The 113,566-nt window shown below is 63.4% G+C and carries 109 protein-coding genes (1 of these 109 cut by a window edge); 86 read left to right on the top strand and 23 right to left on the bottom strand.

What is annotated here, in order from left to right:
• The 3 genes in view from FQ664_RS20560 to FQ664_RS20550 are tightly spaced (at most 1 nt apart) and all read right to left on the bottom strand, a layout consistent with a single transcriptional unit that may run on beyond the window.
• On the bottom strand, positions 1–504 hold the 5' portion of the coding sequence (locus tag FQ664_RS20560; protein ID WP_144174506.1) for a dihydrolipoamide acetyltransferase family protein. The gene continues 771 nt to the left of window position 1, outside the view; the window shows 504 of its 1,275 coding nt (coding positions 1–504); it begins with the start codon at positions 502–504; the stop codon falls past the left edge of the window.
• Positions 505–1,563: an alpha-ketoacid dehydrogenase subunit beta gene (locus FQ664_RS20555; protein ID WP_144174504.1), complete on the bottom strand. Its 1,059-nt coding sequence runs from the start codon at positions 1,561–1,563 to the stop codon at positions 505–507.
• Between the two features lies 1 nt (position 1,564).
• Entirely contained in the window at positions 1,565–2,797 is a 1,233-nt protein-coding gene (locus tag FQ664_RS20550) for a 3-methyl-2-oxobutanoate dehydrogenase (2-methylpropanoyl-transferring) subunit alpha (RefSeq protein ID WP_144174503.1), read from the bottom strand.
• Positions 2,798–2,995: 198 nt separating this feature from the next.
• On the opposite strand from FQ664_RS20550, the gene bkdR reads away from it, so the two are divergent.
• The 3 genes from bkdR to FQ664_RS20530 all read left to right on the top strand — a co-directional run bounded on the left by bkdR (position 2,996) and on the right by FQ664_RS20530 (position 6,464).
• Positions 2,996–3,481: a Bkd operon transcriptional regulator BkdR gene (bkdR, locus tag FQ664_RS20545; protein ID WP_063912869.1), complete on the top strand. Its 486-nt coding sequence runs from the start codon at positions 2,996–2,998 to the stop codon at positions 3,479–3,481.
• Between the two features lie 274 nt (positions 3,482–3,755).
• Positions 3,756–4,997: a glutamine synthetase family protein gene (locus tag FQ664_RS20535; protein ID WP_178091025.1), complete on the top strand. Its 1,242-nt coding sequence runs from the start codon at positions 3,756–3,758 to the stop codon at positions 4,995–4,997.
• 126 nt (positions 4,998–5,123) lie between these two features.
• Positions 5,124–6,464 carry an MFS transporter gene (locus FQ664_RS20530; protein ID WP_144174501.1) on the top strand — a complete coding sequence of 447 codons (1,341 nt, stop codon included), beginning with the start codon at positions 5,124–5,126 and terminating at the stop codon, positions 6,462–6,464.
• Between the two features lie 185 nt (positions 6,465–6,649).
• Here FQ664_RS20530 and FQ664_RS20525 read toward each other — a convergent pair whose 3' ends face one another.
• From FQ664_RS20525 to flgA, 4 genes are all read right to left on the bottom strand, one after another.
• Positions 6,650–7,393 carry a flagellar brake protein gene (locus FQ664_RS20525; protein WP_144174500.1) on the bottom strand — a complete coding sequence of 248 codons (744 nt, stop codon included), beginning with the start codon at positions 7,391–7,393 and terminating at the stop codon, positions 6,650–6,652.
• Positions 7,394–7,472: 79 nt separating this feature from the next.
• Entirely contained in the window at positions 7,473–7,940 is a 468-nt protein-coding gene (locus tag FQ664_RS20520) for a flagella synthesis protein FlgN (protein WP_144174499.1), read from the bottom strand.
• A gap of 49 nt (positions 7,941–7,989) precedes the next feature.
• Positions 7,990–8,304 carry a flagellar biosynthesis anti-sigma factor FlgM gene (gene flgM / locus FQ664_RS20515; protein WP_144174498.1) on the bottom strand — a complete coding sequence of 105 codons (315 nt, stop codon included), beginning with the start codon at positions 8,302–8,304 and terminating at the stop codon, positions 7,990–7,992.
• A gap of 164 nt (positions 8,305–8,468) precedes the next feature.
• Positions 8,469–9,221: a flagellar basal body P-ring formation chaperone FlgA gene (gene flgA / locus FQ664_RS20510; protein ID WP_144174497.1), complete on the bottom strand. Its 753-nt coding sequence runs from the start codon at positions 9,219–9,221 to the stop codon at positions 8,469–8,471.
• A gap of 77 nt (positions 9,222–9,298) precedes the next feature.
• On the opposite strand from flgA, the gene FQ664_RS20505 reads away from it, so the two are divergent.
• The 64 genes from FQ664_RS20505 (at position 9,299) to FQ664_RS20185 (ending at position 75,839) form a co-directional block, all read left to right on the top strand.
• The gene (locus FQ664_RS20505; RefSeq protein WP_144174495.1) at positions 9,299–10,228 is read left to right on the top strand and encodes a chemotaxis protein CheV; all 930 of its coding nucleotides are present in this window, start codon (positions 9,299–9,301) and stop codon (positions 10,226–10,228) included.
• A gap of 52 nt (positions 10,229–10,280) precedes the next feature.
• On the top strand, positions 10,281–11,108 hold the full coding sequence (gene cheR, locus FQ664_RS20500) for a protein-glutamate O-methyltransferase CheR (RefSeq protein ID WP_144174493.1): 828 nt from the start codon (positions 10,281–10,283) through the stop codon (positions 11,106–11,108).
• A 354-nt stretch (positions 11,109–11,462) separates the two neighbouring features.
• Positions 11,463–11,873: a flagellar basal body rod protein FlgB gene (flgB, locus tag FQ664_RS20495; RefSeq protein WP_144174491.1), complete on the top strand. Its 411-nt coding sequence runs from the start codon at positions 11,463–11,465 to the stop codon at positions 11,871–11,873.
• A 2-nt stretch (positions 11,874–11,875) separates the two neighbouring features.
• On the top strand, positions 11,876–12,319 hold the full coding sequence (gene flgC / locus FQ664_RS20490; RefSeq protein ID WP_144174489.1) for a flagellar basal body rod protein FlgC: 444 nt from the start codon (positions 11,876–11,878) through the stop codon (positions 12,317–12,319).
• A 15-nt stretch (positions 12,320–12,334) separates the two neighbouring features.
• Positions 12,335–13,039, top strand: coding sequence for a flagellar hook assembly protein FlgD (gene flgD, locus FQ664_RS20485; protein ID WP_144174487.1), 705 nt, complete (start codon positions 12,335–12,337; stop codon positions 13,037–13,039).
• Positions 13,040–13,070: 31 nt separating this feature from the next.
• Positions 13,071–14,426, top strand: a complete 1,356-nt coding sequence (gene flgE, locus FQ664_RS20480; RefSeq protein ID WP_144174486.1) for a flagellar hook protein FlgE — start codon at positions 13,071–13,073, stop codon at positions 14,424–14,426.
• 70 nt (positions 14,427–14,496) lie between these two features.
• Complete coding sequence (locus tag FQ664_RS20475; protein ID WP_144174485.1) at positions 14,497–14,682, top strand: hypothetical protein; 186 nt, start codon at positions 14,497–14,499, stop codon at positions 14,680–14,682.
• A gap of 293 nt (positions 14,683–14,975) precedes the next feature.
• Complete coding sequence (locus FQ664_RS20470) at positions 14,976–15,716, top strand: flagellar basal body rod protein FlgF (protein ID WP_144174484.1); 741 nt, start codon at positions 14,976–14,978, stop codon at positions 15,714–15,716.
• A gap of 47 nt (positions 15,717–15,763) precedes the next feature.
• Complete coding sequence (gene flgG / locus FQ664_RS20465) at positions 15,764–16,549, top strand: flagellar basal-body rod protein FlgG (protein ID WP_015271239.1); 786 nt, start codon at positions 15,764–15,766, stop codon at positions 16,547–16,549.
• A 51-nt stretch (positions 16,550–16,600) separates the two neighbouring features.
• Positions 16,601–17,296, top strand: a complete 696-nt coding sequence (flgH, locus tag FQ664_RS20460; RefSeq protein WP_038410056.1) for a flagellar basal body L-ring protein FlgH — start codon at positions 16,601–16,603, stop codon at positions 17,294–17,296.
• Between the two features lie 12 nt (positions 17,297–17,308).
• Positions 17,309–18,418, top strand: coding sequence for a flagellar basal body P-ring protein FlgI (locus FQ664_RS20455; protein ID WP_144174483.1), 1,110 nt, complete (start codon positions 17,309–17,311; stop codon positions 18,416–18,418).
• A gap of 11 nt (positions 18,419–18,429) precedes the next feature.
• Positions 18,430–19,584: a flagellar assembly peptidoglycan hydrolase FlgJ gene (gene flgJ, locus FQ664_RS20450; protein WP_144174482.1), complete on the top strand. Its 1,155-nt coding sequence runs from the start codon at positions 18,430–18,432 to the stop codon at positions 19,582–19,584.
• A gap of 12 nt (positions 19,585–19,596) precedes the next feature.
• Positions 19,597–21,627: a flagellar hook-associated protein FlgK gene (flgK, locus tag FQ664_RS20445; protein WP_144174481.1), complete on the top strand. Its 2,031-nt coding sequence runs from the start codon at positions 19,597–19,599 to the stop codon at positions 21,625–21,627.
• A gap of 13 nt (positions 21,628–21,640) precedes the next feature.
• Positions 21,641–23,212, top strand: coding sequence for a flagellar hook-associated protein 3 (locus FQ664_RS20440; protein WP_144174479.1), 1,572 nt, complete (start codon positions 21,641–21,643; stop codon positions 23,210–23,212).
• 75 nt (positions 23,213–23,287) lie between these two features.
• Positions 23,288–26,860: a glycosyltransferase gene (locus FQ664_RS20435; RefSeq protein WP_144174478.1), complete on the top strand. Its 3,573-nt coding sequence runs from the start codon at positions 23,288–23,290 to the stop codon at positions 26,858–26,860.
• Between the two features lie 139 nt (positions 26,861–26,999).
• Positions 27,000–27,773, top strand: a complete 774-nt coding sequence (gene rfbF / locus FQ664_RS20430; protein WP_144174477.1) for a glucose-1-phosphate cytidylyltransferase — start codon at positions 27,000–27,002, stop codon at positions 27,771–27,773.
• The gene (gene rfbG, locus FQ664_RS20425) at positions 27,755–28,837 is read left to right on the top strand and encodes a CDP-glucose 4,6-dehydratase (protein ID WP_144174476.1); all 1,083 of its coding nucleotides are present in this window, start codon (positions 27,755–27,757) and stop codon (positions 28,835–28,837) included. The genes rfbF and rfbG overlap by 19 nt, the downstream gene beginning before the upstream one ends.
• Positions 28,834–29,394 carry a dTDP-4-dehydrorhamnose 3,5-epimerase family protein gene (locus tag FQ664_RS20420; protein ID WP_087502679.1) on the top strand — a complete coding sequence of 187 codons (561 nt, stop codon included), beginning with the start codon at positions 28,834–28,836 and terminating at the stop codon, positions 29,392–29,394. The genes rfbG and FQ664_RS20420 overlap by 4 nt, the downstream gene beginning before the upstream one ends.
• Positions 29,391–30,617, top strand: a complete 1,227-nt coding sequence (locus tag FQ664_RS20415) for a class I SAM-dependent methyltransferase (protein WP_144174475.1) — start codon at positions 29,391–29,393, stop codon at positions 30,615–30,617. Before FQ664_RS20420 ends, FQ664_RS20415 begins: the two co-directional genes overlap by 4 nt.
• Positions 30,614–31,492: an NAD-dependent epimerase/dehydratase family protein gene (locus FQ664_RS20410; RefSeq protein WP_144174474.1), complete on the top strand. Its 879-nt coding sequence runs from the start codon at positions 30,614–30,616 to the stop codon at positions 31,490–31,492. Before FQ664_RS20415 ends, FQ664_RS20410 begins: the two co-directional genes overlap by 4 nt.
• Positions 31,482–32,549 carry a class I SAM-dependent methyltransferase gene (locus FQ664_RS20405; RefSeq protein ID WP_144174473.1) on the top strand — a complete coding sequence of 356 codons (1,068 nt, stop codon included), beginning with the start codon at positions 31,482–31,484 and terminating at the stop codon, positions 32,547–32,549. The genes FQ664_RS20410 and FQ664_RS20405 overlap by 11 nt, the downstream gene beginning before the upstream one ends.
• A gap of 20 nt (positions 32,550–32,569) precedes the next feature.
• Positions 32,570–33,307 (top strand): cephalosporin hydroxylase family protein, encoded by a 738-nt coding sequence (locus FQ664_RS20400; RefSeq protein ID WP_144174471.1) that lies wholly within the window; start codon positions 32,570–32,572, stop codon positions 33,305–33,307.
• Positions 33,308–33,340: 33 nt separating this feature from the next.
• Positions 33,341–36,238, top strand: a complete 2,898-nt coding sequence (locus FQ664_RS20395; protein WP_144174469.1) for a TIGR00180 family glycosyltransferase — start codon at positions 33,341–33,343, stop codon at positions 36,236–36,238.
• A 308-nt stretch (positions 36,239–36,546) separates the two neighbouring features.
• The gene (locus tag FQ664_RS20390) at positions 36,547–37,482 is read left to right on the top strand and encodes a ketoacyl-ACP synthase III (protein WP_144174467.1); all 936 of its coding nucleotides are present in this window, start codon (positions 36,547–36,549) and stop codon (positions 37,480–37,482) included.
• A 251-nt stretch (positions 37,483–37,733) separates the two neighbouring features.
• Positions 37,734–38,585, top strand: a complete 852-nt coding sequence (locus tag FQ664_RS20385) for a flagellin domain-containing protein (RefSeq protein WP_087503403.1) — start codon at positions 37,734–37,736, stop codon at positions 38,583–38,585.
• Between the two features lie 73 nt (positions 38,586–38,658).
• Positions 38,659–39,033 carry a flagellar protein FlaG gene (locus tag FQ664_RS20380; protein WP_144174465.1) on the top strand — a complete coding sequence of 125 codons (375 nt, stop codon included), beginning with the start codon at positions 38,659–38,661 and terminating at the stop codon, positions 39,031–39,033.
• Positions 39,034–39,112: 79 nt separating this feature from the next.
• Positions 39,113–40,513: a flagellar filament capping protein FliD gene (fliD, locus tag FQ664_RS20375; RefSeq protein WP_144174463.1), complete on the top strand. Its 1,401-nt coding sequence runs from the start codon at positions 39,113–39,115 to the stop codon at positions 40,511–40,513.
• Between the two features lie 141 nt (positions 40,514–40,654).
• Positions 40,655–41,050 (top strand): flagellar export chaperone FliS, encoded by a 396-nt coding sequence (gene fliS / locus FQ664_RS20370; protein WP_144174461.1) that lies wholly within the window; start codon positions 40,655–40,657, stop codon positions 41,048–41,050.
• 14 nt (positions 41,051–41,064) lie between these two features.
• Positions 41,065–41,361, top strand: coding sequence for a flagellar protein FliT (gene fliT / locus FQ664_RS20365; protein ID WP_144174460.1), 297 nt, complete (start codon positions 41,065–41,067; stop codon positions 41,359–41,361).
• Between the two features lie 170 nt (positions 41,362–41,531).
• The gene (gene fleQ / locus FQ664_RS20360) at positions 41,532–43,007 is read left to right on the top strand and encodes a transcriptional regulator FleQ (RefSeq protein WP_144174458.1); all 1,476 of its coding nucleotides are present in this window, start codon (positions 41,532–41,534) and stop codon (positions 43,005–43,007) included.
• Positions 43,008–43,218: 211 nt separating this feature from the next.
• Positions 43,219–44,436, top strand: a complete 1,218-nt coding sequence (locus FQ664_RS20350; protein ID WP_144174456.1) for a sensor histidine kinase — start codon at positions 43,219–43,221, stop codon at positions 44,434–44,436.
• A complete protein-coding gene (locus tag FQ664_RS20345) occupies positions 44,436–45,791 on the top strand; it encodes a sigma-54-dependent transcriptional regulator (RefSeq protein ID WP_144174454.1) in 1,356 nt (451 codons plus the stop codon). Before FQ664_RS20350 ends, FQ664_RS20345 begins: the two co-directional genes overlap by 1 nt.
• Positions 45,792–45,937: 146 nt before the next feature.
• Positions 45,938–46,270 carry a flagellar hook-basal body complex protein FliE gene (gene fliE, locus FQ664_RS20340; RefSeq protein WP_144174452.1) on the top strand — a complete coding sequence of 111 codons (333 nt, stop codon included), beginning with the start codon at positions 45,938–45,940 and terminating at the stop codon, positions 46,268–46,270.
• Between the two features lie 15 nt (positions 46,271–46,285).
• Complete coding sequence (gene fliF / locus FQ664_RS20335) at positions 46,286–48,064, top strand: flagellar basal-body MS-ring/collar protein FliF (RefSeq protein ID WP_144174451.1); 1,779 nt, start codon at positions 46,286–46,288, stop codon at positions 48,062–48,064.
• Positions 48,057–49,076, top strand: a complete 1,020-nt coding sequence (gene fliG / locus FQ664_RS20330; RefSeq protein ID WP_003257289.1) for a flagellar motor switch protein FliG — start codon at positions 48,057–48,059, stop codon at positions 49,074–49,076. Before fliF ends, fliG begins: the two co-directional genes overlap by 8 nt.
• A gap of 101 nt (positions 49,077–49,177) precedes the next feature.
• Positions 49,178–49,948: a flagellar assembly protein FliH gene (gene fliH, locus FQ664_RS20325; RefSeq protein WP_144174449.1), complete on the top strand. Its 771-nt coding sequence runs from the start codon at positions 49,178–49,180 to the stop codon at positions 49,946–49,948.
• On the top strand, positions 49,938–51,296 hold the full coding sequence (fliI, locus tag FQ664_RS20320; protein WP_144174515.1) for a flagellar protein export ATPase FliI: 1,359 nt from the start codon (positions 49,938–49,940) through the stop codon (positions 51,294–51,296). The genes fliH and fliI overlap by 11 nt, the downstream gene beginning before the upstream one ends.
• 6 nt (positions 51,297–51,302) lie before the next feature.
• The gene (gene fliJ / locus FQ664_RS20315) at positions 51,303–51,755 is read left to right on the top strand and encodes a flagellar export protein FliJ (RefSeq protein ID WP_144174447.1); all 453 of its coding nucleotides are present in this window, start codon (positions 51,303–51,305) and stop codon (positions 51,753–51,755) included.
• Positions 51,756–51,972: 217 nt separating this feature from the next.
• On the top strand, positions 51,973–52,278 hold the full coding sequence (locus tag FQ664_RS20310; protein WP_013973600.1) for an STAS domain-containing protein: 306 nt from the start codon (positions 51,973–51,975) through the stop codon (positions 52,276–52,278).
• 8 nt (positions 52,279–52,286) lie between these two features.
• Positions 52,287–53,978 (top strand): fused response regulator/phosphatase, encoded by a 1,692-nt coding sequence (locus FQ664_RS20305; protein WP_144174445.1) that lies wholly within the window; start codon positions 52,287–52,289, stop codon positions 53,976–53,978.
• A gap of 48 nt (positions 53,979–54,026) precedes the next feature.
• Positions 54,027–54,374, top strand: coding sequence for an Hpt domain-containing protein (locus tag FQ664_RS20300; protein ID WP_144174443.1), 348 nt, complete (start codon positions 54,027–54,029; stop codon positions 54,372–54,374).
• 72 nt (positions 54,375–54,446) lie between these two features.
• On the top strand, positions 54,447–55,706 hold the full coding sequence (locus FQ664_RS20295) for a flagellar hook-length control protein FliK (RefSeq protein WP_144174441.1): 1,260 nt from the start codon (positions 54,447–54,449) through the stop codon (positions 55,704–55,706).
• A 218-nt stretch (positions 55,707–55,924) separates the two neighbouring features.
• Positions 55,925–56,422 (top strand): flagellar basal body-associated protein FliL, encoded by a 498-nt coding sequence (gene fliL, locus FQ664_RS20290; RefSeq protein WP_144174439.1) that lies wholly within the window; start codon positions 55,925–55,927, stop codon positions 56,420–56,422.
• 9 nt (positions 56,423–56,431) lie between these two features.
• Positions 56,432–57,400: a flagellar motor switch protein FliM gene (gene fliM / locus FQ664_RS20285; protein ID WP_144174437.1), complete on the top strand. Its 969-nt coding sequence runs from the start codon at positions 56,432–56,434 to the stop codon at positions 57,398–57,400.
• A gap of 47 nt (positions 57,401–57,447) precedes the next feature.
• Positions 57,448–57,918 carry a flagellar motor switch protein FliN gene (gene fliN / locus FQ664_RS20280; protein WP_144174435.1) on the top strand — a complete coding sequence of 157 codons (471 nt, stop codon included), beginning with the start codon at positions 57,448–57,450 and terminating at the stop codon, positions 57,916–57,918.
• Positions 57,919–57,930: 12 nt separating this feature from the next.
• Positions 57,931–58,365, top strand: a complete 435-nt coding sequence (gene fliO / locus FQ664_RS20275) for a flagellar biosynthetic protein FliO (protein ID WP_144174433.1) — start codon at positions 57,931–57,933, stop codon at positions 58,363–58,365.
• A complete protein-coding gene (fliP, locus tag FQ664_RS20270) occupies positions 58,365–59,120 on the top strand; it encodes a flagellar type III secretion system pore protein FliP (RefSeq protein WP_144174431.1) in 756 nt (251 codons plus the stop codon). The genes fliO and fliP overlap by 1 nt, the downstream gene beginning before the upstream one ends.
• A 21-nt stretch (positions 59,121–59,141) precedes the next feature.
• Positions 59,142–59,411, top strand: coding sequence for a flagellar biosynthesis protein FliQ (fliQ, locus tag FQ664_RS20265; protein ID WP_144174429.1), 270 nt, complete (start codon positions 59,142–59,144; stop codon positions 59,409–59,411).
• Between the two features lie 7 nt (positions 59,412–59,418).
• Positions 59,419–60,195, top strand: coding sequence for a flagellar biosynthetic protein FliR (gene fliR, locus FQ664_RS20260; RefSeq protein WP_144174427.1), 777 nt, complete (start codon positions 59,419–59,421; stop codon positions 60,193–60,195).
• A 2-nt stretch (positions 60,196–60,197) separates the two neighbouring features.
• Positions 60,198–61,340 carry a flagellar biosynthesis protein FlhB gene (gene flhB, locus FQ664_RS20255; protein ID WP_144174425.1) on the top strand — a complete coding sequence of 381 codons (1,143 nt, stop codon included), beginning with the start codon at positions 60,198–60,200 and terminating at the stop codon, positions 61,338–61,340.
• A 218-nt stretch (positions 61,341–61,558) separates the two neighbouring features.
• The gene (gene flhA, locus FQ664_RS20250; RefSeq protein ID WP_144174424.1) at positions 61,559–63,688 is read left to right on the top strand and encodes a flagellar biosynthesis protein FlhA; all 2,130 of its coding nucleotides are present in this window, start codon (positions 61,559–61,561) and stop codon (positions 63,686–63,688) included.
• An 11-nt stretch (positions 63,689–63,699) separates the two neighbouring features.
• Positions 63,700–65,010 carry a flagellar biosynthesis GTPase FlhF gene (flhF, locus tag FQ664_RS20245; protein ID WP_144174422.1) on the top strand — a complete coding sequence of 437 codons (1,311 nt, stop codon included), beginning with the start codon at positions 63,700–63,702 and terminating at the stop codon, positions 65,008–65,010.
• A 93-nt stretch (positions 65,011–65,103) separates the two neighbouring features.
• On the top strand, positions 65,104–65,937 hold the full coding sequence (gene fleN, locus FQ664_RS20240) for a flagellar synthesis regulator FleN (RefSeq protein ID WP_003254408.1): 834 nt from the start codon (positions 65,104–65,106) through the stop codon (positions 65,935–65,937).
• Positions 65,934–66,674: an RNA polymerase sigma factor FliA gene (gene fliA / locus FQ664_RS20235; protein WP_056805242.1), complete on the top strand. Its 741-nt coding sequence runs from the start codon at positions 65,934–65,936 to the stop codon at positions 66,672–66,674. The genes fleN and fliA overlap by 4 nt, the downstream gene beginning before the upstream one ends.
• Before the next feature lie 108 nt (positions 66,675–66,782).
• Positions 66,783–67,157 (top strand): chemotaxis response regulator CheY, encoded by a 375-nt coding sequence (locus FQ664_RS20230; protein WP_178091023.1) that lies wholly within the window; start codon positions 66,783–66,785, stop codon positions 67,155–67,157.
• A 20-nt stretch (positions 67,158–67,177) separates the two neighbouring features.
• Positions 67,178–67,966: a protein phosphatase CheZ gene (locus FQ664_RS20225; protein ID WP_144174418.1), complete on the top strand. Its 789-nt coding sequence runs from the start codon at positions 67,178–67,180 to the stop codon at positions 67,964–67,966.
• A gap of 12 nt (positions 67,967–67,978) precedes the next feature.
• Positions 67,979–70,210: a chemotaxis protein CheA gene (locus FQ664_RS20220; RefSeq protein WP_144174416.1), complete on the top strand. Its 2,232-nt coding sequence runs from the start codon at positions 67,979–67,981 to the stop codon at positions 70,208–70,210.
• Between the two features lie 46 nt (positions 70,211–70,256).
• A complete protein-coding gene (locus tag FQ664_RS20215) occupies positions 70,257–71,390 on the top strand; it encodes a protein-glutamate methylesterase/protein-glutamine glutaminase (RefSeq protein WP_144174414.1) in 1,134 nt (377 codons plus the stop codon).
• On the top strand, positions 71,390–72,130 hold the full coding sequence (locus FQ664_RS20210; protein WP_144174513.1) for a flagellar motor protein: 741 nt from the start codon (positions 71,390–71,392) through the stop codon (positions 72,128–72,130). The genes FQ664_RS20215 and FQ664_RS20210 overlap by 1 nt, the downstream gene beginning before the upstream one ends.
• Before the next feature lie 3 nt (positions 72,131–72,133).
• On the top strand, positions 72,134–72,991 hold the full coding sequence (gene motD, locus FQ664_RS20205) for a flagellar motor protein MotD (protein WP_144174412.1): 858 nt from the start codon (positions 72,134–72,136) through the stop codon (positions 72,989–72,991).
• 218 nt (positions 72,992–73,209) lie between these two features.
• On the top strand, positions 73,210–73,998 hold the full coding sequence (locus FQ664_RS20200; RefSeq protein WP_144174410.1) for a ParA family protein: 789 nt from the start codon (positions 73,210–73,212) through the stop codon (positions 73,996–73,998).
• Positions 73,998–74,921, top strand: coding sequence for a CheW domain-containing protein (locus FQ664_RS20195; RefSeq protein WP_144174408.1), 924 nt, complete (start codon positions 73,998–74,000; stop codon positions 74,919–74,921). Before FQ664_RS20200 ends, FQ664_RS20195 begins: the two co-directional genes overlap by 1 nt.
• A 41-nt stretch (positions 74,922–74,962) precedes the next feature.
• Positions 74,963–75,442 carry a chemotaxis protein CheW gene (locus FQ664_RS20190; RefSeq protein ID WP_003254393.1) on the top strand — a complete coding sequence of 160 codons (480 nt, stop codon included), beginning with the start codon at positions 74,963–74,965 and terminating at the stop codon, positions 75,440–75,442.
• 1 nt (position 75,443) lies between these two features.
• Positions 75,444–75,839, top strand: coding sequence for a DUF2802 domain-containing protein (locus FQ664_RS20185; protein WP_085623148.1), 396 nt, complete (start codon positions 75,444–75,446; stop codon positions 75,837–75,839).
• 8 nt (positions 75,840–75,847) lie between these two features.
• Here the strand turns inward: FQ664_RS20185 and FQ664_RS20180 are convergent, their stop codons facing one another.
• The 4 genes from FQ664_RS20180 to FQ664_RS20165 form a co-directional block, all read right to left on the bottom strand.
• Positions 75,848–78,601, bottom strand: a complete 2,754-nt coding sequence (locus FQ664_RS20180; protein ID WP_144174407.1) for a dermonecrotic toxin domain-containing protein — start codon at positions 78,599–78,601, stop codon at positions 75,848–75,850.
• A gap of 68 nt (positions 78,602–78,669) precedes the next feature.
• A complete protein-coding gene (locus FQ664_RS20175; protein ID WP_144174405.1) occupies positions 78,670–79,011 on the bottom strand; it encodes an EscU/YscU/HrcU family type III secretion system export apparatus switch protein in 342 nt (113 codons plus the stop codon).
• Positions 79,008–80,564 (bottom strand): flagellar hook-length control protein FliK, encoded by a 1,557-nt coding sequence (fliK, locus tag FQ664_RS20170; protein WP_144174404.1) that lies wholly within the window; start codon positions 80,562–80,564, stop codon positions 79,008–79,010. The genes FQ664_RS20175 and fliK overlap by 4 nt, the downstream gene beginning before the upstream one ends.
• A 168-nt stretch (positions 80,565–80,732) precedes the next feature.
• Entirely contained in the window at positions 80,733–83,600 is a 2,868-nt protein-coding gene (locus tag FQ664_RS20165) for a dermonecrotic toxin domain-containing protein (RefSeq protein WP_144174402.1), read from the bottom strand.
• Between the two features lie 430 nt (positions 83,601–84,030).
• On the opposite strand from FQ664_RS20165, the gene ccmA reads away from it, so the two are divergent.
• The 14 genes from ccmA (at position 84,031) to FQ664_RS20095 (ending at position 94,629) form a co-directional block, all read left to right on the top strand.
• Positions 84,031–84,663: a cytochrome c biogenesis heme-transporting ATPase CcmA gene (gene ccmA / locus FQ664_RS20160; RefSeq protein ID WP_144174400.1), complete on the top strand. Its 633-nt coding sequence runs from the start codon at positions 84,031–84,033 to the stop codon at positions 84,661–84,663.
• On the top strand, positions 84,651–85,328 hold the full coding sequence (gene ccmB / locus FQ664_RS20155; protein WP_013973563.1) for a heme exporter protein CcmB: 678 nt from the start codon (positions 84,651–84,653) through the stop codon (positions 85,326–85,328). The genes ccmA and ccmB overlap by 13 nt, the downstream gene beginning before the upstream one ends.
• Positions 85,329–85,374: 46 nt before the next feature.
• Entirely contained in the window at positions 85,375–86,139 is a 765-nt protein-coding gene (locus FQ664_RS20150) for a heme ABC transporter permease (protein ID WP_144174398.1), read from the top strand.
• Positions 86,139–86,315, top strand: coding sequence for a heme exporter protein CcmD (ccmD, locus tag FQ664_RS20145; RefSeq protein WP_144174397.1), 177 nt, complete (start codon positions 86,139–86,141; stop codon positions 86,313–86,315). The genes FQ664_RS20150 and ccmD overlap by 1 nt, the downstream gene beginning before the upstream one ends.
• The gene (ccmE, locus tag FQ664_RS20140) at positions 86,312–86,767 is read left to right on the top strand and encodes a cytochrome c maturation protein CcmE (protein WP_144174395.1); all 456 of its coding nucleotides are present in this window, start codon (positions 86,312–86,314) and stop codon (positions 86,765–86,767) included. The genes ccmD and ccmE overlap by 4 nt, the downstream gene beginning before the upstream one ends.
• Positions 86,768–86,778: 11 nt before the next feature.
• Positions 86,779–88,752, top strand: coding sequence for a heme lyase CcmF/NrfE family subunit (locus tag FQ664_RS20135; protein WP_015271186.1), 1,974 nt, complete (start codon positions 86,779–86,781; stop codon positions 88,750–88,752).
• Entirely contained in the window at positions 88,749–89,285 is a 537-nt protein-coding gene (locus FQ664_RS20130; RefSeq protein ID WP_144174393.1) for a DsbE family thiol:disulfide interchange protein, read from the top strand. The genes FQ664_RS20135 and FQ664_RS20130 overlap by 4 nt, the downstream gene beginning before the upstream one ends.
• Positions 89,282–89,758 carry a cytochrome c-type biogenesis protein gene (locus FQ664_RS20125; protein ID WP_144174391.1) on the top strand — a complete coding sequence of 159 codons (477 nt, stop codon included), beginning with the start codon at positions 89,282–89,284 and terminating at the stop codon, positions 89,756–89,758. Before FQ664_RS20130 ends, FQ664_RS20125 begins: the two co-directional genes overlap by 4 nt.
• A 4-nt stretch (positions 89,759–89,762) precedes the next feature.
• Positions 89,763–90,953, top strand: coding sequence for a c-type cytochrome biogenesis protein CcmI (gene ccmI, locus FQ664_RS20120; protein ID WP_144174390.1), 1,191 nt, complete (start codon positions 89,763–89,765; stop codon positions 90,951–90,953).
• Between the two features lie 12 nt (positions 90,954–90,965).
• Positions 90,966–91,379, top strand: coding sequence for a hypothetical protein (locus tag FQ664_RS20115; RefSeq protein WP_144174388.1), 414 nt, complete (start codon positions 90,966–90,968; stop codon positions 91,377–91,379).
• Between the two features lie 565 nt (positions 91,380–91,944).
• Positions 91,945–92,733 carry a PhzF family phenazine biosynthesis protein gene (locus FQ664_RS20110; protein WP_144174386.1) on the top strand — a complete coding sequence of 263 codons (789 nt, stop codon included), beginning with the start codon at positions 91,945–91,947 and terminating at the stop codon, positions 92,731–92,733.
• Between the two features lie 174 nt (positions 92,734–92,907).
• On the top strand, positions 92,908–93,315 hold the full coding sequence (locus FQ664_RS20105; RefSeq protein WP_144174384.1) for a GFA family protein: 408 nt from the start codon (positions 92,908–92,910) through the stop codon (positions 93,313–93,315).
• A 75-nt stretch (positions 93,316–93,390) separates the two neighbouring features.
• Positions 93,391–93,729: an FKBP-type peptidyl-prolyl cis-trans isomerase gene (locus tag FQ664_RS20100; protein ID WP_144174382.1), complete on the top strand. Its 339-nt coding sequence runs from the start codon at positions 93,391–93,393 to the stop codon at positions 93,727–93,729.
• Positions 93,730–93,966: 237 nt separating this feature from the next.
• Positions 93,967–94,629 carry a histidine phosphatase family protein gene (locus FQ664_RS20095; protein ID WP_144174380.1) on the top strand — a complete coding sequence of 221 codons (663 nt, stop codon included), beginning with the start codon at positions 93,967–93,969 and terminating at the stop codon, positions 94,627–94,629.
• Positions 94,630–94,827: 198 nt separating this feature from the next.
• Here the strand turns inward: FQ664_RS20095 and FQ664_RS20090 are convergent, their stop codons facing one another.
• From FQ664_RS20090 to FQ664_RS20075, 3 genes are all read right to left on the bottom strand, one after another.
• Positions 94,828–95,556, bottom strand: coding sequence for an aspartate/glutamate racemase family protein (locus FQ664_RS20090; protein ID WP_144174378.1), 729 nt, complete (start codon positions 95,554–95,556; stop codon positions 94,828–94,830).
• Positions 95,557–95,572: 16 nt separating this feature from the next.
• The gene (locus FQ664_RS20085) at positions 95,573–97,105 is read right to left on the bottom strand and encodes an NCS1 family nucleobase:cation symporter-1 (protein WP_144174377.1); all 1,533 of its coding nucleotides are present in this window, start codon (positions 97,103–97,105) and stop codon (positions 95,573–95,575) included.
• Positions 97,106–97,662: 557 nt separating this feature from the next.
• Complete coding sequence (locus FQ664_RS20075; protein WP_085625480.1) at positions 97,663–98,100, bottom strand: Lrp/AsnC family transcriptional regulator; 438 nt, start codon at positions 98,098–98,100, stop codon at positions 97,663–97,665.
• A 133-nt stretch (positions 98,101–98,233) separates the two neighbouring features.
• On the opposite strand from FQ664_RS20075, the gene FQ664_RS20070 reads away from it, so the two are divergent.
• Positions 98,234–99,133: a DMT family transporter gene (locus FQ664_RS20070; RefSeq protein WP_144174374.1), complete on the top strand. Its 900-nt coding sequence runs from the start codon at positions 98,234–98,236 to the stop codon at positions 99,131–99,133.
• Positions 99,134–99,288: 155 nt separating this feature from the next.
• A complete protein-coding gene (locus FQ664_RS20065; protein WP_144174511.1) occupies positions 99,289–100,215 on the top strand; it encodes a class I SAM-dependent methyltransferase in 927 nt (308 codons plus the stop codon).
• A gap of 124 nt (positions 100,216–100,339) precedes the next feature.
• On the opposite strand, the gene FQ664_RS20060 is transcribed toward FQ664_RS20065, so the two are convergent.
• On the bottom strand, positions 100,340–101,344 hold the full coding sequence (locus tag FQ664_RS20060) for a sulfate ABC transporter substrate-binding protein (RefSeq protein WP_144174373.1): 1,005 nt from the start codon (positions 101,342–101,344) through the stop codon (positions 100,340–100,342).
• A 213-nt stretch (positions 101,345–101,557) separates the two neighbouring features.
• Positions 101,558–102,379, bottom strand: a complete 822-nt coding sequence (locus FQ664_RS20055) for an ion transporter (RefSeq protein WP_144174372.1) — start codon at positions 102,377–102,379, stop codon at positions 101,558–101,560.
• Between the two features lie 150 nt (positions 102,380–102,529).
• Between FQ664_RS20055 and FQ664_RS28325 the strand changes: the two genes are divergently transcribed.
• Entirely contained in the window at positions 102,530–103,273 is a 744-nt protein-coding gene (locus FQ664_RS28325) for an RHS repeat-associated core domain-containing protein (RefSeq protein ID WP_144174371.1), read from the top strand.
• Here the strand turns inward: FQ664_RS28325 and FQ664_RS20045 are convergent.
• From FQ664_RS20045 to gcl, 6 genes are all read right to left on the bottom strand, one after another.
• On the bottom strand, positions 103,185–104,066 hold the full coding sequence (locus FQ664_RS20045) for an urea transporter (protein ID WP_144174370.1): 882 nt from the start codon (positions 104,064–104,066) through the stop codon (positions 103,185–103,187). The genes FQ664_RS28325 and FQ664_RS20045 overlap by 89 nt on opposite strands.
• 209 nt (positions 104,067–104,275) lie before the next feature.
• Positions 104,276–105,691 (bottom strand): pyruvate kinase, encoded by a 1,416-nt coding sequence (pyk, locus tag FQ664_RS20040; RefSeq protein WP_144174369.1) that lies wholly within the window; start codon positions 105,689–105,691, stop codon positions 104,276–104,278.
• Entirely contained in the window at positions 105,688–106,962 is a 1,275-nt protein-coding gene (locus tag FQ664_RS20035) for a glycerate kinase type-2 family protein (protein WP_144174368.1), read from the bottom strand. The genes pyk and FQ664_RS20035 overlap by 4 nt, the downstream gene beginning before the upstream one ends.
• A gap of 248 nt (positions 106,963–107,210) precedes the next feature.
• Positions 107,211–108,104 carry a 2-hydroxy-3-oxopropionate reductase gene (locus FQ664_RS20025; RefSeq protein ID WP_025340037.1) on the bottom strand — a complete coding sequence of 298 codons (894 nt, stop codon included), beginning with the start codon at positions 108,102–108,104 and terminating at the stop codon, positions 107,211–107,213.
• A 177-nt stretch (positions 108,105–108,281) separates the two neighbouring features.
• Positions 108,282–109,064 (bottom strand): hydroxypyruvate isomerase, encoded by a 783-nt coding sequence (hyi, locus tag FQ664_RS20020; RefSeq protein WP_144174364.1) that lies wholly within the window; start codon positions 109,062–109,064, stop codon positions 108,282–108,284.
• Between the two features lie 54 nt (positions 109,065–109,118).
• Positions 109,119–110,894 carry a glyoxylate carboligase gene (gene gcl, locus FQ664_RS20015; RefSeq protein WP_114168802.1) on the bottom strand — a complete coding sequence of 592 codons (1,776 nt, stop codon included), beginning with the start codon at positions 110,892–110,894 and terminating at the stop codon, positions 109,119–109,121.
• A 257-nt stretch (positions 110,895–111,151) separates the two neighbouring features.
• Here gcl and FQ664_RS20010 point away from each other — a divergent pair, with 257 nt between their 5' ends.
• A complete protein-coding gene (locus FQ664_RS20010; protein ID WP_013973539.1) occupies positions 111,152–111,592 on the top strand; it encodes a GlcG/HbpS family heme-binding protein in 441 nt (146 codons plus the stop codon).
• Positions 111,593–111,714: 122 nt separating this feature from the next.
• Here the strand turns inward: FQ664_RS20010 and FQ664_RS20005 are convergent, their stop codons facing one another.
• Positions 111,715–112,326 carry a TetR/AcrR family transcriptional regulator gene (locus FQ664_RS20005; protein WP_144174362.1) on the bottom strand — a complete coding sequence of 204 codons (612 nt, stop codon included), beginning with the start codon at positions 112,324–112,326 and terminating at the stop codon, positions 111,715–111,717.
• Between the two features lie 132 nt (positions 112,327–112,458).
• Between FQ664_RS20005 and FQ664_RS20000 the strand changes: the two genes are divergently transcribed.
• Complete coding sequence (locus FQ664_RS20000; protein WP_144174360.1) at positions 112,459–113,373, top strand: DUF808 domain-containing protein; 915 nt, start codon at positions 112,459–112,461, stop codon at positions 113,371–113,373.
• The last annotated feature ends 193 nt before the right edge of the window (positions 113,374–113,566 follow it).

The following is a 113,566-nucleotide window of genomic DNA, read 5'->3' as shown; positions in this document are numbered from 1 at the left end:
GTGCAGGATACGCCCGGCCGGGCCGCTGCCATGCACGTAGCGCAGTTCGATACCGGCATCCAGGGCACGCTTGCGCACCGCCGGCGAGGCCAGCGGCTTGTCGCCTGGCTGGCGCGGCACGATCGGGGCTACTTCGTGGTTGACGGGTGCCTGGCATGCAGCCGGTCTAGCTTCCTTCTGCGGCTCTGGCTTGGCGACCGCTGGGGCAGCGGGGGCCTCCTCGACCTGTTTGGTCTGCGGCACATCCACATGGTTGCCGCTACCTTCCACTTCGATGCGGATCAGCTCACTGCCGACCGCCATCACTTCACCCGGCTGGCCGCCCAGGGCCAGCACCTTGCCACTGACCGGCGAAGGGATTTCCACGGTGGCCTTGTCGGTCATGACATCGGCCACCACCTGGTCTTCGGCGATCATGTCGCCGACCTTGACGAACCACTCGACCAACTCGACCTGCGCGATGCCTTCGCCAATGTCCGGCATCTTGATGACGTGCGTGCCCATTCAGACCTCCATGACCTTTTTCAATGCCGCACCTACCCGCGAAGGCCCTGGGAAGTAAGCCCATTCCTGTGCGTGAGGGTAGGGGGTGTCCCAGCCGGTGACGCGCTCGATCGGCGCCTCCAGGTGGTGGAAGCAGTGTTCCTGCACCAGCGACACCAGTTCGGCGCCGAAGCCGCAGGTACGGGTGGCCTCGTGTACCACCACGCAGCGGCCGGTCTTTTTCACCGACTCGACGATGGTGTCCAGGTCCAGCGGCCACAGGCTGCGCAGGTCGATCACTTCGGCGTCGACGCCAGTTTCTTCGGCGGCGACCTGGGCCACGTACACCGTGGTGCCGTAGGTCAGCACGGTCACGTCATTGCCTGGGCGGGTAATGGCGGCCTTGTCCAACGGCACGGTGTAATAGCCGTCGGGCACGGCGCTTTGCGAGTGCTTCGACCACGGTGTGACAGGGCGGTCGTGGTGGCCGTCGAACGGGCCGTTGTACAGGCGCTTGGGTTCGAGGAAGATCACCGGGTCGTCACATTCGATCGAGGCGATCAGCAGGCCTTTGGCGTCATAGGGGTTGGACGGCATCACGGTGCGCAGGCCGCACACCTGGGTGAACATCGCTTCCGGGCTCTGGCTGTGGGTCTGGCCGCCATAGATGCCGCCACCGCAGGGCATGCGCAGGGTCAGCGGGGCGATGAACTCGCCGGCCGAACGGTAACGCAGGCGCGCCATTTCCGAGACGATCTGGTCGGAGGCCGGGTAGAAGTAGTCGGCGAACTGGATTTCCACTACCGGGCGCAAGCCGTAGGCACCCATGCCCACGGCAGTGCCGACGATGCCGCTCTCGGAGATCGGTGCGTCGAACACGCGAGACTTGCCGTACTTGTTCTGCAAGCCTTCGGTGCAGCGGAACACGCCGCCGAAGTAACCGACGTCCTGGCCGTAGATCACCACATTGTCGTCGCGCTCGAGCATGACATCCATGGCCGAGCGCAGGGCCTGGATCATGGTCATGGTAGTGGTGGCCATGGCGGTTTCCGGGTTGATGCTGTTGTTGTGGTCGTTCATCTCAAACCCCCAGTTCCTGGCGTTGACGGCGCAGGTGGTCGGGCATTTCCTTGTACACGTCCTCGAACATCGAGGCGGCACTCGGGATGTGACCATTGGCCAGGGTGCCGTACTGCTCGGCTTCCTTCTGCGCGGCGATTACCGCGGCTTCGAGCTCGGCAGTGGTCGCCTGGTGTTCTTCCTCGGACCAGTGACCGATGTTGATCAGGTGCTGTTTCAGGCGGGCGATCGGGTCACCCAGCGGGAAGTGGCTCCAGTCATCGGCAGGGCGGTACTTGGACGGGTCGTCCGAGGTCGAGTGCGGGCCGGCACGGTAGGTGACCCACTCGATCAGGCTCGGGCCCAGGCCACGGCGGGCGCGTTCGGCGGCCCAGCGCGAGGCAGCGTACACGGCGACGAAGTCGTTACCGTCAACTCGCAGCGAGGCGATACCACAGCCCACGCCACGGCCGGCAAAAGTGGTCGACTCGCCACCGGCAATGGCCTGGAAGGTGGAGATCGCCCACTGGTTGTTGACCACGTTGAGGATCACCGGGGCGCGGTACACGTGGGCGAAGGTGAGGGCGGTGTGGAAGTCCGACTCGGCGGTGGCGCCGTCGCCGATCCACGCCGAGGCGATCTTGGTGTCGCCCTTGATGGCCGAGGCCATGGCCCAGCCGACCGCCTGCACGAACTGGGTCGCCAGGTTGCCGCTGATGGTGAAGAAGCCGGCTTCGCGTACCGAGTACATGATCGGCAGCTGGCGGCCCTTGAGCGGGTCGCGCTCGTTGGACAGCAACTGGCAGATCATCTCGACCAGCGACACGTCGCGGGCCATCAGGATGCTTTGCTGGCGGTAGGTGGGGAAGCACATGTCGGTGCGGTTCAGCGCCAGGGCCTGGCCGCTGCCGATGGCTTCTTCACCCAGGCTCTGCATGTAGAAGGACATCTTCTTCTGGCGCTGGGCGACCACCATGCGGCTGTCGAAAATCCGCGTCTTGAGCATGGCGCGCATGCCCTGGCGGAGGATTTGCGGGTTGATGTCTTCGGCCCACGGGCCTTGCGCGTTGCCTTGCTCGTCGAGCACGCGGATCAGGCTGTAGGACAGGTCGGCGGTGTCGGCAGCATCGACATCGACAGGGGGCTTACGGGTTTGACCTGCATCGTTCAGACGCAGGTAGGAGAAATCGGTCTGGCAGCCTGGCCGGCCGGTAGGCTCGGGCACATGCAAACGCAGGGGGGCGTACTCGTTCATGCTTTTTACGCTCGCTCGGGTATTTGTTTTTGTGAGCTCTGAAGCGGCCGCCGCTGAGTACCGGCTTGTGACTGGTAAGTCAGCGTCCCCTACATCTTAGTGGTCCGGCAGGAGAATTTTTCTCTCAAGTTGATTGCCTTTGCTGCGCAGGGCAGATAAACATTCCGCATAAACACAAAAAACCGGTGATTTTGTCTCATGCGCAAACTCGATCGTACCGATATCGGCATTCTCAACAGCCTGCAGGAAAACGCCCGCATCACCAACGCCGAGCTGGCCCGCTCGGTGAACCTGTCGCCCACGCCCTGTTTCAACCGGGTGCGGGCCATGGAAGAGCTGGGGGTGATCCGCCAGCAGGTGACCTTGCTGTCGCCCGAGGCGTTGGGGCTGGATGTGAATGTGTTCATCCACGTGAGCCTGGAAAAACAGGTAGAGCAGGCACTGCACCGCTTCGAGGAAGAAATTGCCGAACGGCCCGAGGTGATGGAGTGCTACCTGATGACCGGCGACCCGGACTATCTGTTGCGGGTGCTGTTGCCGAGCATCCAGGCGCTGGAGCGGTTTCTCGATTACCTGACGCGGTTGCCGGGGGTGGCCAACATACGGTCGAGCTTTGCCCTCAAGCAGGTACGCTACAAGACCGCCTTGCCGTTGCCGGCCAATGGCATGACCTTGCGGGAATAGTGTTCGCCTGTCCCGGCCTCTTCGCGGGTAAACCCGCTCCCACAGGGACCGCGCAGGTTTCGAATACTGTGCAGTACCTGTGGGAGCGGGTTTACCCGCGAAGAGGCCAGCACAGGCGCCAAAGAGGGTGCTTGATATTTTAAACACCCCCAGTCTATGTTGTTGTCAGCCTATAACAACACGGACAAGCGTCATGAACGCCGAGCATCTCCAGGGCATCGATGAAATCGAATGCGTCACCCCCGACCTCAACGGCGTCCCGCGCGGCAAGGTGATGACCGCCGAAGGCTTCCTCGAAGGCCGCCGCCTGCAGATGGCTCGCGGTGTGCTGTTGCAATGCATCATGGGCGGCTACCCGCCGGCGAAGTTCTACGGCAGCGACGACGGCGACCTGGTGCTGGTGGCCGACCCCAGCCAGGTCCACCGCCTGCCCTGGAGCAACGACGGCCGTGCCCTGGCGATCTGCGACGCCAACGAACTGGATGGCCGGCCTTCGGCATTGTCCACCCGGGGGCAGCTCAAAGCCGTGATCGCCCGCTATGCGGCGCTGGGCCTGGCGCCAGTGGTGGCGACCGAGTTGGAGTTCTTTGTCTTTGCGCCGAATACCGATCCGCACCAGCCGTTCCAGCCTCCCGTGGGCATCGACGGCCGTCGCGAACTTGGCCATTCGGCGTTCAGCGTCAGTTCCAACAACGGCCTGCGCCCGTTCTTCAAGGAGGTGTACCAGTGCATGGCCGCGCTCGGCTTGCCGCGCGACACCTTCATGCACGAAATGGGCATCAGCCAGTTCGAGATCAACCTGCTGCACGGTGACCCGCTGCTGCTGGCCGACCAGACCTTCCTTTTCAAGCACCTGCTCAAGGAAGTGGCGCTCAAGCACGGTTTGACCGTGGTGTGCATGGCCAAGCCGCTGGCGCGCACGCCTGGCAGTTCCATGCACATTCACCAGAGCCTGGTCGAGGTAGCTAGCGGGCGTAATGTATTCAGCGATGAGCAAGGCCTGCCGACCGAGACCTTCCACCACTTCATCGGCGGCCTGCAGGCGTGCATGGCTGACTTCACCGTGCTGTTCGCGCCCAACGTCAACGCCTACCAGCGGCTGTGCCACCCCTATGCCTCGCCGAACAATGCCTGCTGGTCCGAGGACAACCGTGCCGCAGGCCTGCGCATCCCGGCCAGCGCGCCGGTGGCGCGGCGGGTCGAAAACCGCCTGCCCGGCGCCGACGCCAACCCGTACCTGGCCATCGCTGCCAGCCTGGCCGCCGGGCTGCACGGCATCGAGCGGCGCCTGCAGCCGTCACCGGCCATCCAGGGTGAGTTCGAAGTGCCGGAGCACCTGAGCCTGCCGTGCACCCTGCATGCCGCGCTGCAGCGGCTCGAGCGTAGCGCGCTGGCGCGGGAACTGTTCGGCAGCGAGTTCATCGAAGGCTACATCGCCAGCAAGACCCTGGAACTGAGTGATTTCCTCGACGAAATCACGCCGTGGGAGCGTCGGGTGCTGGCGGCACAGGCCTGATCGCGACACGACCGACACCGGATACGCCCCAGCTGTGCTAAATCGCTACCGGGGGCCTGCGCCGGGCGGTTTTTGCCCTTATGCTTCTAGCACCCCGCCACCTGACCAGGGAGCTTTACGGGACGTATGCGAAATATCTGGAAGCCGTTTCAGTCGTTGTATTTCGCCGCGCTGATGATGTTGATCGGCTCGGGCCTGCTCAGTACCTACCTGGCCCTGCGCCTGGCGGCCGACCATGTCGACAGCCTGTGGGTAGGTGCGTTGATGGCCGCCAACTACTTTGGCCTGGCGGTCGGCGGCAAGGTTGGTCACCGTCTGATTGGCCGGGTCGGGCACATACGTGCCTATGCTACCTGCGCCGGTATCGTCGGCGCGGCGGTGCTCGGGCATGGCCTGACCAACTGGTTGCCGGCCTGGGTCGGGCTGCGGATGATCGTCGGCCTGGGCATGATGTGCCAGTACATGGTCATCGAGAGCTGGCTCAACGAGCAGGCCGATGTGAAGCACCGCGGCGCGGTGTTCAGCGGCTACATGATCGCCTCGTACCTGGGCTTGGTACTCGGCCAGCTGATTCTGGTGGTGCACCCTCAGCTTGGCCTGGAGCTGCTGATGCTGGTGGCCATGTGTTTCACCCTGTGCCTGGTACCGGTCGCCATGACCCGGCGCATTCACCCGGCGCCGTTGCGCCCGGCACCGATGGAGCCGAAGTTCTTCATCAGGCGCGTGCCGCAGTCGCTCAGCACGGTGCTGGGCTCAGGGCTGATCGTCGGCTCGTTCTATGGCCTGGCGCCTTTGTATGCCTCCGGCCAGGGCATGACTACCGAGCAGGTCGGTCTGTTCATGGGTAGCTGCATTTTTGCCGGCCTGCTGGTGCAGTGGCCGCTGGGCTGGTTGTCTGACCGCTACGACCGGGCAGTGCTGATCCGCAGCGTGGCGGTGGGGCTGGCGCTGGCCTCGGCGCCGCTGGCGATACTGCCCAGCGTGCCGCTGGAATTGCTGTTCGGCATAGGTTTTGTGATTTCGTTGCTGCAGTTCTGCCTGTACCCGCTGGCGGTGGCGTTTTCCAACGACCATGTGGAGAGCGAACGGCGGGTGTCGCTGACCGCGATGTTGCTGGTGACCTACGGCGTGGGCGCGTGCATCGGGCCGCTGGCCGCAGGCGTGCTGATGAAAGTGCTGGGCCCGCAGATGCTGTATGCGTTCTTCGTGTTCTTTGCCCTGGTGCTGGTGTGGCGCATTCGTCCGAAGGCGGTCACCGGGTTGCACCAGGTGCAGGATGCGCCGCTGGGTCACGTGGCGATGCCGGCGGCCGGTTCGCCGTTGTCGGCGGCGCTGGACCCACGGGTGGATGAGCAGACGGTGCAGGACATGATGCAGGCTCCGGTGGCGGCCGAAGATACCGAGGCGGAAGAGAAGGGGGCTGATAAGCAGCCTGAGCCGGAGGGTGAGGTAAGCAAATCGGTGTAAGGCTGTACCGGCCTCTTCGCGGGTAAACCCGCTCCCACAGGATTTCCACAGTCTTCGATACTGTGCTTCTGAAAGCTTGCATGATCCCTGTGGGAGCGGGTTTACCCGCGAAAGGGCCGGCACAGGAAAAACACAAATGAAAACGCCACCTGAGCAGGTGGCGTTTCTGTTTTACCGGCCGACGATCAATAGTCGTCCTTGTCGAACCGCCGCGCTTCACGCTGCAGCTGGTACACAAAACTCTCGATCTTGCGCTGCGCCTGGCCACTGAGGTTGTGGAAGCGCACGCCGGCAAAGGTGGTATTGATCCGCTCTTCATAGTGCAGATGGCGCAGCTCGACCATGGTGTCGACCAGGCCCAGCGGGTTGCCCGCCTTGAAACGCTCGTACACCTGGCCCAGTTGCAGGCGATCCTCGACATTACCTTCAAAGCGCAGTTTGCAGCCGGTGGCGGAGATGTCCAGCAGCTTGCCCCGCAGGGCACCGTTGCCCTTGAGGTGGGCGCCATCGAGGATGACATCGACCAGCTGGGACAGCTTCAGCGCGGCGCGGAAGGCGTTGCGGCGCTGGTGGTAGGTCATCTCCTGGGGCATGGCGCCGCGGTAGCAGCGGTGGCCGTCAACTTCACTGATCTTCAACTCGTGGTTGCAGTCCCAGGCGATGCGCACGCCATCGTGGAAGCCTTCGATGCGGAAGTGTTCGCCGTTCTCGATGAATTTCTCACCGTCGCGCGGGATCATCTCGTCCAGCGCCAGGGTGTTGCTTTCACGGTCCACGTGCACCACGTAGCTCTGGAAGCGCTGGCTGCGGTCATGGAAGGTGATGATCAGGGGGTCGTGGCTTTCCTGCAACTGCCGCAAGTTGGCCGCAATCTCCAAAGGGGTGTTCAGCACCTTTGGCGGCTGCGGGGCATCGGATTCATTGAACACGGCTTATCGTTCTCCAGGCAAAAGCAACACACGCAATTAACGGCATTTTGCCAGTATGTTCCGTGCCTTGATAGAAAAATCACACTTGGCTGAGAGCCCGTGGCTTGGCCAGCGGCGAGGTGCTGCCGCGGCTGTCGTAGAGCGACGGAGAATCGCCGCCCATGAGGATGCGGATCTGGTTGTTGGTGACGTGTTGCTGCACCTGGATGATCCGGCCATTGGTTTCGTTGAGTTGCTGGCAGGCTTGCATCAACTGGCTGATCACATCGAGTTGCTGCAGCAGCAGTTCACCGTTCGGCGATTGTGCCGCCACGGCCTCCACTCCGGCGCGATCGGGGCTCAGGCCAAGGCTGGTAAGCAGGTTGTTGCGCCGCAGGCCTTGCTGTTCCAGCAGCACGATCAAAGACTGCTTGCGGGCCAGGATGTTTTCCAGTGGCGCCATATCGCGGCCATGCAGTGCAACGGCCTCTTTCTGCAAGAGCTCGAGCAGTTCCTGCATCGGTGCGATGTCATCTTCGATCAGTTGCAGCAAGGTGGTGTCGTGCATGGCTAACTCTTGGCTTTTCTGGCGTCCGTGAAGTCAGCGCGCCGAACGGTCAGCGCTGGGCTTCTAAATCGAGCAGTTTGCTGGCGACCCGGCCGGCATCGACCTGGTAGCTGCCGTCGGCGATTGCCTGTTTCAACTGGGCCACACGGGCACTGTTGACCACCGGCTCGTCGCGCAGCTTGTCGCTGATCTTCTGCAACTGCTGGGCCTCTTGGCTGAGGTGTACCGCTTCTCCGCTGGCGTTGGTGGCGGTTGCCGCTTCCTGGCTGGCTGCCGGTTTTTCGGCGCTGCCGGGCGCGGTGTTGCCGCGCACGCCGCCCGTGACGGACGGAGAGTTATTCAAACGACTGAAGTCGATGACCATGATCAGAAACCTCTGGGTATTTGGACGCTTGCCTTGTTTTCGGCCAATCCGAAAGAAACTTTAGGCACAAATGCATTGCCGTCTGTCAGCAAGCTCGCGAACCCGTTGTCTGACACAGTTTAGGAAAAGCGGTTGCTCACCGCCAGCGCAAATCCATGGGCTGGCTACATACTGACCTCGACCTGACCGGGGCCGGTCACCCGGGCCTTGACCACCCGTTTGGAATTGAGGTTGCGCACCCGGATCTGCTCGCTCAGGCCGCCCTTGCTCAGGGCTTCGCCGGGCATGCGTACGCTCAGGCTGCCACTGCGGGCGATGATCACCACGTGGTCGCCCTTGCGCACCACCTCGGCCTGTTCCAGGTGTTGCGGGGTGAGTACCTGGTCGATCACTGTGGGGCGCAGCATCTTCATGCCTACTGCCTGCTCCAGTTCGGTCAAAAAGCCTTGGCCCAGGGTGCCGACATCGCGCTCGCGCAAGGCAACGTCGCCTGCGCCCACCACGTTGTCGCGCCTGAGCGGCCGGGTCACCACCACCACCTCGCGGAACAGCCGCACGGTGGCCGGCACGAACACGGTCCACGGGGCGCTGCCTTCGCAGCGCACCTTTACCGTGACGCGGCCCAACGGCTGGGCCGGGCTTTCCAGCGAGGCGTCCAGTTGCTGGCTGCACAGCGGCATGTGCAGGCGCGGGTCCAGCGGGTTGACCTGGATTTCGTAGCGGCCGGCGGTCTGGGTGGTGGCCAGGTAATCTTCGACGCTGAATTCAAGAAACCCTTGGGTGACACCGATAAGCTGTTCAGGCAAGGTGAACGCGTCCGCTACCGTGCGAACGCCGGGCACCAGCAGGCACAGCATGGCCAGCGAGCCAGTCAGCAGGCGCGTCAATCGTCGGGAAAATGTCGTTTTCGTGTACATGGCGCTCAAAAAAGCAAAGCCCGTGCCGACTCTCTACCTGAGTTGCAACGAAAGGCTGAAACATAAAGGAGTCTGGCATGGCAGGTGTTATGGATTCGGTCAACCAGCGCACGCAGCTGGTAGGGCAGAATCGCCTGGAATTGCTGCTGTTCCGCCTCAATGGTGAACAGCTTTACGGCATCAACGTATTCAAGGTCAGGGAAGTGCTGCAATGCCCTGCACTGACCCTGCTGCCCAAGGCGCACCCGGTGGTGCGCGGTGTCGCCAATATTCGCGGGGCGACCATCCCGATCCTCGACTTGTCGATGGCCACCGGGTTGCGGCCGCTGCAGGAAGACACGCGCAACAGCTTCGTGATCATCACCGAGTACAACACCAAGACCCAGGGTTTCCTGGTGCACTCGGTGGAGCGCATCGTCAACATGAACTGGGAAGAGATCCATCCACCACCCAAGGGCACCGGCCGTGACCACTACCTGACTGCGGTCACCCGTGTGGACAACCGCATGGTCGAGATCATCGATGTGGAGAAGGTGCTGGCTGAAGTGGCGCCGTCGTCCGAGTCGGTGTCGGCCGGCGTGATCGATGCCGAGGTGCAGGACAAGGCCGTGCTGCTGCGGGTGCTCACCGTCGACGATTCGTCGGTGGCACGCAAGCAGGTCAGTCGCTGCCTGCAGACCGTGGGAGTCGAGGTGGTGGCGCTCAATGACGGCCGTCAGGCCCTGGACTACCTGCGCCAGTTGGTGGACGAGGGCAAGAAGCCGGAAGAAGAGTTCCTGATGATGATCTCGGACATTGAAATGCCGGAAATGGACGGCTATACGCTAACCGCAGAGATCCGCAGCGATCCGCGCATGCAAAAATTGCACATCTGCCTGCATACTTCGCTTTCCGGGGTGTTCAACCAGGCGATGGTCAAGAAGGTCGGTGCTGATGACTTCCTGGCCAAGTTCAAGCCGGACGACCTGGCCCGGCGGGTGGTCGACCGGATCAAGGCAACGCATTGAAGCAGCCGGGGGCAGGCCCCCCGGCACCAGTGATTGAAAAGAGGCGGCAGTAGTGTCTACGGGTAATTTGGATTTCGAACAGTTCCGGGTCTTCCTGGAGAAGGCCTGTGGCATCCTGCTTGGCGAGAATAAGCAGTACCTGGTTTCCAGCCGTCTCAACAAGCTGATGGAGCAACAGGGCATCAAGAGCCTGGGCGAGCTGGTGCAGCGCATCCAGGCCCAGCCGCGTGGCGGCTTGCGCGAGCAGGTGGTCGATGCCATGACCACCAACGAGACCCTGTGGTTTCGCGATACCTATCCGTTCGAGGTGCTGAAGAACAAGGTCATCCCCGAGTTCATCCGCAGCAACCCCGGCCAGCGCCTGCGCATGTGGTCGGCGGCCTGTTCGTCGGGGCAGGAGCCGTACTCCATCTCGATGGCCATCGACGAGTTCGAGCGCAGCAACCTCGGCCAGTTGAAGATGGGGGCGCAGATCGTTGCCACCGACCTGTCCGGCACCATGCTGACCAACTGCAAGACCGGCGAGTACGACAGCCTGGCCATCGCGCGTGGCTTGTCCCAGGAGCGCCTGCAGCGCTACTTCGACACCAAGGGGGCGGGGCGCTGGGCGGTCAAGCCGGCGATTCGCAGCCGTGTCGAGTTCCGCTCGTTCAACCTGCTCGACAGCTATGCCAGCCTGGGCAAGTTCGACGTGGTGTTCTGCCGCAACGTGCTGATCTACTTCTCGGCGCAGGTGAAGAAGGACATCCTGTTGCGCATTCACAGTACCTTGAAGCCGGGCGGGTATCTGTTCCTTGGTGCTTCGGAGGCGCTGAACGGGCTGCCGGACCACTACCAGATGGTGCAGTGCAACCCGGGGATCATCTACCAGGCCAAGTAAGCACAAAGGCCGGCAGCGAAAGTTGCCGGCCTTTTTGTTTGCCTGTGCCGGCCTCTTCGCGGGTGAACCCGCTCCCACGGGGTTCAAGATCGGCGCCGTATCTGTGGGGCCGGGTTTACCCGCGAAGAGGCCGCTATAGGAAATACTGACGTCAATTTTTTGTGTTGCCGCTTTTGCCGCCCGCCAATTGCCGCTTTCGCGGTCGAAGGCGGAAGGCCTTTGCCGCTTTTCTGGCAGCACTCTGACAGCACTGCGCCCTGCAAGCCCGTATTTCCGGGCTTTTCCTTGGTTGGCATAGCCCTTGCTATACCTTGCCCAACGATATTCCGGTCAACCTCCGAAGGTTTCCCCGACATGAGCATCAGCTTCGACAAGGCGCTTGGTATCCACGAAAAGGCCCTGGGCTTCCGCGCCCAGCGCGCCGAAGTGCTGGCCAACAACATCGCCAACGCCGACACGCCCAACTACAAGGCGCGTGACATGGACTTTTCTTCGGTGCTCGCCGCCGAAACCAGCAAGCAGCAGGGCGGTCGCTTCGCCATGGACCGTACCAACAGCCGGCACATCGAAGCCGAAGGCCTCGCTATCGCCGCTGACGATACGCTCAAGTACCGCACGCCGCTGCAGCCTTCGATCGACCAGAACACCGTGGATGCGCAGATCGAGCAATCGAACTACACCGAAAACGCCGTCGGCTTCCAGGCCAGCTTCACCTTGCTCAACAGTAAATTCAAAGGGCTGGTTTCGGCCCTGCGGGGAGAATGACCATGTCCCTTTCCAGTGTCTTCAACATTGCCGGTAGCGGCATGAGTGCGCAGAGCACGCGCCTGAACACCGTTGCTTCCAACATCGCCAACGCCGAGACCGTGTCCTCGAGCATCGACCAGACTTACCGCGCCCGCCACCCGGTGTTCGCCACCACCTTCCAGAATGCCCAGGCCGGTAGCAGCCAGTCGCTGTTCGAAGACCAGGGCGAGGCAGGGCAGGGCGTACAGGTAAAAGGCATCGTCGAGGACCAGAGCACCCTGGAAGCCCGTTACGAGCCCAACCATCCGGCGGCGAACAAGGACGGCTACGTCTACTACCCGAACGTCAACGTGGTCGAGGAGATGGCCGACATGATCTCCGCCAGCCGTGCGTTCCAGACCAACGCCGAGCTGATGAACACGGCCAAGAGCATGATGCAGAAGGTCCTGACCCTCGGTCAGTGATAAGGAAACCAGACCATGGCAATCGATACTACCGGCGTGAACCTCAATGAAGTGCTCACGGCTTCCGGGGTGGGTGCGCCCACGAAAAAGACCACGGACACTGCATCCAAGACCGGCAACGACTCGCTCGGCAAGGATGCTTTCCTGCAGTTGCTGGTCACCCAGATGCAGCACCAGAACCCGCTGGACCCACAGGATAACGGTGAGTTCGTTGCCCAGTTGGCGCAGTTCAGCAGCCTGGAAGGCATTACCTCGCTGAACGAATCGGTCAATGCCATTACCGGCTCCATGGCCTCGTCCCAGGCCCTGCAAGCGTCGTCGCTGGTCGGGCGCTCGGTGGTGGTGCAGAACGACAAGGCGGTGGTCGACACCGCCGAAAGCTTCAACGCGCAGTTCGTGGTGCCGCAAGCCATCGGCGAAGCGAAAATCACCATCAAGGACAAGGACGGCAATACCGTCAAGACCATCGAACTGGGCGAACAGAAAGCCGGTTACGCCGATTTCATCTGGGACGGTACCAACAACAGCGGCGAGAAAGTCGACCCTGGCACCTATACCTTCACCGCCAGCACCACGGTGGATGGCAAGTCGGTGCAGATGAACACGCTGTTGCCAGCCAAGGTGACCAGCGTCAGCTTCAGTGCCGGCGGCGAAATGGTCCTCAACCTGGCCGGGGTTGGCAAGGTTTCCCTGTCCGACGTGCAAACCATCGGTATCTAAGGCCCGCTAGTGCGGCAAAAGGAGCGAATTCATGTCTTTCAATATCGGCCTTAGCGGTCTGTACGCAGCAAACAAGCAGCTGGATGTCACCGGCAACAACATCGCCAACGTCAACACCAACGGCTTCAAGTCGTCGCGTGCCGAGTTCGCCGATGTCTACGCAGGCTCCAACCGCCTGGGCGTGGGCAAGAACCAGGTGGGTAACGGTGTGCGCCTGGCGGCCGTTTCCCAGCAGTTCACCCAGGGTGACGTCAACACCACCGGCAACGTGCTGGACATGGGGATTCAGGGGCAGGGCTTTTTCGTGCTGTCCGACAACGGCTCGCGTGTCTACACCCGTGCGGGTGCTTTCCAGGCCAGCAAGGACAACTTCGTGGTTACCTCGGACGGGCTGCGCCTGCAGGGCTATGCCGCTGACTCGAGTGGCAAGATCCAGAGAGGCGTGTTGACCGATCTGCAGATCGATACGTCGGCGTTGCAGCCAAAGGCAACGTCCCTGATCGATCAGGGCATCAACCTGAACTCTTCGGCCGCCGATATCCCGCTGGAAGTGGATGATGGTACTGGCGCGATGGTGCCGAACCTGCCGTTCGATCCTGCCGATCAGACGACTTACACCAAGTCTTTCCCGACCAAGGTGTACGACAGCCAGGGTAACGAGCACACCATGGAGCAGTTCTATCGCAAGACTGGCACCAATGAGTGGACCATGTACACCCTGGTGGACGGGCGCAACCCGTTCGACCCATCCTCCACTGTGCCGCTGACCGGCACCATCAGCTTCAACAGTGATGGCTCGGTCAGTGGCATGACTGCCGATAACACCGGGCACCCGGCAGGCGCTTCGTTCACAGTGAACAACAACACCTTCACCATGACCGGCTGGGTACCGGCGGTGGAAGACTCTGCGGGCAACTGGGGGTCGAATGGTGCGGCGGGCAGCGCCGATGGCATGCGCCTGGCGATGAACAGCACCACCTCCTACAACACCGAGACCGCGCGCATGTCGCAGTCCCAGGACGGCTACGCGACCGGTATTCTGTCGAGCCTGAGCATTGACTCGACGGGTGTGCTGTTCGCCAGCTTCAGCAACCAGCAATCCCGCGCCATTGGCCAGGTGGCCCTGGCCAGCTTTGCCAACGAGCAGGGCCTGCAGCAGATCGGTGGTACCCGCTGGACCGAAACCTTCACTTCCGGCATTCCGGGCATCGATTCGCCGAAGACCGGGACCTTGGGTGCCATCGAGTCCAATGCGCTGGAGGGCTCGAACGTGAACCTGACGCAGGAGCTGGTAGAGCTGATCAAGGCGCAGAGCAACTACCAGGCGAACGCCAAGACCATTTCGACCGAAAGTACCATCATGCAGACCATCATTCAGATGACCTGATGGTCGCTGGCTGAGTGTGTGGGCGAACCCCTTTGTCGTGAAGGGGTTCGTCGTCTTTGCCGGAGGGGTCATGAAAAGGCTGGTTGTCACATTGATCGCTGCTTTCTGCCTGTACCAGGCTCAGGCTGGTACCGCGCCCTGGTGGCGCTGGGAAAGCCAGGTGGATGGGCGCCTGGTCTGCTCGCAATGGCCGCCGGGGGAGGGTTGGAAGAAGTTTGCCGGGCCCTACAGCAATGGCGCTTGCCGCGAGCCTTGAATAAACCTGTACCGGCCTCTTCGCGGGTAAACCCGCTCCCACAGGGGCCCTGCTAATTCAACGAGTTATGTGCAGTTCTATGAGAGCGGGTTTACCCGCGAAGAGGCCGGTACAGGTTTGCCGCCATCGGCAACCAAGCGCCGGATAACCGGCGTTCAGCACGCCGCTGGCACCCTTGCAAGCCCGTATCCACGGGCTTTTTCATGATTCGGGAAAGTTGGTTCGGAACTTGCTTTGTAGCTCGCATAGCAACGGCGAGCGGCAAACGACCGCCAGTGCAATGGAGGATGACTGTGGACAAGATGCTTTACGTGGCCATGACCGGCGCCAGCCAGAACGCGCTGGCGCAGAAGGCACACGCCAACAACCTGGCGAACATTTCCACTAACGGTTTTCAGCGAGACCTGGAGCAGGCCCGCTCGATGCCGGTGTTCGGCGACAGCTTTCCGGCGCGTGCCTTTGCCATGACCGAGCGCCCGGCCACCGACTTCAGCGAAGGGCCGATGGTGGAAACCGGCCGCGATCTGGATGTGACGGTGACCGGCAAAGGCTTCATCGCCGTGCAGGCGCCCGATGGCAGCGAAGCCTATGTACGCACCGGCAGCCTGAACATCGATGCCCTCGGTGTGCTGCGTGCAGGCAACGGTATGCCGGTGATCGGTAACGGCGGCCCCATTGCGATTCCGCCTGAGCAGAAAGTCGAAGTCGGCGCCGATGGCACCATCAGCATCCGCTCCATGGGCGAGGATCCACGAGTGATGGCCGAGGTCGACCGCATCAAGCTGGTCAATCCCGATACCAAAGGCCTGACCAAGGGCCTGGATGGCCTGATCCATACCCGCGACGGCCAGCCGGCCGACGCCGACGTCAATGTGCGGGTGGTGTCGGGTTTCCTGGAAGGCAGCAATGTCAACGCTGTCGAGGAAATGACCTCGGTACTGGCGCTGTCCCGCCAGTTCGAACTGCACGTGAAGATGATGAACGCGGCCAAGGAAGGCGACGAAGCCATGGCTCGGGTTTTGCAAATCGGCTAATCACTTTTGAACGGGTGCCGTAAAACAGGCGCACGAGGAGAACTTACATGCTTCCGGCTCTTTGGGTCGCTAAAACCGGTCTGTCCGCCCAGGACACCAACCTGACGGTCATCTCCAACAACCTGGCCAACGTCTCGACCACCGGCTTCAAGCGTGATCGCGCCGAGTTCCAGGACCTGCTGTACCAGATCAAACGCCAGCCTGGCGCGCAGTCCACCCAGGACAGCGAGCTGCCTTCGGGCCTGCAGGTCGGTACCGGTGTGCGCATTGTCGGCACGCAGAAGAACTTCCAGACCGGCAGCCTGCAAACCACGGAAAACCCGCTGGACATGGCGGTCAACGGTCGTGGTTTCTTCCAGGTGCTGCAGCCGGATGGCACCGTTTCGTATACCCGTGACGGTACTTTCCACCTGAACTCCGACGGCCAGATCGTCACCGCCAACGGCTTCGCCCTGGAGCCTGCCATCGTCGTGCCGAACGACGCGCAGACCTTCACCGTCGGCCAGGACGGCACCGTGTCGATCACCACCGCCGGCAACCCGGCAGCGCAGGTGATCGGCAACATCCAGACCGCCGACTTCATCAACCCGGCCGGCCTGCAGGCGATTGGCGACAACCTGTTCCTCGAGACCGCCGCCAGTGGTGCGCCGCAAGTCGGCACCCCGGGCCTGAACGGTTTCGGCACCACCCTGCAGCAGACCCTGGAAAACTCCAACGTCAGCACCGTGGAAGAGTTGGTGAACATGATTACCACCCAGCGTGCCTACGAGATGAACTCCAAGGTCATTTCCACCGCCGACCAGATGCTGTCGTTCGTCACTCAACAGCTCTGAGGCCTTTAGCGCCAAGCCCAGTCACTCCGTTGCACCCATGAGGTAAGCGTCATGAATCGTCTGTTGTCCGTTTTCGCCCTGGGGGGGGCGGTGTTGCTGGCAGGTTGCGTCGCGCCGACGCCCAAGCCCAACGACCCGTACTACGCGCCGGTACTGCCGCGCACCCCATTGCCGGCAGCGGCCAACAACGGTTCGATCTACCAGGCCGGTTTCGAACAGAACCTGTACAGCGACCGCAAGGCGTTCCGGGTGGGCGACATCATCACCATCACCCTCAACGAGCGCACCTCGGCCAGCAAGAACGCCGGTTCGCAGATCCAGAAGAACAGCAACGCCAACATCGGCCTGACCTCGTTGTTCGGCAGCACGCCGAGCACCAACAACCCGTTCGGCGGTGGTGACCTGTCGCTGGAAGCCGGTTACAGCGGCGAGCGCGCCACCAAGGGCGACAGCAAGGCCACCCAGGGCAATACCCTGACCGGTTCCATCACCGTGACCGTCGCCGAAGTGCTGCCCAACGGCATCATCGCCGTGCGCGGCGAGAAGTGGCTGACCCTGAACACCGGCGAAGAGTTGGTGCGCATCGCCGGCATGATCCGCGCCGACGACATCGCCACCGACAACACCGTGCCGTCCACCCGCGTGGCCGACGCGCGCATTACCTATTCCGGTACCGGCTCGTTCGCCGATGCCAGCCAGCCCGGGTGGCTGGACCGCTTCTTCATCAGCCCGCTTTGGCCTTTCTGAGTACGGATGACCATGTTCAACGTGAGGCAGCTGATTGCCGCAACCCTGCTCCTGTCCTGTGCCTTCGGCGCCCAGGCCGAGCGCCTGAAGGACATTGCCAGCATCTCTGGCGTGCGCTCCAACCAACTGATCGGCTACGGCCTGGTGGTGGGGCTCAACGGCACGGGTGACCAGACCACCCAGACCCCGTTCACCCTGCAGACCTTCAACAACATGCTGTCGCAGTTCGGCATCAAGGTGCCGGCCGGTTCCGGCAACGTGCAGCTGAAAAACGTCGCGGCAGTGTCGGTGCATGCCGACCTGCCGGCGTTCGCCAAGCCAGGCCAGGTGGTGGACATTACCGTGTCCTCGATCGGTAACTCGAAGAGCCTGCGCGGCGGCAGCCTGCTGATGACTCCGCTCAAGGGTATCGACGGCAACGTCTACGCCATCGCCCAGGGCAACCTGGTGGTGGGCGGTTTCGATGCCGAAGGCCGTGACGGCTCGAAGATCACCGTCAACGTTCCGTCGGCCGGCCGTATTCCGGGTGGTGCCAGTGTCGAGCGTGCGGTGCCGAGCGGCTTCAATCAGGGCAACAGCCTGACCCTGAACCTCAATCGCCCCGACTTCACCACCGCCAAGCGCATTGTCGACAAGGTCAACGACCTGCTCGGCCCAGGCGTGGCCCAGGCCGTGGACGGCGGTTCGGTGCGGGTCACTGCGCCGATGGACCCGAGCCAGCGCGTGGACTACCTGTCGATCCTCGAGAACCTCGAGATCGACCCGGGTCAGGCGGTGGCCAAGGTCATCATCAACTCGCGTACCGGCACCATCGTCATTGGCCAGAACGTCAAGGTGTCGCCGGCCGCGGTGACCCACGGCAGCCTGACCGTGACCATTACCGAAGACCCGATCGTCAGCCAGCCGGGGCCGTTCTCCAACGGCGAAACCGCCGTGGTGCCGCGCTCGCGGGTCAACGCCGAGCAGGAAGCCAAGCCGATGTTCAAGTTCGGCCCGGGCACCACGCTGGATGAAATCGTCCGCGCGGTGAACCAGGTGGGCGCCGCGCCCAGCGACCTGATGGCCATCCTCGAAGCCCTGAAACAGGCCGGTGCCTTGCAGGCCGACCTGATCGTTATCTGAGGACGGTGCGGATGAACAGCAAAAGCCTGGTTTCCGGCGCTGCCGACAGCGGTGCCTATACCGACCTCAACCGCCTCAGCTCGCTCAAGCATGGCGACCGCGACAGCGATGCCAACGTGCGCAAGGTGGCCCAGGAGTTCGAGTCGCTGTTCATCAGCGAAATGCTCAAGGCCTCGCGCAAGGCCAGCGACGTGCTGGCCGACGACAACCCGATGAACACCGCGACGGTCAAGCAGTACCGTGATATGTACGACCAGCAGCTGGCCGTGAGCATGTCTCGCGAGGGCGGCGGTATCGGGTTGCAGGACGTGCTGGTGCGCCAGCTGTCGAAGAACAAGAGCGTGCCGGCCAACACCAGCCCTTTCCCGCGTATCGAGGGCAATGCCCCGACGCTGTGGGGCAACAAGGTGGCCGAGCCCGTACGTGCCGACCAGATGACCGCCACGCGCAACGACGTCGCCGCACTCAATTCGCGGCGCCTGGCGCTGCCGAGCAAGCTCACCGAGCGCCTGCTGGCCGGTATCGTGCCGTCGGCGGCCAGCACCAACACCGCTGGCGTGCCTGCCCGTGACGGCCAGCAAGTGGCCAAGGCCTTTGCCGTGCCGGACAACGGCCTGCGCATCCTCGGGCGTGCCGTGGCCCAGCCGCCGCTGGCACCGAAAAAGGCCTTTGCCGACAGTGATGAATTCGTCGCCACCATGCTGCCGATGGCCGAGCAGGCGGCCAGGCGTATCGGTATCGACCCGCGCTACCTGGTGGCGCAGGCCGCCCTGGAAACCGGCTGGGGCAAGTCGGTCATGCGCAACACTGATGGCAGCAGCAGCCACAACCTGTTCGGCATCAAGGCGACCGGCAACTGGGAAGGCGGCGAGGCGCGGGCGATCACCAGCGAGTTCCGTGATGGCCAGTTCGTCAAGGAGACGGCGGCGTTCCGCTCATACGATTCTTATCAGGACAGCTTCCACGACCTGGTCAGCCTGTTACAGAACAATTCGCGCTATCAAGATGCGGTGAAGGCCGCCGATAAACCAGAACAGTTCGTGCAAGAGTTGCAAAAGGCCGGGTACGCCACCGACCCGAATTACGCCAGCAAGATCTCGCAGATCGCAAGACAGATGAAGTCGTACGAGCACTACGCAATGCTCGGTACTGCAACGAAACTTTAAGGGCATGGAACCATGGCGAGTCTGATCAACATTGGTATGTCGGGGCTTGGCGCCGCGCAATCGGGGATGTACACCCTCGGCAACAACATCGCCAACGCCGATGTCGAAAGCTACTCGCGCCAGCAGAACGTGCAGAAGACCAAGGGCGGGCAGCAAGTCGGCCAGGTCTTCATCGGCAGCGGTACCACCCTGGCCGATGTGCGCCGGGTGTACAACGCGTTCCTCGAGAACCAGCTGCGCAGCACCACCTCGCTGAGCAGCGATGCCAGCTCGTACCTGAATCAGATCACGCCGCTGGACACCGCCCTGTCGAGCAGTGACACCGGTATCACTGCGGCACTGAAGAGCTTCTTCAGCGCCATGCAGGATGCTGCGGCCAAGCCGACCGAGGACGCCTCGCGCCAACTGCTGCTGACTAGCGCGCAGTCCCTGGCCAAGCGCTTCAACACCCTGTCGGCGCAGTTCAACCAGCAGAACAGCAACATCAACGCCAACATGGTGTCGATCGCCGATCAGGTGAACAACCTGACCAAGACCATCGCGGATCTCAACGACCAGATTTCCCGTGTCAGCTCCATTTCCGGCCAGCCCAACGACCTGCTCGACCAGCGTGATGGCGCTGTGCGTGAGCTGAGCAAGCTGATTGGCGCCGATGTGGTGGAGCGTGAGGGTAACTACGACATCTACCTGAAGAATGGCCAGGCCCTGGTGCTGGGCAAGACCACCCAGACCCTGGGCGTGGAGCCCAGCGCGACCGACCCGACCCGCATGAGCCTGATCCTCAACCGCGGCTCGACCAAGATGGACATCACCAGCAGCGCCAGCGGTGGCGAACTCGGCGGCCTGATCCGCTACCGCAAGGAAACCCTCGACCCCGCGCTCAACGAGCTGGGCCGTGTGGCCCTGGTGGTGGCCGATGCCATCAACAGCCAGCTGGCCCAGGGTATCGACAAGAACGGTGACTTCGGTGCCACCTTGTTCGGTGATATCAACAGCGCCGCGGCCATCAGCCAGCGCAGTATCGCCAAGACCGGCAACAGCGCCGGCTCCGGCAACCTCGATGTGACCATCAAGGACTCCGGCAAGCTGAGCACCAGCGACTATCAGGTGACGTTCACCAGCGCCACTGGCTACAGCGTGCGCAAGTTGCCTGAAGGCACCGACATGGGCAGTTTCGACCTCACCGATACGCCGCCTCCGGTGATCGATGGTTTCACCCTGTCGCTCAATGGTGGTGGCCTGAGTGCTGGCGACAGCTTCAAGATCACCCCGACCCGCAATGCGGCCGCAGGCATCGAGACTGTCCTTACCGACCCCAAGCGCCTGGCCCTGGCTTCGCCGCTGACCGCTACCAGTGGTTCGGGCAACAAGGGTACCGGCGTGATCACCCAGCCGACGCTGACCTCGGAGATGGACATCTACGATGCCGCCCAGCGTTCGCAACTGCAGACCGGCCTGAAATATTCAACCCCGGTCAAGCTGGTGTTCGGCGACGACACCAGCTCGCCCCAGGCCTACAAGATGTACGACGCCAAGGGCACCGAGATCGGCAGCGGCACCATCGTGCCGGGCCAGGAGAACAAGCTGCAGCTGTCGGTGCCGATGGTCGATGGCAGCGGTAACCCGCTGGGTGGCAATTTCACCTTCGAGATGAGCGTTTCCGGCGCACCGAAGAATGGCGACAGCTACACCGTGGCGCTGTCCGGCGCAGGCTCGGCGGACAACCGCAACGCCCAGTCGGTGATCGACCTGCAGAGCAAATCCACGGTCGAGGTCGGCGCCAACGGCAAGGGTATCAGCTTCACCGATGCCTACGCCAAGCTGGTCTCCAGCGTCGGCGGCAAGGCCGGCCAGGCACAGATGGACAGCGACGCGACCAACGCGCTGCACACCTCGGCGCTGGACAGCCGCAACGGTCTGTCGGGTGTGTCGGTCGACGAAGAGGTCGGCAATCTGGTCAAGTTCCAACAGTACTACACCGCGTCGTCGCAGATCATCAAGGCGGCCCAGGAAACCTTCGCCACCCTGATCAACAGTCTTTAAGGAGCCGTAGATCGTGAGCGTACGCATCTCTACTTCGCAGTTCTACAACACCAACCAGGCCAACTATCAGCGCAACTTCGCCAACTCGGTGAAGACCCAGCAGGAGGCCACCGACAACATTCGCGTGCGCTCCGCCAAGGACGATCCGGTGGGTGCCGCGCGCCTGCTGCAACTCGAGCAACAACAGAGCATGCTCGAACAGTACGGCGACAACATCGTCAACGTGCGCAATGCCCTGGGTACTGCCGAAAGCACACTGAAGTCCATCGGGACCATCCTGCAGCGGGTCAACGAACTGGCTGTGAGCTCCGGCAACGCCGGCTTCACCGACGACGACCGCAAGGCCAATGCCGCCGAACTGGACTCGTTGGAGCAACAACTGTTCACTCTGATGAACAGCAGGGATGAGGACGGCAAGTACCTCTTTTCTGGCTCCAAGGGTGATACCCAGCCGTACGTGCGCAATTCAGATGGCACCTACTCCTACCAGGGGGACCAGGCGCAGCTCAAGTTGCAGGTCGGCGACATGCTCAGCCTGGCCTCTAACGAAACGGGCTACGATGCGTTCGAGCAGGCCCTGAACACCAGTCGCAGCGAGACCAGGCTGACTGCGCCGGCCGCCGATGATGGCCGCGTCAGCCTGTCCAACGGCCAGGTCTCCGGCAGTTCCACCTACAACGACCGCTTCCGCAGTGGCGAGCCTTACAGCATCGAGTTCGTCAGCAGTACACAGTTCAAGATCACCGATGCCGGCGGCAATGACGTCACCCTCGAGGCGACCCAGGGCGGCAAGTTCGACCCGAACGGCAACAACACCGAAATCAGCTTCCGTGGCGTCGACCTGCGCCTGGACATCAGCTTCAAGGCCGGTGATGAAGCCGATCCGGATGCTGCCATCGCCGGCCACACCTTCAGCCTGGCCTCCAAGGCGGACCAGATCGGCAGCACCCGCAGCCCGGGTAATGCCTCGTCGGTCCAGGTCACCGGTGCCTCGGTGGTCGACCAGGCTGCCTACAAGACTGCCTTCCCCGAAGGCGCGGTGCTCAAATTCACCAGCGCCACGGATTTCGAGCTGTATACCGCGCCGGTCAGCGACGGTAGCCGGCCGATCTCCACGGGTACCCTGAGCGGCACCACCGCCACGGTGCTGGGCGTGCAGTTCGACCTGTCGGGAGCGCCAAGTGCCGGTGACTCGTTTGCCATCAAGGTCAATACCCACCAGACCCAGAATGTGCTCGACACCATCAGCCAGCTGCGCGCTGCGCTGAGCACCCCGATCGACGGTGACCCGGCGGCCGCGCAGGCTTTCAAGGCCGCGCTGGACTCGGCCATCGGCAATATCGGCAGCGCCACCAACCAGGTGACCTCGTCGATCGCCTCGATCGGCGGCCGTGGTCAGGCGCTGGATGTTCAGGCCGAGACCAACTCGGCGCTGGGCGCCGAGAACACCAAGACCCAGAGCTCGATCCGCGAAAGCGACCCGGCCGAAGTGATGATCCGCCTGACCATGCAGACCAACATGCTGCAGGCCTCGTTGCAGGCCTATGCCAAGGTTGCCGGTCTGTCGCTGGTCAACTACATCTGATAGCGCTGCATGCGTAGCCAATCGTGCGCCGCCACCGTCAGGTGCGGCGCACTTTTTTTTTGCAAGGTCGCCAACGTGAACGAAAAGCCTCTCGTCAGTATCGTCATCCCCGCCCACAGCCCACGGTTCTTTGCCATGGCCTTGCACAGCGCCCTTGGCCAGACCTATGAGGCACTGGAGGTGCTAGTCTGCGACGACAGCGAAGGCGAGGAGATCGAGGCCATCGTCAACGCTGTCGAGGGCGAATTGCGCGCTTGCGTGCGTTACGTGCGCAACAGCCTGCGCCAGGGTTTTGTCGCCAACCTGATGCAGGCGGTGGGCTTGGCCCGGGGCGCGCTGGTCAAGGTGCTGTGCGACGACGATCGCCTGTTCCCGCAGTGCGTGACGCACCAGGCCAAGGCCTTGCTGGAGCACGACGAAGTCGGCCTGGTGTTGTCCCAGCGTGTGCTATGCGACGAGAACAACTTCATCCTGCCGATGCGCATCGCCAATGCGCGCTTCGCCAATGTCGACAGCCTGTTCAAGGGCGAAGACATGCTGGCCATGCTCGACGGCCGGCCAGTGAACTTCCTGGGCAATTTCTCGGCGGCGCTGATGCGCCGCGAGCAGGCACTGGAGTGGTTGCAGGCGCTCACCAGCGATGGCATGAGCTTCGTCGCGCTGCTGGACCTGGCGCTGTTCGCCTGCCTGATGCGTCGCGGCAACATGGTCATGCTCAGTGAGCCGGGTCTGATCGAACGGCTGCACCCGCAACGCCTGAGCAAGCAGGAGGCGCTGGTCCAGGCCGCACCGCAGGAGTGGCGCTGGATGATGCAGATGCTCGCGGCGCGCAGCGGCGAAGCCGCGCCCGCCAGTGGTTGGGTGCGCTACGTGCCACTGACCGAGGCGCAGCAGCAGCCGCGACAATGGCAGGAGTTGTGTGTGGCACGGATCATCAGCAACTGGCAGACCCGCCTGGGTGGCCGGGTGGGCAGCGAGTGCGAAAGCTATGCCGAGCTTTATCAGCAGTGGTTGGCGGCGCGCCGCTTCAGCGACGTGCAACGGGGGCTGCTGCCCCAGGCGGTAGCGGCCTGGCCACGTCAGCCGCGCATCGTACCGGTGGTGCTGGATACCCAAGGTGACGCCCAGGCCCTGGGGCGCACCCTCGACAGCCTGGCCGGGCAGTTGTACCCGGTGCATGCGTGCGTGGTGTTGGCCGATGCCGTGCCTGCCAGCCCGATCCCGCTGGTGCACCAGCCGCTGCAAAGCGACTGGCCCGAGCAGTTGAACCAGTTGCTGGCCTCGTTGCACGACGCCGACTGGATCTACCTGCTGCGTGCCGGTGACCGGCTCGCCGAGTCGGCCATTCTGCTGCTGGCCGAACGTGCCGCGGTATTCCCCAACCTGGCGTGCGCCTACAGCGATGAAGGGGCCTGGCTCGATGACCAGCCGGGCGAACCGGTGTTCAAACCGGACTTCAACCTCGATCTGTTGCGTAGTTACCCCTATGTCGGCCGCACCCTGGCCTTCGCCCGCGAGGCGATTCTCGACCTCGGCGGTTTCGATGCCGGCTTTGCCGAACTGGCACCGCATGACCTGCTCTGGCGCCTGGTCGAAGCCCGTGGCCTGCAGGTGATCGAACACATTGCCGAAATCCAGGTGCAATCGGAGTTCAGCTTCGCCAGCTGGCTGTCGCTGCCGGAAGTGATCGCCCAGAGCGAACCGGTGTTGGCCGCACATCTGCAGCGGCTGGGCGTGGCGCATCGGATCCGGCATGACGACCTGACTTTGCTCAATCGGGTCGACTACTTGCATGCCGGTACCCCACAGGTATCGATCCTCGTTCCTGTCGGCAGTGACCTGGCAGGCCTGCAGGCCTGTGTCGAAGGGCTGATCGAGCGCACAGCCTATGGCCGCTACGAGGTACTACTGGTGGCCGGGCCGACCGTGGCGGCCGACGTGGACGGCTGGCTGCAGGCCATGAGCGAGCTCGGTGCAGGCATGCTGCGCGTAGTCCGGGCGCTCGGCAGTTCGCGCAGTCAGCTGCTTGATGCCGCTGCGGCCCAGGCGTGCGGTGACTATCTGTTGTTGCTCGATGCCAGCGTGCAGGTGTTCGACGGCCAGTGGCTGGACGAAATGCTCCAGCATGCCCAGCGCCCGGAGGTGGCGGTGGTCGGCGCCAAGCTGGTCGATGCCCAGGGGCGGGTGGTCGACGCGGGCCGGGTGCTGGGGGTTTCCAGCGTGGCCGGCCCGGCCTTCGCCGGGGAAGATGCGCAGTCGCGCGGTTACCTGCAACGCTTGCAGGTGGTACAGGACTGGAGCGCTGTCGGCGGCGATTGCCTGATGGTGCGTAAGGCGGTGTTCGCAGAGCTGGGGGGGCTGGGTGCCCAACCGCTGAGCCAGGGTATGGCCGAGCTCGACCTGTGCCTGCGTGCGGGGGCGTGCGGTTACCTGGTGGTCGGCACGCCCTATGCCGTGCTGCTCAAGCGGGAAGCGACGACCACAATCGATGGGCTTGGCCAGGACGCATTGCTGGAACAGCAGCAGGTGTTCTGCGAGCGCTGGCTGAGCAAGGTGGTGCGCGACCCGGCTTATAACCCTAACCTGGGGCTGTCCAGCGGCGACTTCAGCCTCGAGCCGAGCCTGCGTGGCAGCTGGAGCCCGCTGTGCGCCCGGGCCTTGCCGTCGGTGCTGGGGTTGCCGATCAACGACAGTGCGGTGGGCCATTATCGGGTCGAACAGCCGTTCAAACAGCTGGAAGCCGCCGGGCGCGTGGTCGGGCGTGTGGTCTACGAGTCGCCGACCGTGGTGCAACTGGCGCGCATGGACCCGGACGTGATCATCCTGCAGTTGCGGCATAACGATGACTCGGTGCGCGACATTGAACGCATCGCCCGCTTCTCCAATGCCCGGCGCATCTTCGAAATTGACGATTACGTGCTCAGCGCGCCGAAAAAGAACACCCATGCGCGCAACAAGCCAGCTGACATCGAGCAGCACCTTCGCCGTGGCATCAGCCTGTGCGACCGGGTGGTAGTGACTACCCAGGCCTTGGCCAATGCGCTGTCGGACATGCATGACGATATCCGGGTGGTGCCGAACATGCTGGCACCACACCTGTGGACGAACCTGCCAGCCAGCCGCCGTGGCGCTTCCAGCAAGCCGCGGGTGGGTTGGGGCGGCGGTACCAGCCACAGCGGCGACCTGGAGATCATCGCCGAGGTGGTGCGCGAGCTGGCCGGTGAGGTGGAATGGGTGTTCTTCGGCATGTGCCCCGAGGCGCTCAAGCCCTACATCCATGAGTATCACCCGGGTGTGCCGCTGGCGCGTTACCCGGCCAAGCTGGCGAGCCTGAACCTCGACCTGGCCCTGGCGCCGCTGGAATTCCACATCTTCAACGACTGCAAGAGCAACCTGCGGCTGCTGGAGTACGGTGCCTGCGGTTACCCGACCATCTGCACCGACACCGAGGCCTACCGCGGCTACTTGCCCTGCACGCGCGTATACAGCAACAGCACCGAGGAGTGGCTGCAGGCGATCCGCTCGCACCTGGCCGACCCGGCGGCCAGCTACCGCCTGGGTGACGAGTTGCGTGAGGCGGTGATGCGCGACTTTGTGCTGCGTGACGACAACCTGCGCCACTGGGAGTGGGGCTGGTTGGCGGACTGATTTTCGCCTGATAGCAACTGGGGCCGCAAAGCGGCCCCGGCTTTTTTGCAGGTTGGCGCATTTCCTGCAATACCCCATCGATATCGCCATAAATCCTTCACCCTGGTGGTCCGGGGGCGCGAAGTACATGAGGAAATCGATGAAGGCAGTCATTCTGGCGGGTGGTCTCGGCACGCGCATCAGCGAAGAGTCGCACCTGAAGCCAAAACCGATGATCGAGATCGGTGGCAAGCCAATTCTTTGGCACATCATGAAGCAGTATTCGGCGCACGGTATCCACGACTTCGTGATCTGCCTGGGCTACAAGGGCTACGCGATCAAGGACTTCTTCGCCAACTACTTCCTGCACACCTCCGACGTGACCTTCGACATGCGCGCCAACCGAATGGACGTGCACCAGAACTACAGCGAGCCATGGCGCGTGACACTGGTCGACACCGGTGAGGAGACCATGACCGGTGGCCGCCTGCGCCGCGCCGCGCGCTACCTGGAAGGGGAGCGGGCATTCTGCTTCACCTATGGTGATGGCGTGTCCGACATCGACATCGGCGCGCTGGTCGACTTCCACCATGCTCACGGCAAATTCGCCACGGTCACAGCCGTGCAGCCGCCAGGCCGCTATGGTGCCTTGCAACGCGATGGCGACCAGGTACTGGGCTTCACCGAGAAACCACGCGGTGATGGCGGCTGGATCAATGGCGGCTTCTTCGTGCTGTCGCCTGAAGTGTTGCCGTACATCGATGGCGATGCCACCTCCTGGGAAGCCGAGCCATTATCGCGCCTGGCCTGCGAGGGGCAACTGCATGCCTTTGCCCATGACGGCTTCTGGCACCCAATGGACACCCTGCGTGACAAGAACCACCTGGAACAGTTGTGGATCAGTGGGGAGGCGCCATGGAAGCAGTGGGCCTGAGCCCTGCGTTCTGGGCCGGCAAGCGCGTCCTGCTCACTGGCCACACCGGTTTCAAGGGCAGCTGGCTGGCGCTTTGGCTGCACAGCCTGGGTGCCCAGGTCACCGGCTTTGCCCTCGACCCGTCGACCGAGCCGAGCCTGTTCGAGCTGGCGCGGGTCGGCGAGGGCATCGATGACCGCCGTGGCGACGTGCGCGACCTGGCTGTGCTGCTGGAGCTAGTCGCCGAAGTGCAGCCGGAAATCGTCCTGCACCTGGCGGCCCAGCCCTTGGTCCGCGAAGGCTACCGCGATCCGCTGGGCACCTATTCGACCAATGTCATGGGTACCCTCAACCTGCTTGAAGCGGTGCGCCAGGCCGGCGGCGTGCGTGCCTGCGTGGTGGTTACCACCGACAAGGTGTACGCCAACCAGGAATGGGCCTGGCCCTATCGCGAGAACGAAGCGTTGGGTGGGCACGACCCTTATAGCAGCAGCAAGGCCTGCTGCGAGATCCTCGCGCAGTCCTATGCCGCGTCGTTCTTCCCGGCCGAGCGCCATGCCGAACATGGCCTGAGCCTGGCCACTGCGCGTGCCGGCAACGTGCTCGGTGGCGGCGACTTCTCGCCCGAGCGGCTGATCCCCGACGTGCTCAAGGCGTGGTCCGCCGGTGAGCCGGTGATCTTGCGCTTCCCCCAGGCGGTGCGCCCCTGGCAGCACGCCCTGGAGCCGCTGGCCGGCTACATGCAACTGGCGGCCAGCCTGTACGAGCAGGGCCAGCGCTTTGCCGGCGCGTGGAACTTCGGCCCCGGTGACGATGACATGTGCAGCGTCGGTGAAGTGGTGCAGTTGCTGGCCGGCCAATGGCCGCAGGCACCCGGCGTCAACTTCGAGAAGAGCGACCTGCACGAAGCCGGGCTGCTGCGCCTGGACAGCTCGCGTGCCCGCCAGCAGCTGGCCTGGCGCCCGCGCTGGACGCTCAACGAATGCCTGGAGCAGACCCTGGGCTGGCACCTCGCCTGGCAGAAGGGCATGGACATGCGTGCGGTCAGCCTCACCCAGCTGAGCCTGTACCAGGAGTTGCTGTGAGCCAGTACAGCCTGCACCCCTTGCCGTTGCCGGGCCTGGCTCGCATCGAACATCGCCGTGTTGAAGACGCCCGTGGCGCCTTTTCGCGGCTGTATTGCGAAGACAGCCTGGAACGCTTCGGCGCGCCGTTCCACATCCGCCAGATCAACCGATCGCTGACCCGCGAGCGCGGTAGCGTGCGTGGCCTGCATTACCAGGCCGGGCCGCAGCCGGAGAGCAAGTACATCACCTGTCTGCAGGGTGAGGTGTGGGATGTGGTGATCGATCTGCGTGCCGGTTCGCCGACTTTCCTGCACTGGCATGCCGAACACCTCAAGGCCGGGCAGGGCAGCAGCTTGCTGGTGCCGGCCGGCTTCGCCCACGGCTTCCAGGCCCTGAGTGACGACGCCGAGCTGCTCTACCTGCACAGCGCCGACTATGCCCCGGAACACGAAGGCGGGCTGTCGGTGCTCGACCCGCGCCTGGCAATCGCCTGGCCGTTGCCTGTGATCAACCTCTCGGCCCGGGATGAGATGCATCCTTGGCTGGACGACCGCTTTACCGGAGTGACCGTATGAATTGCCGTGGTTGTGGCAGCGCCCTGCACTTGCCGTTGATCGATCTGGGCACCTCGCCGCCCTCCAATGCCTACCTGCGCCCCGAGCAACTGGCCGAGGCCGAGCAGTGGGTGCCGTTGAAGGTGGCGGTGTGCGAGCAATGCTGGCTGGTGCAGACCGAGGACTACACCCGCGCCGAGCAGCTGTTCGACGCCGACTATGCCTACTTCAGCTCCTATTCCAGCTCCTGGCTGGCTCATGCCGAGGCCTACGTGGCGAGCATGACCGAGCGCTTTGTGTTGAGCGCCGACAGCCGCGTGGTGGAGATTGCCGCCAACGATGGCTACCTGCTGCAGTACGTGGCCCGGCGCGGCATTCCCTGCCTGGGCATCGAGCCGACCCGCAGCACCGCTGATGCAGCGCGGGCCAAGGGCCTGGCGATCCGCGAAGTGTTTTTCGGCCGCGAAGTGGCCGCGCAACTGCTGGCAGAGGGGTGGGGTGCCGACCTGATGGCGGCCAACAACGTGCTCGCCCATGTGCCGGACATCAATGACTTCCTCGGCGGTTTCGCCACCTTGCTCAAACCGGCCGGCGTGGCCACCTTCGAGTTCCCGCACCTGCTATCGCTGATTGCCGAGCACCAGTTCGACACGCTGTACCACGAGCACTATTCCTACCTGTCGCTGACCGCGGTGCAGTTCCTCTGCCAGCGCAACGGCCTGGAAGTCTTCGACGTGCAGGAGCTGCCGACCCACGGTGGTTCACTGCGAGTGTTCGTGCAGCGTGCCGATGGCCAGCGCCGTGCCGTGGAGCCGGCCGTCGCCAGCCTGCTGGCGCTGGAGGAGGATGTGGGCGTGCGCAGCGCCGGCTTCTACGCAACCCTGGCGCCTGCCGCCGAGCGTATCAAACTGCAGTTGCTGCGCTTCCTGCTCGAGGCCAAGGCCGCCGGCAAGCGGGTGGTTGGCTACGGTGCCGCGGCCAAGGGCAATACCCTGCTCAACTATGCCGGGGTCAAGGCCGACCTGCTGGCCTGGGTGGCCGACGCCAACCCGCACAAGCAGGGCAAGTTCCTGCCCGGCAGCCGCATTCCGGTGGTGGCGCCCGAGCGCCTGGCCGAGGATCAGCCGGACTATGTGCTGGTGCTGCCCTGGAACCTGCTGCACGAAGTCAGCGAGCAGCAGGCCTGCATTCGCGAGTGGGGCGGCCAGTTCGTCATCGCCGTGCCCGAGTTGACCGTGCTATGACCGTGTTGCATGTACTGGTGACTGGCGCCACCGGTTTCGTTGGCCGTCATCTGGTGGCAGAGTTGCTGGCGCGTGGTTGCCGTGTACGCGCCCTGGCGCGTGACGAGGAGCGTGCGCGCAGCATGCCGTGGTTCGAGCAGGTGCAGTTCGTACCCGGTGACCTGCAGCTGGCGGATGCCGGGCAGGTCGCCAATTGGGTCGACGGTATCGATGCACTGGCCCATCTGGCCTGGCCGGGGCTGCCGAACTACCAGGCGCTGTTCCACCTGGAGCAGAACCTGATGGCCGACTACCGCTTCATCAAGCATGCGGTCGAGGCCGGTGTGCAGCAGGTGCTGGTCACCGGCACCTGTTTCGAATACGGCATGCAGAGCGGCCCGCTGGACGAGCAATGCCTGGCGCGCCCGGCCAACCCCTACGGCCTGGCCAAGCACAGCCTGCACCAGTTCCTCCAGGCGCTGCAGATGCACCAGCCGTTCACCTTGCAATGGGCGCGGCTGTTCTACCTGCATGGTGAGGGGCAGAACCCTAACAGCCTGCTGGCTGCGCTCGAGCGTGCCATCGACAGTGCTGCAGCGGCCTTCGACATGTCCGGCGGCGAGCAATTGCGCGACTTCCAACCGATCACCGAGGCTGCGCGCCAGTTGGCCGGCCTGCTGCACTGCCGCGATTTCTCTGGGGTGGTCAACTGCGCCAGTGGCCGGCCGGTAGCGGTGCGCAGCCTGGTCGAGCAGCGCCTGCGTGAACGCGGGGTGGAGCTTGCGCTGAACCTTGGCCATTACCCGTATTCGACCCACGAGCCAATGGCGTTCTGGGCCGTGACCGACCGACTCACGCAGCTGTTGGCTGCCCAGGGAGCGCCCCATGGCCTATGAGTTGTACCACGCAGCCGGCCTGCCCGTGCTGCAGAACCGTACCTTCGCCGATGCCGCCAGCGCGCGGGCATCGGCCAGTGGCGACATGTGCCTGGTTCAGGATGAGCGCACCGGCCTGGTGTACAACCAGGCCTTCGACGGATCCTTGCTGCGCTATGACAGCGACTATCAGAACGAGCAGGCCCTCTCGCCGGCTTTCCAGCGCCACCTGGATGAAGTTGAAGGGCTGGTCGCCCGGCACTTCGCCGGCAAGCGCCTGATCGAGGTGGGCTGCGGCAAGGGCTACTTCCTCGAACTGCTGCGCCAGCGCGGACATGTGGTGACCGGTATCGACCCGGCCTACGAAGGCGACAACCCGGACGTGATCAAGGCGTCGTTCACTCGTGCGCTGGGGCTATCGGCCGATGCTGTGGTGCTGCGTCACGTGCTGGAGCATATCGCTGACCCGCTGGCGTTTCTCGGCGCCATCGCCGATGCCAACCAGGGCGGCCTGATCTACATCGAAGTGCCGTGCCTGGACTGGATCCTCGAACATCGCGCCTGGTTCGACCTGTTCTACGAGCACGTCAACTACTTCCGCCTGGACGATCTGCGCCGCTGCTTCGGCCGTGTGCTGGAGGCCGGGCACCTGTTCAACGGCCAGTACTTGTACATCGTCGCCGACCTGGCCAGCCTGCGCGAGCCCGCGTTCGACGGCCAGTGCCTGCAGCTGCCGGCAGGCTTCAGCGCCAGCCTCGAGCGCGGCCAGGCGTTGCTGCGCGAGCATGCCGGGCGCGGCGCGGCGATCTGGGGCGCATCGTCCAAGGGCGTGATCTATTCGCTGTACCTGCAGCGTGCCGGGGTACAGGTAGACCATGTGATCGACATCAACCCGGCCAAGCAGGGCCGCCACCTGCCGCTGAGCGGCTTGCGCGTGTCGTCGCCCGAAGAGGCGCTGGCGACGCTGCCTGATGGCGCGCAGATATTCGTGATGAACTCCAACTACCTGGACGAGATCCGCCGTGATACCGGCAACCGTTTCGTCTATCACGCGGTCGATGACGCCGCGTTCCAATGACCTTTGCAGAGACCGCTACCATGACTGACAGCAACGTCCATCAGGCTTTCGTCGCCGAGTGCAACGAGCAGATCGCCGCCCAGGGCCAGGACCAGAAGCTCCAGGGCCTGGCCCGCGACCTGTTCAACGAATCGGCCAGGCACAAGTACAGCTACCATTTCTCGTGGATGGGCCGGCCGATCATCCAGCTGCCCCAGGACATGATCGCCATGCAGGAGCTGGTGTGGCGCATCAAGCCGGACCTGATCATCGAGTGTGGCATCGCCCATGGCGGTTCGATCATCTACTACGCCTCGCTGCTGCAACTGCTGGGCCATGGCGAGGTGCTGGGCATCGACGTCGACATCCGCCCGCACAACCGCAAGGCCATCGAAGAGCACCCGATGGCGCACCGCATCACCATGTTCGAAGGCTCGAGCATCGCCCCGGAGATGGTCGCCAAGGTGCGCCAGCTGGCCGAAGGCAAGAAGGTCATCGTCGTGCTCGATTCCAACCACACCCACGACCACGTGCTCGAGGAGCTGCGTGCCTATGCGCCGCTGGTGTCGGTGGACAGCTACTGCGTGGTGATGGACACCGTGGTCGAGGATATGCCGGCCGACTTCTTCCCGGACCGCCCATGGGGCCATGGGGACAACCCGAAGACCGCCGTGTGGCAGTACCTGAAAGAGAACAGCGACTTCGAGATCGACCGTCAGGTGCAGGACAAACTGCTGCTTACCGTGGCGCCGGACGGCTATCTGCGCCGCGTGCGTTGATTCTCACCCCAGGTCACCAGCAGGAACGTCTTCATGCAACTTCAGGATACCCCGCTCATCGACCGCTCGCTGCGCGAGCGTTTCACCGTGGTGTTGATCACCCATAATCGTCCGGCGTTCCTGCGCCGGGCCTTGCACTACTATCGCGATTTTCCGGCAAGCATCCTCGTGCTGGATTCATCCAGCCAGGCCGATGCCACCCTGCAGGCGGACTACCCGCAGGTGGATTACCGCCACCTGCCGCAGTACACCTACAAAGGGCTGCAGGAAAAACTCGCCTATGGTGTGAACGAAGTCCGCACGCCGTTCATGACCTTTGCCGCAGATGACGACTTCCTGCTGTTCGATGGCATGGCCCGGTCGGTGCAGTTCCTTGAGGAGCACCCGGACTACGGCGTGTGCCATGGCTACGGCATGATGTACGTGGGGCACGGTACCGAGGTGCACTTCTACCGGCGTGACAAACGCGTGCAGGAAGACTATTGCAGCGACGACCCGGCCCAACGTCTGGTCGAGTTCATGGGCCAGTTCCTGCCGCCATTCTATGCGGTTACCCGCACCGACCTGCTGCTGCAGTGGTACGCGCTGCTGCCGGCGGGCACCAGCTTCGAGTGGCAGGAGATTGGCCACACCTTCTACCTGTTGGCCAATGCCAAGGCGCGTATCCTGCCGATTCCGTACGCAGTGCGTGAAGCCAACCTGGGCGGCTCGGACCACAACACCAACGTGCTCACCGTGTTGGCCAACCGCGACGAGCGCAGTTGCCAGGAGCGTGAGCGCTTCGCCGCGTTCCTCGCGTCGATCCCGACGGCCCTCAGCTGCCTGGGAGCCGAGCAGGTGCAACAGGTGGCGCTGGAAGGCTTCCAGGCCATGGCCGAGGGCTTGCTCAGCGGTCGTGCCTTGCATGGCTGCATGATTGTCACCTCGCGCTGGAACGTGCCAACCCCCGAGCCATTGCGCATCTTCGGCAAGCAGCAGTTCGTCGAAATGCCGTTCTACAACCAGCCGATGTTCGACCTGCTGGCGCAACTGGAATTCCTGATTCATGCCATGCCTTGCGGGCGCCTCCAGCTGCGTGAGCTCGAAGCTATCCTGGTGCGTCAGCAGACGCTGATGCAAGTCAATGCCAATGACAACGAGCGCACCATCCGCGCGCGGCTGTGGCAGGCACTGGCCCTGAGCCCTTTCAACCGGGTGGTGGTGGAGCGCCTGTTGGCCTCGCTGGAAGCGGCCGGCGACGAGGCCGAGGCCGCACCGCTGCGGCCTTGGCTGGCCCGGCTCGAGGCGTTGCCGAGCTATGACAGCCAGGCGCTGCTCGCATCGTTGCCTTCCGGCCAGTTGTTGAACTGGCTGGAAGCGCGCAAGCCTGACGCCGAGCAGTCAAGCCTGGCCCGGCAGCGTCTGGCTGCAGCCGACGGTGGTCCAAGCTTCGGTATCGTGCTGCTCGACCTGGGCGCGCAGATGGACAAGCTGCAGGCCACCTTCGACAGCCTGATGGCCGGACCGTGCCGCCGCTTCAAGGTGGTGGTACTGACCGGTGGCGACCTGCCAATGGCGACCAATGCCGGGCAGACCGTGCACTTCGTCAAGGCCGACACGAAAGATTACGTTCGCCAGATCAACCAGGCGGTCGCCCAGCTGGATACCGACTGGGTGGTGCTGGCCGAAGCGGGCGATCGTTTCACCGCCAGCGGCTTGCTACGGGCCAGCCTCGAACTGCTGGGTACCGAAGGCATTCGCGCGGTAGCCATGGATGAGGTGCAGGTGCAGGCTGATGGTCGTCTGCGTGAAGTACTGCGGCCTGGCACCAGTCTCGACCTGCTGCAGAGCGTGCCGGGGGTGATGGCGCGTCACTGGTTGCTGCGCCGTGATCTGCTGCTGGCGGCAGGTGGCTTCGACAGTCAGTACCCGCTGGCGCTGGAATTCGACCTGCTGCTACGCATGATCGGTGATGAAGGCCTGGCCGGCTTGGCCCACCTTGCCGAGCCGCTGTTGATCTGTGACGCGCCAGCGCTCGACAGCCAGGACCAGGAGCGGGCGGTGCTGACCCGTCGCTTGGCTCAGCGTGGCTATGCTGCCGTGGTGGGTTCGGTGCACCCGGGCACTCACCAGATCGACTATCGGCATGCCGAGCGACCGTCGGTTTCGATTCTCCTGCACTGCCAGGACAATGCCGAAGATTTGCAGGCGTGTCTGGTCAGCGTGCTGCAGCGCACGCGTTACCAGAACCACGAGATCGTCATCGCCGACAACGCCAGCCAGTCGCCGCAGTTGCGCGAATGGCTGGCCAGCCTGGTGGCCGCTGGCAGCCGTGTGCGGGTTATCCGCAGCGAGCAGGCCATGGCGCCGGTCGCCATGCTCAACCTGGCCAGCCGCGAGGCGCAGGGCGAGTATCTGGTGATGCTCGATAGTGCAGCTGAGGTGTTGAATGCCAACTGGCTGGAAGGTCTGCTCAACCAGGCCCAGCGCCCGGAGGTCGGGGTGGTTGGCGGCAAGCTGCTTGGCAGCGACGGCAGGGTGGCCGAGGCCGGGCTGGTGCTGGCGGGCGAGGCGGGTATTCGCCCGGCTTTCCAAGGGGTGGCCAAGGATGCACCGGGCTACCTGCAGCGTTTGCAGGTGGAGCACAACGTATCGGCCGTGTCTGGTTGCCTGATGGTGCGGGCCGAAGTGCTGCGGGCACTGGGCGGGCTGGATGAGCAGTCAGCGAGCATTCGCGCTGCCCAGGTGGCTGCCTGCCTGAGTGTATCCGGGGTCGGCTTGATGGTGGTCTGGACGCCCCAGGCCCAGGTGGTGCGCCATGGCCGGTTGGACGCACTGCCCTGTGCACCGCAGGTGCAGGACCCGTTCTACAACGCCGGGCACAGCCGTGGCGCGGCGCTGTTCACCCTGGACCCGCAAAGCCGGGTCGAGTGGCAGGCTCTGATCGCTTGAAGGCAAGGCTGCGTCGCAGCACTCGCTCCCGCCGGGATCGCGCGTTTTCTGATCCCGGCAGCAAATCTGTGGGAGCGGGCGCGCCCGCTTAGGGCTGCAAAGCGGCCCCAGCTTACCCAGTTTGTCGATTCGACAAAAAGAGCGTGACTTAAGAGTCAGAACGCGCATCTTCACTGTATATTGTCGAAACCGGGAACCGCCGCGTTGCCCCCGGACAAGCCGTCAGGGATCGGGAGCCACCCGTATCGCCTGGCGTTTTGCCGTTTGGCCTTGGCGGGTATTTCGCTGTTACTGAATTGGGAAGCCATATGATTGGCATTAAAAGCATCGCCAGTTACGTGCCCACTGAAGGCGTGGACAACTACGCGCAGGGCGCGAAATTCGGCAAGGACCAGGATTTCATCTTCGGCAAGATCGGCTCGACCTTCTTGCCGCGCAAGGAAACCGCCCAGGAAACCTCCGACCTCTGCGTAGAGGCTGCGAAGAACCTGTTCGCTGCCAATCCGTCGCTCGACCCGGCAGCCATCGACGCGGTGATCGTGGTCACCCAGAACGGCGATGCCGAAGGCCTGCCGCACACCGCAGCGATCGTCCAGCACAAGCTTGGCCTGTCGACCGCCGTGGCTGCCTTCGACATCTCGCTGGGCTGCTCCGGCTACGTCTATGGCCTGTACGCGATGAAAGGCTTCATGGAAGCCGCCGGGCTGAAAAGTGGCCTGCTGATTACCGCCGATCCCTATTCGAAGATCGTCGATCCCGAAGACCGCAATACCACCATGCTGTTCGGCGATGCCGCCACGGCCACCTGGATGGGCGAAGGCGCTGCCTGGCAGTTGGGCAAGTCGCTCTTCGGCAGTGACGGTGGCGGTGCCGAGCACCTGCGGACCACCGATGGCAAGTTCTTCATGAACGGCCGCCAGGTCTACAATTTCGCGCTGGTGAAAGTGCCGGCGCATTTGCAGCAGCTGCTGGAAGCCAGTGCTCTGGAGGCTGGCGACATCGATCTGTACTGTCTGCATCAGGGCAGCGCGGCGATCGTCGATGCTGTCTCGGCGCGCTTCGTCGAAGGCGAGCATAAGCAGAAGTTCGTCAAGGATATGGTCGAGACCGGCAATACCGTTTCGTCGAGTATTCCGCTGCTGCTTGAAAAGCACGTGATCGGCTCTCAGCACAAACGGGTGGCCTTGAGTGGTTTCGGTGTGGGCCTGTCCTGGGGGTCGGCGATCATCGAGCGGCGTGATTGACTGCTTGTCGCTGATCCAGGCGCCGCCGCTTCCAGGCGGCGTTTTTTTTATCCGAGTTGCACACTTCACGCCTGTAATCTGGCGTCAATTCCTTGATTTCATTGAGCTGGCAGGATGCCAGCAAATTTTTTCGAAAAATCGCTAAAGAAAGCCGCCCTGACGAAGATAACTATTACGAAGGTTCTCTGTGCCACACCCGGCGAATTGCCAAGGCCGGAAGCCGTAGTACCCAATCCAACGAGGAATTCGTCATGGCTTTGACCGTCAACACCAACACCACCTCTCTGGGCGTTCAGAAAAACCTGAACCGTGCTTCCGATGCACTGAGCACCTCGATGACCCGTCTGTCCTCCGGCCTGAAAATCAACAGCGCCAAAGACGACGCCGCCGGCCTGCAGATCGCTACCCGCATGACCTCGCAGATCCGTGGCCAGACCATGGCTATCAAAAACGCCAACGACGGTATCTCCATCGCCCAGACCGCTGAAGGCGCGATGCAAGAGCAGACCAACATCCTGCAGCGTATGCGTGAACTGGCAGTCCAGTCGCGAAACGACACCAACAGCACCCAAGACCGTGCAGCTCTGAACAAAGAGTTCGCACAAATGTCCGACGAGCTGAGCCGTATCGCCAAGTCGACCCAGCTGAACGGCAAGAACCTGCTGGACGGTACCGCTGGTGTCCTGACCTTCCAGGTCGGCTCCAACTCCGGTGCCAACAACCAGATCAGCATCAGCCTGGACAGCGGTTTCGATGCCCAGACCCTGAGCGTTGACTCGGCTTCCATCGCGATCACCGGTTCGACCAGCGCCGAAGCCGAAGCCAGCATGAACGCTGCTCTGGACGCCATCGACGCCGCTCTGCAAACCATCAACACCACCCGTGCTGACCTGGGTGCTTCGCAGAACCGTCTGACCAGCACCGTCAACAACCTGCAGAACATCAACGAGAACGCCGAAGCTGCCCGTGGCCGTGTACAGGACACCGACTTCGCTGCTGAAACTGCCCAGTTGACCAAGCAGCAGACTCTGCAGCAAGCTTCGACTTCGGTTCTGGCCCAGGCCAACCAGCTGCCATCCGCCGTACTGAAGCTGCTTCAGTAATCGCTGATGGTGACCAGCGGGGGAGTGCGCATTCAGGCGCTTCCCCCGCTTTTTCATTGCGAGGTGGCAAATCATGGACATGAGCGTCAAGCTTAACTTGTCCTACCCGACTTCTCGTCTGGCCGACCCGGTCGTCGACAAGCCGGTCGCCCGCTCGGCCGAGGTGCCGCGTGGCAGCGATGCGCTGGAACCCAAGGCGGTTACCGCTGCGGAAGGTACACATGATGCCGAAAAGGTGAAAAAGGCCGTTTCGGAAATCGAGAAGTTTCTCAGTTCGACCCGTCGCAACCTGGAGTTCTCCACGGACGAAGAATCCGGCAAGATCGTGGTCAAGGTCATCGCCAGCGAGACTGGAGAGCTGATTCGCCAGCTGCCCTCGGAAGAGGCGTTGCGGATTGCTCACAGCCTGAGCGATGTAAACAGTCTTTTGTTCGACGCCAAGGCCTGATTGGCGGCGAATGCTTCAGGGCGTTCCATGTCGGTCCTTGCAGGAGCGGGGCTGACGTTTCAAGAGAGGGATAACTGTCATGGCGAGTACCATTGTCTCCAGTATCGGCCTGGGTACCGGGCTGAACATCACCGAAATGGTCCAGGCGTTGGTGAGTGCTGACACTGCAGCGAAAAAGGCGCAGATCACCCGGCAAACCAGCAACAACGCTGCGATGATTTCCGGTGTGGGCTCGCTACGCAGTGCCCTGACGGCGTTCCAGGACGCCATGAAGAAGCTCAACGATCCGGACGCTCCGTCGTTCAACGCCTACGCCGCGAAGTCGGCCAACGAGGCGGTGGTCAAGGTGACCTCCAGCAACAAGGCTGTAGCCGGTAGCTACAGCATTGTGGTCGATAAGCTGGCGACCAGCTCCAAGGTTGCCAGTCAGCAATTCGCCGGCGGTTCGACCTCGGCCATCAGTGCTGGCCAGCTGACCGTGAGCCAGGGTGGCAACAGCTGGAACATCGACATCGCCAGCGGCGCCACCCTGGAAAGCGTGCGCGACCAGATCAACCAGGAGCTCAGTGCCCAGGGCGTCTCGGCCAACATCGTCAACGCCGAGGGTGGGGCGCGGTTGGTGCTCTCCTCCACCACTACGGGGGCTGGCTCTGACATTTCGCTCAGCGGTATTCCCGAGCTGCAGATCGATGGCACCACCCAGATGTCCGGCGCGGGTGCCGGCTACATCACGGAACTGGCTCATGATGCCGAGTTGACCATTGATGGCCTGAAGGTCACTAGTGCGAAGAACACCATCGACAGCGCCATCAGTGGCATGACGCTGGAGTTGACCGGTGTTTCCGCTCCCGGCACCAGCGCCAGCATCACGGTCTCGGCAGACAACGAGGGGCTGCAGAAGTCCGTCCAGTCGTTCGTCAACGCCTACAACACCCTGCAAAAGGCAATCACCTCGCTGACCTCCACTTCGCGAGATGATGACGACAACCTGGTGCTGGGGCCGTTGACCAACGACCCGACCACGCGCTCGCTGGTCAACGATATCCGCAAGGTGCTCTCTGAAGTGGGGGCGGGTGACCAGCTGACCACGCTGAGCCAGCTTGGTATCAACACCACCAAGGACGGTACCCTGGAGTTCAACTCCACCAAGTTCAACACGGCCATGAGCGACAAGAAGCTGGGCGCAGAGGTGCAGGAGTTGTTCACCGGCACCAATGGCATCTTCGCGCGCATGAACAAGGCCATTGATCCTTACAACTCCACCGACGGCAGCCTGGCTACGCGCAAGGCCAGCCTGGACAAGGTGGCCAAGAACCTGGCCGATCAACAAGTGGCGCTGGAGCGCCGCACCGAGTCGCTGACCGAGTCGCTGACCAAGAAGTTCGTCGCGATGGATACCGCGGTGGCCAAGCTCAATGCCCAGGCGAACCAGATCAAGGCCGTGTTCGAGGCCCTGAACGCCCAGGCGAAGAACTCCTGATCGGTACTGCACAGCGATAAAGAATAAAGCCCGACGGCGCCAGAAGGCGTGTCGGGCTCTTCTGTTGTGCGCCTAAAGTTTTTTGACGGCCCGGCGATACACAGGTACAAGCAACTTTTTTCGCTGCAACGAGGTAGATCGATGAACCCGATGTTGGCCCTTCGGCAGTACCAGAAAGTCAATGGTGTAGCCCAAACGTCCGAAGCCAGCCCGCACCGTCTGGTGCAGATGCTCATGCAGGGCGGCCTTGATCGTATGGCTCAGGCCAAGGGGGCGATTGCGCGCAATGACGTTGCGCAAAGGGGGATCCTCATCGGCAAGGCCATCGACATCATTGGTGGGTTGCGCGAAGGCCTGGACCTGGAAAACCACGGCGATAGCCTGGCCGACCTGGACAGCCTGTACACCTACATGAGTCGTCGGTTGATCGAGGCCAACGCCAAAGCGGACCCCGACATCATCGATGAGGTCGCGCGCCTGCTGATCACGGTGAAGGAAGGTTGGGACGCAATCGGCGATCAGTCGTCGGCTTCCTGATAAAGGAGGATGGCATGAGCGAAGTAATCGCCCGAATCGAGCAGACCCGGGAAATGCTGCTGGCGGCGCTGGCTGACCGTAACTGGGAAGCGGTGGGGGAGTTGGACCTGGAATGCCGCTTGCGCATCGGTGACATGGTGACCGAGGCGAAAGGCAATGAGGCCGATGTCAGTGCCAGCCTGGAGCAGTTGTTGGTCGTTTATCGCCAACTGATTGAAGTTGCAAGTGGCGAGCGTCAATCCCTGGTCGATGAAATGACGAAAATCCGTCAGGCGAAAAACGCCGCGAAGGTATACCATCTGTTCTCTTGACCACAGGCGTTGCCAAAAGCCATGCGCCATTAATTTGACTGGCTGGTGATTTTTGACTTTACTAGTGGCTGTTTTCGAATTTCAGACGTCCGAACACTGACCATTCAGTCGGAATGATGTCGAACACGCCCTTTGCTGGGCGCCGATATGACTAGGGAAGTTGCTATTGCATGTGGCGTGAAACCAAGATTTTGCTGATCGATGACGACAGCGCCCGCCGCCGCGATCTCGCGGTGGTGCTTAACTTCCTGGGCGAAGAAAACCTCGCTTGCTCGAGCCATGACTGGCAGCAAGCGGTCGAGCCGTTGTCTTCGAGTCGCGAAGTGCTGTGCGTGCTCATCGGCACTGTAAATGCTCCGGGCAATCTCCTTGGGCTCGTTAAGACAGTGGCCGGGTGGGATGAGTTCCTTCCGGTTCTGCTTTTAGGTGAAATTTCTTCTGCGGAGTTCCCGGAAGACCTTCGCCGCCGGGTGCTTTCCAACCTGGAAATGCCGCCAAGCTACAGCCAGCTGCTGGATTCGCTGCACCGTGCCCAGGTCTATCGCGAGATGTACGACCAGGCGCGCGAGCGTGGCCGCCAGCGCGAACCTAACCTGTTCCGCAGCCTGGTCGGTACCAGCCGTGCCATCCAGCACGTGCGGCAGATGATGCAGCAAGTGGCCGATACCGATGCCAGCGTGCTGATCCTGGGTGAGTCCGGCACCGGCAAGGAAGTGGTCGCGCGCAACCTGCACTACCATTCCAAGCGCCGCGAAGCGCCGTTCGTGCCGGTCAACTGCGGCGCGATCCCGGCCGAATTGCTGGAAAGCGAACTGTTCGGCCACGAGAAGGGCGCCTTCACCGGGGCGATCACCAGCCGTGCCGGGCGTTTCGAGCTGGCCAACGGCGGTACCCTGTTCCTCGACGAAATCGGCGACATGCCGTTGCCGATGCAGGTCAAGCTGCTGCGCGTGCTGCAGGAGCGTACCTTCGAGCGCGTGGGCAGCAACAAGACCCAGAGCATCGACGTGCGCATCATCGCCGCGACCCACAAGAACCTCGAGACCATGATCGAGGAGGGCACGTTCCGCGAAGACCTGTACTACCGCCTGAACGTGTTCCCCATCGAAATGGCGCCGCTGCGCGAGCGGGTGGAAGACATCCCGCTGCTGATGAACGAGCTGATCTCGCGCATGGAGCACGAGAAGCGTGGCTCCATCCGTTTCAATTCGGCGTCGATCATGTCGCTGTGTCGCCATGGCTGGCCGGGCAACGTGCGCGAGCTGGCCAACCTGGTCGAACGCATGGCGATCATGCACCCGTATGGTGTGATTGGCGTGTCCGAGCTGCCGAAGAAATTCCGTTACGTCGATGACGAAGACGAGCAGATGGTCGACAGCCTGCGCAGCGACCTGGAAGAGCGCGTGGCGATCAACGGCCACACACCGAACTTCAGCAACCACGCCATGCTGCCGCCCGAGGGCCTGGACCTGAAAGACTACCTGGGCAGCCTGGAGCAGGGCCTGATCCAGCAGGCGCTGGACGATGCCAACGGTATCGTTGCGCGTGCGGCTGAGCGTTTGCGCATTCGCCGTACCACCCTGGTCGAGAAGATGCGCAAGTACGGCATGAGCCGCCAGGGTGGCGAGGAGCAGGCAGAGGATTGACGCCTGGAGGCTGCCTGTACCGGCCTCTTCGCGGGTAAACCCGCTCCCACAGGTACTGCACAAGACTCGAAGCTTGCGCTGGCCTTGTGGGAGCGGGTTTACCCGCGAAGAGGCCGGCACAGACAACTCAAATCCCTATCTTCGGCACGGCTATTGCTACAGCGCTGGCAACATACCGTTTTTATGACGGTGAGCCACGCGAGAGAGTACGATGCCCCAGGCCGCCCACGTATCCCGAGCCCCCGATCCCCAGGGGCGAACCCCGGTCGAGCAGGAAAGCCGTCAGGGTGTCGAGCAGGCCTTCGCCCTGTTCAATCAGGTGTCCAGCCAGCTGAGCCAATCCTACAGCCTGCTCGAAGCCCGGGTCAGCGAGCTCAAGGGCGAGCTGGCGGTGGTCAGCGCCCAGCGCATCGATGAACTGAGCGAAAAGGAACGTCTGGCCAACCGCCTGCAGAACTTGCTGGACCTGCTGCCCGGCGGGGTGATCGTGATCGATGGCCAGGGCCTGGTACGTGAAGCCAACCCGGCCGCTCGCGAACTGCTCGGCGAGCCGCTGATCGGCCAGCTGTGGCGCCAGGTGATCGCCCGCAGCTTCGCCCCGCGCAAGGACGACGGCCACGAAGTCTCGCTGCGAGACGGCCGCCGCCTGTCCATCGCCACCCGCTCGCTGGATGCCGAACCCGGCCAGCTGGTGCTGCTCAATGACCTGACCGAGACCCGTCGCCTGCAAGACCAGCTGGCCCGCCACGAGCGCCTGTCGTCGTTGGGGCGCATGGTCGCCTCGCTGGCACACCAGATCCGCACGCCACTGTCGGCGGCCATGCTCTACGCCAGCCACCTGGCTGACCCTGAACAAGACCTGGGCGCGGAAACCCGTCAGCGCTTTGCCGGTACCCTGAAAGAGCGCCTGCACGAACTGGAGCATCAAGTGCGTGACATGCTTGTGTTCGCCCGTGGCGAGCTACCGCTGGGTGATCGGGTCACGCCAAAAGCCTTGTTCCAGGCGTTGCAGCAGGCGGCCCAGGCGCATGTGCAAGGGCACGCCGTGCGCTGGCAGTGCGACAGCCACCTGGGTGAGCTGTTGTGCAACCGTGACACCCTGATTGGTGCCCTGCTCAACCTGATCGAAAATGCGCTGCAAGCCAGCGATGGCGCGGCGCGCCTGAAGGTGCACCTGTTCCGTCGCGAGCGCAGCCTGCACCTGTGCGTAAGTGACGCCGGCAGTGGCATCGACGCAGACCTGCTGAGCCGCCTGGGCGAGCCGTTCCTGACCACCAAGGCCACCGGTACCGGCTTGGGGCTGGCCGTGGTCAAGGCCGTGGTGCGTGCGCACCAGGGCAAGATCAGCCTGCGCTCGAAGGTCGGCCGTGGCACCTGTGTGCGGGTGGAGCTGCCGTTGATCGATGGGCAGCTGGCGGAGGGCGTGTAATGGCGATCAAGGTGCTGTTGGTCGAGGATGACCGCGTATTGCGCCAGGCGCTGGGTGATACCCTGGAAATCGGCGGTTTCGCCTACCAGGCGGTGGGCAGTGCCGAAGAAGCGCTGGAGGCGGTACTGGAAGAGGCTTTCAGCTTGGTGATCAGCGATGTGAACATGCCTGGCATGGATGGCCATCAACTGCTGGCCCGGTTACGCCGACAGCAACCGCAATTGCCCGTGTTGTTGATGACCGCGCATGCCGCGGTGGAGCGTGCCGTCGAGGCGATGCGCCAGGGCGCCGCCGATTACCTGGTCAAACCGTTCGAGCCCAAGGCGTTGCTCAGCCTGGTCGAGCGGCATGCCGCCGGGCGCGTGGCTGAAGACGAAGGCCCGGTGGCGTGCGAGGCGGCCAGCCGCCAGTTGCTGGAGTTGGCCGCGCGCGTGGCGCGCAGTGACTCGACCGTGCTGATTTCCGGCGAGTCCGGCACCGGCAAGGAAGTGCTGGCGCGCTACATTCATCAGCAGTCGCCGCGGGCGGCGCAGCCCTTTGTGGCGATCAACTGTGCGGCCATCCCCGACAACATGCTCGAGGCCACCCTGTTCGGCCACGAGAAGGGGGCCTTCACCGGCGCCATTGCTGCCCAGGCCGGCAAGTTCGAGCAGGCCGAAGGCGGCACCTTGCTGCTCGACGAAATCTCGGAAATGCCAATGGCCTTGCAGGCCAAGCTGCTGCGCGTGCTACAGGAGCGCGAGGTGGAGCGGGTAGGCGGGCGCAAGCCGATCAGCCTGGATATCCGCGTGCTGGCCACCACCAACCGTGACCTGGCTGGCGAGGTCGCGGCCGGGCGCTTCCGTGAAGACCTGTACTACCGCCTGTCGGTGTTCCCCCTGGCCTGGCGGCCGCTGCGCGAACGCCCGGGCGACATCCTGCAGCTGGCCGAGCGCCTGTTGGCGCGCCACGTGGCCAAGATGAAGCACGCCCCGGTGCGCCTGTCGCCCCAGGCCCGGGCCTGCCTGCAGGCGCATGCCTGGCCGGGCAATGTGCGCGAACTGGACAACGCCCTGCAGCGGGCGCTGATCCTGCAGCAGGGCGGGGTGATCGAGGCGGCGGATTTTTGTCTGGCAGGCGCCATTCCATTGTCGGCCGGCATCGAGCCATCGCCTGAGGTGGCGGCCGAGGTCGGCGGGCTGGGCGACGACATGCGGCGCCATGAGTACCAGATGATCATCGACACCCTGCGCGCCGAGCGCGGCCGCCGCAAAGAGGCGGCCGAACGCCTGGGGATAAGCCCGCGCACCTTGCGCTACAAGCTGGCACAAATGCGTGATGCCGGGTTTGACGTCGAGGCCAGCCTGTTCGGTTGATTGACACCGCTCGCATTCTTCGCGGGTGAACCTGCTCCCACAGGGCTATGTTGCCTGAACCCTGTAGGCTGGCACCTTTGTTGCTTTAGGTTGGCTATCCGCCGCATGACTGTCAAAAAAATGCGGCCGCAGGAGAGAGAAGGGTCATGAGCCAAGGTGTTGAATTCAATCGTCTGATGTTGGACATGCGGGCCATGCAGGCCGATGCCATGTCGCTGCCCAAGGTGGCCGCAGCCCCCGAGCTGGCACCGGGGCAGAGTACCTTTGCCGACATGCTCGGCCAGGCCATTGGCAAGGTGCATGAGGCGCAGCAGGCTTCGACCCAGCTGGCCAACGCCTTCGAGATCGGCAAGAGTGGCGTCGACCTGACCGACGTGATGATCGCTTCGCAAAAGGCCAGTGTGTCGATGCAGGCCCTGACCCAGGTACGCAACAAGCTGGTCCAGGCGTACCAGGACATCATGCAGATGCCGGTTTGAGGACGGACGTAAACCATGGCTGAAGCAGTCGTCGACAACGCCCCTGCCAAAAGCGGCCCGCCAGCGGCCAGACCACCGCTGTTCGGCATGGCGTTTCTGGAAAACATCGCGCAGATGCCCATGCTGCGTCAGATCGGCCTCATGGTCGGCCTGGCCGCCAGCGTGGCGATCGGTTTTGCCGTGGTGCTGTGGTCGCAACAACCCGATTACCGTCCGCTGTACGGCAGCCTGGCGGGTATGGACACCAAGCAGGTCATGGATACCCTGGCCGCTGCCGACATCCCCTATAACGTTGAGCCCAATTCCGGCGCTCTGCTGGTCAAGGCCGACGACCTCTCCCGTGCGCGCCTGAAACTGGCGGCTGCCGGTGTGGCGCCGAGCGATGGCAATGTCGGTTTCGAGCTGCTCGACAAGGAGCAGGGGCTGGGTACCAGCCAGTTCATGGAAGCCACCCGTTACCGTCGCAGCCTGGAAGGCGAACTGGCGCGTACCGTGGCCAGCCTGAACAACGTCAAGGGCGCGCGCGTGCACCTGGCCATCCCGAAAAGCTCGGTGTTCGTGCGTGACGAACGCAAGCCCAGCGCTTCGGTACTGGTCGAGCTGTACCCGGGCCGTGCCCTGGAAGCCGGGCAGGTGATGGCCATCGTCAACCTGGTCGCCACCAGCGTGCCGGAACTGGACAAGTCCCAGGTCACCGTGGTCGACCAGAAGGGCAACCTGCTGTCCGAACAGATCCAGGACACCGCCCTGACCCAGGCCGGCAAGCAGTTCGACTACAGCCGCCGGGTGGAAAGCATGCTCACCCAGCGCGTGCACAATATCCTGCAGCCGGTGCTGGGCAATGACCGCTACAAGGCCGAAGTGTCCGCCGACCTCGACTTCAGCGCGGTCGAGTCCACCTCCGAGCAGTTCAACCCCGATCAACCGGCGCTGCGCAGCGAGCAGTCGGTTGACGAACAACGTGCCAGCAGCCAGGGCCCGCAAGGTGTGCCCGGTGCGCTGAGCAACCAGCCGCCAGGCCCTGCCTCGGCACCGCAGACCACCGGTGGTGCCGCTACCCCGGCCGCGGCCATCCAGCCTGGCCAGCCGCTGGTGGATGCCAACGGCCAGCAGATCATGGACCCGGCCACCGGCCAGCCAATGCTCGCGCCGTACCCGGCGGACAAGCGCCAGCAAAGCACCAGGAACTTCGAGCTGGACCGTTCCATCAGCCATACCCGCCAGCAGCAGGGGCGCATGACCCGCCTGTCGGTGGCGGTGGTGGTGGATGACCAGGTCAAGATCGACCCCGCCACCGGCGACACCAGCCGTGCGCCGTGGGGCGCCGAGGACTTGGCACGCTTCACTCGCCTGGTGCAGGACGCGGTCGGCTTCGATGCCAGCCGTGGCGACAGCGTCACGGTAATCAACGTGCCGTTCGCCGCCGACCGTGGCGAAGAGGTCGCCGACATCGCCTTCTACCAGCAGCCGTGGTTCTGGGACATCGTCAAGCAGGTGCTGGGCGTGGTGTTCATCCTGGTGCTGGTGTTCGGTGTGCTGCGGCCGGTGTTGAACAACATTACAGGTGGCGGCAAGCAGGCTGCCTCGGATAGCGACATGGAGCTGGGCGGCATGATGGGTCTGGATGGCGAACTGGCCAACGACCGCGTCAGTCTGGGTGGCCCGACAAGCATTCTGCTGCCTAGCCCGAACGAGGGTTACGAGGCACAGCTCAACGCAATCAAAGGCCTGGTGGCCGAAGACCCGGGCCGCGTTGCCCAGGTCGTGAAAGAGTGGATCAACGCCGATGAGTGATAACCGAGCCGTTACCGCCAAGCTGAGCCGCGTCGACAAGGCGGCGATCCTCCTGCTTTCGCTGGGCGAGACCGATGCGGCCCAGGTGCTGCGGCACATGGGGCCCAAGGAAGTACAACGGGTGGGTGTGGCCATGGCGCAGATGGGCAATGTGCACCGTGAGCAGGTCGAGCAGGTGATGAGCGAGTTCGTCGAAATCGTCGGCGACCAGACCAGCCTGGGCGTGGGCTCCGATGCCTACATCCGCAAGATGCTCAATCAGGCCTTGGGTGAGGACAAGGCCAACGGCCTGGTCGACCGCATCCTGCTCGGTGGCAACACCAGCGGCCTGGACAGCCTCAAGTGGATGGAGCCGCGCGCCGTGGCCGACGTGATCCGCTACGAGCACCCGCAGATCCAGGCCATCGTGGTGGCCTACCTCGACCCCGACCAGGCCGGCGAAGTGCTGAGCAACTTCGACCACAAGGTGCGCCTGGACATCGTCTTGCGCGTGTCGTCGCTGAACACCGTGCAACCGGCGGCGCTGAAGGAGCTGAACCAGATCCTCGAGAAGCAGTTCTCGGGCAACTCCAACGCGGCGCGCACCACCCTGGGCGGTATCAAGCGAGCCGCCGACATCATGAACTTCCTCGACAGCTCGGTGGAAGGTGCACTGATGGACGCGATCCGCGAAATCGACAGCGACCTGTCGGAGCAGATCGAAGACCTGATGTTCGTCTTCAACAATCTGGCCGACGTCGACGACCGTGGCATCCAGGCGCTGCTGCGCGAAGTGTCGTCCGACGTGCTGGTGGTGTCGCTCAAGGGCGCCGACGAGCGGGTCAAGGACAAGATCTTCAAGAACATGTCCAAGCGTGCCTCGGAGCTGCTGCGCGACGACCTGGAGGCCAAGGGGCCGGTACGGGTCAGCGATGTGGAAACTGCACAGAAGGAAATCCTCACCATCGCCCGCCGTATGGCCGAGGCCGGCGAGATCGTGCTCGGCGGCAAGGGCGCCGAGGAAATGATCTAAGGTATTCGCGATCTGAAGACCGACGCCGCCCCTTGTGGGCGCGGGTTTACCCGCTCCCACAGGGACCGTGTCGGCTGAACATGGTTTGAGAACATGACAGCATGCCCACCAAAGAACATCACCCCAGCGACCTGATCCGCGCCCGTGACCTCAAGGGCGTGGACGTATGGGCGCTGCCCAGCTTCGACCCGGAACCGGAGCCTGAGCCCGAACCGGAGCCGGAACCCGAGGTAATCGAGGAAGAAGTCGAGGAAGTACCGCTGGAAGAAGTCCAGCCGCTGACCCTGGAAGAACTCGAAGCCATCCGCCAGGAAGCCTATAACGAAGGCTTCGCCACCGGTGAGCGCGAGGGCTTCCACAGCACCCAGCTCAAGGTCCGCCAGGAGGCCGAAGAGGCCCTGAAAACCAAGCTGGAAAGCCTTGAACGGCTGATGACCAATCTGATGGAGCCGATCGCCGAGCAAGACACGCAGATCGAGAAAACCTTGGTCCATCTGGTGGCGCACATGACCCGCCAGGTGATCGGTCGTGAACTGCGGGGTGATTCCAGCCAGGTCACCCAGGTACTGCGCGAAGCGCTCAAGCTGCTGCCCATGGGCGCGGACAATATCCGCATCCATCTCAATCCGCAGGACTTCGAGCTGGTCAAGGCGCTGCGCGAACGCCACGAGGAAACCTGGCGGCTGCTTGAGGACAGCGCGCTGCTCCCGGGCGGTTGTCGCATCGAGACCGCTCACAGCCGCATCGACGCAACCATGGAAACCCGCATCGAGAAAGCCGTGGCGCAATTGTTCGACAGCTTGCATGAGCATTCCGTGCATCCGGCGGCGCCGGATATTTCCGTTGACCTGGCCAGCCCCGATGAAGCTTGAGCGGACCAGCTTCGGCAAACGTCTGGGCAGCTATGCCGAGGCCATCGAGCTGCCGTCCCAAGCCATCGTCGAAGGCCGCCTGCTGCGCATGGTCGGCCTCACACTGGAGGCCGAAGGCCTGCGCGCTGCGGTCGGCACCCGCTGCCTGGTGGTCAACGACGACAGCTACCACCCGGTGCAGGTCGAGGCCGAAGTGATGGGCTTTGCCGGGTCCAAGGTGTTCCTGATGCCGGTTGGTAGCATCGTCGGTATCGCCCCGGGTGCCCGGGTGGTGCCGCTGGATGACAGCGGCCGTCTGCCCATGGGCATGAGCATGCTCGGCCGGGTACTCGATGGCGCCGGCCGGCCGCTGGATGGCAAGGGCGGTATGAAGGCCGAGGACTGGTTGCCGATGGACGGCCCGGTGATCAACCCGCTCAACCGCGACCCCATCAGCAAGCCGCTGGACGTGGGCATTCGCAGCATCAACGGCCTGCTCACTGTTGGTCGTGGCCAGCGCCTGGGCCTGTTTGCCGGTACCGGCGTGGGTAAATCGGTGTTGCTGGGCATGATGACCCGCTTCACCGAAGCCGAGATCATCGTCGTCGGTCTGATCGGTGAGCGGGGCCGCGAGGTCAAGGAATTCATCGAGCATATCCTTGGTGAAGAAGGCCTCAAGCGCTCGGTGGTGGTCGCTTCGCCCGCTGATGATGCGCCGCTGATGCGCCTGCGCGCCGCCATGTACTGCACGCGTATTGCCGAGTATTTCCGCGACAAAGGCAAGAACGTGCTGTTGCTGATGGACTCGCTGACCCGTTTTGCCCAGGCCCAGCGGGAAATCGCCCTGGCGATCGGTGAACCGCCGGCCACCCGCGGTTACCCGCCGTCGGTGTTTGCCAAGCTGCCCAGGTTGGTGGAGCGGGCAGGCAACGGTGAGCCGGGCGGTGGTTCGATCACCGCGTTCTACACCGTGCTGTCCGAAGGTGACGACCAGCAGGACCCGATCGCCGACTCGGCGCGCGGCGTGCTCGACGGTCACTTCGTGTTGTCGCGGCGGCTGGCCGAGGAAGGCCATTACCCGGCCATCGATATCGAAGCCTCGATCAGCCGGGTCATGCCCCAGGTGGTCGATGCCGACCATCTGCGCCAGGCGCAAAAGTTCAAGCAGTTGTGGTCGCGCCTGTCGCAAAGCCGCGACCTGATAAGCGTGGGCGCCTATGTGGCTGGTGGCGATCCGGAAACCGACCTGGCCATTGCCCTGCAATCGAAGCTGGTGGAGTTTCTGCGTCAGGGCCTGCGCGAGAACGTGGGCATGGCGCCAAGCCGCGAACAGTTGGGGGCGATCTTCACGCCCCCGACGGCTGGTTGATAGGCCATGGCGCTGCCCGGACGCGCCGCGCGCCTGGCGCCGGTGGTGGACATGGCCGAGGAGGCCGAGCGCAAAGCGGCCCAGCGCCTCGGGCACTTCCAGCAGCAGGTGGCCACAGCCCAGGCCAAGCTGGCCGAACTCGAGCGGTTTCGTGAGGATTACCAGCTACAGTGGATCAACCGTGGCGGGCAGGGGGTCAATGGCAGCTGGCTGGTCAATTACCAGCGCTTCCTCGGGCAGCTGGAAACGGCCATGACCCAGCAGCGCCAGAGCCTGGTCTGGCACCAGAACAACCTCAACAACGCGCGTGGCACCTGGCAGCAGGCCTATGCCCGGGTGGAAGGCTTGCGCAAGCTGGTGCAGCGCTACATGGACGAAGCCCGGCAGGCCGAAGACAAGCGCGAGCAGCGGTTGCTCGATGAGTTGTCGCAGCGCCTGCCGCGGCAGAACCACCTATAGCCTGTACTGGCCTCTTCGCGGGTAAACCCGCTCCCACCGGTACGGCGCAGGATTCGAATTTGTGAAGATCCTGTGGGAGCGGGTTTACCCGCGAAGAGGCCGGGACAGGCAGTCCACATGTACCGCGCCGCATGCAGAATCGTGTGCTTGCCACCGCCGCCATCGCCTGCTAAACCTTTAAAGAGTTGCATCCGCCATCATCGAAGGAATCGCTAGCATGGCAGTCGAGACTGATTTTTCGCAGGATGGGAAAAAGCTGACGATCAAGATCAAGGGGCGTTTCGATTTCGGCAAGCACCAGGAATTTCGTGACGCCTACGAACGCCAGCCCAGCCGGCCCGATTCAGTGGTCGTCGACCTGAAGGACACCACCTATCTCGACAGTTCCGCACTCGGCATGCTGCTGTTGCTGCGCGACCACGCGGGCGGTGATGAGTCGGATGTGCGCGTGGTGCATGCAAGCTCGGATGTGCGCAAGATCCTCGCCATCTCCAATTTCGAAAAACTCTTCGATATCAGTTGAGCGTCGACATGCCGGCCGAACAGGCGTTGACCGTGCTGGTCGCCGAAGACGGTGCTGCCGACCGCCTGCTGCTGGCACAGATCGTCCGCCGGCAAGGCCATCAGGTATTCACTGCGGAAAACGGCGAGCAGGCGGTGGCGCTGTTCGTCGAGCGACGCCCGCAGCTGGTGCTGCTGGATGCGCTGATGCCGGTGATGGACGGTTTCGAGGCGGCGCGGCAGATCAAGGCTTTGGCCGGCGAGGCGCTGGTGCCGATCATTTTCCTGACCTCGCTCAACGAGGAGGAGGGCCTGGTGCGGTGCCTGGAGGCCGGTGGCGATGACTTCATGGCCAAGCCCTATAGTGCGGTGATCCTCGGCGCCAAGATTCGCGCCATGGACCGCCTGCGCCGGCTGCAGGCCACCGTGCTGGAGCAGCGCGACCAGATTGCCCGGCATCACCACCACCTGCTCAACGAGCAGCGAGTGGCCAAGGCGGTGTTCGACAAGGTGGCCCACTCCGGCTGCCTGGCCGCCCCCAACATCCGCTACCTGCAATCGCCCTATGCGCTGTTCAATGGTGACCTGATGCTGGCCGCGTTCACTCCGGCTGGCGACATGCGCGTGCTGCTCGGTGATTTCACCGGCCACGGCTTGCCGGCAGCGGTAGGGGCCATGCCGCTGGCCGAAGTGTTCTATGGCATGACCGCCAAGGGCTATGGCATGGCGCAGATCCTGCGGGAGATGAACGCCAAGCTCAAACGCATCCTGCCGGTGGACATGTTCTGTTGTGCGCTGCTGCTCAACCTCAGTATGCAGCGCGGTTCGGTGGAAGTGTGGAATGGTGGCATGCCTGATGGCTATCGCCTGGCGGTGGATGGCCAGGTGCTGTCTGCGCTGAGTTCGCGACACCTGCCGCTGGGCATTCTGGACGCCGAGCGTTTCGATGACAGCACCGAGGTGTTGCCGTTGGCGCCCGGCGAGCGCCTGCTGCTGCTGTCGGACGGCGTGCTCGACACCGCCGACGACGAGGAACGCCTGTTCGGCGTGCAGCGCCTGCGCAGGGTGCTGACCGACAACCGCGACCCGGCACGGCTGTTCGACGAAGTGATGCAGGCCCTGGAGCGCTTTGGCGGGCGCCCGCGCGATGACATCAGCCTGTGCGACATTCGGATGTTCAGCGCCGAGGAGCGGGTGCCGGCGCCGATGATCTACTCTGATAGCGGTCGCCCCAGCCCACTGGACTGGTCGCTGGGATTCGAGGTGCGTGGGCAGAGCCTGAAGCGCTTCAACCCGGTGCCCTACCTGGTGCAGTTGTTGCAAGAGATCCACGGCCTGCGCGCGCGTACCGGCAACCTGCACAGTGTGCTCAGCGAGCTGTATTCCAATGCCCTGGAGCATGGCGTGCTGGGCCTGGACTCGCAGCTCAAGCGCGATGTACAGGGCTTTGCCGATTATTATCAGGAGCGCGCTCGGCGCCTGGGGGGGCTGACCGACGGTTACGTGCGCATCGATTTCAAGGTTGAACCGCATGCCGACGGCGGGCGTCTGATGATCGAGGTCCGCGACAGTGGTGCCGGGTTCGATGTGCAGCGGGTGCTGTCGCGGCCCTCGCTGGAGCAGGGGCTGAGCGGGCGTGGCCTGAACCTGGTTCAACGGCTGGCCAACAGCGCGCGCTGGAGTGAGGGCGGGCGTTGCGCGCATGTGGAGTTCGTCTGGTGAGCCACTGGCTGGCTCGGGCATAATCTGGCTTGATCAAGGAGTGAACAAGTGACTGACATGCATATTGACCACAAGGTACTCAGCGACCTGCGTGAAGTCATGGAGGATGGCTACCTGCAGTTGGTGCAGACTTTTCTTGACGACTCCGAACGGCGCCTGGGCCAGCTGCACGCGGCCAAAAGTGCCGAAGAGCTCGGTTCGGCCGCCCACAGTTTCAAAGGCAGCAGCAGCAACATGGGCGCGATAGCCCTGGCCAGCCTGTGCCAGCAGCTGGAAGAGCGTGCGCGGCGGCCCCCGCTGTTTGGCATCGAGGACCTGGTCAATCGTATCGATCAGGAATTCCTTGAGGTGCAGCGCTTCTACCGGGGTGAGCAGCAACGCATTTCGGCGGGCTGATACGCGACTTGGCGCGAGTCTTGCCTGTCTCTGGCTGGATTATTTTTTTGTTTCTGGCGCGGAGACCGCTCGATGCCTGTCGCATCCAACCCATTGTTGCAAGCCTACGCCATTGCCAACACCTCGCGTTCGGCCACCGCACAGGCCGACAAGCCGCTGCAGGCGCTGGGCGACAAGAGCGACGGCTTCGACCAGGTGATGGCCCGGCAGGGCCGCGACAAGGCCGTCGGGCAGGACGACAAGGTCGCTCAGGCCAAGCCCAAGGACAAGCCCGAGGTGGCGCAGGGCGGCAAGAAAGCCGCTGCCGACAAACCTGCGGTTGCCGATGACGGCAAACAATTGCCAGCCGACGATCAGGCTCAGGCCGACACCGGCTTGCGCGATGCCAGCCTGGTTGCCGGCCAGGTCACCGACGCCCAGCCTGGCGCACAACTGATCCAGGCCCAGGCCGAGGCGGTGGCGCCGGTGTTGCAGGCCGCCACCACGCAGGTCACGGCCGCACTGCCCGAGGAGCCGGCCACCGAGGAAGCCTTCGATCCTGAAGCCGACCCTTTGGCCGGCCTGCCTACCTTGCGCCTGGCGCTGGAGCATAGTGCACAGGCCAAGGGGGTGACCTCGGCACATGCCCTGGACCCTGCGCAAGCTCAGGGCGAAGAGGGGCAGGTGGCCGTCAATACCTTGGCGAATCTGGTCGAGAATGGCGAGGGTGAAACGGGTGAGCCTGGCGACAAGGCCTTTGGTGCCTTGCTCGAAGATGGCCTGAAAGACACCAAGAGCGCCAGCAGCGATACGCGCGTCGACGATTTCGCCAGCCGCCTGGCAAACCTGACCCAGGCCGCCACGGCCAAGACCACCAATGCCGTGCCGGCCAATTCCGGGCCGTTGCACCAACCCTTGCCGATGAACCAGAACGCCTGGGCCGAGGGCCTGGTCAACCGGGTCATGTACCTGTCCAGCCAGAACCTCAAGTCGGCGGATATCCAGCTGGAACCAGCGGAGCTGGGCCGCCTGGACATTCGCGTCAATGTTGCGGCGGACCAGTCGACCCAGGTCACCTTCATCAGCGGCCACGCCGGCGTGCGGGACGCCCTCGACAGCCAGGTGCACCGCCTGCGCGAGCTGTTCGCCCAGCAGGGGCTGGCGCAGCCGGATGTCAACGTGGCCGATCAGTCGCGCGGGCAGCAACAACAACAGCAGCAGGCGCAGGGCAGCAACCTGTCCGGGGTGATGGCGCGCCGGGCCGAGCAGGGTGGGGACGAGGCGGTCGATAGCGCCCGGCCTGTGGAGCAGCAGGTGATTGTTGGCGACAGTGCGGTCGATTATTACGCGTAGATCTCGATTGCCTGTGCTGGTCTCTTTGCGGGTAAACCCGCTCCCACAAGTACAATGCAGGACTCGAAACCTGTGGAGGTCCTGTGGGAGCGGGTTCACCCGCGAAGAAGCCAGCACAGTTGTCCCTGCCGAAAACTCCCTTCTGCAAAATCTGGCATAACACTTGCTCAGGCCAAGCCATCCTCCCTTGAACCCCCGATGGACGACGGATTATTGGCATGGCGAAGAGCGAAGCAGTCAAAGACCCCGCCACTAAAGGCAAACTCAAGTTGATCCTGCTGGCGGTAGTGGGCCTGTTGCTGGCGATCGGCCTTTCGGTGGGCGCTACCTGGTTCATCATGCACAAGAGCGAGCCGGCCCCGGCCGCCGAACCTGCAGCCAGCAACGTCAAGCCTGCGGCCATCTACGAAGCGCTGGCCCCGGCCTTCGTGGTCAACTTCAACCAGAACGGTCGCCAGCGCTACATGCAGGTGAGCATCACCCTGCAAGCGCGCAACCAGGCTGACCTGGATGCCCTCAAGGTGCACATGCCGGTGATCCGCAACAACCTGGTGATGATGTTCTCCGGGCAAGGCTTCGACGCCCTGGCCGGCAGCCCGGTCGGGCAGGAAATGCTGCGCCAGAAGGCCACTGCGGTGGTCCAGGAAGTGGCGCAGAAGGAAGTCGGCAAGCCGGTCGTCGACCAGTTGCTGTTCACCAATTTCGTATTGCAGTAGGAGTCCGCAATGGCCGTACAGGACCTGCTGTCCCAGGATGAAATCGATGCCCTGTTGCATGGTGTCGACGACGGGCTGGTGCAGACCGAGAGTGCATCCGAGCCTGGCAGTATCAAAAGCTACGACCTGACCAGTCAGGACCGTATCGTCCGGGGTCGCATGCCGACCCTGGAAATGATCAACGAGCGCTTCGCCCGTTACACCCGTATTAGCATGTTCAACCTGCTGCGTCGCTCCGCCGACGTGGCGGTGGGTGGCGTGCAGGTGATGAAGTTCGGCGAATACGTGCACTCGCTGTACGTGCCGACCAGCCTCAACCTGGTCAAGATCAAGCCGCTGCGCGGTACCTCGCTGTTCATCCTTGACGCCAAGCTGGTGTTCAAGCTGGTGGACAACTTCTTCGGTGGCGACGGCCGCCACGCCAAGATCGAAGGCCGCGAGTTCACCCCCACCGAGTTGCGGGTGGTGCGCATGGTGCTGGACCAGTGCTTCGTCGACCTCAAGGAAGCCTGGCAGGCAATCATGCCGGTTACCTTCGAGTACATGAACTCCGAGGTCAACCCGGCCATGGCCAACATCGTCGGCCCCAGCGAGGCGGTGGTGGTGTCGACCTTCCACATCGAGCTGGACGGCGGTGGCGGCGACCTGCACGTGACCATGCCGTACTCGATGATCGAGCCGGTGCGGGAGATGCTCGATGCCGGTTTCCAGTCCGACCTGGACGACCAGGACGAGCGCTGGGTCAAGGCCCTGCGCGAGGACGTGCTGGACGTGGCTGTGCCGGTGAGCGCCACGGTCGCCCGGCGCCAGCTGAAACTGCGCGACATCCTGCACATGCAGCCTGGCGACGTGATCCCGGTGGAGCTGCCCGAGCACCTGGTGCTGCGTGCCAATGGCGTGCCTTCGTTCAAGGCGCGCCTGGGTTCGCACAAAGGCAACCTGGCGCTGCAGATCATCGACCCGATCGAACGCCGCTGACGGCGTGCCGGTCGCTCATAACGTATTGAATGCCTGTCGAGGAAATCATGGCTAACGAAAACGAGATCACCTCCCCAGAGGACCAGGCGCTGGCCGATGAGTGGGCTGCGGCACTGGAAGAAACCGGTGCAGCCGGCCAGGCCGACATTGATGCACTGCTGGGGGGCGACACCGGCAGCAGCATCGGCGGCCCGGGTCGCTTGCCAATGGAAGAGTTCGCCAGCTCGCCGAAGCCGAGCGAAAACGTCAGCCTCGAAGGGCCGAACCTGGACGTGATCCTGGACATTCCGGTGAGCATCTCCATGGAAGTGGGCAGCACCGAGATCAACATCCGCAACTTGTTGCAGCTCAACCAGGGTTCGGTAATCGAGCTCGACCGCCTGGCCGGTGAGCCGCTCGATGTACTGGTCAACGGCACGCTGATCGCCCATGGCGAAGTGGTGGTGGTCAACGAGAAGTTCGGCATCCGCCTGACCGACGTGATCAGCCCCAGCGAACGTATCAAGAAGCTGCGCTGAGTGCAGGGCACGATGCGCGCCGTCATGGCGTTCGCCGCGCTGCTCGCCAGCCAGGCTTGCCTGGCTGCGGCCACGCCGACGGCGACCCCGGCAGCGGCGCCTGGCAGCCTCGGCGGGCAACTGGCGCAGATGGTCTTCGGCCTGCTGCTGGTGGTCGGCCTGATCTTCCTCCTGGCCTGGTTGCTGCGGCGTCTGCAGAGCACGGCGGTGAAGGGCGGGCAGGTGATCGAGATCGTCGGCAGTCGGGCCATCGGCCCGCGTGATCGCCTGTTGCTGGTGCAGGTGGGCAAGGCGCAGATCCTGATCGGCCATACCCCCGGCAGCATCGAGGCCCTGCATGTGCTGGCCGAACCCGTGGAAGTGCCGGAAAGCGCCCGCCAGGCGACGCCGGAGTTTGCCCAGCGGCTGATGGAGCTGATGGGCAAGGACCCTAAGGACAAGAAGTGATGAGCGGCGCGCTGCGTATGTTGTTGATTTTGGTGCTGCTGCTGGCTGCGCCGCTGGCCCTGGCCGCCGACCCGCTGTCGATCCCGGCCATTACCCTGTCCAATACTCCGGATGGGCAGCAGGAGTATTCGGTCAGCCTGCAAATCCTGCTGATCATGACGGCGCTCAGCTTCATCCCGGCGTTCGTCATCCTGATGACCAGCTTCACCCGCATCATCATCGTGTTCTCGATCCTGCGTCAGGCGCTGGGCCTGCAGCAGACGCCGTCGAACCAGTTGCTCACCGGCATGGCGCTGTTCCTGACCCTGTTCATCATGGCCCCGGTATTCGACCGGGTGAACCAGGATGCGCTGCAGCCATACCTGAAGGAACAGATGACCGCCCAGCAGGCCATCGACAAGGCCCAGGGGCCGCTCAAGGACTTCATGCTGGCGCAAACCCGGCAAAGCGACCTCGACCTGTTCATGCGCCTGTCCAAGCGCACCGACATCGCCGGCCCGGAGCAGGTGCCGCTGACGATCCTGGTGCCGGCGTTCGTCACCTCCGAGCTGAAGACCGCGTTCCAGATCGGCTTCATGATCTTCATCCCGTTCCTGATCATCGACATGGTGGTGGCCAGTGTGCTGATGGCCATGGGCATGATGATGCTGTCGCCGCTGATCATCTCGTTGCCGTTCAAGATCATGCTGTTCGTGCTGGTCGATGGCTGGGCGCTGATCATGGGCACCTTGGCCAGCAGTTTCGGCGGCGTCTGACGCCGTCAAGGAGAGCCGCCGATGACACCTGAAGTAGCTGTCGACCTGTTCCGCGATGCCTTGTGGCTGACCACCTTGATGGTAGCCGTGCTGGTGGTGCCAAGCCTGCTGGTGGGCCTGGTGGTGGCGATGTTCCAGGCCGCCACGCAGATCAACGAACAGACCTTGAGCTTTCTGCCACGCCTGCTGGTGATGCTGATCACGCTGATCGTTGCCGGGCCGTGGCTGGTGCAGAAGTTCATGGAGTACATCACCAGCCTGTATACCAACATCCCGCATCTGATCGGTTGACGCAGCGATGCTTGAGCTGAGCGATACGCAGATCGGCACCTGGGTCGCCACCTTCATCCTGCCGTTGTTCAGGGTGACCGCGGTGCTGATGACCATGCCGATCTTCGGCACCCGCATGTTGCCGGCGCGGGTGCGCCTGTACGTGGCGGTGGCAATTACCGTGGTGATCGTGCCAGCGCTGCCGCCCCTGCCTGAATTCGACCCGTTGAGCCTGCGCGGTTTGCTGCTGTGCGCCGAGCAGATCATCGTCGGCGCGCTGTTCGGCCTGGCCTTGCAGCTGCTGTTCCAGGTCTTCGTGATTGCCGGGCAGATCGTCGCGGTGCAGATGGGCATGGCCTTCGCTTCGATGGTCGACCCGGCCAACGGTGTCAACGTCGCGGTGGTCAGCCAGTTCATGACCATGCTGGTGAGCGTGTTGTTCCTGCTGATGAACGGCCACCTGGTGGTGTTCGAGGTGCTGACCGAAAGCTTTACCACCTTGCCGGTGGGCAACGCGCTGGTGGTCAACCATTTCTGGGCGCTGGCCGGGCGCCTGGGCTGGGTGTTCGCCGCCGGCCTGCTGCTGATTCTGCCGGTGATCGCCGCGCTGCTGGTGGTGAACATTGCCTTCGGTGTGATGACTCGCGCCGCACCGCAGCTGAACATCTTCTCCATCGGTTTCCCGCTGACCCTGGTCATGGGCATGTTCATTTTCTGGGTCGGCCTGGCCGACGTGCTGTCCCACTACCAGGCATTGGCCAGCGAAGCGCTGCAATGGCTGCGTGAACTGGCGAGGGCGCGCTGAGCATGGCGGAAAGCGAGAGCGGTCAGGACAAGACAGAAGACCCCACCGAGAAACGCAAGCGCGATGCCCGCGAGAAAGGCGAGATTGCGCGTTCCAAGGAGCTGAACACGGTGGCGGTGACCTTGGCCGGCGCCGGTGGCCTGCTGGCGTTCGGTGGTCACCTGGCCGAGACGCTGCTGGAGATGATGCGCATGAACTTCAGCCTGACCCGCGACATCATCGTCGATGAGCGGGCCATGGGCGCCTTCCTGATGTCCTCGGGCAAGATGGCGATATGGGCGACCCAGCCAGTGCTGATCCTGCTGTTCGTGATCTCTTTCGTGGCGCCTATCGCCCTTGGCGGTTTCCTGTTTTCCGGTAGCCTGTTGCAGCCCAAGTTCAGCCGCATGAACCCGCTGTCGGGGATCAAGCGCATGTTCTCGATGAATGCCCTGACCGAGCTGCTCAAGGCGCTGGCCAAGTTCTTCGTGATCCTGGTGGTGGCGGTGGTGGTGCTGGTCAACGATCGCCAGGCCTTGCTGTCGATCGCCAACGAGCCGCTGGAGCAGGCGATCATCCACAGTCTGCAGGTAGTGGGCTGGAGTGCGTTGTGGATGTCCGCCGGGCTGTTGCTGATTGCGGCGGCGGACGTGCCGTTCCAGCTGTGGCAGACACACAAGAAGCTGAAGATGACCAAGCAGGAAATCAAGGACGAGTACAAGGACAGCGAAGGCAAGCCCGAGGTCAAGCAGCGTATTCGCCAACTGCAGCGCGAGGTGTCGCAGCGGCGCATGATGGCGGCTGTGCCCGAAGCAGACGTGATCATCACCAACCCGACGCATTATGCGGTGGCCTTGCAATACGACCCGGAGAAAGGCGGGGCGGCGCCATTGCTGCTGGCCAAGGGAACGGACTTCATTGCCTTGAAGATTCGCGAGATCGGCGTGGAGCACAAGATCCAGATCCTCGAATCGCCGGCCCTGGCGCGGGCGATCTACTACTCCACCGAACTTGAGCAGGAAATCCCTGCCGGTTTGTACCTGGCGGTGGCGCAGGTGCTGGCCTATGTGTTCCAGATCCGCCAGTACCGCGCTGGCAAGGGCAAGCGCCCGGAGCCGCTGAAGGACGACCTGCCGATCCCGCCGGACCTGCGTCGCGACAGTTGACCTTGTGTCAGGGCTTCTGGCCCTTTCGCGGGTAAACCCGCTCCTACAGGTCCTCTGCGGGCCTTGAAAGCTGTGCGGTCCCTGTGGGAGCGGGTTCACCCGCGAAGAGGCCGGAACAGGCAACATAAATCCCCCGTCGAGCAAAGTTGGAAAGCTTCTTGCAATGCCAGCGCCAGGCGCCCCCTGTGCGTCAAAGTTTTGCATCAAGAGGACTCGCGGTGGATCGCACTCAGTTAATCAGCAACGCCCGTAACAACCTGGTCGGGCTCGGCCGGGGCAACCTGGGTGTGCCGCTGTTGCTGCTGGTGATGTTGGCAATGATGATGTTGCCGATACCGCCGTTCCTGCTCGACGTGTTCTTCACCTTCAACATCGCCCTGTCGATCGTGGTGCTGCTGGTCTGCGTGTACGCCCTGCGCCCGCTCGATTTCGCTGCCTTCCCCACCATCCTGCTGGTGGCCACGCTGTTGCGTCTGGCCCTGAACGTGGCCTCCACTCGCGTGGTCATGCTGCATGGCCAGGAAGGCCATGGTGCCGCCGGTAAGGTGATCCAGGCCTTCGGTGAGGTGGTGATCGGCGGTAACTACGTAGTCGGCGCCGTGGTGTTCGCCATCCTCATGATCATCAACTTCGTGGTGGTGACCAAGGGCGCCGGGCGTATCTCGGAAGTCAGTGCGCGTTTCACCCTCGACGCCATGCCCGGCAAGCAGATGGCCATCGACGCCGACCTCAACGCCGGCCTGATCGACCAGGCCCAGGCCAAGCTCCGCCGGGCCGAGGTGGCGCAGGAGGCCGAGTTCTACGGCTCGATGGACGGTGCCAGCAAGTTCGTGCGTGGTGACGCCATCGCCGGCTTGCTGATCCTGTTCATCAACCTGATCGGCGGCATGCTGATCGGCATGCTGCAGCATGGTATGAGCTTCGGCGATGCCGGCAAGGTGTATGCCCTGTTGACCATCGGTGACGGTTTGGTGGCGCAATTGCCATCACTGCTGCTGTCCACTGCCGCCGCGATCATGGTCACCCGCGCCTCGGGCTCGGAGGACATGGGCAAGCTGATCAACCGGCAGATGTTCGATTCGCCCAAGGCCCTGGCGGTGTCCGGTGCGTTGATGATCGTCATGGGCCTGGTGCCGGGCATGCCGCACGTGGCCTTCCTCAGCCTCGGCCTGCTGGCCGGTGGCGGCGCCTACCTGGTATGGAAGAAACAGCAGAAGGCCAAGCTGCAGGCGCAGCAGGAAGCGCAGCGCCAGCAGGACCTGCTGCCCTCGCCACAGCGTGCGCTGGAAACCAAGGAGTTGGGCTGGGATGACGTCACGCCGATCGACATGATCGGCCTGGAGGTTGGCTACCGGCTGATCCCGCTGGTCGATCGCAACCAGGGCGGCCAGTTGCTGGCGCGGATCAAGGGGGTGCGCAAGAAGCTGTCGCAAGACCTGGGCTTCCTCATGCCCACCGTGCACATCCGTGACAACCTCGACCTGCAACCCAGCGCCTATCGCCTGACCCTGATGGGGGTGATCCTGGCCGAAGCCGAGATCTACCCGGACCGCGAGCTGGCCATCAACCCGGGGCAGGTGTTCGGCAGCCTCAACGGCATTGCCGCACGCGACCCGGCGTTTGGCCTGGAGGCCGTGTGGATCGACGTCGGCCAGCGCTCCCAGGCGCAGTCGCTGGGCTACACCGTGGTCGACGCCAGTACCGTGGTGGCCACTCACCTCAACCAGATCCTGCAGAAGCACTGCCACGAGCTGATCGGTCACGAAGAGGTCCAGCAACTGCTGCAGGTGTTGGCCAAGGCATCGCCTAAACTTGCAGAAGAGCTGGTACCGGGTGTCATTTCCTTGTCGGGTCTGCTCAAGGTGCTGCAAGCGCTGTTGTCGGAACAGGTGCCGGTGCGCGATATTCGCAGCATCGCCGAGGCGATCGCGAACAACGCCGGCAAGAGTCAAGATACCGCCGCGCTGGTGGCGGCAGTGCGCGTCGGATTGTGTCGCGCCATCGTGCAAAGCATTGTCGGCGTTGAGTCGGAGCTGCCCGTGATTACCCTGGAGCCGAGGTTGGAACAGATTTTGCTCAATAGTCTGCAAAGGGCCGGGCAAGGTCAGGAAGACGGTGTTCTTCTGGAACCGAGCATGGCCGAGAAGCTGCAGCGTTCGCTGATCGAAGCGGCCCAGCGCCAGGAAATGCAGGGTCAGCCGGCCATCCTCCTGGTCGCCGGCCCGATCCGCGCCATGCTGTCGCGTTTCGGTCGCCTGGCTGTACCGAATTTGCATGTTCTGGCGTATCAGGAAATACCTGACAACAAGCAAGTCACCATCGTTGCCACCGTGGGCCCTAACGGCTGAGGTAGGGGATAATGCAAGTTAAGCGATTTTTCGCCGCCGATATGCGTCAGGCCATGAAGCTGGTCCGTGATGAGCTGGGCGCCGATGCCGCCATCATAGGCAACCGCCGCATCGCCGGCGGTGTCGAGCTGACGGCCGCGCTGGACTACAAGCTGTCCGCCCTGGCCCCGCGTGTGCCCAACGCCGAGCTGGAAGAAGAGCTGCGCAAGACCCATACGCGTATTGCCACTGCCCAGGCCGAGCTGGGCCACCGTCAGGACAGCAGCGACAACAACCGCCAATTGTTCGCCGGGCAGTCGCTGACCGCCGCCGAGCCGTTGATCGAGCCGCACGTCGATGTTCCCGAGGCCGCTGTTGCAGCCCCAGCGTCGGCACCGGTCGACCCGCGCCTGTTCGATGCCATGCGCTCCGAGCTGTCGGGCCTGCGCGAGCTGCTGGAAGTGCAGCTCGGCTCGCTGGCCTGGAATCAGCTGCAGGGTAGCAAGCCGCAGCAGGCCACCGTCTGGCGCCGCCTGCAGCGCATCGGCCTGTCCGGGCCGATCGCCCGCGAGCTGCTGGACCTGACCGCCGAGATCGACGAGCCACGCCAGGCCTGGCGCATGCTGCTGGCGCACCTGGCGCGGATGATCGAAATCCCCGAGATCGAGCCGATCGAAGAGGGCGGGGTGATCGCCATGGTCGGCCCGGCCGGCATGGGCAAGACCACCACCCTGGCCAAGCTGGCCGCCCGCTACGTGCTCAAGTACGGCGCGCAGAACCTGGCGCTGGTGAGCATGGACAGCTTCCGCATCGGCGCCCAGGAGCAGCTCAAGACCCTCGGTCGCATCCTCAACGTGCCGGTGACCTATGTCGATCCGGGCCAGTCGCTGGCCGCGGCGCTGGAGCCGCTGCTGCGCAAGCGCGTGGTGCTGATCGATACCGCCGGCCTGCAGGCCAGCGACCCGGCCCTGCGCATGCAACTGGAAACCCTGGCCGGGCGTGGCATTGCCGCGAAGAACTACCTGGTGCTGGCCACCACCAGCCAGAAGCAGGTGCTGACCGCCGCCTACCACAGCTACAAGCGCTGCGGCCTGGCCGGTTGCATACTGACCAAACTCGATGAGACGGCGAGCCTTGGCGACGTGCTGAGCCTTGCCATCAGTCATGAACTGCCAGTGGCCTACCTGACCGATGGGCCGCGCATTCCTGACGACCTGCACCTGCCTCGGGGGCACCAGTTGGTCACCCGCGCGGTCAATGTGCAGCAGCAGGACGAGCCCAGCGAAGAGGCCATGGCCGACATGTTCGCTGATCTCTATCACAACCCAAGGAGAGCGGGTTGATGATGAAACGTATGCAAGGTAGCTATACCAAGGGGTATCTACAATTCCCCCGCGTGTGGCCTGAGTCCCCGCGAGATAAGGTAAAGAACAGACATGGGTAGCATGCATCCCGTACAGGTGATTGCCGTGACCGGCGGCAAAGGTGGCGTCGGCAAGACTAACGTTTCAGTGAACCTGTCCCTGGCGTTGGCCGAGCTTGGTCGCAGGGTCATGCTGCTCGACGCCGACCTGGGCCTGGCCAATGTCGACGTGCTGCTGGGCCTCACTCCCAAGCGGACCTTGGCCGATGTCATTGAAGGGCGCTGCGAGCTGCGTGACGTGATGCTGCAGGGCCCCGGTGGTGTGCGCATCGTGCCGGCGGCCTCGGGCACGCAGAGCATGGTGCACCTGGCTCCTGCCCAGCATGCCGGGCTGATCCAGGCGTTCAGCGAAATTGGCGACAACCTTGATGTGCTGGTGATCGACACTGCGGCCGGTATCGGTGACTCGGTGGTCAGCTTCGTCCGCGCCGCTCAGGAAGTGTTGCTGGTGGTATGCGACGAGCCCACCTCGATCACCGATGCCTACGCCCTGATCAAGTTGCTCAACCGCGACTACGGCATGAACCGTTTCCGTGTGCTGGCCAACATGGCGCAGAGCCCGCAGGAAGGGCGCAACCTGTTCGCCAAGCTGACCAAGGTCACCGACCGCTTCCTCGACGTTGCCCTGCAGTACGTGGGCGCCGTGCCATATGACGAGTGCGTGCGCAAGGCGGTGCAGAAACAGCGCGCGGTCTACGAAGCTTTCCCGCGCTCCAAGTGCGCGCTGGCCTTCAAGGCAATTGCCCAGAAGGTCGACAGCTGGCCGCTGCCGGCCAACCCGCGCGGTCACCTGGAGTTCTTTGTCGAGCGCCTGGTGCAACCCACCAGCGCGGGACCTGTGCTATGAGTGCCAGCGGCTTCAAGATGTACAGCCGGGCGTCGAAAGACGCCCAGTACGAGCTGATCGAACGCTACGCCCCACTGGTCAAGCGCATCGCCTACCACCTGCTGGCGCGGCTGCCGGCCAACGTGCAGGTCGAGGACCTGATCCAGGCCGGCATGATCGGCCTGCTGGAAGTGGCCAACAAGTACGACGCCAGCAAGGGCGCCAGCTTTGAAACCTATGCCGGCATCCGCATTCGCGGGGCCATGCTGGACGAAGTGCGCAAGGGCGACTGGGCACCGCGTTCGGTGCACCGCAACACGCGCATGGTCAGTGACGCGATGCGTGCAGTGGAAGCCAGAACCGGCCGTGACGCTAAAGATCATGAAGTTGCTGCCGAACTCCAATTGAGTCTCGATGATTACTACGGGATCTTGAACGATACCCTGGGCAGCCGCCTGTTCAGCTTCGACGACCTGTTGCAGGACGGCGAGCACGAAGGGTTGCATGAGGATGGCGCCAGTGGCCAGGTCGAGCCCGCGCGTGGCCTGGAGGACGAGCGCTTTCAGGTTGCCCTGACCGAGGCCATCGCCAATCTGCCGGAGCGTGAACGCCTGGTGCTGGCGCTGTACTACGACGAGGAGCTGAACCTCAAGGAAATTGGTGAGGTGCTTGGGGTCAGCGAGTCGCGGGTCAGCCAGTTGCACAGCCAGTGTGCTGCGCGCCTGCGCAGCCGCCTGGGGGAATGGCGGGCGCGTTGAGCCCGCTGTCGTTGCAGTCCTTTTCCACGTTGTACCGAATTGAATGAGTGCGTGCCCGGTAGGCCGGGCACGCTTGAGACTGCTTGGAGGTCTAGATTGGACAAGAACATGAAAATCCTCATCGTTGACGACTTTTCGACGATGCGGCGAATCATCAAGAACCTGTTGCGTGACCTGGGCTTCACCAACACCGACGAAGCCGATGACGGCATCACGGCGCTGCCGATGCTGGAAAGCGGCCACTACGATTTCCTGGTGACCGACTGGAACATGCCTGGCATGTCCGGCATCGACCTGCTGCGTAAAGTGCGTGCCAGCGACAAACTGAAAAGCATGCCGGTACTGATGGTGACTGCCGAGGCCAAGCGCGACCAGATCATCGAAGCGGCCCAGGCCGGCGTCAATGGCTACGTGGTCAAGCCGTTCACCGCCCAGGTGCTCAAAGAAAAGATCGAGAAGATCTTCGAACGCGTCAACGGCTGAGTCACGTCAGGGGGGGCGCCATGGATTCATCACAAACGTCTTTGGGCGAGTTCGAATCGACCCTGAAGAAGCATGCCCAGGAGCTGGTCGAAAGCCTGGAGCGGGGCCGTTTCGGCGAGGCGGTGCAGCTGATTCACGAGCTGAACCAGACCCGCGACCGCGGCCTGTACCAGGAAGTCGGCAAGCTGACCCGCGAGCTGCACAGTGCCATCGTCAGTTTCCAGATCGACCCGACCATGCCGCAGGCCGAGGAGGTGTCGCAGATAACCGACGCCACCGAACGCCTGTCGTACGTGGTCAAGCTCACCGAGGGCGCGGCCAACCGCACCATGGACCTGGTCGAGGAGAGCACCCCGGTGCTCAACGACCTGGCCAGCGAGGCCAAGGCCCTGAGCACCGACTGGCAACGCTTCATGCGCCGCGAAGTGGCCGCGCCGGAGTTCCGTGACCTGGTCAAACGCGTCGACAGTTTCCTGACGCACAGCGCCGAAGGTAACCGCAAGGTTGCCGGCCACCTCAACGACATTCTGCTGGCCCAGGACTATCAGGACCTGACCGGCCAGGTGATCAAGCGCGTCACCACCCTGGTTACCGAGGTGGAAAACAACCTGCTCAAACTGGTGCTGATGGCCAGCCAGGTCGACCGCTTTGCTGGTATCCAGCATGACCACGATCAACTGCGCGCAGAAAAAGATCGAGAAAAACATCCGACTCGGGGTGAAGGTCCGCAGATTCATGCCGATAAGCGTGAAGATGTCGTGTCCGGTCAGGACGATGTCGATGATCTGCTGTCCAGCCTGGGTTTTTAAGGAGCACGTTTGATGAGCTTCGGCGCCGATGAAGAAATCCTCCAGGATTTCCTGGTAGAAGCCGGCGAAATTCTTGAGCAACTGTCCGAGCAACTGGTCGAGCTGGAAAGCCGGCCCGACGATGCCGACCTGCTCAATGCGATCTTTCGCGGTTTCCACACTGTAAAAGGGGGCGCCGGCTTCCTTCAGCTGAACGAGCTGGTGGAGTGCTGCCATATCGCCGAGAACGTGTTCGACATCCTGCGCAAAGGTGAGCGCCGGGTCGACGCGGAACTGATGGATGTGGTGCTCGAAGCACTGGACACGGTCAACAGCATGTTTGGCCAGGTGCGCGAGCGTGCCGAAGTGACCGCAGCCACCCCCGAGCTGCTGGCGGCGTTGTCACGTCTTGCCGAGCCGGGGGGCGCCGAAGCCGTTGAAGCGCCTGCCGCGGCGGCGCCGGAGCCGCTTGCCGAAGCGCCGGCCGAGGAGCAGGACATCACCGACAGCGAGTTCGAACAGCTGCTCGATTCGCTCGATGCGGTCAAGGCACAAGCTGCGGCCGACGAGCAGATGCAAGGCGAAACCGTCAGCGGCGAAGGTGACGAAATCACCGACACCGAGTTCGAGTCGCTGCTCGACCAACTGCACGGCAAAGGCCAGTTCAGCGCCGAGGTTGCCGCGCAGCCGGTCGCCAGCGCGCCGGCAGCGGCCAGCGACGAAATTACCGACGCCGAATTCGAATCGCTGCTGGACCAGTTGCATGGCAAGGGCACCTTCCAGGCCGATGCCTTGCCCGGCGCCAAGGCGCCGGCGCCTGCCGCAGCTGACACCAGTGCAGCCGGCGACGAAATCAGCGAGCACGAGTTCGAGGCGCTGCTGGACCAGTTGCACGGCAAGGGCAAGTTCGGCGGCGATGTTGCCGCCGTCGATGCCCCGGCTGCGGCCAAGGTGCAAGCGCCGGCCGCGGCCAAGGCCGACAGCCAGCCCGTGGCCAAGCCAGCTGCTGCTGCGCCGGTATCGGCACCTGCCAGCAAACCGGCCGCAGCACCCCGCGCCCCGGCCCCGGCCGCCGACAAGCATGTCGTCAGCGAAGCGGAAACCACCGTGCGGGTCGACACCGCGCGCCTGGACGAGATCATGAACATGGTCGGCGAACTGGTGCTGGTGCGTAACCGCCTGGTGCGCCTGGGCCTGAACAGTGGCGACGAGGCCATGTCCAAGGCCGTATCCAACCTCGACGTGGTCACCGCCGACCTGCAGACCGCGGTGATGAAAACCCGCATGCAGCCGATCAAGAAAGTCTTCGGCCGCTTCCCGCGCCTGGTACGCGACCTGGCCCGCCAGCTGAAGAAAGAGATCAACCTGGAGCTGGTCGGCGAAGAGACCGACCTTGACAAGAACCTGGTCGAGGCCCTGGCCGACCCGTTGGTGCACCTGGTGCGCAACGCCGTCGACCATGGCGTGGAAATGCCCGATGAGCGTGAAGCTTCCGGCAAGGCGCGCACCGGCCGCGTGGTGCTGTCGGCCGAGCAGGAGGGCGACCACATCCTGCTGTCGATCTCTGACGACGGCAAGGGCATGGACCCCAACATCCTGCGCGCCAAGGCCGTGGAAAAGGGCCTGATGGACAAGGATGCCGCCGATCGCCTGAGCGAGTCGGACTGCTACAACCTGATCTTCGCCCCGGGCTTCTCGACCAAGACCGAGATTTCCGACGTGTCCGGCCGCGGTGTGGGCATGGACGTGGTGAAGACCAAGATCTCCCAGCTCAACGGCTCGATCAACATCTTCTCGGCCAAGGGCCAGGGCTCGAAGATCGTCATCAAGGTGCCGCTGACCCTGGCGATCATGCCGACCCTGATGGTGATGCTGGGCAACCAGGCGTTCGCCTTCCCGCTGGTCAACGTCAACGAGATCTTCCACCTCGACCTGTCGCGCACCAATGTGGTCGACGGCCAGGAAGTGGTGATCGTGCGCGACAAGGCGCTGCCGCTGTTCTACCTCAAGCGCTGGCTGGTCCAGGGCCAGGTGCACGAAGAGCAGCACGAGGGTCATGTGGTGATCCTGTCGGTCGGCACCCAGCGCATCGGTTTTGTCGTCGATCAACTGGTAGGCCAGGAAGAGGTGGTAATCAAGCCGTTGGGCAAGATGCTGCAGGGCACCCCGGGCATGTCCGGGGCCACCATCACCGGCGACGGTCGCATCGCGTTGATTCTCGACGTCCCGAGCATGCTCAAGCGTTACGCCGCGCGGCGTATTTGATTTCGGTGGCGCACCCTGGCGGGTTGCGCCGCCTAATGGAGTGTTTATGGCAGTCAAGGTCCTGGTGGTGGATGATTCCGGTTTCTTCCGCCGCCGCGTCTCGGAAATCCTCTCGGCGGATCCGACGATCCAGGTAGTGGGTACCGCGACCAACGGCAAGGAAGCAATCGACCAGGCGCTGGCGCTCAAGCCCGATGTCATCACCATGGACTACGAAATGCCCATGATGGACGGCATCACCGCGGTGCGGCACATCATGCAGCGCTGCCCGACGCCGGTGTTGATGTTCTCGTCGCTGACCCACGAAGGCGCCCGTGTCACTCTCGATGCACTGGATGCCGGGGCGGTGGATTACCTGCCGAAGAACTTCGAGGACATCTCGCGCAATCCCGAAAAGGTCAAGCAGCTGCTGTGCGAGAAGGTGCATACCATTTCCCGCAGCAACCGCCGTGTTGGCAGCTACGCAAGCCATGCGCCGGTCGCCGCACCTGCGCCAGCAAGCAGCAGCCACACACCCGCCAGCAGTTTTGCCAGCCCGGCAGCGGCGCGCACACCTGCGCCTGCCCGTGCAGCGGCGCTGGCAGCGGCGCCAGCGCACTCGCCTGCACCCAGGCGCAAGCCTTACAAGCTGGTGGCCATCGGCACCTCCACAGGTGGTCCGGTTGCCCTGCAGCGGGTGCTGACCCAGCTGCCGGCCAACTTCCCGGCACCGATCGTGCTGATCCAGCACATGCCGGCGGCGTTCACCAAGGCCTTTGCCGAACGCCTGGACAAGCTGTGCCGCATCAGCGTCAAGGAAGCCGAGGACGGCGACATGCTGCGCCCGGGCCTGGCCCTGCTGGCCCCCGGCGGCAAGCAGATGATGATCGACGGCCGTGGCACGGTGAAAATCCTGCCCGGTGACGAGCGCCTGAACTACAAACCGTGCGTGGATATCACCTTCGCCTCGGCGGCCAAGTCGTATGGCGACAAGGTGCTGTCGGTGGTGCTTACCGGCATGGGCGCCGATGGCCGCGAAGGTGCGCGCCTGCTCAAACAGGCCGGCAGCACGGTGTGGGCCCAGGATGAAGCCAGCTGCGTGATCTATGGCATGCCCATGGCCATCGTCAAGGCCAACCTGGCCGACGCGGTATACAGCCTGGACGAAATCGGCAAGCACCTGGTGGAGGCGTGCGTCTGATGGACGTGCTCAGCCTGATCGGCCTGATCCTCGCCTTTGTCGCCATCGTCGGTGGTAACTTCCTCGAAGGCGGCCATGTCGGTGCCCTGATCAATGGCCCGGCGGCGCTGATCGTGCTGGGCGGCACCCTGGCGGCGGCCTTGCTGCAGTCGCCACTGCCGTCGTTCAAGCGTGCTCTGCAGATTCTGCGCTGGATCCTGTTTCCGCCACGGGTCGACCTGGCGGGCGGGGTCGACCGCGTCGTCAACTGGAGCCTGACCGCGCGCAAGGAAGGCCTGCTGGGCCTGGAAGGGGTGGCCGACAGCGAGCCTGACCCGTATGCGCGCAAGGGCCTGCAGCTGCTGGTGGATGGCGCCGAGCCAGAGGCCATCCGCAGCATCCTCGAAGTCGATTTTCTGACTCAGGAAAGCCGCGATATCCAGGCCGCGAAGGTGTTCGAGAGCATGGGTGGCTACGCGCCGACCATCGGCATCATCGGTGCGGTGATGGGCCTCATCCACGTGATGGGCAACCTGGCCGACCCGTCGCAGCTGGGCAACGGCATTGCCGTGGCCTTTGTCGCGACCATCTACGGGGTGGCCAGCGCCAACCTGGTGCTGCTGCCGATCGCCAGCAAGCTCAAGGCCGTCGTCATGCGCCAGTCGCGTTACCGCGAGATGCTGCTCGAGGGCCTGCTGTCTATTGCCGAGGGTGAGAACCCGCGCTCGATCGAGCTGAAGCTGCAAGGCTTCATGGAGTAACCCATGCGTCGCCGTCGCCATACCGAGGAACACGAAAACCACGAACGCTGGCTGGTGTCGTACGCCGACTTCATCACTTTGCTGTTCGCCTTTTTCGTGGTGATGTACTCGATTTCCTCGATCAACGAGGGCAAGTACAAGGTCATTTCCCAGGCCTTGCTCGGTGTGTTCAACGACCCCGAGCGCAGCATGAAGCCGATCCCCGTCGGCGAAGAGCGGCCACTGAGCGTGCGCCCGGCCGAGCCGTTGGTGAAGGACAGCGAGCAGACCGAGGCGGGCCTGGGGGCGACCAGTGTCGACCCGCTGAAAACCATCAGCGATGACGTGCGCGATGCCTTTGGCGACCTGATCAATAGCGACCAGATGACCGTGCGCGGCAATGAACTGTGGATCGAGATCGAGCTCAATTCCTCGTTGCTGTTCGGCAGCGGCGATGCCATGCCCAGCGACAAGGCATTTGCCATCATCGAGAAGGTGGCCGGCATTCTCAAGCCGTTCGCCAACCCGGTGCACGTCGAAGGCTTTACCGACAACCTGCCGATCCGCACCGCGCAGTACCCGACCAACTGGGAGCTGTCGTCGGCGCGGGCGGCGAGCATCGTGCGCCTGCTGGCCATGGAGGGGGTCAACCCGGCGCGCATGGCCTCGGTCGGCTACGGCGAGTACCAGCCGGTGGCGAGCAACGACACTGCCGAAGGCCGTGCGCGCAACCGCCGCGTGGTGCTGGTGATTTCGCGCAACCTCGAAGTGCGCCGCAGCCTGACTGGCTCGGGCAGTGCCCATGCCACGCCGGATGCCGCATTGCGCCGGGCTGGCACACAAAGTGCACCGGCAACGCCAGCAACGGTGGCGGGGCAGTAACTCGTCAATTCTCTGTCACCGTTTTCAGGTGGGTGGGATTGCCGCCGCCCCCTGTGGGAGCGGGTTCACCCGCGAAGAAGCCGACACGGTGCATGGCACCGGCTGCGCCGGTGTTCGCGGCTAAACCCGCTCCCACAGGGATCGTGCGAGCTTCAAAATCTGCGCAAGACAGTGGTTTTTACCGTGTCCCTGCCAAATCAATAGATAGAGTTTGCTTGATGAGAGTCTGGGCAGTAGCCAATCAAAAAGGTGGCGTCGGCAAGACCACCACTACCATCGCCCTGGCTGGCCTGCTGGCAGAGGCCGGCAAGCGCGTGGTCGTCGTCGACCTCGACCCGCACGGCTCGATGACCAGCTATTTCGGGCACAACCCCGATGCCCTGGAGCACAGCAGCTACGACCTGTTCCTGCACAAGGGCGCGGTGCCTGAGGGCCTGCCTGGGCAATTGCTGTTACCCACCAGTGACGAACGCATCTCGCTGTTGCCGTCGAGCACCGCGTTGGCGGTGCTGGAGCGCCAGTCGCCGGGGCAGAGCGGCCTGGGCCTGGTGATCGCCAAGAGTCTGGCGCAGCTGTGGCAGGATTTCGACTATGCCCTGATCGACAGCCCACCCTTGCTCGGTGTGCTGATGGTCAATGCCCTGGCCGCCAGCCAGCAACTGGTGGTCCCGGTGCAAACCGAATTCCTGGCGGTGAAGGGGCTGGAGCGCATGGTCGGTACCCTGGCCATGGTCAACCGCTCGCGCAAGCAGGCGCTGCCCTACCAGATCGTGCCGACCCTGTTCGACCGTCGTACCCAGGCCTCCCTGGGCACGCTCAAGCTGCTGCGTGACACCTATGGCCAGCATGTGTGGCAGGGCTACATCCCGGTGGATACGCGCCTGCGCGACGCCAGCCGCAAGGGCGTCACGCCCTCGCAGTTCGACAGCAAGAGCCGCGGGCTGATCGCTTACCGAGCGCTGCTCAAGCACCTGCTGACCTACAAAACCGCAGCGCAGGTGGCCTGATGACCCAGACCCGGCAAACCAGTACCCGGCCACAGATGGCCCTGCAGTCGTACCTCGACGGCTTGCTGCAGGAGGCCACCGAAGCCGAAGACCTGTTCGAGGCGCCGGTAGTGGCAGACAAGTTCGTCGAAGCGGTGCGCGAAGAGCAGGTGCGTGATGCCTTGCAGCAGGCCAGGCCGGCGCCCGCCGAAGCCACCACCAGCCCCGCCCCGCGGCCGTTCGCCGAGCCCAGGCTGGCGGTGCTGCCCAGCGTGATGCCGGTGGAAGCGCCGGTGGTGACGGTGCTCGAGCGCGAGGTGGTGGCCGAGGCCAGCATCCCGGTGCTGGTCGAAGAACAAACCATGGAACCGGCAGTGCCGCTGGTGGATTTGCACCTGCCGGCGCAGCCGTTGGTAAATGTGCACCTGGCGTCGCCCGAGGTGCCCGTGCCCCCGGCCACGGTCGATGGCCGCCCGGCCTGGGCCGCCGAACCGTTCGAATGCCTGCTGTTCGACGTGGCCGGCCTGACTCTGGCGGTGCCGCTGGTGTGCCTGGGTTCGATCTACACCCTGGCCGGTCAGGAACTGACGCCGCTGTTCGGCCAGCCCGACTGGTTCCTGGGCATCCTGACCTGCCAGGCCGGCAACCTGAAGGTGCTGGACACCGCGCGTTGGGTGATGCCCGACCGCTACCGCGATGATTTTCGCCAGGGCCTGCAATACGTGATTTCCGTGCAGGGCTACGAATGGGGACTGGCCGTGCACCAGGTCAGCCGCTCGCTGCGCCTGGACCCGTCCGAGATCAAGTGGCGCAGCCAGCGTGGCCAGCGCCCGTGGCTGGCCGGCACGGTGATTGAACACATGTGTGCACTGCTCGACGTCGCTGCACTGGCCGAGCTGATCGCCAGTGGCGCGGTCAAGCAGATGCACGCCAAACAGAAATGACACCGAACACACCGCCGATGGCGGATTTTGAGGGTAGGGGAATGAAAAAGTCGTCTGCACAAGGTTCCGAAGATCCGATCCTGCAGTGGGTTACCTTCCGTCTGGACAATGAGTCCTACGGCATCAACGTGATGCAGGTGCAGGAAGTGTTGCGCTACACCGAAATCGCCCCGGTGCCGGGTGCGCCAAGCTACGTGCTGGGCATCATCAACCTGCGTGGCAACGTGGTGACGGTGATCGACACCCGCCAACGCTTTGGCCTGATGCCGACCGAAGTCACCGACAACACCCGTATCGTGATCATCGAGGCCGACAAGCAGGTGGTCGGTATCCTGGTCGACAGCGTGGCCGAGGTGGTGTACCTGCGCCAGTCCGAGATCGAGACTGCGCCGAACGTGGGTAACGAAGAGTCGGCCAAGTTCATCCAGGGCGTGTGCAACAAGAACGGCGAACTGCTGATCCTGGTCGAGCTGGACAAGATGATGACCGAGGAAGAGTGGTCCGAGCTGGAGAACATCTGAGTTGATCCTAGAGGTTGCTGTCATCTTCCTGGCACTGGTCTGGGCGCTGAGCCTGTGGTTTTTCCTGAACTACAGCAAGCGCCAGCGCGAGCTGGCTGCGCAGCAGGCCGAGGGTGATGCCCTGCGTGACCAGCGCATCAAGGACTTGGCCAAGCGCCTGGACGACTACCAGAACGGTACCGTGCGCATGGGCGAGGCGCTGCACGAGCTGAGCGTGGCCGTAGCACCGCTGCCCGACAAGATCCAGCAGCTGGAGCAGCGTGACCCGCATAATGTCACCTTCACCCAGGCGGCCAAGCTGGTGGGCATGGGGGCCAGCGTGGCCGAGCTGACCGAGAGCTGCGGTCTGACCCAGGCCGAGGCGGAGCTGATGAGCAAGCTGCATCGCAGCGGGTAGTTGTTGACTCATGAGTGGCTCCAGGAATGATTGCCGCCAACCTTGGCGAAGCGGTTGAGGGGGAGCAGCGTGTTCATGGCCTGCTGGCCGCGGGCCAGATCGACGAACTGGTAGGCATTGACCCGCGGGAGGGTGTAGAGGTTGACCAGCTGCCGCAGAATGCGCAGTTGCGGCAGGTGGCGGTCGACCACATCGGTGAGCATGGCAGGGCCGGTAAGGCGGCTCAGGCGGTTGGCATAGCGATAGAAGTTGGCGGGATCATCGGCCAGGCTGGGCTTGCTGTCGTAGAAGTCCGGGTTGGTCTGGTAGCGGGCGTGCATTTCTTCGGATATGGCCTCGAGCAACGGGTTGCCCGGGTGGCTGCCGATCAGGCTGGTGTTGTACAGGCAGTTCATGCCCAGCGTTTCGTTGGACATGGGCGGCGCCAGCAGCACACCATCAAGCGTGGTGACCAGCGCTACCTGATCGATGGCTTCGCCGGGGCTGCCGGCGGGTTGCCCGTCGATGCCCTGCGGGTATTCGCCAGTGGCGAGCAGGGCATCGTCAACGTCCATGTACAAGCCGCCTTCGTGATGCAGCATCGGGTAGCGCAGTACATCGGAGGCCGAGGCGTAGTTGGTGGCAATGCCGCCGTTGCCATCCAGTGCGGCGTCGTACTGGGCGTAGTAGCGGCTTTGCCGAAAGGCCCTGAAGAACGCTTGCTCTTCCAGTGGCAGCACCTGCACCCCGGGGGCGTGTTCGGCCAGCAGTTGCAGGTTTTCGGCATACGCCCGGGGGGCGTCTTTGGAGAGGAACAGGCGTAACTTGTACGCGCTGTCCTTCAAGCGCATGGCATTCCTGCCCAGGTTAGCCAGCAGCTTTGGGCTGATGACGCGATCGCCGACCCATAGGCACGAAATCTGTTTGGGGATCGCATGGCTGCCGCCGGCCGGAACCGGTATCTCCACGGGCAGTGTAAGGTCGACGCCCAGGGCTCGCAGGCTTTGGCAGCGCATTGCGTTGCTGGGCACGCGGGAGATGGGGGCAGCCACCAAGTCTCGGAGGCCGGCTTGGGCAATGTAACCGGTAGGGTCGATCTCGTTCAGATCGCCTTCGCGAATGAACACATCCCTTTGCAGGTCGTAGACCATGCGCTGGCTGTAGCCTTCGATACAGGCGTCGAGGTTGTCGACATTGCCGTCGTACAGGGGCACCCGGATGATCGAGTCGGCGATGGCCTGATTGCAATCGGGCAGTGGCGTGATCGGCTGATGAGTATGGAAATAAGGTGCGCCTTCAGGCGCTGGCAGACGCGGGGCTGAGACGGGACTCAACGGGTAACCGATCTGCTCGTTCAAGCGGGCGGGTGGTACGAAGCCATCGAGCTTGAACTCGAACAACGCTTTGGCCTTGGCGGCGCCTGCGATAGCCAGCGGCACAGCATTGAACAGGCCCCAGGTGATGTTGCCGATGCCATCCTGCTTTTCGCGCAGCGACTTGCCATTGATGGCCAGGTCCAGCCCCAGGCCCAGTTGCGCGATGCCGCCAATGGCCAACAGTGGCGCCAGCCCGGGTACTACCAGGCATAGCGGCGCCAGCAGGTTGAGGGTGCTGGTCAGGTAACCGGTCCAGCGGGCTTTGCTGATCTGGCTGTCGGTGGTGATCAGGAACGCTGCATCGTCGTAACTGCGTTGGCGCTGGCACTCTGCTAGCGCCTGGAACAGCTCTCCGCCAATGTCGGGGGAGTATTTTTCCGGGCGGTAATTGACGTAGGTGCGCGGTGACCACTTGCCGTCGTCGTTGAAAAAGCCATGTTCAGGCGGCAAAGGGTGGCGGGCGGGGTACGCGGCCAACCCTTCAAGGGCCGTATCCAGGCCGCTGAAATCCAGGCCTTGAGGGCCGTCGGCCAGTCTGAAATGTTGCTTCAGGGCTGCGCGCCTGAGCGGGTCTTTGCATTGTTGGCCAACCCAGTCCTTCATCAGGTTTTCGCTGGTGAACTCCAGCAGCGGCGAGCTGTTGCCGGGCATGTAGAGGACGGTTAAGTCGCTGACGGGGTCATTGAGGCACAGCAGGTCGGTTGCGGCGTAACCGTAGATGTTCAACAGGCTCACCCGCAGCGCCCCGCCACGGGTCATCAGCCCGACGGCTCGCCATATCAGCCTTCTCGCAGCCTCGCTGAGGCTGCCTTCACTGACTTGCTTGTTACAAGCCGCAATGAAGTTGAGCTTGCTGGCCAGCCGGTGGCCGGGCAGATGGTCACGCCAGTAGCGATCCAGTTCGGCCTTGAACGGGGTGTAGAAGTCCAGGTCGGCGATGAAGCGTTGCAACGCCTCGGCGGCTATCGGCAGGTGGGTCGAGGCGTCATAGCGTTGCGGGGTGGTTCGGCGGAACAGCCCATTGAACACCTGGTATGCGGCGCCGTAGTGGTTGAAGGCCGCTGCTGGCAGGCTCTCGACCAGGTGCTGGGGGCCGTCAGGCAAGGCGCCGGCCCACGGTTGGCGAAACACGGCGCTGAACAGATCGTTGTCGGACTCCCCTTGCCAGTTGCTCAGCAGGGCCTTGGGCAGGCTGATGCAGCGGGTGACGGCGACGTAGTTGCCCAGATGGCGGTCGGCTCTGTAATACAGCGTGACAACGTCGATCTGGGCGGGGTCGAAGTCATGGCCTTGCCTCGCCAGCCATTGGCGCAGCGTCCGGCTGGCTTCGCGGTCCGGGCGAGGCACCCGGCGCAGGTGGTCGCGCACATACTGTATGCCGGCGGCGTTGATACGGGTTGTGGACATGCATTCACCTTGCTCATTTACGGAAACGGCAAGGCTGAACGGCTGACGCCGGTCGCGGTGGTAGATAACTACCGGCTGCGGTTCGGCGGTAACAGCAGGGTTGTCGGGGTAACGTCGCGCGGTGTGTCTGGCTCATCGCTGAAGCCGGCCGGCACCTTGCCGCGCAATTGCCAGGCAAACGCAATGATCTCGGCAATGGTCAGGTACAGCGCCTCAGGGATCTGCTCGCCCAGCTCCAGCCGCGCCAGCAGGCACACCAGTTCGGCGTTTTCGTAGATCGGCACCTCGTGTTCACGGGCCAGCGCCAGGATGGCTTCGGCCAGTGCATCCTCGCCTTTGGCGCTGAGGGTGGGGGCCTGTTGGCCGTCATAGCTCAGGGCGATGGCCTGGCGCGGTTGACTTGCGTTCATGCGTTTTCATCCACCCAGCGTTGTTCTACCCGCGTGCGCGGGCCTTGTGGCGGAGTGCCGGGGTGACATTCCAGGTCGCCGACATCCAGGCCGCGTGCCAGCAGGCGTTCGCGCAGGGCGCCGAGCTGGGTTTCGATCAGCCGGGCGGTTTGTTCGCGTTCTGCCCACAGCTGCCCGCTCAGGCGACCCTGGCTCAATTGCGCCTGCACCTGCACCGGGCCAAGGGGCGACAGGTCGAAGGCCAGTTCGATACGCCACAGGGCCTGCAGCGGGTCCTGTGCTTCATGCTGGCGGTCGGCCTGCTGTTGTGGCGTTTCCTCGCGCTGCAGCTTGACCTGCAGCGGAATGAACTCCTGGCCGTGGCGGATCGGCACCTCGGTTTGCCAGGTGGTCTGCAGGTTGCCGTTTTCCAGGCTGCCGGTTTGTTGCAGGCTGCTCATGGCGTGGCTTTGCAGGCGCGATACGGCAGCGGCGGCCAGGCGCAGCAGTTGTTGCAGATCGCCTTCGTCCTCCATGGCCTTGAGCAGGCGCGACGGCAGCGGAAACGCGCCCGGCTGCTGCTTGGGGGTGACCCGTTCGAGCATGCCCAGCGCGCTGCGGGCCAAGGCCGGCATGGTCACGGCCAGGCTGGCGGGCGCCAGGTTGGGTACGCTGGGCACGCTGGCAGGTGCGAGGGTGATCAGCCGCAGCAAATGCACCTTGAGGTCAGTAGCGACGCTGGCAGGGAAGCCGCCCAGCAGTTTGGCTTCGAGGAAGGCACCGCTGTTGTTCAGGGCTTGGGCGACTGCCTTGGCATCACCCAGTTGCCGGGCTTCCGGCAGGTCGGCCAGCAGGCGTTCGGCGCTGGCGCGCAGTTCGCCATCGGCGCCCGGGTCGCGGGCCACCCGTTGCAGGGCATTGAGCAGGCCGGGCAGCGAAGCCTGGCGGTTTTGCTGGGTCAGCAACTGCTGGGCAATGCTGAGCTGGTCCTGACGGCCGCTGAGCGGCACGAAACGCAGCGACTGGTCGCCCTGCACCAGCGCGCTGAGCAGGCTGCCAACGGCCAGTGGGCGCGGGCTGTCCACACTCAGGGTGGCGCCGGCCTGGGCACTGTTGAGCAGGCTGACCAGCGCCCGGTAGACGGCGGGCTGGCCAGGTGCCTGGAGCAGTGCCTGGTTGGTCAGGACCTTGCCTTGCAGCAGGGTGCCGACCGGCACCTTGCTGGTGTCCAGACGGGTGAGGGTGGCGACCTGGCTGGCGCTGGCCTGCTGCAGCATGATCGTCAGGCGGTTGCTTTCGGTCTGGCTGACCGTGACCCGGCTACCTTCGGGCAGGGGCTGGCTGGCGCTGGCTTGCAGTTGGGTCTGGGTGCCGTTGGCCCGCATCAACCGCAGCACCAGCTGGAAGTCCTGGCCCACCTGGCGCAACGACATGACCTCGGCCTGCGCGGTCTCGCCGGGGGTCATCAAACCGGGCTGCGGTTGTGTCAGGCGCAGCAGTTCGCCGGTCATGCTGGCCTTGATGGCCTGGGGGCTGATCGCGGCTTGTGCGCCGAGACTATTGATTTCAGTCATGATTGTATAAAACCTGTCGAGCCCGCCCTCTTGGCAGCGCGGCGGTGTGTGTATTCATGCCGACCGCCCGTGGTTGCCAGTATAACGGCAGCGAGGGGGGCGACTTGAGACATAGGGCCCGGGCTCGGGGTTGGCTTGAGGCCGTGAGCCTCAGGCAACACGTGTCCATTACGGATTCAGGTTCCTCCAGCCGAACCCTTTGTTCACGCGCACTATTCGTGAAACGCGGAACAGCGACTGGAGGGTGGCCTGCAGCTCTTCATTCGACACCGGTTGCAGGTCCGCGCCCAGTAGTGTGGGCGTGTTTAGCAACGGGCAGCTCAGCAGTTTGTATATCTGCTTCATTTGCCGGTAAGCAGGCATGGCCCTGTCGACGACGTGATTGAACATGTCAATACCGGTCAATTCGCTCAGGGCTTTGGCATAGGTTGCATACTTGGGTGCATAGGCGCCCTTGCGCGGCCAGTTTTGTTTCTGAGTGAAAAATCCTGGGCGGTCGTCCAGCCGACGCGCCATTTCGTCCATGACCTCCCGCACGGTTGGGTTATTGGGCTGGCTGCCAATCACGCTGGTGTTGTATTGCTGATGGGCGCCCTTGAATGGGTTTGAGGTCGGCTGCTCGAGTAATAGTCCCTCGGGGGATGCCTGCAATGGCACATTGCCGATCCAGTCGTTGGGTGCGGCTGTATTGACGATACCTGCCGCCGCAGGATGATCAGGCGTTGCCAGCAGGTCATTGTTGATATCCATGTACAAGCCGCCTTCGTGATAAAGCGCATGGTACTTCAACATGTCATTGGCTGCGGTTATGTGCGAGAACCCGTGCTCCGGTCCCTGCATGGCGGCATCGTAATAGCGCTTGGCGTATCCCATTTCGCGGTAGAAACCCTGGTGCTCGAGGGGTAATACCTGTACGTCGGGGGCGACGCTGGCCAAGGCGCGGCTATTAATGGCGAAGGCGTCATAGCTGGCGTTGGAAAGGTAAAGGACATGAGCAAAGCCGGCCTCGTTGAGCAGCCTGGAATTACGGCTGATATGCGCGAGCAAGGCCGGTGAGATGGGTTTTCGGCTGGGCCACAGATGTATCACTCGCCTGGGGATAGGCAGTTGATTTACATGGGGCACCCTCGGCACTTCGACGGGGAGCGGCAGTTTTATGCCGAGACTGCGCAACGTGCTTTCGCGCATGGCGTTGCTAACGTCACGAGGGCCGTTGATCGCCGGTTGGTAGGTGCGCAACTGAGCGTTCTCGGCGATGAAGCGGGTCGGCGCAGCTTCAGCCAGATCGCTTGACCTTACAAAAGCGTCGGCATCCAGGTCGTAGACAAAGTCCGTTTGCGGATTATGCACAGCTATCAGCGTGTCCATGCCTGTGTGGGTGGTTTGCCGGCGGATTACTGTTTCGCCTGTGTGAGGGGGGAGCGGTTCCACCGGGACCGGTTGCTCGAAGTATGCATGAAAGTTTCTACTGGCCCAGCGTGGCCTCGGCGCCCGGGTTGGGCTGAGCGGGTAGCCGATCTGGCCATTGATCTTGCGGGGGGCGACGAAGCCATCGAATTGCGCCTGGAACAGTTGTTTACTGCCGGACCATGCCGCGCTGGCCAGCGGCGCGGCACATAGCACACCGAATGTAACGTTGGTGGCCCCGTGCGCTTTTTCTTGCAGGGTCTTGCCATTGATGACTTCATCCAGCCCAAAGCCGAGCTGAGCGACTCCGCCAATTGCAATCAGCCATCCCAACCCGGGTACGGCGAGCGCCAGGGGAGCGAGTAGCGTCAGCGAGAGGTTCAGATAACCTCGCCATTTTGCCTTGATGACATCGCTGTTGGTGGTGATCAGGAACTGTGCATCATCGTAGCTGCGCTGTTTCTGACGCAAGGCAATATGCTTGAAAAGGCCGCCAGCTATCAATGGGCTATATTTGTCGACCTTGTAGTTGATGTACTCGGTTGACCAACCGCGCGCCGGGATGATTACGTTGTTCAGGTGCAGATAACGAGTGCCGTGGTAGTTGGCCAGCCCTGCGAGCGTGGCGTGTAGACCTGAGTAACTGAGCCCGCTCTGCAAGTCTTCCAGACGGAAATGCGCCATCAGTGCCTTGCACTTTTCGGCATCCTTGCACTGCTCTACCAACCAGGCTTTCATTGCCTGCGGGTTCTCGAACTCATGCAGCGGGGATGAATGGCCAGGTATGTAGAGCAGGGTCAGGCCGGAGACCCGGTCCGTGAGGCATGGAATATCAGTCGCCACATAGCCATAGAAGTTCAGCATGCGTGCTTCAACCAGGCTGTCCTGCGCGGGTGGCGTGTCATCGTCGACTGCAATGCCGGCCGAGCGCCAGGCAAGCTGGCAACCCGCTTGGCTCAGGCTGCCGTCCTCGACTTGCTTGTTGCAGGCGGCGATGAAATTGACCTGCGCCAGCGTGGCGTAATCATCAAGTTGATGTAGCCAATAGTCATGCAACTGGTTGATGAACTCATCATGAAAATCCAGCTTCCAGATGAATTCTTGAAACGCTTGCATGTTGGTGATGATTTGCGTCTCGCGGGTATATTGCATGGGCTCGGTCTTACGGAAGAGCCCTTGATACACTAAATAGTCTTCGACCTCGCCAAGGAGGCCGCCTTTGGGGAGCCGATCGACGATATGCACGTGCGCATCGGAAAAGGCCTGCGACCAGCTTTCCTGCACAAGGCCCCATTCCTTGAATAGCCCTATGAGGTCGAGGGCGACAAGTGCCATAGGGCGGCCAAGGGCGGCGAGTGAAATGTTCTCCAGGCTAGTGGATTGATCCTGCCATTTGGACAACAGGGCCTGACTGAGCGGAATTTGCTCAACCACTTGGGCAAGCCAGCCCCCCGCGGGGTTGGGCTTGTAATGCAAGGTAACCGCCAATGTGGTGTCGGGGTCGAGATCGGCCCCCTGAGTTTTGGACCACTGCCTTATTTTTTCGACGGCGACTCGATCGGGGCGAGGAATGAGGGTGAGGTGGTTGCGTACGTGCTGGGCCGCTAATGGGTGCAAATGAGTTGTCATGTCTTTGACCTGCCATGTGAAGGGGTTGGCATGGTCGAGCCTGGCGGGACAGACCTGGAGGTATGTATTTATGCGGCCGGGGGGCTTGGGGAGCCAGTACAGCGGGCCTGCTCGTCGTGAGGGTGAAGATCGGGGTTTGTGCACCGAGACTATTGATTTCAGTCATGATTGTATACAACCTGTCGAACCCACCCTCTTGGCAGCGCGGCGGCGCGTGTAATAATGCCGACCGCCTGTGGTTGCCAGTATAACGGTAGCGCGGGGGGCGACTTGAGATACAGAGCTTCAGGGCCGTGTTGCCTGCTTCGCGGGTGAACCCGCTCCCACAAGGTTTTGCGCAGCTTTCAAGCCCTGCGTTGAACCTGTGGGAGCGGGTTTACCCGCGAAGCAGACGACGCCGACCTCTAGCCCACAAAGATAAGGCGAAACCGTGACCCTTCACCTCCAAGCCGCAGGCCTGGCCTGCGAGCGCGACTGGCGCCTGCTGTTCGAGCAGCTCGATTTCGAGCTGGGTGCTGGCGACATGCTGCAGATCAGCGGCCCCAACGGCAGCGGCAAGACCAGCCTGCTGCGCCTGCTGGCCGGCTTGATGCAGCCGACGGCCGGGCAGATCCTGCTGGGTGGCAAGCCACTGGCCGAGCAGCGCCACGCCCTGGCCAGCATCCTGTTGTGGATCGGCCACGCCGCCGGCATCAAGGACCTGCTCACCGCCGAGGAGAACCTTACCTGGCTGTGCGCCCTGCACCAGCCGGCCAGCCGCGAGGCAATCTGGGCGGCACTGGCGGCCGTCGGCCTGCGTGGTTTCGAAGATGTGCCCTGCCACACCCTGTCCGCCGGCCAGCAGCGCCGCGTGGCCCTGGCCCGGCTGTACCTGGCCAGCCCGCCGTTGTGGATCCTCGACGAGCCGTTCACCGCCCTCGACAAGCAGGGCGTGGCGCAACTCGAAGCGCACCTGGCGGCCCACTGCGAGCAGGGCGGCACGGTGGTGCTGACCACCCACCACACGCTGGAGCGCAAGCCCAGCGGTTACCGTGAACTGAACCTGGGGCAATGGGCGGCATGAGCGTATTCATCCTGTTGTTGCGCCGCGAAGCGCGCCTGCTGTTCCGCCGCCCGGCCGAACTGGCCAATCCGCTGGTGTTCTTCGCCATCGTGGTGGCGTTGTTCCCGCTGGCGGTCGGCCCGGAAAGCCAATTGTTGCAAACCTTGTCGCCAGGCCTGGTCTGGGTGGCGGCATTGCTGGCGGTGCTGTTGTCGCTGGACGGCCTGTTCCGCAGCGATTTCGAGGACGGCTCGCTGGAACAGTGGGTGCTGTCGCCGCATCCGTTGGCGCTGCTGGTGCTGGCCAAGGTGCTGGCGCACTGGATCTTTTCCGGGCTGGCGCTGGTATTGTTGGCGCCGCTGCTGGCGCTGATGCTGGGGCTGCCGAGCCATTGCCTGCCGGTGCTGCTCGGCTCGCTGCTGCTGGGCACGCCGGTGCTGAGCCTGCTGGGCGCGGTGGGCGCGGCGCTGACAGTCGGTCTGAAGCGCGGCGGTTTGCTGCTGGCATTGCTGATTCTGCCGTTGTATATCCCTGTATTGATCCTGGGCAGTGGTGCGTTGCAAGCGGCGTTGCAGAATATGCCGGCAACCGGCCACCTGCTCTGGCTCGCCAGCCTGACGGCCCTGGCCGTGACCCTGGCACCCTTTGCGATCGCGGCCGGCCTGAAGATCAGCGTCGGCGAATAACGAGTCCCGGGCTTTCAAGCCCGGCCAATACCCTGGATGTACCCTGATGAAAATAAGCTGGACGTGGTTCCACAAGCTGGGCTCCCCTAAATGGTTCTATGCCATCAGCGGCCGCATGCTGCCGTGGCTTGCCGGTGCTGCCGTGCTCCTGCTGCTGGTCGGCATTACCTGGGGCCTGGCCTTCGCCCCCCAGGACTACCAGCAAGGCAACAGCTTCCGCATCATCTACATCCACGTGCCGGCGGCGATGCTGGCGCAGTCCTGCTACGTGCTGCTGGCCGTGGCCGGGGTGGTGGGGCTGGTGTGGAAGATGAAACTGGCCGACGTCGCCCTGCAATGCGCCGCACCGATTGGTGCCTGGATGACCGCCGTGGCGCTGGTCACCGGCGCCATCTGGGGCAAGCCGACCTGGGGTAGCTGGTGGGTCTGGGATGCGCGGCTGACGTCCATGCTCATCCTGCTGTTCCTGTACTTCGGCATTATTGCGCTGGGCCAGGCAATCAGTAATCGTGACAGTGCAGCCAAGGCCTGCGCGGTACTGGCGATCGTCGGCGTGGTGAACATCCCGATCATCAAGTACTCCGTGGAGTGGTGGAACACCCTGCATCAGGGCGCCACCTTCACCCTCACCGAAAAACCGGCGATGCCTGCCGAAATGTGGCTGCCGCTGCTATGTACGGCGCTGGGCTTCTACTGCTTCTTTGGTGCGGTGCTGTTGCTGCGCATGCGCCTTGAGGTGCTCAAGCGCGAGGCGCGCGCCAGTTGGGTCAAGGACGAAGTATTGAACAGCCTGGGGCGGAGGGCCGCATAATGAGTTTTGCCAGCTTCGCTGACTTTCTCGCCATGGGCCACCATGGCCTGTACGTGTGGACGGCCTATGGCATCTGCCTGGCGGTGCTGGCGCTGAATGTCGCCGCGCCCGTGCTGGCGCGCCGTCGCTACCTGCAAGATGAGGCGCGCCGTTTGCGCCGGGAGAACAACCAGTGAATCCGCAGCGCAAGAAACGCCTGTTGCTCATCGTCGGCCTGCTGGTCGGCGTCGGGGTTGCCGTCGGCTTTGCCTTGAGCGCATTGCAGCAGAACATCAACCTGTTCTACACACCGACCCAGATCGCCAACGGCGAAGCGCCGCTGGACACCCGCATCCGCGCCGGCGGCATGGTCGAGAAAGGCTCGGTGCAGCGTTCGTCCGATTCGCTGGACGTGCGCTTCGTGGTCACCGACTTCAACAAGTCGGTGCCGATTACCTACCGTGGCATCCTCCCCGACCTGTTCCGTGAAGGGCAGGGCATCGTCGCCCTCGGCAAGCTCAACGCCGACGGCGTGGTGGTGGCCGATGAAGTACTGGCCAAGCACGACGAGAAGTACATGCCACCCGAGGTCACCAAGGCCCTGAAGGAAAGCGGACAGGCCGCCACCGGCGCAGAGGCCAAGCCATGAACGCGGCGCTGGTGATCCCCGAACTCGGCCAGCTGGCGATGATCCTGGCCATCTGCTTTGCCGCCGTGCAGGCCAGCGTGCCGTTGCTCGGTGCCTGGCGTGGCGACAGCCTATGGATGAGCCTGGCGCGACCGGCGGCCTGGGGGCAGTTCGCCTTCCTGGCCTTTGCCTTCGCCTGCCTCACCCATGCCTTCATGACCGACAACTTCTCGGTCGCCTATGTGGCCAGCAACTCCAACAGCGCCTTGCCCTGGTACTACAAGTTCAGCGCCGTGTGGGGCGCCCACGAAGGTTCGTTGCTGCTGTGGGCGCTGATCCTCGGCGGCTGGACCTTTGCCGTGTCGGTGTTCTCGCGGCAGTTGCCGCAGGTGATGCTGGCCCGCGTGCTGGCGGTAATGGGCATGATCAGCGTGGGCTTCCTGAGCTTCCTGATCATCACCTCCAACCCGTTCCAGCGCTTGCTGCCGCAGGTGCCGACCGATGGCCGCGACCTCAACCCGCTGCTGCAGGACTTTGGCCTGATCGTCCACCCGCCGATGCTGTACATGGGCTACGTCGGTTTCTCGGTGGCCTTCGCCTTCGCCATCGCCGCCTTGCTCGGCGGCCGCCTGGACGCCGCCTGGGCGCGCTGGTCGCGGCCCTGGACCATCGTTGCCTGGGCCTTCCTCGGCGTCGGCATTACCCTGGGTTCATGGTGGGCCTACTATGAGCTGGGCTGGGGCGGCTGGTGGTTCTGGGACCCGGTGGAAAACGCCTCGTTCATGCCTTGGCTGGTGGGCACGGCGCTGATCCACTCGCTGGCGGTGACCGAGAAGCGCGGGGTGTTCAAGAGCTGGACCGTGTTGCTGGCGATTGCCGCGTTCTCGTTGAGCCTGCTGGGTACCTTCCTGGTGCGTTCCGGTGTACTGACCTCGGTGCACGCGTTTGCCGCCGACCCGTCGCGCGGCATTTTCATCCTGATCTTCCTGCTGTTCGTGGTCGGTGGTTCGCTCACCCTGTTCGCCCTGCGTGCACCGGTGGTCAAGAGCCAGGTCGGCTTTGCCCTGTGGTCGCGCGAGACACTGCTGCTGGCCAACAACCTGGTGCTGGTAGTGGCGGCCTCGATGATTCTGCTCGGTACCCTGTACCCGTTGGTGCTCGATGCGCTGACCGGGGCCAAGCTGTCGGTCGGCCCACCGTATTTCGATGCCTTGTTCCTGCCGCTGATGGCGCTGCTGATGGTGGTGCTGGGCGTGGGCGTGGTAGTGCGCTGGAAAGACACTCCTGGCAAATGGCTGGCCAGCATGATGACCCCGGTGCTGCTTGGCAGCGCCATCCTCGCGCCGGTGGCGGGCTTTATCGTCGACGACTTCGACTGGCCAACCCTGACCGCCTTCGCCCTGGCCGCCTGGGTGGTGCTTGGCGGGCTGCGCGACATTCTCGACAAGACCCGCCACAAAGGCCTGCTCAAGGGCCTGCCCGGCCTGGGCCGCAGCTACTGGGGCATGCAGCTGGCGCACCTGGGCCTGGCGGTGTGCGCGCTGGGCGTGGTGCTGTCGAGCAACAACAGTGCCGAACGCGACCTGCGCATGGCGCCGGGCGAGAGCGTGGAACTGGGCGGTTACCACTTCCTGTTCCAGGGGGCCAGGCACTTCGAAGGGCCGAACTTCATCTCCGACAAGGGCACCGTAGTGGTCAGCCGCGATGGCCGTGAAGTGACTACCCTGCACCCGGAGAAGCGCTTGTACACCGTGCAGCAGTCGATGATGACCGAAGCCGGCATCGACGCCGGCTTTACCCGCGACCTGTACGTTGCCCTCGGCGAGCCGCTGGAGAACGGCGCCTGGGCGGTGCGCGTGCATATCAAGCCTTACGTCCGCTGGATCTGGCTGGGTGGTCTGCTGACCGGCCTGGGCGGGTTGCTGGCGGCCCTCGACCGGCGCTACCGCGTCAAGGTCAAGACCCGGGTGCGTGATGCCCTGGGCGTGTCTGGAGCAGCTGCATGAAGCGTTGGATCATGGTAGTCCCCCTGGCGGTGTTCCTGCTGGTGGCGGTGTTCCTCTACAAGGGGCTGTTCCTCAAGCCCGACGAGCTGCCCTCGGCAATGATCGGCAAGCCGTTCCCGGCATTTTCCCTGGCCTCGACCCAGGGCGACCGTACCCTGACCGCGGCCGACTTGCAGGGCCGCCCGGCACTGGTCAACGTGTGGGCCACCTGGTGCCCGTCGTGCAAGGTCGAGCATCCGTACCTGAACCAGCTGGCCCGGCAGGGCGTGGTGATCCACGGCGTCAACTACAAGGACGACAATGCGGCGGCCCTGAAGTGGCTGGCAGAGTTTCACAACCCGTACCAGCTGGACATCCGTGACGAGCAGGGCAGCCTGGGGCTGGACCTGGGCGTATATGGCGCGCCGGAAACCTTCCTGATCGATGCCAAGGGCATCATCCGCTACAAGCACGTGGGCGTGGTCGATGCCACGGTCTGGCGTGAGCAGCTGGCGCCGCTGTACCAGGGCCTGGTCGACGAGGCCAGGCCATGAAGCGGGGGCTGGCAGCTGCCGTGCTGGGGCTCTTCCTGGGGTTGAGCCTGGCTGGCGTGGCCAAGGCGGCCATCGACACCTACCAGTTCCGCGACGATGCCGAGCGTGAACGCTACCAGCAACTGACCAAGGAGCTGCGCTGCCCCAAGTGCCAGAACCAGGATATCGCCGACTCCAATGCACCGATTGCCGCCGATCTGCGTCGGGAAATCTTCCGCATGCTCGGCGAGGGCAAGAGCAACCAGCAGATTGTCGACTTCATGGTCGACCGCTATGGCGACTTCGTGCGCTACAAGCCGGCGCTCAGCGGGCGCACCTGGCTACTGTGGTTCGGCCCGGGGATATTGCTGGCCGGTGGCTTCGTGGTGCTGGCGCTGATCGTGCGCCGGCGCCGCGGTGCGGCCGTGCAGGGCGCCAATCAGTTGTCCGCCGAAGAACGCGAGCGTCTCGCCAAACTGCTGGAAAAAGAATAGACCCATGATTGAATTCTGGCTTAGCGCGGGCCTGTTGCTGCTCGCTGCCCTCAGCTTCCTGCTGATCCCGATCCTGCGTGGCCGTGGCCGCCAGTTGGAAGAAGACCGCACCGCTCTGAACGTGGCCCTGTACCAGGAGCGCGTCGCCGAACTGGCGGGCCAACAGGCCGCTGGCGTGCTCGACGAGGCGCAGATGGCCAAGGGCCGTGACGAGGCCGCCCGTGAGCTGCTGGCCGATACCGAGGGTGCCGAGCCCCCGCGCCAGGGCCACCTGGGCAAGGCCCTGCCGTTGCTGGCGGCGCTGCTGGTACCGCTGCTGGCATTGGGGCTGTACCTGCATTTTGGCGCGGCCGACAAGGTGGAACTGACTCAGGAGTTTGCCCAGGCGCCCAAGTCGATGGAAGAAATGACTGCCCGCCTGGAACGGGTAGTGCAGGCCCAGCCGGATTCGGCCGAGGCCATGTACTTCCTGGGTCGCGCCTATATGGCCGAGCAGCGCCCCGCCGATGCTGCGCGCACCTTCGAGCGCGCCGTAGCCCTGGCCGGTCGCCAGCCCGAATTGCTCGGGCAGTGGGCACAGGCGCTGTACTTCGCCGCGGACAAGCAGTGGAGCCCGCAGTTGCAGGCGCTGACTGACGAGGCGCTGAAAGCCGACGCCAATGAAGTGACCAGCCTCGGCCTGCGTGGTATCGCCGCCTTCGAGGGCGAGCGTTACCAGGAAGCCATCGATTACTGGAAGCGCCTGCTGGCGCAGTTGCCGGAAGGCGATGCCTCGCGTGCGGCGTTGCAGGGCGGCATCGACCGCGCTGGCGAGCGCCTGGGTGGTTCGCCAGGGCAGGCTACGGCGCCCGTGGCGGCTCGCTTGAAGGTGCGCGTGGAGCTGGCGGCGGCGCTGAAGGACAAGGTCAAGCCGGACGACACGGTGTTCATCTTCGCCCGCGCCAGCAATGGCCCGCCCATGCCGCTGGCGGCCAAACGGGTGACTGTGGCGCAGTTGCCGATCGAGGTGGAATTGTCTGATGCTGACGCCATGATGCCGCAGATGAAACTGTCGGACTTTGCCGAAGTCCAACTCGTTGCACGTGTATCACGCGCTGGCCAGCCAACCGATGGCGAGTGGATTGGCCAAGGCACGCCACTGCCCAGCGCCACCCAGGCCATCCAGCACCTGACCATCGACAGCCCCGACCCGTAAGAGAGCAATGCCATGCACAGCATCGTCCGCCTGACCCTGATCACCCTGGCCCTGGGTTTGTCTGCGTGTACGGTGCATGAGCCGTACGAGCAGCCCGAACCACCGATCGAGCGCCTGCCGCCGCAGCCGGGGCCAGCGGTCAAGCCCTTGCCGGACAGGCAGCCGGCTCCGAGCAAGCCTGCGGCTACCCCCAAGCCGATGCCACGCACCTCGGCCAGCTTCGCGCCGCCACCGGGCGGGGCGAGCCATTGGGACCCGAAGCTGGGCGTGTATGTGTTGGAGAAGAAGCCCAATACCTTCTACCGGCAGCGGACCTACTACCGCTTCGACAACGGCTGGAGCTGGTCGCTGAGCCCGGATGGGCCGTGGCAGGAGACTGACAGCAGCGGTGTGCCGGGTGGTCTGGGGCGTGCGTTCGCCCAATAGTTGCATCGTTGCCGTTGCCGTTGCCGTTGCTTCTTGGCGTCCGCTGCCACGGGGCAGGCCCATGATCTTGAACTCGCGCATAGTCCATTTGCGATGGCGACGCTTATTCACCTTTTCGCCCTTACGGCGAGTCACTTTTTGTCAAACGCGACAAAAAGTAACCAAAAAACGCTGCGCTCCCATCATCCGGCCCCTGCGCTGCGCTCCGGGGTCCCCTCGCGCCGGTCTCGCTCCCGGGAGTACGCGCTGCAGGCCCCATCCATGGGGCCTCAGCGCTTGACGGGCATCCATGCCCGTCACCTCCCTCCGCAAGACCTCTGCTCGGCCTCCTGAAGTCGCGAAGATCAAGATCAAGATCAAGATCAAGAGCAAGAGCAAGCCTGGAGCCAGGCAGAACAGTACAGGTTCGCCTCGTTATTTCTGTTGACTGTGCTGGCAAGTGACTCCGCATAATGTCGCTTCGAACTGACCCAGAGGTGTCGGCGAGGCCGTGTTGACCCCGGTACACCCGCAACCCTTTTTCAAACATCTGCCAGGCCGCGACCGGGCAACAAGGAGTGTGTGCATGCAACTCGAAATCTTCCAGGTCGATGCGTTTTCCACCGAACCGTTCGGCGGCAACCCGGCGGCAGTGATCCCGCTGCAAAGCTGGCTACCGGACGATCTGCTGCAGCGCATCGCCGAAGAGAACAATCTGTCGGAAACCGCTTATTTCGTGCGCAATGGCGAAACCTTCGACCTGCGCTGGTTCACCCCGACCGTGGAAGTCGACCTGTGCGGCCATGCCACCCTGGCCTCGGCTTATGTGCTGTTCGAGCAACTGGGCGAGCAGGCGCAGGTGCTGCGCTTCAATACCCGCAGCGGCGAGCTGCGTGTCAGCCGCAATGCCGACGGCCTGCTGGCCATGGACTTCCCGGCCAAGCAGCCGGCCGTCGTGGATACCCCGCCAGGCCTGCTGCAAGCGCTGGGCCTGAGCCAGGCACAGGCGCTGTACCGCAGTGACGACTATGTGGTGGTGATCGATGACGCCCTGTTGCTCGACACCCTGAAACCGGACTTCGTTGCGCTGTCGGCCTTTGACGTGCGTGGCATCGCCGTGACGGCGGCAGGCCGTGGTTTTGATTTCGTCACCCGCTGGTTCGGCCCGCGGGTTGGCGTGAACGAAGACCCGGTGACCGGCTCGGCGCACACCTCGCTGGCGCCGATATGGGCCGAGCGCCTGGGGAAAAACGCGCTGAGCTGCGAGCAGGGTGGGGCGCGCAAAGGGCAGTTGCAGTGCGAAGTGCCGGGTAATGGCCGGGTGATCATCAGCGGGCGGGCGGCGTTGTATCTGCGCGGTACGGTGCACATCTGACCCTGGGTAACTGTCTTGTGCTGCCTGTACCGGCCTCATCGCCGGCAAGCCAGCTCCCACAGTTACTGCACAGGCCTGAGAGCGGCGCAGTCGGGGTGGGAGCCGGCTTGCCGGCGATGAGGCCGGTACAGGCATCTATACTTGCTGGCCCATCTTCCACTCAAGGAGCCAGTCATGGCCCTGGAAAAACAAGGCACCTGCCTGTGTGGCGCCACCCGGCTCAAGGTCACCGTCGACAACACCCATATCAGCGCCTGCCATTGCAGCATGTGCCGCAAATGGACCGGCGGCCCTTTGCTGGTGGTGCACTGCAGCCAGCCACCGCTGATCGAAGGACGCGCCCCTAGCGTCTATGAGTCTTCCGAGTGGGCTCAGCGCGGCTTCTGTGGCCAGTGCGGCACGCACCTGTACTACCGGCTCAAGGCCAATGACTTCCACGCCGTGCCGGTCGGCCTGCTCGACGGTGACCAGGAATGGGATTTCGATCTGCAGATTTTCGTCGAAGAGAAGCCCGCCTGGTATTGCTTCGCCAACCAGACCAAGGAACTGACCGGCCAGGAAGCCTTCGAGCAGCTCGGCTGATCAAGACCGGGGCTTGCCAAACCGGTGCGTACCTGAGAAAACGGCGGCTTTGTTTCCACCGTTGGAGTGTGCCTCGTGAGCCAAGAACTGCAGATCATCGACCTTGTGGAGGGGGATGGCAAAGCCGCCGTCAAAGGCGCCCTGATCACCACCCAGTACACCGGCTGGCTGGCCGACGGCAGCGCGTTCGATTCGTCCTGGTCCCGTGGCAAACCGTTCCAGTGTGTGATCGGTACTGGCCGGGTGATCAAAGGCTGGGATCAGGGCCTGATGGGCATGCGCGTTGGCGGCAAGCGCAAGCTGCTGGTACCGGCGCACCTGGGCTATGGGGAACGCAGCGTGGGGGCGATTCCGCCGAACTCGGATTTGACCTTCGAGATCGAATTGCTGGAAGTGCTGACGCGGGATGATTGAGTGGCCGAATTGCAACCTGAGGTTCTTGTGCCCTACACAATTCAGCAACACCCATCCTCTAGCATAAGCCTTGCCTAGGGAACGGCATCCAACTCCAGGGAGGAACCAAACGGGTTCAGGGCACTCTTACCCTCACTCGTTGCCAAGGACGGCATTCACTACAAGGATGCCCCGCGCTACTGTTGGCCGGGGATGTGGCGGGTAAACCCGATTTTTCTGCCGCACGAGCCTGCCTTGATGAAGTTGTCAACATTCTTCCGCCGTCGTCGTCACTGGTTGCTGAGCCTGGTGCTGACAGTTGTCGCCGTACCGCTGGCGCTGGAGGCTGTCGAAAGCCGGGCGCAACCGGTGGATGGCACCCAGACCCTGGTGTTCCTGCGCCACGCCGAGAAGCCGGGCGAAGGGCTGGGCCAGTTGAACTGCCAGGGCCTCAACCGTGCGCTGGACCTGGCTAGCGTGTTGCCCGAGCGCTTCGGCAAGGCCGACTATGTGTTCGCTGCCAACCCCTCACGGCATGTCGAGGAAGGCAGCAAGGACGAAAGCTACAGCTATATTCGCCCGCTGATGACCATCAGCCCCAGCGCCATTCGCCTGGGGCTGCCGGTAAACATCGACTACGGCGCCAACGACACCGACGCGCTGGCCGAAGAGCTGCTGCGTGAGAAGTACCGCAACGCGACCGTGTACACCGCCTGGTCGCACGGCTACCTCCCTGACTTGATCAATGCCGTGGCTGGCAAGGCCCTGGGTGAAGAACGGGTGATTGCCGAGGACTGGAACGGCGACGACTTCGACACCCTCTACGTGCTGACCCTGACCTGGCACGACGGCAAGGCCAGCCTGCTCAGCCGCAACGTGCGTCAGGGCCTGAATGATGGTGCGCACAGCTGCCCGACCTGATCCGCTGGTACTGCTCTGCCAGGAAGCCTGAACAGAGATGACGTTGAGTACACAGCGGTTGGCCAGAATGCTGCTTCGGCAGGACCGGCCTTTTCGCGGGTAAACCCGCTCCCACAGGTACTGCACAAGCCCCAAGAGCAATGCGGTCCCTGTGGGAGCGGGTTTACCCGCGAAGAGGCCAGGTCAGGCGAAAGATGCCTAACGCCCGAACTGCATCGGCCAACCCAGCACTTTCTTCGCCCTTGGCGTGGCATAGGTGCGTACCTTGGAGGTCCTCAAGCCCATGCGCACCAGCGATTCGGCAATGGTCACCGCCGCGCTTACACCATCCACCACCGGCACACCGGTGCGCTGGCGGATCTGCTCGTCCAGCCCGGCCATGCCACCGCAACCCAGGCAGATCACCTCGGCCTTGTCGTCACGCACGGCGCGTTCTGCCTGCTCGACAATCGCCTCCACGGCGCGCTGCGGGTCGGCTTCCAGCTCCAGCACTGCCAGCCCGCTGGCGCGTACCGATGCGCAGCGGTCATACAGGCCGGAGAGCTTCAGGCGGTCTTCGATCAGCGGCACGGTGCGGTCCAGGGTGGTCACCACCGAGTAGGCATGGCCCAGGTACATCGCCGTGCTGGCGGCGGCATCGGTGATGTCCACCACCGGCACGTTCAGCAGTTCCTGCAGGCCTTCGCGGCCGTGTTCGCCGTAGCCCGCCTGGATCACGGCGTCGTAGTGGCCCTCGTAGGCCAGCACCCGGTCCATCACCGCGATGGCGGCCAGGTAACTTTCGAAGTTGCCTTCCACCGACTCGGCACCGAACCATGGCGTGAGGCCGATGATTTCGGTGTCGGGTGCGGCTACCGTGCGGGCCTGTTCGGCAATGGCTTGGGTGATGGCTTCGGTGGTGTTGACGTTGGCGATCAGAATACGCATGGGCAGTCCTCCCTGATTAATGGCTGCTGTGGTCAACGGCGATGCATTCGCCGCTGACGTCGTGGTATTGGCGTTTGCGTGGCGCGATCAGCAGGTACAGGGCGGCGGCGATGCTGGCACCGATCAGCCAGGAGAACGGCGCCACACCGTGGAAGTTGGGCACCAGGGCCAGGACGATGGCCAGCAGTGCGGCCGGCACGAAGGCGGCCACCGCGCGCAGGTTGATACCCTTGGTGTAGTGGTAGGCGCCGGCCGGGTCTTCGCTGTACAGCTGCGGCACGTTGATGCAGCCTTTGCGCAGCAACCAGTAGTCGCACATGATCACCCCGTACAGTGGGCCGAGCAGGGCGCCCAGGCCGGACAGGAAATACACGATCACCAGCGGGCTGTTGTACAGGTTCCACGGCAGGATCAGCACCGCCAGGGTGGCGCTGATCAGCCCGGCGCGGCGGAAGTTCAGGTGGCGCGGTGCCAGGTTGCTGAGGACAAAGGCCGGGGCGACGAAGTTGGCCATGATGTTCACCGCCACGGTGACGATCAGGAAGGCCAGGCAGCCCAGTACCAGGAACACTGTGCTGGGGATGGCGGCGACGATCTGGGTCGGGCTGTCGATGATCTGGCCGTTGATCTGGAACTGTGCGCCGCACAGCACCACGGTGATCATCGCGAACACCAGGATGTTCACCGGCAGGCCCCAGAAATTGCCGACGCGGATGGTCTTGCGGCATGGCGAGGAGCGGGCGAAGTCACAGAAGTTCAGCACCAGGGTGCCGTAGATCGCCAGCCACAATGCGCCACCGGCAAAGATGTTGCGCCACATATCAACGCCGGTCAGCGGCTCGGCCACCGACCAGGCGATGCGGGCGTCGGCCTTGAAGTACATGAACACTGCCAGGGCGGCGACGGTCAGCAGGATTACCGGGCCGGCGAAGGCCTCGTAGCGGCGCACCATCTCCATGCCGTAGGCCAGGATCACCAGTTGCACCAGCCAGATCGACACGAAGCACACCCAGCCCAGGCTCGACAGGCCGAGGATGCTGTCATGGTCGTAGGCTGCCATTTGCGGCCATACGGCGGTGAGCAGCACGCGCAGCACCACCGAAGCCAGGTAGGTCTGGATGCCGAACCAGGCGATGGCGATGACCGCGCGGATCAGCGCCGGGATTTGCGCGCCGTGGATGCCGAAGGCGATGCGGCTGATGACCGGGAACGGCACGCCGGTCTTCTGGCCCATGTAACCGGAAAGGTTCATGAAGAAGTACACCAGCGCCGCGCCGATGGCCAGCGACAGCAGGATCTGCCAGCCACCCAGGCCGAGGGCGAACAAGCCCATGGCGAACGAGTAGTTGGCGATGTTGTGCACATCGTTGGTCCACAGCGCGAAGATGCTGTAGCCGCCCCAGCGACGGCCTTCGACGCGCGTCGGGGCGAGGTCACGGTTGTGCAGGCGCGGGCTCAGGGCAAGTTCCGGCTGGTGGCCGGCAAGAGGGGAAGCGGGGTGGTTGCTGGCGACGGATAGTTCAGGGGCAAGGTCGAGGCTGGTACTCATTCCGGCGGGCTCCTGATGCACGTGGACTGCGATGAGCGGGCATGCGCACGGGCTCGCCATCTCGTCGGTGCAGTGTTGGCATCTCAGGGTTTGGGGCGCGGCGGCCGATGTTGGGTCGGCGTCGCGGGTTCTTGTGTATTTATGTTTTGCTAAAGTTGTATACAAAACACCAACACACAAAAGCGAGTTCCATGCCAAGGGCAAAGCAACTTTCAGCTGGCCATCATTTCGAATCTATCTTGTTGAAATATAAGTTGATGAAATGAAGAGGGTATAAGTTGACCAGATGAACAGGTTTAATTTTTGGCGGGCTACTTAGTTGATCAACTGGTCAGAATTAGTTGTGGGAAGTGTGTAACGTATTGGGGCGTTAATTTAGAAAGTGCACACAATAATGGCACTTATGGTGACATTCTTGTGTACAAAAATTAGTCAGCTTTTTCCTGTGCCGGCCTCTTCGCGGGTGAACCCGCTCCCACAAGTACCCCACAGCATTCAGGTCGGTCGAGATCCTGTGGGAGCGGGTTTACCCGCGAAGAGGCCCGTACAGGCGAAACTCAGTCCATCGGCGGCAACCGCCGTTTCACCGGGGTTTTCTTGATGATTGCGGTATTGGTCTCGGCCACCGTATAGAGACGGTCGAGCAGGGTGTCCAGCTGCTCCATCGAACGGACATGCAGCCGGGCAATGAAGCAGTCCTCGCCGATGACCTTGTCGCATTCGGTGAACTCGGGAATGGCGATGATTTGCCGTTCGACCTCCTGCAACTGCCCGGGCAGCGGGCGGATGCGCACGATCGCCTGCAGCTGGTAGCCAAAGGCGCGCGGGTCGACCTCCACGGTGTAACCGCGCAACACACCGCGCTCCTCCAGGCGGCGCAGGCGTTCACTGACGCTGGGCGCTGACAGCCCGCTGATCTGCGCCAGGGCCTTGAGCGAGCGGCGCGAGTCCTCCATCAGTGCGTTGATCAGCAATTGGTCGATGGCATCGGTCATGGTCACCTCATCAGGCCATTCAGGTAATTTGCCTTGATAGTAAAGGCAAACATGCAAGTCTGCCTTCGTTATCCGCTGGAAGGGCTGTCGGTATCCTTTGCATACTGTGGCCATCGTCAACAGGAGGTGTGAGATGGACAATTCATTGCGTCGTGGCTCGCTGGAAATGGTTGCCGCCATGCTGATTTCCGGGACCATCGGCTGGTTCGTGCTGGTGTCCGGCCAGCCGGTGCTCGAGGTGGTGTTCTGGCGCTGCGTATTCGGTGTCGTGACCTTGCTGGCGATTTGCGCGGGGTTCGGTTTCCTGCGGCCGGGCGTGATCAGCCGCACGGCGTTGCTGCTGGCGATCGCCAGCGGTGTGGCCATCGTCGGCAACTGGGTGCTGCTGTTCGCTTCCTACTCGCGGGCGTCGATTGCCATCGGCACGGCGGTGTACAACGTGCAGCCGTTCGTGCTGGTGGGGCTGGCGGCAGTGTTCCTGGGCGAGAAAATCACCCTGGCCAAGGTTACCTGGCTGAGTGTGGCGTTCCTCGGCATGCTGGCCATCGTCAGTGCCCATGGCGCGGGGCAGGGTGGCGGTGAGGACTATTTGCTGGGTATTGCGCTGGCGCTGGGGGCGGCGTTCCTTTATGCCATTGCGGCGTTGATCATCAAACGCCTGAGCGGCACGCCACCGCACCTGATCGCACTTATCCAGGTGGCCACGGGTGCGCTGTTGCTGGCGCCGTGGGTCAAGCTTGGCGGGTTGCCGGGTGAAGTGCCAGCGCTGGCCAGCCTGGTCACCTTGGGCATGGTGCACACCGGCTTGATGTATGTGCTGCTGTACAGCGCCATCCAGCGCTTGCCCACGGCGTTGACCGGGGCGCTGTCGTTCATTTACCCGATTGCGGCGATTCTGGTGGACTGGGTGGCGTTCGGGCACCGGTTGGCGCCGCTGCAGTGGCTGGGGGTGGCGTTGATCCTGTTGGCGGCGGCGGGGATGCAGCAGGGGTGGTGGTTCCGGCCCAGGACCCTGGCGGTCAACGGCCATTGAGGCTGCTTTGCGGCCTATCGCCGGCAAGCCAGCTCCCACAGGTACTGCACAGGTCTCGAAGCTTGCGCAGGACCTGTGGGAGCTGGCTTGCCGGCGATAGGGCGCGAAGCGCCCTCAGGGGGTAGAATGCCGCTTTTACCAGCTTGCGACCCATGATGACTTCGCCGATCCAGACCCTGGAGCAACACCTGCTCGCCGCTCTTGACCCTGCCCCGCAGGAAACCCGCCGCCTGTTCCACGGTCGTGGCCGCTGCTGGGCGGGCCTGGAGCAGGTCACCGTCGACTGGCTGCAAGGCATACTGTCGGTCGCCCTGTTCCGCGAGCCGGCTGAAGGCCAGCTGGCCGAACTGGAGGCCATGCTGCGCACTCTTGCCGAGCGCCCGCAGTGGGCAGGTCAGGCCATCCTGATCCAGCATCGCTACCTGCCCGACAGCCCGGGCCAGTGGCTGCTGGGTGAGCCGTGCCAGCAGCGCGAGGTGGTCGAGGACGGCCTGACCTACCTGCTGGACCTGGGCGTGCGGCAGAACAATGGCCTGTTCCTCGACATGCGCTACGGCCGGCGCTGGGTGCGCGAGCAGGCGGCGGGCAAGCGCGTGCTGAACCTGTTCGCCTACACCTGCGGTTTCTCGGTGGCGGCAATTGCCGGTGGCGCCGAGCAGGTGGTGAACCTGGACATGGCCAAGTCGGCGTTGTCCCGGGGCCGCGACAACCACCGGCTGAACGGCCACGATGCGTCGCGGGTGGCGTACCTGGGGCACGAGCTGTTCAAGTCGTGGGGCAAGGTGCGCAAGTACGGGCCTTACGACCTGATCATCATCGACCCGCCGACCTTCCAGCGCGGCAGTTTTGTGCTGACCCAGGATTACGCGAAGATCCTGCGGCGTCTGCCGGAGTTGTTGAGCGAGGGCGGGACGGTGCTGGCGTGCGTGAACGACCCGGGGATCGGGCCGGAGTTCCTGATCGAGGGAATGGCGGAGCAGGCGCCGGCGTTGGCATTTGTCGAGCGTCTGGAGAACCCGCCGGAGTTTCCTGACGTGGACCCGGCGGGGGGCTTGAAGGCCCTGGTATTCCGCCAGGTCTGATGTTGCCCTTGCTGGCTTCTTCGCGAGTAAACCCGTACCCACAGGTACTGCGCAAAACCTGAGGGCTGTGGGGGCCCTGTGGGAGCGGCTTTAGCCGCGAAGAGGCCGGCCCTGCCTACATCAATTACTGATTGTTGCTGTAGATCTGGTCAAACACCCCACCATCATTGAAGTGGGTCTTCTGCACGGTGCGCCAGTCACCAAAGGTCTTCTCCACCGACAGGAAGTCCACTTTCGGGAAGCGGTCGGTGTACTTGGCCAGTACTGTTGCATCACGCGGGCGCAGGTAGTTCTGCGCGGCAATTTCCTGGGCGGCTGGCGACCACAGGTACTTCAGGTATTCCTCGGCCGCGGCCTGGGTGCCTTTCTTCGCCACCACCTTGTCGACCACGCTAACCGGCGGCTCGGCTTCGGCCGACACGCTCGGGTAGACCACTTCGAACTGGTCGCGGCCGAACTCGCGGGCGATCATCTCGGCCTCGTTCTCGAAGGTTACCAGCACGTCGCCGATCTGGTTGGTCATGAAAGTAGTGGTGGCGGCACGGCCACCGGTGTCCAGCACCGGCGCCTGCCTGAACAGCTTGCCGACGAACTCCTTGGCCTTGTTTTCATCACCGCCTTGCTTGAGCACATAGCCCCAGGCCGACAGGTAGGTGTAGCGGCCGTTACCCGAAGTCTTGGGGTTGGGCACGATTACCTGTACGCCGTCCTTGAGCAGGTCGGGCCAGTCTTTCAGCGCCTTGGGGTTACCCTTGCGCACGATGAACACAGTGGCCGAGGTGAACGGCGCGCTGTTGTTCGGCAGGCGGCTCACCCAGTTGTCCGGCAGCAGCTTGCCGTTGTCGGCCAAGGCGTTGATGTCGGTGGCCATGTTCATGGTGATGACATCGGCCGGCAGGCCATCGATCACCGCTCGCGCCTGCTTGCTTGAGCCGCCGAAGGACATCTGCACGTTGACCTTCTCGTTGTGCTCGGCTTCCCAGTGCTTCTGGAAGGCCGGGTTGTAGTCCTTGTAGAAGTCGCGCATCACGTCGTAGGAAACGTTGAGCAGGGTTGTTGGGGCGGCCTGGACGAAATTGCCCAAGGCAAGGCCTGCGGCGAGCAGCGAGGCGGTGAAGAGCTTTTTCACGTTGCTTCCTTGTTATCGAGAAGGTGTTGGCAGTTTGCCTGCGACTATAGCGGGTGGGTTTGTGGCGGTTAAAGAACAAAAAACACTTTGGTTATGCCGCCTGTGCCGGCCCCTTCGCGGGTGAACCCGCTCCCACAGGACCACCACAGGCCAGAGCTGTGTGCAGTCCCTGTGGGAGCGGGTTCACCCGCGAAGGGGCCGGAGCAGACGACATCATTGCTTGGGAAACAGCACATTCCCACAGCGGGAGCAGAACGCCGCCCCATGCTCATGGCTCTTCTTGCTGCAGGTCGGGCAATCATGCTGCAGTTGCTCCCCGCGCATGGCATTGGCCAGTTCGGCGGTGAAGATCCCGGTCGGTACGGCGATGATCGAATAACCGGTAATCATCACCAGCGATGACAGCACCTGCCCCAGCGGGGTCTGCGGCACGATGTCGCCAAAGCCCACCGTGGTCAGGGTAACGATGGCCCAGTAGATGCCCTTGGGGATGCTGCTGAAGCCATGCTCAGGCCCTTCGATCACATACATAAGCGTGCCGAACACCGTTACCAGGGTCGATACCGTCACCAGGAACACGATGATCTTCTGCTTGCTGCCGCGCAGCGCCTCCATCAGGTAATTGGCCTGCTTGAGGTACGGGCTGAGTTTGAGCACACGGAAAATCCGCAGCATCCGTATCACGCGGATGATCAGCAGGTACTGGGCGTCGCTGTAGTACAGGGCGATGATCCCCGGCACGATCGCCAGCAGATCGACCAGGCCATAGAAGCTGAAGGCGTAGCGCAAGGGTTTGGGCGAGCAGTACAGCCGGGTGAGGTACTCGGCCAGGAAGATCGCGGTAAAGCCCCACTCGATGCCGGCCAGCAGGCCGGCGTAGCCCTGGTGTACCTCGTCGATGCTGTCGAGGATCACCGTGACCAGGCTGGCCAGGATGATCAGCAGGAGGATCTTGTCGAAGCGGCGACCGGCTACGGTATCGGTCTGGAAGACCATGATGTAGAGGCGTTCGCGCAAGGTTTGTAAATCGGACATGGAGTTGATGGTCAAGAATGCGGTGGCAGTAAGACTAGAGGGCGCGCCATGGCCGTACAAGTGAGAGCAGTCGAGAGCACCTGACAGAATTGCCAGTACTGTGGGGCCAAAAACTCTCCGACAATTGGCCATTCGCACAAAGGAGGCTTTATGAGCGCGCGCGTTCGAGTTGAGGTGGTTGTGTATGGTCCTTACGGGTATGAGCGATCAGGTGGCTCCAGCCGTCTGCTCGGGTTCTGCGGATATTGGCGCGATATCTGCGAACACAATTATCCATTGGGCAATGGCTATCGCCAGCTAAATACGCGGTTGATGCGTTTCAATAGCCCTGATGAGCTGAGCCCGTTCGCGGAGGGTGGAATCAATGCGTATATGTATTGTAATGGCGATCCGGTGAACAAGGTGGACTCAAGCGGCAGGGCGGGCACCGGATTAACGGCACTGCTTAAGCAGCACAGGCTTCCAAAGAAGCCTCTCAAACCGTTTTTCAAGATGCTCGATGAGAGGCCACTAAATCTCATTCGCGTCGAAGGAGCAAGTGCGACTACCTTCAAGTTTGCGAGGACGGCTGTCGGATTTTCTGTAGATGTCTCTCCAATTGGGGCTTCACGTGAGCATTTGGTACCCGGTGAATACTTGACCAGAAATGACCTGTATATCCCTTGGAGGGAGGGGGCGAGGAGCTCAGCGATAACGTTAACGACGGGTTTCGAAAAGCGCACAATACGCCCCGAGCTTCCTGTTGTGACCTTGGAGGGGCAACGACGGACTCTTGCCCAGGACAACACATACACAGAGCTTCCACTCAGTACCGTTGTTGAGCGCGTGCGCGTAGGCGACCGAGGTGCTGGTTTTTCAGATGTATCCCAAGGTGCATCAGCCAGCAGGCGATAACAAAGGGAGCTGTCAAGCCGGAGACCGGCAGCAAGTTCAGTGTCGGCTGCAAAGTCAGCGCAATAATGATTGCCAGCAGTGTCACCCAAGGCTTTTCGCCTTGCCTGCTGAAGGCCAGTGCCGCCAGTGCAGCGTTGAAGCCATACAGGCCCAGCCAGGCAGCTTGAGCCTGGTCGGCAATCAGCGCCACACCGCCACCGATGGCCGAACCGATCAGCGCCCACATCGTCGCATAGGGGTTGGCGATGAACATGCCGACGGTGATCAGCAAACCGGCCAGTGGCTGGTCGAGCAGGAAGATCTGGCCCAAGCCGCGGGCCAGGGCATACAGCGGGTCGGCTTCGACGAAGCCGCTGGGCGTGGGGCTGGCGATCAGCAGTGTGGCCCAGCCCAGCAGCACGAAGGGTGCGGTGTAGGCGATCAGCAGCTTGCCGCCGCGCTTGCGCCACTGGTGGGTGATGATGCTGGACAGGCCGCCGGCGGCAATGATCAGTGGCGGCAGGATCGCCGACCAGGGCAGCACGGCGCTGATCAGGATGCCGATCAGCACGCCGTTGTAGCAGTACAGCCCGGCCTGGCGGTCGGCGCGATCGTAGCCGCGTGCCTGGGCGGTGAGCAGGCCGGCGAGGGCGCCGAGCAGGGCGCCGCCGACCAGGTCGGGCGCGGTCAGCAGGATGGCCAGCAGGCAGCACAGGCCGCACAGAGGGTTGCGCAGCAGCAGCACCTGGCTGAAGCCGTGGAGTAACGCCGTGGCCCAGTCGGGGCACGGGTTGACGAAATTTTTGGTGTACATCGGGGCAGTCAGTGAGGTTGATGGGGCGCGGTGGGCCTCTTTGGGCCTCGGGTTTTCCGCTGTTCTGGTGTATTGGTGTTCGGGGAGGGCTGCGCCCTCCAATCGCGACGCAAGGCCGCTCCCACAGGGATCGCATTTCCTTGCGCCAGCGCAGGCCCTGTGGGAGCGGCCTTGTGTCGCGAAAGGGGCGCGGAGCGCCCCCGGCAATCTCAGATCAAGGTCTCGATCCGCAGCGTGTTGGTCGAGCCTGGCTTGCCGAAAGGCACACCGGCAGTGATCAGCAGTGTGTCGCCACGGCTGGCCATGCCTTGCGCCTGGGCAATCTCCAGCGCAGTGGAAACAACCTCATCGACCTGACGCAGGCGGTCGTTGACCACCGAGTGCACGCCCCACGCTACGCTCAGGCGGCGCGCGGTGGTCAGGTTCGGCGTCAGGTTGAGGATCGGTGCCCGTGGCCGCTCGCGCGCTGCACGCAGGGTCGAGGCGCCCGACTCACTGTAGTTGACCAGCACCGCTACCGGCAGGATGCCGCTGATCCGGCGGATCGCGCAGCTGATGGCGTCCGATACGGTAGCCTCGGCTTTTGGCCTGCCCACGTCGAGCTGGGCCTGGTAGTCCGGGCCGTTTTCCACCTGGCGGATGATCTTGCTCATCATCTGCACGGCTTCCAGCGGGTAGTCACCCGAGGCGGTCTCGGCCGACAGCATCACCGCATCGGCACCTTCGGCTACGGCGTTGGCCACGTCGGTCACTTCGGCACGGGTCGGCGCCGGCGAGAAACGCATGGATTCGAGCATCTGCGTGGCCACCACCACCGGTTTGCCCAGTTGGCGGCAGGTACCGATGATGCGTTTCTGGATCTGCGGCACGCTTTCGGCCGGCACTTCCACGCCCAGGTCGCCGCGGGCCACCATAATCGCGTCTGCCAGCTCAGCGATAGCTTGCAGCTGTTCCACCGCCGAAGGTTTTTCGATCTTGGCCATCAGGTAGGCGCGGTCGCCAATCAGCTGGCGTGCTTCAACGATGTCCTCAGGCCGCTGCACGAACGACAGGGCCACCCAGTCCACGCCCAGCTCCAGGCCGAAGGCCAGGTCGCGGCGGTCTTTGTCGGTGAGCGGGGAGAGGTCGAGCACCGCTTGCGGCACGTTGACGCCTTTGCGGTCGGACAGCTCACCACCGTTGAGCACTTCGGTGTCGATCGCGTCGCTGTGCTTGGCAGTCACGCGCAGGCGCAGCTTGCCGTCGTCCAGCAGCAGGTCCATGCCCGGCTCAAGGGCGGTGATGATTTCCGGGTGCGGCAGGTTGACCCGGCGGCTGTCGCCCGGGGTCTTGTCCAGGTCCAGGCGCAGGGCCTGGCCGCGTTGCAGCTGCACCTTGCCGTCGGCAAAGCGGCCGACACGCAGCTTCGGCCCCTGCAGGTCCATGAGGATGCCCAGCGGGTAGTTCAGTTGCTGCTCGACTTCGCGGATCCACTGGTAGCGCAGGGCATGGTCGGCGTGCTCGCCGTGGCTGAAGTTGAGGCGGAAGATGTTCACCCCGGCTTCGACCAGCTGGCGGATGTCGTCGATGCCTTTGATCGCAGGACCAAGGGTGGCAAGGATTTTGACTTTTTTATCAGGCGTCATGATTGGGCAGTCTCGAGGATCAGGATGGCGCGGAAGTCGTTGACGTTGGTGCGGGTCGGTTCGGTGACGATCAGCGCATCCAGCGCGGCGAAGTAGCCGTAGCCGTTGTTGTTGTCCAGCTCGTCGCTGGCCGACAGGCCCAGGGCTTCGGCGCGGTCGTAGCTGGCCGGGGTCATGAAGGCGCCGGCGTTTTCTTCCGAGCCATCGATCCCGTCGGTGTCACCGGCCAGGGCGTATACGCCCGGCAGGCCCTTGAGGCTTTCGGTGAGGCTGAGCAGGAACTCGGCGTTGCGCCCACCACGGCCGTTGCCACGCACGGTCACGGTGGTTTCGCCGCCGGACAGGATCACGCAGGGTGCTTTCAGCGGCTGGCCGTGCTGAACGATTTGCCGGGCGATACCGGCGTGCACCTTGGCCACTTCGCGCGATTCGCCTTCCAGGTCGCCGAGGATCAGTGGGCTGAAGCCGGCCTGGCGGGCTTTGACCGCAGCGGCTTCGAGCGACTGCTGGGGCTTGGCGATCAGCTGGAAGTGGCTGCGGGCCAGGGCCGGGTCATCGGCTTTGACAGTTTCCGAGGCTGGGTTGTTGAGCCAGTCGATAACCGCCTGGGGTGCTTCGATGTTGTAGCGTTTGAGGATCGCCAGGGCATCGGCCGAGGTGCTCGGGTCGGCCACGGTAGGGCCGGAGGCGATCACCGTGGCGAGGTCGCCCGGTACATCGGAAATGGCATAGGTGTACACCGTGGCCGGCCAGCAGGCCTTGGCCAGGCGGCCGCCCTTGATCGCCGAGAGGTGCTTGCGCACGCAGTTCATCTCGCCGATGGTGGCGCCGGATTTCAGCAGCGCCTTGTTGATCTGCTGCTTGTCGGCCAAGGTCAGGCCTTCGGCAGGCAGGGCCAGCAGCGCTGAACCACCGCCGGACAGCAGGAAGATGACGCGGTCGTCTTCATCGAGGTTGCTGACCAGTTCCAGCACGCGCTTGGCCACGGCCAGGCCGGCGGCGTCGGGGACCGGGTGGGCCGCTTCGACCACCTCGATCTTCTGGCAGTTGGCGCCATGGCCGTAACGGGTTACGACCAGGCCGGAGACTTCGCCCTGCCAGCTTTTCTCGACCACTTCGGCCATGGCGGCTGCGGCCTTGCCGGCGCCGATGACGATGACCCGGCCGCTGCGGTCGGCGGGCAGGTAGGGTTCGAGGACTTGACGGGGGTGGGCGGCGGCGATGGCTGTGTCGAACAGCTCGCGGAGAAGTTTTTGCGGATCGACCGACATGGCAGGCTCCCAGATTATTGTTGTTCTGCACAATCAAGAACGCCCCTGGAACTGCCTCCGTGCAGGCCGAACCAGGGGCGGGTGTTGCTCGGTGCCACCTTTGAACCTGTGGTCGCAGGTTCAAAGGTGTGGAATTCATCGCCGGCAAGCCAGCTCCCACAGGTATTGCACAGGATTCAGGGATTGTGCGATCCCTGTGGGGGCCGGCTTGCCGGCGATTGGGCTGCAAGGCAGCCCCCGGATTCACATCATTTGTCGTCGCGGATCGAGAAGTTGGCCATGTGCTCCAGGCCTTTGATCAGCGCCGAGTGGTCCCAGTTGCCGCCGCCCAGGGCCTGGCAGGTGTTGAACACTTGCTGGGCATTGGAGGTGTTGGGCAGGTTGATGCCCAGTTCCTTGGCACCCTGCAGGGCCAGGTTCAGGTCCTTCTGGTGCAGGTTGATGCGGAAGCCTGGGTCGAAGGTGCCCTTGATCATGCGCTCGGCGTGCACTTCGAGAATTTTCGATGAGGCGAAGCCGCCCATCAGTGCTTCACGTACCTTGGCCGGGTCGGCGCCATTCTTGGCGGCGAACAGCAGGGCTTCGGCAACGGCCTGGATGTTCAGGGCAACGATGATCTGGTTGGCCACCTTGGCGGTCTGGCCGTCGCCATTGCCACCGACGCGGGTGATGTTCTTGCCCATGGCTTCGAACAGCGGCAGGGTGCGCTCGAAGGCTTTCGGGCAGCCGCCGACCATGATGCTCAGGGTCGCAGCCTTGGCACCGACTTCGCCGCCGGACACCGGGGCGTCCAGGTAGGCAGCGCCGGTAGCCTTGATTTTCTCGGCGAAGGCTTTGGTAGCGGTAGGGGAGATCGAGCTCATGTCGATCACGACTTTGTTTGGGCCCACGCCTTCGGCCACACCGTTGTCACCGAACAGGACGCTCTCGACCTGCGGGGTGTCGGGGACCATGACGATGATGAACTCGGCTTCCTGGGCAACCTCTTTCGGGTTGGCCAGGGCCACGGCGCCGGCGGCGATCAGGTCGGCCGGTGCAGCGTCGTGGTGAGTGGAAACGAAGATGCTGTGGCCTGCTTTCTGCAGGTTCTGAGCCATGGGCTTGCCCATGATGCCGGTGCCGATGAAACCGATTTTAGCCATGAGAGATTACCTCGTTGTATTTGTTGAATCTCGATGGGGCAGGCTGCACGGGCCCCCTGTGGGAGCGGGTTCGCCCGCGAAGCAGACACCGCGGTGGATGGCACCGGCTTCGCCGGTGTTCGCGGGTGAACCCGCTTCCACAGTGTCCTGCGTCCCGCAGAAGGCTGTGCTGAGTCTTTAGATTGCGTTATGGGTTTTCAGCCAGCCCAGGCCCGCTTCGGTGGTGGTCAGCGGCTTGTATTCCGCGCCCACCCAGCCTTGGTAGCCGATGCGGTCCAGGTGCTCGAACAGGAAGCGGTAGTTGATCTCGCCGGTGCCTGGCTCGTTGCGGCCGGGGTTGTCGGCCAGCTGGATGTGGTTGATCAGTTTCAGGTTGGCTTCCAGGGTACGAGCCAGGTCACCTTCCATGATCTGCATGTGGTAGATGTCGTACTGCAGGAACAGGTTGTCGCTGCCCACTTCGGCCTGGATTTCCAGGGCCTGTTTTGTGGTGTTCAGGTAGAAGCCGGGGATGTCGCGGGTGTTGATCATTTCCATGACCAGACGGATCCCGGCGGCTTTCAGCTTGTCGGCGGCGTAGCGCAGGTTCTCCACGAAGGTCTTGCGCACGGTGGCGCAGTCCGGGCCTTGTGGGCGAATGCCGGCCAGCGCGTTGACCTGGGTGTTGCCCAGCACCTTGGCGTATGCGATGGCCTTGTCGACCCCGGCGCGGAATTCCTCGACGCGGTCAGGGTGGCAGGTGATACCGCGCTCACCCTTCGACCAGTCACCCGCCGGCAGGTTGAACAGCACCTGGGTCAGGCCGTTGGCGTCCAGCTGCTGCTTGATTTCGGCAGCGCTGAAATCGTACGGGAAGAGGTATTCGACACCGCTGAAACCAGCATCGGCGGCAGCCTTGAAGCGGGCCAGGAAGTCCTGTTCGGTGAACAGCATGGACAGGTTGGCAGCGAAGCGAGGCATGAGTTGTCTCCTTGCGATGAAGGCCCCCAGGGCGTGCCTGGGGGCGTCAGGCGATCAGTCCAGCAGCGAGATGGCGGTTGGCGCGTCGTTGCCGACCAGGGCCAGGTCTTCGAACTCGTTGACCGCGTTGATCTCGGTGCCCATGGAAATGTTGGTCACACGTTCGAGAATCACTTCGACCACCACCGGCACGCGGAACTCTTCGGCCATCTTCTGGGCCTTGAGCAGGGCAGGGGCGATCTCCGCCGGCTCGAACACGCGGATGGCTTTGCAGCCCAGGCCTTCGACCACGGCGACGTGGTCGACACCGTAGGTGGCGGCGTCGGTCGAGTTGATGTTCTCGAACGCCAGTTGTACACAGTAATCCATGTCGAAGCCACGTTGCGCCTGGCGGATCAGGCCCAGGTAGGCGTTGTTTACCAGTACGTGCACGTAGGGCAGGTTGAACTGCGCGCCCACCGCCAGTTCTTCGATCATGAACTGGAAGTCGTAGTCACCCGACAGCGCGACCACCTTGCGCTTCGGATCGGCCTTGACCACGCCGAGGGCGGCGGGGATGGTCCAGCCCAGCGGACCGGCCTGGCCGCAGTTGATCCAGTGGCGTGGCTTGTACACGTGCAGGAACTGCGCACCGGCGATCTGCGACAGGCCGATGGTGCTGACGTAGCAGGTGTCCTTGCCGAATACCTGGTTCATTTCCTCGTAAACGCGCTGCGGCTTGACCGGCACGTTGTCGAAGTGGGTCTTGCGCTGCAGGCTGGCCTTGCGCTGCTGGCAGTCTTCCAGCCAGGCCTTGCGGCACTTCAGCTTGCCGGCTGCTTTCCACTCGCGGGCCACTTCAAGGAACACGTCCAGTGCCTTGCCGGCGTCGGAAACGATACCCAGGTCCGGGGTGAACACGCGGCCGATCTGGGTCGGTTCGATGTCCACGTGCACGAACTTGCGGCCTTCGGTGTAGACGTCGACCGAGCCGGTGTGGCGGTTGGCCCAGCGGTTACCGATACCGAACACCAGGTCGGATTTCAGCAGGGTGGCGTTGCCATAGCGGTGCGAAGTCTGCAGGCCGACCATGCCGACCATCTGTGCGTGGTCGTCCGGGATGGTGCCCCAGCCCATCAGGGTCGGGATTACCGGTACGCCGGTCAGTTCGGCGAACTCGACCAGCTTGTCGCTGGCATCGGCGTTGATGATGCCACCACCGGCAACCAGCAGTGGGCGCTCGGCATCATTGAGCAGGGCCAGAGCTTTTTCGGCCTGTACGCGGGTGGCGGACGGCTTGTGCACCGGCAGCGGCTCGTAGGCGTCGATGTCGAATTCGATTTCGGCCATCTGCACGTCGAACGGCAGGTCGATCAGTACCGGGCCTGGGCGGCCGGTGCGCATTTCATAGAAGGCCTTCTGGAAGGCGTAAGGCACTTGGCCCGGTTCCAGAACGGTGGTGGCCCACTTGGTGACCGGCTTGACGATGTTGGTGATGTCGACAGCCTGGAAGTCTTCCTTGTGCAGGCGCGCACGGGGGGCCTGGCCGGTGATGCAGAGGATCGGGATGGAGTCGGCGGAGGCACTGTACAGGCCGGTGACCATGTCGGTGCCGGCTGGGCCGGAGGTGCCGATGCACACACCGATGTTGCCCGGGTTGGCACGGGTGTAACCCTCGGCCATGTGCGAGGCGCCTTCGACGTGACGAGCGAGGACGTGATCGATGCCACCGACTTTCTTCAGGGCCGAGTACAACGGGTTGATGGCAGCCCCCGGGATGCCGAACGCGGTATCTACACCTTCACGGCGCATGACCAGAACGGCTGCATCGATTGCTCTCATTTTGCTCATGGTTTGTGCCTCATCGATTTTGTAATTGTATACAACTTGCTTTGCGCCAGAGTGTATTCACGGCTGGCCGCTCAGGTCAACGGGTTTTCGTCGGCGGATGTCGCTTTCGTTCGAGCGCCCGTGAAAACGGAGGTTTGCGCCATCGCATACGATCGTTTCAAAATATTGTATACAAAAAAATCTTTCGTTGTGTTCTATTTGTTCTATCGGTTTTCAACTGCCCTCCGGGCTTCTCACAACAAGAAGAGGACCTTTCCATGAACGCTTTGAACCTGAAAGTCGCGGTCAGCCTGGTGAATGCCGCGCTGGCGGCGGGCCGCAAGATCAACGCCGCGCCATTGACCGTGGCGGTGCTGGACGCCGGCGGCCACTTGCTGGCGCTGCAACGCGAGGATGGCGCCAGCCTGATCCGGCCCGAGGTGGCCACCGGCAAGGCCTGGGGGGCGATTGCCCTGGGCAAGGGCTCGCGCTTGCTGGCGCTGGATGCGCAGCAGCGGCCGGCTTTTTTTGCCGCGCTGAACGGGTTGGGCGAGCGGCCGGTGGTGCCGGCGCCGGGTGGTGTGCTGGTGCGTGATCAGGACGGCAAGGTGCTGGGTGCGGTAGGGATCAGCGGGGATACGTCGGATATCGACGAGCAGTGCGCGATCAGTGCGATCGAGGAGGTGGGGTTGAAGGCGGATGCCGGAGTAGCTGCCTGAGTCTCTATTGCCTGTTGCGGCCCATTCGCGGGTGAACCCGCTCCCACAGGATCATCACAGGCTTGAAGCTCGTGGTGTCCCTGTGGGAGCGGGTTCACCCGCGAAGAAGCCAGCGCCGGGGGTCAGGCCACCTCTGGCTCACAGCCCTTGAGCACCATGCGGATGATGGTCTCGGCCGCCGCGTCATAATCGCTGTCGGCCAGCTTGGCCTTGCCGGTCACCGCGGAAATCTGCCAGTCGAAATCGGCATAGGTCTGGGTCGCAGCCCAGATGCTGAACATCAGGTGATGCGCGTCCACATGGGCGATCTGCCCACTGTCGATCCAGCGCTGGATGCACTCGATGTTATGCCGCGCCTGCTCGTTCAACTGCGCCACCTGGTTCGGCGACAGGTGCGGGGCACCGTGCATGATCTCGCTGGCGAACACCTTGGACGCATGCGGCAGGTCGCGGGAAATGCGGATCTTCGAGCGAATGTACGCACTCAGCACTTCCTTCGGGTCACCGTCGGCATTGAACGGGGTCGACGCCTGCATGATCGGTGCGATGATACTTTCCAGAACCTCGCGGTAGAGGTTGTCCTTGGATTTGAAGTAGTAATACACGTTCGGCTTGGGCAGGCCGGCCTTGGCCGCGATATCGCTGGTCTTGGTGGCGGCGAAGCCCTTGTCGGCGAATTCCTCGCTGGCCGCGCGCAGGATCAGTTCCTTGTTGCGCTCGCGAATGGTGCTCATGGTCAGGGATCTTCCTCGTGTCTGGCCACCTCTAAGAGGGATCGGGCATGGTAGCACCGGGCTCGACGGGCGCTCAAGGCAGCGCCTTTGGGCTAGAATCCTGGGCACTCACTCTTCTGGATACAGGCAAACATGGCAGGAAGCAGTCTACTGGTATTGATCGACGACATCGCCACGGTGCTCGATGACGTCTCGGTGATGACCAAAGTGGCGGCGAAAAAGACCGCAGGCGTGCTGGGCGACGATCTGGCGCTGAACGCCCAGCAGGTCACCGGGGTGCGTGCCGAGCGTGAGATCCCGGTGGTGTGGGCAGTGGCCAAGGGCTCGCTGGTGAACAAGGCCATCCTGGTGCCGGCGGCGCTGCTGATCAGTGCGTTCATCCCTTGGGCGGTGACGCCGTTATTGATGCTGGGCGGTGCCTACCTGTGCTTCGAAGGCTTCGAGAAGCTGGCACACAAGTTCCTGCACAGCAAGGCCGAGGATGACGCCGAGCATGAAGCGCGCAAGGAGGCGATAGCCGATGCCAATGTCGATCTGGTGGCGTTCGAGAAAACCAAGATCAAGGGCGCGGTGCGTACCGACTTCATCCTGTCGGCGGAAATCATCGCCATTACCCTGGGCATTGTCGCTGACTCGCCGTTGAGCCAGCAGATCATCGTGCTGTCCGGGATCGCCATTGTCATGACCATCGGCGTTTACGGGCTGGTGGGAGGCATCGTCAAACTCGATGACCTGGGGCTGTGGATGACCCGCAAGGCATCGCGCCTGGCCCAGGCGCTCGGTAACGGCATCCTGCGGACCGCGCCGTACATGATGAAGAGCCTGTCGGTGATCGGCACGGCGGCGATGTTTCTGGTCGGTGGCGGGATCCTGGTGCATGGCATCGGGCCGCTGCATCATGCCATCGAGGCGTTCAGCGAAGGGCGTGGCGGGGCGTTGACCGTGGCGCTGCTCAACGGCGGCGTCGGGGTTGTGGCGGGTGCCGTGGTGCTGGCGGTGGTGGGCATTGCGGGGAAATTGTGGCGGGCGGTTCGGCCGGCCAGTTGATGCGGCCTGGCCGGGGCTTCGCCCCGGTTCGCGGGTGAACCCGCTCCCACAGGTATAGCGTCTGCCTTGAACCTGGCGCGGACCCTGTGGGAGATTCTATGGCCGAAGGCAATTTTTCAGTAGAACCGTCTTCGGCCTCTTTCAGCAATCTCCAGGCACAAGTCAGCGCGCCAGAGAAATTCTCTTCAGCGTT

The sequence above is a fragment of the Pseudomonas persica genome (assembly GCF_900291015.1).
In the GTDB taxonomy this organism is placed as follows: Bacteria; Pseudomonadota; Gammaproteobacteria; order Pseudomonadales; family Pseudomonadaceae; genus Aquipseudomonas.
This window is presented reverse-complemented; position numbering and strand designations above follow the sequence as displayed.

Coding starts and splice junctions, on each gene's coding strand:
- FQ664_RS20555 (WP_144174504.1), bottom strand. CDS start 1,563: ATGAACGACCACAACAACAGCATCAACCCGGAAACCGCCATGGCCACC.
- FQ664_RS20550 (WP_144174503.1), bottom strand. CDS start 2,797: ATGAACGAGTACGCCCCCCTGCGTTTGCATGTGCCCGAGCCTACCGGC.
- bkdR (WP_063912869.1), top strand. CDS start 2,996: ATGCGCAAACTCGATCGTACCGATATCGGCATTCTCAACAGCCTGCAG.
- FQ664_RS20535 (WP_178091025.1), top strand. CDS start 3,756: ATGACCGCCGAAGGCTTCCTCGAAGGCCGCCGCCTGCAGATGGCTCGC.
- FQ664_RS20530 (WP_144174501.1), top strand. CDS start 5,124: ATGCGAAATATCTGGAAGCCGTTTCAGTCGTTGTATTTCGCCGCGCTG.
- FQ664_RS20520 (WP_144174499.1), bottom strand. CDS start 7,940: ATGCACGACACCACCTTGCTGCAACTGATCGAAGATGACATCGCACCG.
- flgM (WP_144174498.1), bottom strand. CDS start 8,304: ATGGTCATCGACTTCAGTCGTTTGAATAACTCTCCGTCCGTCACGGGC.
- flgA (WP_144174497.1), bottom strand. CDS start 9,221: ATGTACACGAAAACGACATTTTCCCGACGATTGACGCGCCTGCTGACT.
- FQ664_RS20505 (WP_144174495.1), top strand. CDS start 9,299: ATGGCAGGTGTTATGGATTCGGTCAACCAGCGCACGCAGCTGGTAGGG.
- flgB (WP_144174491.1), top strand. CDS start 11,463: ATGAGCATCAGCTTCGACAAGGCGCTTGGTATCCACGAAAAGGCCCTG.
- flgC (WP_144174489.1), top strand. CDS start 11,876: ATGTCCCTTTCCAGTGTCTTCAACATTGCCGGTAGCGGCATGAGTGCG.
- flgD (WP_144174487.1), top strand. CDS start 12,335: ATGGCAATCGATACTACCGGCGTGAACCTCAATGAAGTGCTCACGGCT.
- flgE (WP_144174486.1), top strand. CDS start 13,071: ATGTCTTTCAATATCGGCCTTAGCGGTCTGTACGCAGCAAACAAGCAG.
- FQ664_RS20475 (WP_144174485.1), top strand. CDS start 14,497: ATGAAAAGGCTGGTTGTCACATTGATCGCTGCTTTCTGCCTGTACCAG.
- flgG (WP_015271239.1), top strand. CDS start 15,764: ATGCTTCCGGCTCTTTGGGTCGCTAAAACCGGTCTGTCCGCCCAGGAC.
- flgH (WP_038410056.1), top strand. CDS start 16,601: ATGAATCGTCTGTTGTCCGTTTTCGCCCTGGGGGGGGCGGTGTTGCTG.
- FQ664_RS20455 (WP_144174483.1), top strand. CDS start 17,309: ATGTTCAACGTGAGGCAGCTGATTGCCGCAACCCTGCTCCTGTCCTGT.
- flgJ (WP_144174482.1), top strand. CDS start 18,430: ATGAACAGCAAAAGCCTGGTTTCCGGCGCTGCCGACAGCGGTGCCTAT.
- flgK (WP_144174481.1), top strand. CDS start 19,597: ATGGCGAGTCTGATCAACATTGGTATGTCGGGGCTTGGCGCCGCGCAA.
- rfbF (WP_144174477.1), top strand. CDS start 27,000: ATGAAGGCAGTCATTCTGGCGGGTGGTCTCGGCACGCGCATCAGCGAA.
- rfbG (WP_144174476.1), top strand. CDS start 27,755: ATGGAAGCAGTGGGCCTGAGCCCTGCGTTCTGGGCCGGCAAGCGCGTC.
- FQ664_RS20415 (WP_144174475.1), top strand. CDS start 29,391: ATGAATTGCCGTGGTTGTGGCAGCGCCCTGCACTTGCCGTTGATCGAT.
- FQ664_RS20410 (WP_144174474.1), top strand. CDS start 30,614: ATGACCGTGTTGCATGTACTGGTGACTGGCGCCACCGGTTTCGTTGGC.
- FQ664_RS20405 (WP_144174473.1), top strand. CDS start 31,482: ATGGCCTATGAGTTGTACCACGCAGCCGGCCTGCCCGTGCTGCAGAAC.
- FQ664_RS20400 (WP_144174471.1), top strand. CDS start 32,570: ATGACTGACAGCAACGTCCATCAGGCTTTCGTCGCCGAGTGCAACGAG.
- FQ664_RS20395 (WP_144174469.1), top strand. CDS start 33,341: ATGCAACTTCAGGATACCCCGCTCATCGACCGCTCGCTGCGCGAGCGT.
- FQ664_RS20390 (WP_144174467.1), top strand. CDS start 36,547: ATGATTGGCATTAAAAGCATCGCCAGTTACGTGCCCACTGAAGGCGTG.
- FQ664_RS20385 (WP_087503403.1), top strand. CDS start 37,734: ATGGCTTTGACCGTCAACACCAACACCACCTCTCTGGGCGTTCAGAAA.
- FQ664_RS20380 (WP_144174465.1), top strand. CDS start 38,659: ATGGACATGAGCGTCAAGCTTAACTTGTCCTACCCGACTTCTCGTCTG.
- fliD (WP_144174463.1), top strand. CDS start 39,113: ATGGCGAGTACCATTGTCTCCAGTATCGGCCTGGGTACCGGGCTGAAC.
- fliS (WP_144174461.1), top strand. CDS start 40,655: ATGAACCCGATGTTGGCCCTTCGGCAGTACCAGAAAGTCAATGGTGTA.
- fliT (WP_144174460.1), top strand. CDS start 41,065: ATGAGCGAAGTAATCGCCCGAATCGAGCAGACCCGGGAAATGCTGCTG.
- fleQ (WP_144174458.1), top strand. CDS start 41,532: ATGTGGCGTGAAACCAAGATTTTGCTGATCGATGACGACAGCGCCCGC.
- FQ664_RS20350 (WP_144174456.1), top strand. CDS start 43,219: ATGCCCCAGGCCGCCCACGTATCCCGAGCCCCCGATCCCCAGGGGCGA.
- FQ664_RS20345 (WP_144174454.1), top strand. CDS start 44,436: ATGGCGATCAAGGTGCTGTTGGTCGAGGATGACCGCGTATTGCGCCAG.
- fliE (WP_144174452.1), top strand. CDS start 45,938: ATGAGCCAAGGTGTTGAATTCAATCGTCTGATGTTGGACATGCGGGCC.
- fliF (WP_144174451.1), top strand. CDS start 46,286: ATGGCTGAAGCAGTCGTCGACAACGCCCCTGCCAAAAGCGGCCCGCCA.
- fliG (WP_003257289.1), top strand. CDS start 48,057: ATGAGTGATAACCGAGCCGTTACCGCCAAGCTGAGCCGCGTCGACAAG.
- fliH (WP_144174449.1), top strand. CDS start 49,178: ATGCCCACCAAAGAACATCACCCCAGCGACCTGATCCGCGCCCGTGAC.
- fliI (WP_144174515.1), top strand. CDS start 49,938: ATGAAGCTTGAGCGGACCAGCTTCGGCAAACGTCTGGGCAGCTATGCC.
- fliJ (WP_144174447.1), top strand. CDS start 51,303: ATGGCGCTGCCCGGACGCGCCGCGCGCCTGGCGCCGGTGGTGGACATG.
- FQ664_RS20310 (WP_013973600.1), top strand. CDS start 51,973: ATGGCAGTCGAGACTGATTTTTCGCAGGATGGGAAAAAGCTGACGATC.
- FQ664_RS20305 (WP_144174445.1), top strand. CDS start 52,287: ATGCCGGCCGAACAGGCGTTGACCGTGCTGGTCGCCGAAGACGGTGCT.
- FQ664_RS20295 (WP_144174441.1), top strand. CDS start 54,447: ATGCCTGTCGCATCCAACCCATTGTTGCAAGCCTACGCCATTGCCAAC.
- fliL (WP_144174439.1), top strand. CDS start 55,925: ATGGCGAAGAGCGAAGCAGTCAAAGACCCCGCCACTAAAGGCAAACTC.
- fliM (WP_144174437.1), top strand. CDS start 56,432: ATGGCCGTACAGGACCTGCTGTCCCAGGATGAAATCGATGCCCTGTTG.
- fliN (WP_144174435.1), top strand. CDS start 57,448: ATGGCTAACGAAAACGAGATCACCTCCCCAGAGGACCAGGCGCTGGCC.
- fliO (WP_144174433.1), top strand. CDS start 57,931: ATGCGCGCCGTCATGGCGTTCGCCGCGCTGCTCGCCAGCCAGGCTTGC.
- fliP (WP_144174431.1), top strand. CDS start 58,365: ATGAGCGGCGCGCTGCGTATGTTGTTGATTTTGGTGCTGCTGCTGGCT.
- fliQ (WP_144174429.1), top strand. CDS start 59,142: ATGACACCTGAAGTAGCTGTCGACCTGTTCCGCGATGCCTTGTGGCTG.
- fliR (WP_144174427.1), top strand. CDS start 59,419: ATGCTTGAGCTGAGCGATACGCAGATCGGCACCTGGGTCGCCACCTTC.
- flhB (WP_144174425.1), top strand. CDS start 60,198: ATGGCGGAAAGCGAGAGCGGTCAGGACAAGACAGAAGACCCCACCGAG.
- flhF (WP_144174422.1), top strand. CDS start 63,700: ATGCAAGTTAAGCGATTTTTCGCCGCCGATATGCGTCAGGCCATGAAG.
- fleN (WP_003254408.1), top strand. CDS start 65,104: ATGGGTAGCATGCATCCCGTACAGGTGATTGCCGTGACCGGCGGCAAA.
- fliA (WP_056805242.1), top strand. CDS start 65,934: ATGAGTGCCAGCGGCTTCAAGATGTACAGCCGGGCGTCGAAAGACGCC.
- FQ664_RS20230 (WP_178091023.1), top strand. CDS start 66,783: ATGAAAATCCTCATCGTTGACGACTTTTCGACGATGCGGCGAATCATC.
- FQ664_RS20225 (WP_144174418.1), top strand. CDS start 67,178: ATGGATTCATCACAAACGTCTTTGGGCGAGTTCGAATCGACCCTGAAG.
- FQ664_RS20220 (WP_144174416.1), top strand. CDS start 67,979: ATGAGCTTCGGCGCCGATGAAGAAATCCTCCAGGATTTCCTGGTAGAA.
- FQ664_RS20215 (WP_144174414.1), top strand. CDS start 70,257: ATGGCAGTCAAGGTCCTGGTGGTGGATGATTCCGGTTTCTTCCGCCGC.
- FQ664_RS20210 (WP_144174513.1), top strand. CDS start 71,390: ATGGACGTGCTCAGCCTGATCGGCCTGATCCTCGCCTTTGTCGCCATC.
- motD (WP_144174412.1), top strand. CDS start 72,134: ATGCGTCGCCGTCGCCATACCGAGGAACACGAAAACCACGAACGCTGG.
- FQ664_RS20200 (WP_144174410.1), top strand. CDS start 73,210: ATGAGAGTCTGGGCAGTAGCCAATCAAAAAGGTGGCGTCGGCAAGACC.
- FQ664_RS20195 (WP_144174408.1), top strand. CDS start 73,998: ATGACCCAGACCCGGCAAACCAGTACCCGGCCACAGATGGCCCTGCAG.
- FQ664_RS20190 (WP_003254393.1), top strand. CDS start 74,963: ATGAAAAAGTCGTCTGCACAAGGTTCCGAAGATCCGATCCTGCAGTGG.
- FQ664_RS20180 (WP_144174407.1), bottom strand. CDS start 78,601: ATGTCCACAACCCGTATCAACGCCGCCGGCATACAGTATGTGCGCGAC.
- FQ664_RS20175 (WP_144174405.1), bottom strand. CDS start 79,011: ATGAACGCAAGTCAACCGCGCCAGGCCATCGCCCTGAGCTATGACGGC.
- fliK (WP_144174404.1), bottom strand. CDS start 80,564: ATGACTGAAATCAATAGTCTCGGCGCACAAGCCGCGATCAGCCCCCAG.
- FQ664_RS20165 (WP_144174402.1), bottom strand. CDS start 83,600: ATGACAACTCATTTGCACCCATTAGCGGCCCAGCACGTACGCAACCAC.
- ccmB (WP_013973563.1), top strand. CDS start 84,651: ATGGGCGGCATGAGCGTATTCATCCTGTTGTTGCGCCGCGAAGCGCGC.
- FQ664_RS20150 (WP_144174398.1), top strand. CDS start 85,375: ATGAAAATAAGCTGGACGTGGTTCCACAAGCTGGGCTCCCCTAAATGG.
- ccmD (WP_144174397.1), top strand. CDS start 86,139: ATGAGTTTTGCCAGCTTCGCTGACTTTCTCGCCATGGGCCACCATGGC.
- FQ664_RS20130 (WP_144174393.1), top strand. CDS start 88,749: ATGAAGCGTTGGATCATGGTAGTCCCCCTGGCGGTGTTCCTGCTGGTG.
- FQ664_RS20125 (WP_144174391.1), top strand. CDS start 89,282: ATGAAGCGGGGGCTGGCAGCTGCCGTGCTGGGGCTCTTCCTGGGGTTG.
- ccmI (WP_144174390.1), top strand. CDS start 89,763: ATGATTGAATTCTGGCTTAGCGCGGGCCTGTTGCTGCTCGCTGCCCTC.
- FQ664_RS20115 (WP_144174388.1), top strand. CDS start 90,966: ATGCACAGCATCGTCCGCCTGACCCTGATCACCCTGGCCCTGGGTTTG.
- FQ664_RS20110 (WP_144174386.1), top strand. CDS start 91,945: ATGCAACTCGAAATCTTCCAGGTCGATGCGTTTTCCACCGAACCGTTC.
- FQ664_RS20105 (WP_144174384.1), top strand. CDS start 92,908: ATGGCCCTGGAAAAACAAGGCACCTGCCTGTGTGGCGCCACCCGGCTC.
- FQ664_RS20095 (WP_144174380.1), top strand. CDS start 93,967: ATGAAGTTGTCAACATTCTTCCGCCGTCGTCGTCACTGGTTGCTGAGC.
- FQ664_RS20090 (WP_144174378.1), bottom strand. CDS start 95,556: ATGCGTATTCTGATCGCCAACGTCAACACCACCGAAGCCATCACCCAA.
- FQ664_RS20085 (WP_144174377.1), bottom strand. CDS start 97,105: ATGAGTACCAGCCTCGACCTTGCCCCTGAACTATCCGTCGCCAGCAAC.
- FQ664_RS20075 (WP_085625480.1), bottom strand. CDS start 98,100: ATGACCGATGCCATCGACCAATTGCTGATCAACGCACTGATGGAGGAC.
- FQ664_RS20070 (WP_144174374.1), top strand. CDS start 98,234: ATGGACAATTCATTGCGTCGTGGCTCGCTGGAAATGGTTGCCGCCATG.
- FQ664_RS20065 (WP_144174511.1), top strand. CDS start 99,289: ATGACTTCGCCGATCCAGACCCTGGAGCAACACCTGCTCGCCGCTCTT.
- FQ664_RS20055 (WP_144174372.1), bottom strand. CDS start 102,379: ATGTCCGATTTACAAACCTTGCGCGAACGCCTCTACATCATGGTCTTC.
- FQ664_RS28325 (WP_144174371.1), top strand. CDS start 102,530: ATGAGCGCGCGCGTTCGAGTTGAGGTGGTTGTGTATGGTCCTTACGGG.
- FQ664_RS20045 (WP_144174370.1), bottom strand. CDS start 104,066: ATGTACACCAAAAATTTCGTCAACCCGTGCCCCGACTGGGCCACGGCG.
- pyk (WP_144174369.1), bottom strand. CDS start 105,691: ATGACGCCTGATAAAAAAGTCAAAATCCTTGCCACCCTTGGTCCTGCG.
- FQ664_RS20035 (WP_144174368.1), bottom strand. CDS start 106,962: ATGTCGGTCGATCCGCAAAAACTTCTCCGCGAGCTGTTCGACACAGCC.
- FQ664_RS20025 (WP_025340037.1), bottom strand. CDS start 108,104: ATGGCTAAAATCGGTTTCATCGGCACCGGCATCATGGGCAAGCCCATG.
- hyi (WP_144174364.1), bottom strand. CDS start 109,064: ATGCCTCGCTTCGCTGCCAACCTGTCCATGCTGTTCACCGAACAGGAC.
- gcl (WP_114168802.1), bottom strand. CDS start 110,894: ATGAGCAAAATGAGAGCAATCGATGCAGCCGTTCTGGTCATGCGCCGT.
- FQ664_RS20010 (WP_013973539.1), top strand. CDS start 111,152: ATGAACGCTTTGAACCTGAAAGTCGCGGTCAGCCTGGTGAATGCCGCG.
- FQ664_RS20005 (WP_144174362.1), bottom strand. CDS start 112,326: ATGAGCACCATTCGCGAGCGCAACAAGGAACTGATCCTGCGCGCGGCC.
- FQ664_RS20000 (WP_144174360.1), top strand. CDS start 112,459: ATGGCAGGAAGCAGTCTACTGGTATTGATCGACGACATCGCCACGGTG.